Source organism: Catellatospora methionotrophica (assembly GCF_011297335.1).
Classification (GTDB): domain Bacteria; phylum Actinomycetota; class Actinomycetes; order Mycobacteriales; family Micromonosporaceae; genus Catellatospora; species Catellatospora methionotrophica.
This window is the reverse complement of sequence record NZ_JAAOTJ010000010.1, coordinates 57,672-173,014: the sequence shown is the minus strand read 5'-3', so window position 1 is coordinate 173,014 and position 115,343 is coordinate 57,672. Positions and strand designations below refer to the sequence as shown.

Sequence of the window (115,343 nt, the reverse complement as noted above, 5' to 3'; positions counted from 1 at the left end):
GTCTACGCCAAGGCGACCGAGGGCGTGCACTACGTCGACGCCTCGTTCAAGGACAACTACAGCGGGGCGCGGGGTAACGGCATCCTGTTCGGGGCGTACCACTTCGCGCGGCCCGACAAGACCAACGGCCGCACCCAGGCCGACTACTTCCTGGACCGGGCGCAGTACCGCAACGACGGGCGCAGCCTGCCGCCGATGCTCGACATCGAGTGGCCGTACAAGCTGGGCGGCAAGCTCGTCGCGCCCGGCCCGTGCTGGGGCAAGTCCAAGAACGAGCTGGTCCGCTTCATCCGCGACTTCACCGAGCGGGTACGCGAGCGCACCGGCAGCGCCACGATGATCTACACGAACCCGAACTGGTGGAACCCGTGCACCGGGCGCAACGCCGACTTCGGCGACCACTACCTGTTCGTGTCCAGTTACACCGACAAGGTGCGCGGGCTGCCCGCCGGGTGGGACCGCTGGACGCTGTGGCAGTACGCCAACCACGGCAAGCTGCCCGGCGACCAGAACGTCTTCAACGGCAACCTGGCCGACCTGGCCGCCCTCGCCGCCAACCCCGGCGGTCCGCTGCCCCGGCCGGTCGTCGGCGACTGGGACGGCAACGGCACGATGACGCCCGGCCTGGTCAGCGCCGAGGGTGACACGTGGCGCTGGCGGCTGTCGAACACCCTGGACGGCACGCCCGACCCGGCGCTGGACTTCACCTACGGCGACGCGGAGAAGGCCCCGCTGGTGGGCGACTGGGACGGCAACGGCACCTACACGCCGGGCACGGTCGACGCCGAGGGCAAGCGGCGCGACTTCTACCTGGTCAACAGTTTCCGCAGTGGTCCGGCCGACATCCACACCGGTTTCGGCGGCGTCGAGGACATCCCGGTGGTCGGCGACTGGGACGGCAACGGCACGTTCACCCCGGGGGCGGTCGGCCGCGACGGCAAGCTGCACTCGTGGCAGCTCACGAACACGTTCGCCAAGCCGGTGACCGAGATCGCGTTCACGTACGGCGACGCGGGCAAGACGCCGATCGTCGGCGACTGGGACGGCAACCGCACCTTCACGCCCGGCACGGTCGACATGGACGGCGACCGGCACGACTACTACCTGAGCAACGTCACCACCGGCGGGGCGACGCAGGTCCACGTGGGCTTCGGCGCGGTGTTCACGGTGCCGCTGGTCGGCGACTGGAACGGCGACAGGGTCTTCACGCCGGGCGCGATCGACGCCTCCGGTGACGCGGGCCTGGTCTGGCAGCTGACCAACAGCCTGACCGGCGGCAGCGCCGTGGAGATCACCTTCACGTACGGCGGCACCGGCGCGGCGGCGGCTCCGGCACCCGCCGCGAACCCGGCTCCCGCCGCCTCACCGCGGCCCAGCACGTCGCCGAGCACGCCGCCGTCGCCGTCGGACGCGCCGGTGGCCGCCCGGCCGTCGGTCTCGCCGAGCCGGACCCCGGCGGCGAGCCCGTCGCCGAGTCGCACCCCGGCCGCCGTGGCCGGCCCGAGTCACGGCCCGGCCGGCTCGTCCGGTCCGAGTCACGCTCCGCCCACCGCGCCGAGCCCGGCCCGGTCGGCGGGCCCGGCTCCGTCGGCGAGCCGCGCAGGCGCGAGCCCGAACCCGAGCGCGCACCACCCGGCTGCCCGCACCGCGCCTCGGCCGTAGCCCACCGGCTGATGGGAAGGGCACCTTCCACAACGCGGAGCGTTGTGAAGGTGCCCTTCCTTCGCTTCGGGTGAGGGCTGCCCCCGCTGCGGGAACAGGCGATCCGGCGCGAAGGACATGAAACGGACGTAGCATTCGGGGCAGCGGCGGGGGCGGGAGGGCTGCGGCGAAGGAGTGCGCGATGACCGGATTCGGAGTCCACTCGGAGGTCGGCACGCTGCGCAAGGTGCTGGTGCACCGCCCCGACCTGGCGCTGCGCCGCCTCACCCCGTCCAACCGCGGCGAGCTGCTGTTCGACGACGTGCTGTGGGTCGAGCGCGCGCAGCAGGAGCACGACCAGTTCGTCGCCGAGCTGCGCGCCCGCGACGTCGAGGTGTTCCTCCTGCACGACCTGCTCACCGAGGCCCTGGCCTCGCCCGAGGCGCGCGAATGGGTCATCGGGCACACCGTCAGCCCGTACACGGTGGGCCCGGCCATGGTCGACGCGGTGCGCGAGGCGCTGGGCAGCATGGACCCCAAGACCCTCGCGACACATCTGACCGGCGGGGTGACCCGGGCCGAGCTGATGCAGTTCGCCGACGACGACCGGCTCGCGGCGCGCTCGCTGGCCGTGGCGACCACGGTCGGCTCGTCGTTCATCCTGCCGCCGCTGCCCAACCACCTGTTCACCCGCGACACCTCGTGCTGGATCTACGAGGGCGTCTCGCTGAACCCCATGTACTGGCCCTCGCGCCAGCTGGAGACCGTCAACCTGGGCACGGTGTACCGCTTCCACCCGATGTTCCGGCAGGAGAAGATCAACTTCTGGTTCCCGGACGCGGGCAGCGACGAGCACGACGAGTTCGACATACAGTCCTTCGGGCGCTCGTCGATCGAGGGCGGCGACGTGATGCCGGTCGGCAACCGCACCGTCCTGATCGGCATCAGCGAGCGCACCACTCCGCAGATGGTGGAGATCCTGGCACGGCGGCTGTTCGCCAAGGGCGCGGCCGAGCGCATCATCGCGGTGCAGCTGGAGCGCAAACGCCAGTTCATGCACCTGGATGTGGTGTTCACGTTCATGGACCGCGACACCGTCACCGTCTACCCGAAGGTCATCGACGGCACCACGGCGTACAGCATCCGCCCCGGCGACAAGGAGGGCACGCTCGCCGTCACCGCCGAGGACAGCTTCCTGGGCGCCGTCGCGCACGCCATCGGGCTGGCCCACGAGAAGGACCTGCGGGTCGTCACCACCGGCGGCGACGAGGCCCAGCAGGAGCGCGAGCAGTGGGACTGCGCCAACAACGTGGTCGCGCTGTCGCCGGGCGTGGTCGTGGCGTACTCGAAGAACGTCTACAGCAACCGCCGGTACCGCGAGGCGGGCATCGAGGTCGTCGAGATCGACGGCTTCGAGATCGGCAAAGGACGCGGCGGCGGCCACTGCATGACCTGCCCACTGCTGCGCGACGCCTGACGGCAGGGGCCGTTCGGTCGGCGGCGGAAGCGGTGACGAACGGGGGATCGTCGTGGCGAGGGGTGACATGATCGGGCGCGTCCGCGCCGGGCTACGGGCCGTCGCGGTCGCCGTCGCGGCCTGCCTGGCCGCCGGATGTGCCGCGACGCCCGACGCGATGACGGCCGCGCGGCGTGAGCCGCCCGGTATCGTGTGGACCGGCTGCGAGGGCCTGGCCGAGCGGTTCCAGTGCGCCAAGGTGCCGGTGCCGCTGGACTGGTCCGAACCGGACGGGCCGCGGATCGAGCTCGCGGTCATCCGCCACCTGGCCAGCCGCCCGCAGGAGCGCATCGGGTCGATGTTCATGAACCCTGGCGGACCCGGCCAGAGCGGCGTCGAGCTGGTGCGCGGCGGCGGGGACGACTTCGACGCGTGGGGCGGCGGGCGCTTCGACGTCATCGGCTGGGACCCGCGCGGCACCGAGGGCAGCTCGCCCGTCAGATGCTTCCCCAGCGAGGCTGAGCAGACCACGTTCTGGCAGGGCGTATCGATCCCGTCGACCACCGAGCAGTCGAAGGCGTACGAGGCCAGAGCCGTCGACCTGGCCCGCCGGTGCGGCGAGGTCAGCGGCAAGCTGCTGTCGCACATCTCCACCGCCGACACGGCCCGCGACCTGGACGCGCTGCGCGCCCTCGTCGGCGACGAGCAGCTCACCTACGTCGGGCTGTCCTACGGCTCGATGATCGGCCAGACGTACCTCAACCTGTTCCCCGGCCGGACCCGGGCGATGATGCTCGACGGCATCGTCGACGCGGTCGAGTACACCACCAGCGCCGAGACGCGCACCGCCGACAACGTCTCCTCGGCCGACGAGGTCTTCGCGCAGTTCATGAAGCTGTGCCAGGAGGCCGCGCCGGGCCGCTGCGCGCTGGCCGGGCACGGCGAACCCGTCACGCAGCGGGTCGAGGCGCTGTTCGCCATGGCCCGCCGCGCGCCGATCCCGGCCCCGCACGCCGACCCGCCCGGCACGCTCAGCTACGGCGACCTGCAGATGTCCACGTTCAACCCGCTGCGCCTGCCGCTGACCTGGCCGCAGTTCGCCGAGGACCTCGACGCCGCCGCGGCGGGCGACGCGTCGGCGCTGCTCACCTCGGCCCGGCAGATGCAGAGCCCGGCGGGCTTCGCCGCGGCGACCACGTCAGCCGCGATCAGCTGCGTCGACGGGAGCGCCCGCACACCGGTGTCCCAGTGGCCGCAGGAGATCGCCCGGTTCACCGCGGCGGGCAAGCTGTGGGGCGCCGTACTGGGCTGGTGGCTGTGGGCGCCGTGCGCGGCGAACTGGCCCGCCGACGACACGGACCGCTACGCCGGGCCGTGGAACGCCCCGACGAAGACGCCGGTGCTGCTGATCAGCGCCCGGCACGACCCCGGCACGCCGTACCACAACGCCCAGGCCACCGAGAAGCTGCTCGGCAACGCCGTACTGCTCACCCTGAACGGCTACGGCCACCCGAGCTACCAGGTCCCCAGCGCGTGCGTCGACCAGGCCCGCGAACGCTACCTCGTCGACCTGGTCACGCCGCCGAAAGGCACGGTCTGCCAGCCCGACCAGCAGCCCTTCGGCTGACCTGGGCAGTCACCGCAAGGCCGATGGGAAGGTGCCCTTCTTCGTTCAGCGGGCGCGGCGGGCGCGCCACTGGCGCACGGCGTCGTCGGCGTCGACCAGGGCCAGGGCGATGGCGGGACCGGCCAGTTCGCCCCGGTGGGCGCGGACCACGCGCACGTTCAGTTCCGCGACGTACGCGCGTACCGCCTGCTCGGAGGTCTTCTTCGCGACGGCCTCGGGCAGGTCCTCGAGGTCGCGGCGCAGCAGCAGGGTGGCCGGGATCGCGGCGGACAGGTTCTCGCGCTGGACCAGGTCGCGCAGCCACCAGTCGTCGGGCAGCACCTCGCCCGCCCCGGGCAGCGGCTTGCCCGCGCCGGGCAGGTCGTCGAACTCGCCGCGTTCGGCCGCCTCGCGGATCTGCCGGTCGATGCTCGACTCGTACCAGTGCCCCACGGCTCACCTCCGGGTCCTCACGTCGAAAGTACCTCGGTGACGGATATCGCTTGCCCCGGGGCGCGGCCGCTGCGCTATCGTGCTGTCATGCATCAGCGTCTGGTCAGCACGACGACGCCGGGACGTCCCGGCGTTCGTACGCGTTGACCTGCTGAACTTCAGTCGACCGTCGGCCCCGGGGCACACGCCCCGGGGCTGACGCGTATCCGCCCCACGTGTGCCCCGGCCGTTTCTCACCCAGGGAGCACACCGTGAAGGACCACCGCCGCCTCGGCCGCGAACTCGAGATCTACCACTCCGAGCCGATGATCGGCGCGGGGCTGCCGCTGTGGCTGCCCGCCGGGGCCGCCGCCCGCCACGCCATCGAGGAGCATGTCCGCGAGGAGGAACGCCTCGCCGGATACCAGCACGTCTACTCACCGCCGCTGGCCAAACGCCAGATGTTCCAGAGGTCGGGGCACCTGGCCAAGTTCGGCGACGACATGTTCCCGGCGATGTCCGACGATCCTGACGCCCCGGACGACGACGCCGAGGCGCTGATGCTGCGCCCGAGCCTGTGCCCGCACCACGCGATGGTGTTCGGCTCCCGTGGCCGGTCCTACCGCGAGCTGCCGGTGCGCATCGCCGAGATCGGCGGCATGTACCGCGCCGAGCGCTCCGGCGTCGTCGGCGGGCTGAGCAGGGTGCGGGCGATCTCGCTCAACGACGCGCACGTGTTCTGCTCGCTCGACCAGGTCGGCGCCGAGGTCGCGCTGGTGCTGGAGATGTGCGCGCGGATCCATCCGGCGCTGGGCTTCGCGGCCGACGGCTACCGGCTGTCGCTGCGCGGGCCGGGGGCGGGCTACCTGGGCGCGGACGAGGACTGGGCGCGGGCCGAGGCGCTGCTGCGCGACGCCCTGGTGCAGGCGGGGGTGCCGTTCGAGGAGGCGCCGGGCGAGGCCGCGTTCTACGGGCCGAAGATCGACATTCAGGTACGGGATCTGGCGGGTCGGGAGTGGACCCTGGCCACCGTGCAGGTGGACTTCGCGCAGCCGGAGCGGTTCGACCTGTCGTTCACCGGCCGGGACGGCAACCCGGCCCGGCCCGTGATGGTGCACCGCAGCATCGTCGGCAGCATGGAGCGGCTGATGGCGCACCTGCTGGAGGTGCACCAGGGGGCGTTCCCGGCCTGGTACGCGCCCGTGCAGCTGGCCGTCGCCCCGGTCGGCGAGGACCAGGACGCGGCCGCGCGGCAGTTCGCCGACCAGGCGCAACGCGCCGGGCTGCGGGCGTCGGTAAGCTTCGACGGCTCACTGGGGCTGCGCATCCGCGAGGCCTCGCAGCGGCGGGTTCCCTATCTGGCGGTCATCGGCTCCCGCGAGGCCGACGCGGGCGAGGTCTCGCTGCGGCTGCGCGACGGGCGGCGACTGCCACCGATGGCGTACGCCCAAGCCTTGGACCTGATCGGCGGCGCGGTCGCCGGCCGCTCAGCCGAACTCGCGCCCGCGCTGGTCGCCTAGCCCGACGGGCAGCCCAGGGGCCACGGCCACTGGGCTAACCGCAGCGGGACACACACCAGCCCGGCCGGGGCAGCGACCTCACACCGCCCACAACGGTTAGCAAGGTGAGAATCCCGCGTCAAAAGGAGGAATCGCCCATGAGGTCGTCGCGCGTGCTCGGATACGGGCTGGGAGTGTGGCTCGGCATGGTCGGCATCTCGCTGATCCTGCTGCCCGCCGAGGGCAAGCACGAGGCACTGTACGAGTCGATCAAGCTGACCACGATGGTCGCGCTGGTCCTCGGCTTCGCCGTCCGTTACCTGCGTAAGCGCCCCGACGCGGCGGGCCCCGAGGGCGTTTTCGTCGGCCTGGTCTGGGCGGCCGTCACCACCGCCGGTGATCTGGGCCTCTACCTGGGCGGCGCGTTCAACATCGGCCTGGACGTCTACTTCACCGACGTCGCGTCCTCCTACTCGGTGATGCCGGTGATCACCGGCCTGGCCATCGGCCTGCTCGCCCCGAAGCCGGGCACGTCCGCCGCGCTCGCCGCCGAGCTGCCCGCGGCCGAGCCGTCGGCCACGGACGAGTTCGCGGCGATGATGGCCGCGGGCGCCGCCTCCTTCGACACCCCGGCCGCACCCGCCGAAGCCGCGCCCGCGGCCGACCAGGGGACGCCGTCCGTGCCCGCGGCGCGCTCCGAAGCCGCGCCCGCTGCCGGGGCCGCCGACGTCGAGAACGCGAGCCAGACCGAGGTCGAGATCCACACCGCGCCCGGCGGCCAGCCCGCACCCGAGGGCCACGCCGAGCCCGGCCAGGCCGCAGCCGAGGTCCACGGCGAGTCCGGGAGCCAGGCCGAACCCGCCGACACGCCCGAGCCCAGCCACGCCGAGGCCACGCTGGTCGAGGCGACGCTGGTCGAGGCCGCGCTCGTCGGCGCGCCCGGTGCCGAGGAGACCGACCGGCCCCTGTACATCCCGCGCGGGAATTGCTGACCCGCACGGCGGGTTGCCGCCGTTGAGGCCGTTGCCCGGTCCTCGATCGTCCGACTTGCCTGGCACCTGTGCGCATGGCGCCGCGAGATACGCACACCTGCCAGGCAAGGCGGACGATCATGATGCGGGGTGCGAGCGGAGCGCGGGGCGGGAGTGGCGTGGGTCACACGCTTTGGTTGAGGGAACAACCAAGGTCGTCCTGGACTTGAGTGGGTAAGACTCAAGTTCAGAATGGCAGGTGTCGACGATGACCACACTCCCCGTTCTTCCCCTGGACGACGCCGTTCTGCTGCCCGGCAACGTGGTGGCGGTGGCGCTCCAGCCGGACACCCAGGCCGCGATCGACGCGGCGCGGGCGTCCGGTGACAAGACCGTGCTGGCCGTGCCGCGCCTGGACGGCGAGTACGGCACGTACGGCGTGACCGCCGTGATCGAGAAGGTCGGCCGCCTGCCCAGTGGCGAGCGTGCCGCTGTGCTGCGTGGCGTGACCCGGGCCAGGATCGGCTCCGGTGTGCCCGGACCGGGCGCGGCGCTGTGGGTCGAGGCGACCCTGGTCACCGAGCCGGAACCGGCCGGCCGCGCCAAGGAGCTGGCCCGCGAGTACAAGGCCCTGGTCGTCGCCGAGCTGCAGCAGCGCGGCGCGTGGCAGGTCGTCGACGCCGTGGAGCGGATGACCGACCTGGGCGAGCTGGCCGACTCGGCCGGGTACGCCCCGTGGCTGACGCTGGCGCAGAAGGTCGAGCTGCTCGGCTCGCCGGACGTGACGGCGCGGCTGGAGCTGCTGGTCGGCTGGGCGCGTGGGCACGCGGCCGAGCAGGAGGTCTCCGAGAAGATCAACAGCGAGGTGCGCGAGGGCCTGGAGAAGTCCCAGCGCGAGTTCCTGCTGCGCCAGCAGCTGGCCGCGATCCGCAAGGAGCTGGGCGAGGACGAGCCGGAGGGCTCGGCCGACTACCGGTCCCGCGTGGAAACCGCCGATCTGCCCGCCAACGTGCGGGAGGCGGCGATGCGCGAGGTCGGCAAGCTGGAGCGCGCCAGCGACGCCTCCCCGGAGACGAGCTGGATCCGCACCTGGCTGGACACGGTGCTGGAGATGCCGTGGAACGTGCGCACCGACGACAACACCGACCTCGCCGCGGCGCGGGCGGTGCTGGACGCCGACCACGCGGGCCTGGACGACGTCAAGGAACGCATCCTGGAGTACCTGGCGGTGCGCAACCGCCGCGCGGCCCGCAACCTGGAGAAGGTCGGCGGGCGCGGTTCCGGTGCGGTGCTGGCCCTGGCCGGTCCGCCCGGGGTGGGCAAGACCAGCCTCGGCGAGTCCGTCGCGAACGCGCTCGGCCGCAAGTTCGTCCGGGTGTCGCTGGGCGGCGTGCGTGACGAGGCCGAGATCCGCGGTCACCGGCGCACCTACGTCGGCGCGCTGCCGGGCCGCCTGGTCCGGGCGCTGCGCGAGGCGGGCTCGATGAACCCCGTGGTGCTGCTGGACGAGGTCGACAAGATCTCCGCGGGGTACGCCGGCGATCCGGCCGCGGCCCTGCTGGAGGTCCTCGACCCGGCGCAGAACCACACCTTCCGGGACCACTACCTGGAGGTCGACCTCGACCTGTCCGACGTGCTGTTCCTGGCCACCGCGAACGTGGTGGAGACCATCCCCGGCCCGCTGCTGGACCGGATGGAGCTGGTCACCCTGGACGGCTACACCGAGCAGGAGAAGGTCGCCATCGCCCGGGACCACCTGCTGCCCCGCCAGCTCGACCGGGCCGGCCTGACCGCCGACGAGGTGTCGATCAGCGACGGGGCGCTGGGCGCGATCGCCGCCGAGCACACCCGCGAGGCGGGCGTACGCCAGCTGGAGCGCGCCCTGGCCCGCATCCTGCGCAAGGTCGCCGTCAAGCAGGCGGCCGACAGCGGGCAGGTGCAGGTCGACAACGGCAACCTCAAGGAGTTCCTGGGCCGTCCCCGGTTCACCCCGGAGTCGGCGGAGCGTACGGCGACCCCGGGTGTCGCGACCGGACTCGCGGTCACCGGGGCGGGCGGCGACGTGCTGTTCATCGAGGCGACCTCGATGGACGGCGAGCCGGGGCTGACCCTGACCGGCCAGCTCGGCGACGTGATGAAGGAGTCGGCGCACATCGCGCTGTCCTACCTGCGCTCGCACGGCCGCCAGCTGGGGCTGGACCCCAACGCGCTGGCCGGGCGGCGGATCCACCTGCACGTGCCCGCGGGCGCGGTGCCCAAGGACGGCCCGAGTGCCGGTATCACCATGGTCACCGCCCTGGCGTCGCTCGCGTCCGGACGGCCGGTCCGGCCGGAGTTCGGCATGACCGGCGAGGTCACGCTGAACGGGCGGGTGCTGCCGATCGGCGGCGTCAAGCAGAAGCTGCTGGCGGCGCACCGGGCGGGCCTCACCGAGGTGATCATCCCGGCGCGCAACGAGCCGGATCTGGACGACGTCCCGGCGGACGTGCGCGAGGGTCTGACGATTCACGTGCTGTCCGATGTCGCCGACGTGCTGGCGCTGGCCCTGCGGCCGGTCGAGCCCACGGTGGGCATCGACACCGGTGCCCCGGTGGAACCGGCGCTGGCCGGGGCCTGACGTCGGGGCCGAACGGGAAGGGCGTCCCCGTCACCTGTACGGTGACGGGGACGCCCTTGTGCTGCACTGATCAGAGCGGGTGAACGTTGGCCGCCTGCGGGCCCTTCTGGCCCTGGGTGACCTCGAACTCGACCTGCTGGCCCTCTTGGAGCTCGCGGTATCCGCCACCGGAGATGGCGGAGTAGTGGACGAAAACGTCCGCACCCCCGCCGTCCTGCTCGATGAAGCCGAAGCCCTTCTCAGCGTTGAACCACTTGACGGTGCCGGTTGCCATGAATCCCTCTCAGGGGCCGTCGACTGCCCCGCACCGCACTGCGCGGTGCGGCCATTGCCCCACAACCGCTGACCCTAGCGCGCCATGCACGGGAAGGATGACTTTTGCCGACGAACAGGGCGATTCTGCGACCGATGGAGCGACGAGTCCGGCATGCTGAGCGGGTGACAGGTCGCGTTGATTACGCAATGCACGACCTCAAGGACAAGACACTCCCCGCGCACAGCGACGGGCTGGACCGGCTCAGCCTGACCCCCGTGCCGCTCGTGCCCGAGATCCGCCTGCACCTCGCGGTCGACGCGATCGTGTGGTGGGCCCGGATGGAAGCCGAGGCGGGGCAGGCCCTGACGACGCCGTTCTGGGCGTCCGCCTGGGCCGGTGGCCAGGGCGTGGCGCGCTATGTCCTGGACAACCCCGAGGTGGCGCGCGGACGCCGGGTGCTCGACCTCGCCGCGGGCTCCGGCCTCGCCGGGATCGCGGCCGGGCTGGCCGGGGCGGCCACGGTGACCGCCAACGACATCGACCCGTACGCCATCGCGGCGGTCGAGCTGAACGCGCGGGCCAACGGGGTGACCGTGACAGGCCGACAGGGCGACCTGCTCGACGGTGACGGCGGCGACGCCGACCTCGTGCTGGCCGGGGACGTGTTCTACAGCGACGAGATGGCCGAGCGGGTGCTGCCGTTCCTGCGGCGGGCCGCCGACCGCGGCGCGCGGGTGCTGGTCGGCGATCCGGGCCGGGACTACCTGCCCACCACGGAGCTGACGCTGGTGGCCACGTACGACGCGGAAAGCGCGCTGACCTTCATCGACGCGCAGCTCAGCCGCATCAACGTGTTCCAGCTCGGCGGCTAGCCCACGTCCCGTCTGCTGTCCGGGTCCGGCCCGGACAGCAGGTGGTGCAGGTACAGCCGCGGCTCGGCCAGGAACGACCGGGTCAGTGCCACGGGCTCGGCCTCGTCGAAGCCGACCGGGGTGATCGCGCCCGCGCCGTCGAACTGCAGGATGCGCGCCCGGGGAACGGCCAGCAGGATCGGCGAGTGCGTGGCGATCACGAACTGCGAGCCCTGCGCGGTCAGCTCCTGGATGCGGGCGATCACGGCCAGGCAGCCGTACACCGACAGCGCCGCCTCCGGCTCGTCGAGCAGGTAAAGCCCCTGCGGCCCGAACCGGTGCGTGACCAGGTCCAGGAACGACTCGCCGTGCGAGCGCTCGTGCGGGCTGTGGCCGCCGTAGGAGCCCTGCGCCTGCAGCCGCTCGATCTCGGTGGCGACGTTGTAGAACGACTCCGCCCGCAGGAAGAACCCGGTGCGTGGCTTGCGCAGACCGCGGACCAGCGTCAGGTGCCGGCCGAGCACGGACTCGCTGGCGCGGGTCGCGAAGGCGAAGTTCTGCGAGCCGCCCTCCGGGTTGAACCCGGCCGCCACGGCGATCGCCTCGATCAGCGTCGACTTGCCCGTGCCGTTGTCGCCGACCAGGAACGTCACCTTCGGGTCCAGTTCCAGCCGCCCCGCCTTGCGCAACCCGGCCACCACGGGCAGCGCGAACGGGTACGCCGTCAGGTCCGCCCCGTCCTCGTCGAGTTCCACCCACCGCAGAAACCCGCCGTCCGCCTTCGCCATCCACCGACGGTAACGCCGCCGACCGCGCCGAACGGCCGCCGCGCCCGGCCCGGCTCCGGCATGCTGGACAGGTGACCAGCAAGGGAGTCTGGCCTGCGTTGACGCTCGCGCAGTGGTCGGACACGCGGGACACGCTGCACCTGTGGACCCAGGTCGTGGGCAAGGTGCGGCTGGCACTCGAACCGATGATCAACCACTGGTGGCAGGTGCCGCTCTACGTCTCCACCCGCGGCTTCACCACGTCGCTGATGCCGTACGGATCCGCCGGGCTGGAGATCACCTTCGACTTCCAGCGGCACGTGCTCGACCTGCACACCACCGGCGGCGAGAGCCGCGAGGTGGAGCTGCGCCCGCGCAGTGTCGCCGACTTCTACGCGGCCGTGATGCTGCAACTGGACGCGCTCGGCATGCCGGTCGACATCATGGCCCGGCCGGTGGAGCTGCCGGTGGCGATCCCGTTCGCGGCCGACGAGCAGCACTGCGTCTACGACCCGGTGTACGCCCACCGGTTCTGGCTGGCGACGGTGCAGATGCACCGGGTGTTCACCGCGTTCCGGGCCCGCTTCCAGGGCAAGGTCAGCCCGGTGCACCTGTTCTGGGGCGCACTGGACCTCGCGGTGACCCGGTTCTCCGGCGAGGAGGCTCCGCCGCATCCGGGCGGGGTGCCCAACTGCCCCGACCGGGTCAGCCGCCTGGCCTACGACCACGAGGTGAGCAGCTGCGGCTTCTGGCCCGGCGGGGGCGAGGAGGGCGCGTTCTACGCGTACGCCTACCCCGAGCCGCCCGGCTTCCGGGACTGGCCGATCTCGCCGGGGCAGGCCCACTACGACACGGAACTGGGCGAGTTCCTGCTGCCGTACGAGGTGGTGCGCACCGCCGACGACCCGGACGCGACGCTGATGGCGTTCCTGCAGTGCACCTACGAGGCCGAAGCAGAACTGGCCAACTGGGACCGGCACGCCCTGGAGGCACCGGTAGCCGCGTGAGGACGGGCTCGTTTCCGGACGCTTCAGCGTCCGGAAACGAGCACCGCCGGGCACGTCGGTCATCCCGCCACGCTCACCGGGCGAAACACCTAGCGTGGTTATATGTCGGAAGTGTCCCCACAGCAGGTCCGGGATCGCGCCCTGGAGCTGATCCGCCACCCGGACTACCTGCGCCTGCTCGGCATCGCCGGGCTGCTCGGCGTGCCGGTGTCGCTGGTCGCGTTCGGCTTCCTGGCCGTCCTGCACGCCGCCGAGCACCAGATGTGGCACACCATCCCGCAGCACCTGTTCGGCGGTGACCAGCCGCCCTGGTGGTGGCCGCTGCCGCTGCTGGCCGTGGCCGGGCTGGGCGTCGGTGCGGTGGCCCGCTGGGCGCCCGGCCACGGCGGGCACACCCCCGTCGACGGTATGGGCGGCCCGCCGCCGCAACCCGCCGAACTGCCCTGGGTGCTGGTCGCGGCACTGCTGAGCCTGCCGCTCGGCGCCGTCCTCGGGCCCGAGGCTCCGCTGATCGCCGGTGGCGGAGGACTCGCGCTGCTGGCCGCCCACGCGTTCGGCGTCGCCCCCGGCAGCCGCCGCGCCCTGATCATCAGCGGCGCGGGCGCGGCGGCCGCCATCGCCGCCATCTTCGGCAGCCCCATCGTCGCTGCCGTACTGCTGATCGAGATGGTGCAGCTCAGCGGCGCGGCGCTGTCCGCCGTGGTGATCCCGTGCCTGCTCGCGGCAGGTGTCGGCGCGATCGTGTTCACCGGTCTCGGGCTGTGGTCCGGCCTGCCCATCGGCTCGCTGACCCTGCCCATCCCGCCCGGCAGTGTCATCCGCCCCGACATCGCCGACCTGCTGTGGGCGCTGCCGGTGGCGGTCGTCGCGGCCGTCGGCATCCGCCTGGTACGCGGCCTCGCCAAGCAGCTCGCCCCCCGCGTCGCCGCGCGCCCGCTGTCGGCGACGGTGCTGGCCGCGCTCGGCGTCGGCGTCTGCGCCTCCGTGTACGCCCTGCTCACCGGACGGTCCCCGGCCGAGGTGGCGCTGTCCGGCCAGCAGACCCTGGCCGCGCTGGCCGCCGACCCGCACGCCTGGCCCGAAGCGGCCCTGGTCGCCCTGGTCGTCTTCAAGGGCCTCGGCTACGCGCTGTCCCTGGCCGCCCTGCGCGGCGGCCCGATCTTCCCCGCCGTCAGCCTCGGCGGCATCCTCGGCGTGCTCGCCGGCCCGCTACCCGGCTTCGGCGCGGTCCCCGCGATGGCCGCCGGCATGGCCGCCGCCACCGTCGCCATGCTCCCCCTCCCCGTCAGCGCCGTCGTCCTCGTCGTCCTCCTCCTGGGCCCCCTCGGCTTCGCCATGACCCCCGTGGTCCTCATCGCCACCGTCGTCGCCTACATGACCGAACAGCTGACCGAACACGGCCTCAACCACTCCCCCCTCGCCCCATGACCCCACACCCCTGCCGCCCACACCCCTGCCGCCCACACCCCTGCCGCAACTCTTAAAAAGTCGCGCCTACCGGAGTCCGGGGTAGGCGCGACTTTTTAAGAGTTGCGGATCAGGGGTGGTGGGTGGTGGGTCATTCGGGGCGGGTTTTGCCGTAGAGCCAGGGTTGGAAGAAGGCGTCGAGGGGGCGGGCGGCGATGCGTTCGGCGAGGGTGACGAACTCCGCGGTGCTGGCGTTGCCGTCGCGCTGCTCGGCGGTCCAGGTGCGCATGATGGTGAAGAACCTGTCGTCGCCGACGAGCTTGCGCAGGGCGTGCAGGGTCATCGCGCCGCGCTCGTAGACGCTGCTGGAGAAGATGCCGTCGCTGCCGGGGTCGGCGGTGGGCACCCGCCACATCCGGTCCTTGCGGTCGCGGTAGCGCCGGTCGTAGTGCTCCTGCACGGTCCGCCCGCCCTGGTGCTCGTCCCACAGCCACTCGGCGTACGTCGCGAAGCCCTCGTTGAGCCAGATGTCGCGCCAGTTCTGCACCGAGACGCTGTCACCGAACCACTGGTGCGCCAGCTCGTGCGCCAGGATGATCGTGTCCGACCCCTTCTCCCAGGTCTTGGGCAGGTAGATGGGCCGGGTCTGGTTCTCCAGCTCGTCGGAGACCCGGTTGTCGCCGACGACGATGCCGCCGTACGCGTCGAACGGGTACGGCCCGAACAGCCCCTCCAGGAAGTCGGCGACCTCCGTCGTGCGGGCCAGGTTGCGGTCGGCCTCCCCCGCCGGGATCGCCGAGGCCACCGCGTAGATCACGGGCTTGCCCCGGTGCTCGGTCTGCGTCACCCGGTAGTCGCCGACGACCATCGTGGCCAGGTAGGACGCCATCGGTGAGGTGACGTTCCAGCTCCACGTGGTCCAGTCGCCGTCGGTCTTCTTCCCCTTGAGCAGTCCGTTGCTCAGCCCGGACAGCTTGTTCGGCACGGTCAGGTCGATGGTGTACAGCGCCTTGTCGCTCGGGTGGTCGTTGACCGGGAACCAGGCCGCCGCGGACTGCGGCTCGCCGATCGCCACCGCCCCGTCCTTGCTCACGTAGAAGCCGTTGTGCTCGGCGTCGCGCGCGCGGACCTCCCCGGGCTTGCCGCTGTACTTCACGACCGCCGTGAACGCCTGCCCCGAGTCGATGTGCTTGGCCGGGGTGACCACCAGCTCGTCGCGGTCCCGCCTGACCTCGGCCGGATCGCCCTCGACCACCACGGACGCGACGTCGAGACCGATCAGGTCGAGATGGAACCGGTCCAGCGGGACGGTCGCCTTGGCCTTGACCGTCGTGGTCCCGTCGAGCTGCCCGGACGCCGGGTCGAACGTCACCTTCAGCGCGTACGACGCGACGTCGTAACCGCCGTTGCCGTAGTTCGGAAAGTACGGGTCCCCGATCCCGGCGAGGTCGACCTCGGCCGGGGTGTCGCCTTCCAGGCCCGGTTCGATGCCCATCGGCCCCGGGCGCGCGGGCGGCGAGCCCGTGCACCCGCCGAGCAGCAGTGCGCCCGCCAGCAGCGTGGCGCTCCAGAATCTGACATCACGCACTACTGGGACGATTCGCATGAAATCACATTAGAACGCGATCATCCAAGATCGGGCGCAGCCAGCCGAACCTCCTCGGCCGACTCGTCGTCGGGCTCCTCCTGCGACTGCCGCTCGGCCTGCACGCGGGCCGCGTACACCTCGATCTCCTCTTCGATCTCCTTGTCGGTCCAGCCGAGCACGCCGCCCATCAGCCGGGCCACCGTCGGGGCCGCCTGCACCCCGCGCGACCAGGTCTCGATCGACGCCCGGGTACGCCGGGCCAGCACGTCGTCGACGTGCAGCGCGCCCTCGTGCGAAGCCGCGTACACGGCCTCCGCGCCCAGGTAGTCGTCGGCGCCGGGCAGCGGGTCGGCCAGCGTGGGATCGTCGGCGATCAGCCGCAGCACCTCGTGGATCATCGAGCCGTACCGGTTGAGCAGGTGTTCGATGCGCACCACGTGCAGGCCCGACTCCTGGGCCAGCAGGTGCCGCCGGTTCCACAGCACCTTGTAGCCCTCGGCCCCGGCCAGCGGCACCTCGTGCGTCATCGACTCCGGGATGCGCTGGTCCATGCCGCGCACCGCCTCGTCGACGGCGTCCTTGCCCATCACCCGGTACGTGGTGTACTTGCCGCCCGCGATGACGACCAGCCCCGGGACCGGGTGCCCGACCAGGTGCTCGCGGGACAGCTTGCTGGTCTCCTCGGACTCCCCGGCCAGCAGCGGGCGCAGCCCGGCGTACACGCCCTCGACGTCGGCCTGGGTCAGCTTGGTGACCAGCACCGAGTTGACGTGCTCCAGGATGTACTCGATGTCGCTGGCGGTGGCCGCCGGGTGGGCCAGGTCCAGGTTCCAGTCGGTGTCGGTGGTGCCGACGATCCAGTGCCGCCCCCACGGGATCACGAACAGCACACTCTTCTCGGTGCGCAGGATCAGCCCGGTGCGCGACTGGATGCGGTCCCGCGGCACCAGCAGGTGCACGCCCTTGGAGGCGCGTACGTGGAACTGCCCGCGGGTGTCGGCCATACGCTGCGTCTCGTCGGTCCACACCCCGGTCGCGTTGATCACCTGTTTCGCGCGGATCTCGTACATCTCACCGGTCACCACGTCCTCGACCTGCGCGCCGACGACCCGCTCCCCCTCGCGCAGGAACTCGTTGATCCGGGCCCGGTTGGCGACCATCGCGCCATAGGACGCCGCGGTGCGCACCACGGTCATCGTGTGCCGGGCGTCGTCGACCTGGCCGTCGTAGTACTGCACCGCGCCGACCAGCGACGCCTTCTTCAGACACGGGGCCTCGCGCAGCGCCCGGCGGTGGCTCAGGTGCCGGTGGTGCGGCACCCCGCGACCGTTGCCGGTGCCCAGACCCATGATGTCGTACAGCAGCACGCCCGACCCGACGTACGGCCGCTCCCACACCCGGTGCGTCAGCGGGTAGAGGAACTTCACCGGCTTGACCAGGTGCGGGGCGAGCCGGGTGAGCAGCAGCGCCCGCTCCTTGAGCGCCTCGGCGACCAGGCCGAAGTCCAGCATCTCCAGGTAGCGCAGGCCGCCGTGGATCAGCTTGCTGGACCGGCTGGACGTGCCCGAGGCCCAGTCCCGCGCCTCGACCAGCCCGGTGCTCAGGCCCCGGGTGGCCGCGTCCAGCGCCGCCCCGGCCCCGACCACGCCCCCGCCGATCACGAGGATGTCCAGTTCACGTGCGGCCATGTCGGCCAGCGCCTGACGGCGCGACTCAGCGGAAAGCGCGACGACGTCCATCGTGGGCCCCTTACCCGACCTCGACCCAGTTCAGGGTCCGCTCGACGGCCTTCTTCCAGCCCTTGTAGCCCTCTTCGCGCTGCTCGTCGCTCCAGGTCGGCTCCCAGCGCTGGTCCTCGTGCCACTGCTCGCGCAGCTGGTCGGTGTTCTGCCAGAACCCGACCGCGAGCCCGGCCGCGTACGCCGCGCCCAGCGCGGTCGTCTCGGCGACCACGGGCTTGCTGACCGGCACCCCGAGGATGTCGGCCTGCAGCTGCATGCACAGCTTGTTCGCCGTGATGCCGCCGTCGACCTTGAGGAACTCCAGCGCCACCCCGGAGTCCTTCTCCATCGCCTCGACCACGTCGCGGGACTGGTAGCAGATCGCTTCCAGCGCGGCGCGGGCCAGGTGCGCGTTGGTGTTGTAGCGCGACAGGCCGACGATCACCCCGCGCGCGTCGGAGCGCCAGTACGGGGCGAACAGGCCGGAGAAGGCGGGCACGAAGTACATGCCGCCGTTGTCCTCGACCTGCCGGGCCAGCGACTCGCTCTGCGCCGCGCCGCTGATGATGCCGAGCTGGTCGCGCAGCCACTGGATGGCCGAGCCGGTCACCGCGATGGAGCCCTCCAGGGCGTACACCGCGGGCTGGTCGCCGAACTGGTAGCAGACCGTGGTCAGCAGGCCAGACTTGGAGCGGACCAGCTCCGTGCCGGTGTTGAGCAGCATGAAGTTACCGGTGCCGTAGGTGTTCTTCGCCTCGCCGGGCGAGAAGCACACCTGCCCGACCGTGGCCGCCTGCTGGTCGCCCAGCGTCGCCGGCAGCGGCACCTCCCCGGCGAACGGCCCGCCGGCCCGGGTCGTGCCGTACAGCGACGGGTCCGACGACGGCCGGATCTCCGGCAGCATCGAGCGCGGGATGTCGAAGAACGACAGCAGCTCGTCGTCCCAGTCCAGCGTCTCCAGGTTCATCAGCATGGTGCGGCTGGCGTTGGTGACGTCGGTGATGTGCACGCCGCCGTCGGAGCCGCCGGTCAGGTACCACAGCGTCCAGGCGTCGGTGTTGCCGAACAGGGCGTCGCCGCGCTGGGCCGCCTCGCGTACGCCCTCGACGTTCTCCAGGATCCACTGGATCTTGCCGCCGGAGAAGTACGTCGCGGGCGGCAGCCCCGCCTTGCGCCGGATGGTGTCGCCGCGGCCGTCGCGGTCGAGCGCGGACGCGATGCGGTCGGTGCGGGTGTCCTGCCAGACGATGGCGTTGTAGTACGGCCGCCCGGTCCGGCGGTCCCAGACCACGGTGGTCTCGCGCTGGTTGGTGATGCCGACCGCGGCCAGGTCGGAGGCCTGCAACTTGCTCTGGGCCAGCGCCGTGCGGATGACGGCACTGGTCCGCTCCCAGATCTCCAGCGGATTGTGCTCCACCCAGCCGGCCTGCGGCAGGTACTGCTTGTGCTCCAGCTGGTGCTTGCCGACCTCGTTGCCGCCCCGGTCGAAGATCATGAACCGTGTGCTCGTCGTCCCCTGATCGATCGCACCCACGAAGTCAGCCATCTCGCGTCCTCTCCCTGATCGTCCCTGGCACGGCTCACGCGTCGTTCTCGGACGTGCCCGACTCCTTCACCCCGACCGTGCCGACCGGCGTGCTCGCCTCTTCCACCTGCTCGGCCGTGAGGTACCGGCCGACCAGGACCTGGTACAGCCAGGCGCCCAGCGGTCCGCCGATGAGCGGGGCGACGATCGGCACCCAGAAATAGAGATTCCCATACTGATCTCGGAACGCGGACTCGTAACCGGTCAGATAAGACGCCAGCCGGGGCCCGAAGTCACGGGCCGGGTTGATCGCGTAGCCGGCCGCGGTGCCCCAGGCCATCCCGATGCCGACCACCAGCAGGCCGATCATCAGCGGGGCCAGGTTGGCCAGCGGCGGCAGGTTGAGCAGGTCGGTCAGCGCCAGCACCACGAACAGCAGGATCGCCGTGCCGATGATCTGGTCACGGAACGCCCCCCAGGTGCCGATCGGCAGCGCGCCGTTGCCGGGCAGGGTGGAGAACACGCCCTGCGTCTTCATGGTGAGGCCGGGGTCCACCTTGTGCAGCACCTCGGTGTAGTTCCACCGGACGATCAGCGCGGCCACGAACGCGCCCAGGAACTGCGCGACGATGTAGGGCAGCACCTTGATCCAGGGGAAACCCTTGAACAGGGCCAGCGAGAACGTCACCGCCGGATTGAGGTGGCCGCCGCTGATCCGCGCCGCGACGTACACACCCATCGTCACGCCCAGGCCCCAAGCCCAGGAGATGCTGTCGTGGTCGCCGAGGCCGCCGCCGACGACCTGGGCCACCACGCCGACGCCGAACAAAATCAGGATCATGGTGCCGGCGAACTCGGCGCTCAGCTCGCGCCACAGTCCCTTCGTGTGGCTCGGCCTGTCCACTGTTGCCGTCCCGGAACTTGCCATGTCTGTCCGCCCCCCAGAGGTGTCCGCGGGTAAGGGCGGCGAGGCCGTGCGGCGCGCGGAGATGTCGTGTGCCGTCGCGGCAAAACCGCCGCCGACCACCGAAAACGGTGATCCACTCGCGCTACGAGTCCAGCATAGAACGAATCACGTCCTGCCTGGATCGCTCTCCGATACCCGCTGCCGGGTATGCGTTCGTCGGGGGTGATGCGTACTAGATGGGCTTTATTTCGCCGGGGTCCAGCGTCGTGTCACGAACCGCCGCGCGCACCTCGTCCAGCGCCGTCGGGGCCGCCGACAGGATCCGGCACCCCGCCGACAGCAGCAGCGGCACCAGCGCCGGGTCGCCCGCCGCGTCCCCGCACACCGACACGTCCCGGTCGTGCCGGCGGCCCGCCCGCACCACCGCCACCACCGCCGACAGCACCACCGGATCGGCGATCCGGCCCGGCGTCAGCGCCGGATCACGCCGGTCCAGCCCCAGCAGCGCCGCCGTCAGGTCGTTGCTGCCGATGGACAGGAAGTCGGCCGCCGCCGCCAGCTCGTCGACCGCCACCACCGCCTCCGGCAGCTCGATCATCGCGCCCAGCGGCGGCGACGGCACCCCGTGCGCGGCCGCCGCCGCGTCGAGCAGCTCACGGCAGCGGTCCAGCTGGGCCACCGAGACCACCATCGGGATCATGACGCGCAGCCTCGCCCCGTCGGCCTCGTCGAGGATCGCCGCGAACTGGTCTGCCAGCGCCCGTGGGGCGTCCAGCATCAGCTCCAGCCCACGATGGCGCGACGAGGTGCCCCACAGGAACGGTGGCAGCTTGTCCGGCGCGAAGTCCAGCGTGCGTACGGTCGCCGTGTGCCCGGCCAGCGCCGCGAGCACCGGCCGCAGCGCCGCGGCGTGCTCGGACCGGGTCGGCCAGTGCCCCGCGTGCAGGAACGCCACCTCGGTGCGGATCAGCCCCGCCCCCAGCGCCCCGGCCGCCAGGCCCGCCACCGCGTCGGCCGCGGTGGAGACGTTGACCAGCAGCCGCACCGGGGTGCCGTCCCGGGTCACCGCGGGCTGGTCGCGCAGCGCGGCCAGCTCGTCGCGCCGTTGCCGGGCCGCCGCGGCGGCCCGCTGCGCGGCCTCCAGCCGGTGCGGCGTCGGGGACACGGTCAGGGTCGCCACCACCGCGTCCAGCACCGCCTGGCGGCCCCCCGACGACGCGGGCACGTTCACCCCGAACAGCAGCGGCACGCCCAGCGCCCGCGCCACGATCGCCACGTGCGCGTTCGGCCCGCCCAGTCGCGAGACCCCGCCCACCACCGGCACCGACGGGTCGAGCAGGTCGTCGGCGCCCAGTTCCTCGGCGACCAGGATCACCGGCTCCTCGCCGGGCCCGGCGGACCGCCCGGCCCCGGATCGCAGCTGCTCGACGACGCGGCGTCCGATCTGGCGCACGTCGGCGGCGCGGGCGGCCAGCGTCGGATCCGACAGCCCGGCCAGCACCCCGGCGTACCGTTCCGCCGCGTCCAGCACCGCCCGGTCCGCCGGGGTGCCGTTCTCGACGCCGCCGATCGCGGCCGAGCGCAGGTCCGGGTCGTCGGCGATGAGCGCGGTCGCCTCCAGGATGTCGGCCGGGGTGCCGTGCTCACCCCGTTCGCGCATGCCCTGCGCGGTGCAGCGCAGCCGGGCCGCGACCGCGTCGAACGCCGCCCCGACCTGGTCCGCGGTGGCGGCCACCGGCTCGCCGCTGCTGCCGTACGCCTGATGGCGCAGCACACCGACCGCGACTCCGGGCGCGCCCGCGACCCCGCAGTAGACCTCGGGCCTCATGGCGCGACGGCGTCCGCCAGGGCCTGGAAGATCAGCCAGGTCGAGGTGGCGCCGGGGTCCTGGTGCCCGATGCTGCGCTCGCCGAGGTACGACGCGCGCCCCTTGCGGGCCTGCAACGGGACCGTGGCCCGCATGCCCTCGGCGGCCGCCGTCGCGGCGGCACGGGCGGCGGCGGCCAGCCCGCCGTCGGCGTCACCACCGTGCTGGCGGACCGCCGCGTCGTAGGCGTCCACCGCCGGCAGGTACGCGTCCACGATGGTCTTGTCGCCCGGCGCGGCCCCGCCCAGCTTCCGCAGCGCCTCCAGACCCGCGCGCAGCCCCGCCCCGAACGCCGCCGCGTCCACCTGCGGCCCGTCCGGCAGGGACTTGCCCAGCGCCCGCAGCGCGCTGCCGTACAGCGGCCCCGCCGCCCCGCCGACCTTCGACACCAGCGTCGACCCGGCCAGCGTGAACACCGCGCCCACCCCGTCCGGCGCGGCCCCGTCCAGCGCGGTGCGCACCGCACCGAACCCGCGCTTCATGTTCACCCCGTGATCGGAGTCGCCGATCGCGGCGTCCAGCGTGGTCAGCTGATCGGCCTGGGCCGCGATGGCGTCCGCCGCCGCGTCCAGCCAGGCCCTGGCCAAGGTGACGTCCATCAGACCCCCCAGCGCAGCGCCGGCGTACGCACCGGGGCGTCCCACAGCCGCAGCAGCTCCGGATCGGCCCGGCAGATCGTCAGCGACATGCCCGCCATGTCCAGGCTGGTCACGAAGTTGCCGACGAGGTTGCGCGCGATGCGCACCCCGGCCGACTCCAGCAGCCCCGCGAACTCCCCGTAGAGCAGGTACAGCTCGATCAGCGGGGTCGCGCCGAGCCCGTTCATCAGCACGATCGCGTCCTCGCCCGCGGCGACCGGCTTGGCCGCCAGGATCGCCTCCAGCGTCATCGTCGCGATGTCGCGGGCGGGCAGCAGTTTCTCCCGGCGGCGGCCCGGCTCGCCGTGGATGCCGACGCCGACCTCCATCTCGTCCTCGCCCAGCTCGAACCCCGGCCGCCCGGCGGCGGGCGTGGTACACGGGCTCAGCGCGATCGCGAACGACGCACTGGCCTCGTTGACCCGCGTACCCAGCGCGGCGACCGAGGCCGCGTCCCCGCCCTCCTCGGCCAGCGCCCCGGCGATCTTCTCGACCAGCATCGTCGCGCCCGTACCCCGGCGGCCCGCGGTCCACGTCGAGTCCTCCACCGCCACGTCATCGTCGACCAGCACCGAGTGCACCTCGATGCCCTCGTCGGCCGACAGCTCCGCGGCGAGCTGGAAGTTCATCACGTCACCGGTGTAGTTCTTCACGATGTGCACCACCCCGGCCCCGCCGTCGACCGCCTTGCCCGCGGCGAGGATCTGGTCCGGCACCGGCGAGGTGAACACCTCCCCCGGGCAGGCCGCGTCGAGCATGCCCAGCCCCACGAAACCGGCGTGCAGGGGCTCGTGGCCCGACCCGCCGCCGGAGATCAGTCCGACCTTGCCGGCCCTGGGCGCGTCGGCCCGGACCACTATCTGCTGCTCCAGGTCCACCCGCAGCTCCGGATGGGCGGCGGCCAGACCCACCAGCGCCTCACGGACCACCGCGTCGGGGTGGTTGATGAACTTCTTCACGGCCGGGCTCCCTTCACTCCGCCAGTGGCTCGTCCCGGCGGCCCGCCTGAACGGCGAACCACCGAGGACTCCCCACCAGCGTCGCCCCTGACCCGTCACAGCGGCCCGGGGACGCGACCGTCGCGCCGCCGGTGGGCGTCGTAAGTCCATCCTGCCCCGACTCGGCGCACCCCGCCCGGTTTACCGGCCCGCGGGGCTACCATCCCCACATGAGCGGCACCGTGGGGCTGGTCCTCGTCTCGCACAGTCCCGATCTGGCAGCCGGGCTGCGCGAGCTGCTGCGGCAGGTGGCCGGCGACGCGGTCGCGGTGACCGTGGCGGGCGGCGACGACGACGGCGGCCTGGGCACCTCGTACGAGCTGATCCGCGACGCGATCGCCGAGGCGGGCTCCGGTGCGGGCGTGATCGTCCTGCCCGACCTGGGCAGTTCGGTGCTCACCGCGAAGGCCCTGCTGGAGGACCATCCCAACCCTCAGGTGCGCCTGGTCGACGCCCCGTTCGTCGAGGGCGCGGTGGCCGCCGCCGTCATCGCGGCCACCGGCGCGGACCTGGACACGGTCGCCGACGCGGCGGAGGAGGCCTGGCATGCCCGAAAGCTCTGAACTCACCGTCGTCCTGCCCGCCCACCTGCACGCCCGCCCGGCGGGCCAGATAGTCGTCACCGCGGCCAGGTTCACCAGCACGGTCGAGATCGTCTACGGCGCCAAAGTCGCCAACGCCCGCGGCGTCCTGGCCCTGCTGGCCCTCGGCGCCACCGCGGGCGAGACCGTCACCGTCCGCGCCACCGGCGACGACGCCCCCGCCGCCGCCGAAGCCGTGGCCACCGCCCTGCGCACCACCAGCTGACGGGGGCGCGCCGCCCTCGTTTTTCATAGACGTTGGCCTATTACGTTGAATTTGATCTACTTATTTTCGACGTCATAGGCCAACGTCTATCGCAGTGGGGTAGGTGGGGTGGGGTCCGCGCGGCCGAGGCGGTGTGCGGCCGGCGGGGGCGGGGTCAGGTCCAGGGCAGGGTGGCGCGGTGCTTCCAGTAGTGGTCGGCGGGTTCGGCCAGGGTCGCGAGCCGGGTGAGCTGGTCGGCGGACAGGTCCACGCGGGACGCGGCCAGGTGGGACGCCAGTTGTGCCGTGGTCGCCGCGCCGGACAGGACGACCCCGGACCACGGCTGGTGCAGCACGGCCGCCAGCGCGACGGCGTCCTGCGGCGCACCCGCCTCCGCCGCCACCTCGGCCAGCACCCCGAGCTCCGCGGACGGCTCGGCCAGCCTCCCGTTGGCCATCGCCTCCTTGACGATCACGTGGCACCCCGCGGCGCGGGCGGCGGCCAGGGCCCGGCCCGCCGACGGCTCCAGCAGGTTCCAGGTGGCCTGCACGCTGCGGAACAGCGGCACCCCGTCGACCTCGATCCGCAGGGCCGCGTCGATCGCGTCGGCCTGCCTCGGCCCGCTGCTGGAGAAGCCGATCGTCACCCCGGTCGCGGCCAGCTCGGCCAGCCGCCGGTGCAGCGCGGTATCGGCCAGCGCCGGGCTCTCCACGGTCAGCGAATGGATCTGGTACACGTCCAGCCGCTCCCCCAGCAGCGCACGCGTCTGCACGAGCTGCCGCTCGTACACCCCGAGTCCGTGGTCCTTGGTCTCGTGCACCTCGGCGTCGACCCGCCAGCCCCCGGTGTACGTGTAGCCCCACTTGCTCCCGACCACCATGTCCGCGACGTCGCGCGAGCCGAGCCAATCGGCCAGGAACTCCTCGGCGCGGCCGTACGAGCGTGCCGCGTCGGCGTAGCGCACCCCGGCCGCGTACGCGGCGTCGAGCAGCGCGTACGTGCGTTCCCGCATCGCCTCGACGGTCCGCGCGACGGGCAGATCCCGGTCGCGGTGCAGGTTGATGTATCCCGGCCGACCCACCGCGGCCAGCCCGAATCCGAGCCGGGCGACGGGGCTGCTCAGATCGAGCCTCTCCAGCGACATGCCTCCATCATTCCGTCCGCGCCGCGATCGCGCCCGCACGGTGGCACGGCGCGGCGGCATGCGGCGGAAACCGCCCGCTTGCCAGCCTGGCGAGGTAGCGTCCGAGGCCGGGCACAGCAGCCCGCGCGTCGCCACGCCGCGGTGGTTTTCGCACCCGCTGTCCTCCGTCGACACCTCGTGGGAGGTTCCGGATGATCGACCGGCGCACCTTCGGCAAGATCCTCGGCTCCGGGGCGGTGGCCGGGCTGGGCGGCCTCGTCGTGCCGCCCGCCACGGCTCACGCCGCAGGCGCAGCCCACGCAGCCGGACCGGTCCCGGCGAGTCCGGCGGCGCACGGGGTGGCGCGGGTGCCGCCGGCGTTCGGCCCGGTACGCCAGATCGACGCGGGCGAGCTGAACGTCGGCTACGTGGAGACCGGCCCCGCCGACGGACGCCCGGTGTTCCTGCTGCACGGCTGGCCGTACGACATCCACAGCTACACCGCCGTCGCGCCGCTGCTGGCCGCCAAGGGCTACCGGGCGATCACCCCGCACCTGCGCGGCCACGGCACGACGCGGTTCCGCGACGCGGCGACGCCCCGGACCGCCGAGCAGTCGGCCTTCGCCCTGGATCTCGTGGCGCTGATGGACGCGCTCGGCATCCGGCAGGCAGTGCTGGCCGGGTACGACTGGGGTTCGCGTACCGCCGACATCGTGGCCGCGCTGTGGCCGGAGCGGGTCAAGGCGCTGGTCTCGGTGACCGGCTACCTGATCACCAACCGGGCGGCCCAGGCGCAGCCGCTGCCACCCAAGGCGGAGTGGGCGTGGTGGTACCAGTACTACTTCAGCACCGAGCGCGGCAGGCTCGGCCTCGACAAGAACCGGCACGACCTGGCGAAGCTGATCTGGACGTTCAACTCGCCGACGTGGAAGTTCGACGACGCGACCTTCGACCAGACGGCGGCGTCGTTCGACAATCCGGACTACGTGCCGATCGTGATCGGCAACTACCGCTGGCGGCTGGGCCTGGCGCAGGGCGACCCGCGCCACGACGAGCTGGAGGCACAGCTGGCGAAGGGGCCGACGATCGGTGTTCCGACGATCACGGTCGACGGCGAGGTCGACCCGTTCACGCCGCCCGGCGACGGCGAGGCCTACCGGGCCCGGTTCACCGGCCCGTACCAGCACCGCACGCTCAAGGGCATCGGCCACAACGTGCCCCAGGAGGCGCCGGGGCCGTTCGCCCAGGCCGTCGTCGACGCGGACGGCCTGCGGTAGCGACCTATGAGAAGCAGGAAGGGCGCCTTCATGACGAAGGCGCCCTTCCTTTCACCCGCACCGGGCGCGCGGCGGGGAGGCCGTCGCGCGCCCGGGGTCAGCGTCAGCTGATGTTGAGGGTGAAGGTGGTGGTCGTGTTGCGGATGTTCTGGAAGTTGTTGCTGAAGGTCAGGCCGGTGAAGGTGGCCGAACCCCGCGCCGGGCCCTGACCGGTCTCGGGCATCTCGTTGACCCAGATGCCGATGCCGGACTTGGCGTCGTACGCGTCACCGCTCTTCTGCGCGCCACTGATGTTGACGTTGGTGAAGATGGTGTCGGTGACCGGCTGCTGCTCCGGGTACTTCGACTGGAACATGATGCCGGAGTACGTCGGGTCGACGATGTCGACGTTGCTGATCCGGATGCCGCGGAACTCCTTCGAGGCCGCGAAGATCCAGATGGCGCCGAAGGTCTGGTTGCCCCAGAAGTGGCCACCGGCCCGCACGAGCGAGATGTTCTCGAAGCGTGTGGGCGTCGTGCCGAACCCGACGAACGGGTATCCGAAGTCCAGCGAGCTGATCGTGATGCCGGAGTACGTCAGCATGTCCGCGATGTACAGGTTGCGGAACACGTTGTCGTAGCCGCCGTACACGGCCAGACCAGCGGCACGCCAGGTCAGCGTCGCCGAGAGGTTCTCGAAGACGTTGCCGTGGTTGCCGACCGAGCCACCGGAGTCGATCGCGGAGAACAGCGCGAACGCGTCGTCGCCGTTGCCCCGGCCCTCGACGTTGGTGACGAGGTTGTTGTTGGAGTCGTTGGTCAGGTTGATGCCGTCGGCGAAGGTGTTGCGGACCCGGCTGTTCTTGACGGTCCAGCCGCTGACGTTGACACCCCACCAGCCGCAGACGGTGTGCTCGACCCAGACGCTGTCGAAGGTCAGGTTGTTGACCGACTTCAGCTCGCCCCAGACCTTGCCGGGACCGTCCTGGCGGATGGTGTAGTTGCCGAAGAACGCCAGGTGCTCGAAGGACGAGCCGTTGGCGCTGCTCTCCACCCGGAAGCCGGCGTCGGTGTTCTCCTGGCCGGTCGGGGTGTTGAAGCGGGTGTACCACATACCCGCGCCGACGACCTTGATCGGCTTGCCGTAGACGCTGAGCTTCTGCGCCGTCTCGTAGTTGCCGGCGGGCAGGTAGACACCGACGAAGGCACCGGTGGTGTCCATCCGGACCGCGTCGAGGGCGTTCTGGACCTCCTGGTGCGAGGTGCCGGTGGGCACCTTGTACTTCGCCGGGTCCGGGTTCGCCCGCGGGCTCACCAGCTCCAGGTTGATGAAGTCGATCGCGAAGGTGCCGCTGTTGGCCGCGTCCTTCTGCAGCTTGATCGTGGCGCCCTGCGGGATGGTGGAGTCCAGCAGGATGTTGGCCTCGTCGTACAGGTGGCGGGCCGGACCGGCGCCGGGCGAGTTGCTCGGGCCCGCCTCCGCGCCGTAGAGCCACGCGTACTTGGAGGTCAGCGTGATCGACTTGTGGAACACGTTGTTGACGTAGATGTTCAGCGTCGACGTGGTTCCGGTGCCGCCCGCGTTGTCCGGGATGGAGAAGCGGGTGACCAGGGCGTTGGCCGCGGACTTGGTGGTCCACTGCACGTACTGGCCGTTGCTGTTCAGCGTGACGGCCTTGCGGCCGCTGGCCTCACCGGCGAGGTCGCCGATGGTGCGGTTCGGGCCGACCACGGACGCGCCGCCGCCGGTCGAGCCGTCCTCGGCCTCGTACATGTCGTAGTTCATGTTCGCGCCACGCCCGACGAACAGCGGCGTGTTGCTGGTGTTGTTGGCCTGCTTGACCGGCAGCTCGTTGGCGTCGTTGGCGAGCACCACGCGGACCGTGTACCGGCCGTTGGCCGCGGTCCAGGTGCCCAGGGTGACCGCCGCGGAGGTGGCCCCCGCGTTGATCACGCCGGTGAACGAGCCGGTCAGGGTGCGGACCACGGTGCCGGCCTCGTTGAGGACGGTCAGCGTGATGCCGTGCGCGCCACCGGCCGAGGCCGTGGTGCCCTGGTTCTTGATGGCGACCGAGAAGGTCACGTTGTTGCCGGCAGCCGGGTTGCTCGGCGTCCAGCTCACGTTCGCGACCAGGTCGGAGCTCTGCACCGGGCTGACCGTGAGGTTGCTCGACGCGGTGAGGCTGTTGTTGGTCTCGCTCTGCTCGACGACCGTGTTGGCCTCGTCGACCTTCGCGGTGACGGCGTAGGAACCGGCGTTGCGGGTGCCGATGTTGGCGTTGACCGTCGTCTGCGCGCCGGCGGCCAGCGAGCCGACCGCGCCGGTGCCCACCAGGGTGGTGCCCAGGTAGAAGTTGACGTTGGTCGCGCCCGCGGTGTTGGTGCCCGCGTTGCGCACGACCGCGCTCACCGTGATCGCGTCGGTCTCCACCGGGGAGGCCGGGGACCAGGTGACCGAGGTGACCGTGAGGTCCGGGTTCGGCGCCGGGGTGCCGATGACCTGGAACTCGGCGACCTGGCCGCCGGGGGCGCCGGAGTTGCCGGTGAACTGCAGCCGGATGTCGGCGTAGCTGCCGGCGGCGTTGATGGTCACCGTGTTGCCGGTGGCCGGGTTGAAGCTGTACGCCTGCGCGGAGACCACGTTGACGTACGACGACGAGCTCTGCTCGCGGCCCAGGACCTGGATGGTCTGGGTACGCGCGCCCCACGCGGCGTCCGGGTTGAGCTTGACGACGACCGAGCTGACGCCGACGTTGGAGCCCATCGCCACGGTGAGCTGGTTGGGCGACGTGCTGCCCTCCCAGTAGGTGGTGAGGTCACCGTCGTTGGCGTTCTCCGGCGCGAAGATGTGCGTGTGGCCGTTGTCGGTGATCGGCTTGTTCAGCGCCTGGTTGGTGCCGCCGCCACCGGAGCCGTTGCGGGTGACGATGTTGCTCATCGGCGAGATGTTGCCCGCCGCGTCCTTGGCCCGCACGTAGTAGCTGACCGTCGCGGAGTCCGGCTGGCTGTCGGTGTAGACCAGCGTGGAACCGCTGACGCTGCCGCGCAGCGCGCTGTTGGCGTAGATGTCGTACCCGGTCACGGCGACGTTGTCGGTCGACGCGGTCCAGGTCAGGCGGATCTGGCCGGAGGCGGGCTGGGTGAAGGCGAGGCTGCCGGGCGCGGTGGGCGCCTGGGTGTCGCCGGTCTGGCCGGTACGGGTGACGGTGTTGCTGTTGCCCGACTGGTTGCCGGCCGCGTCGCGGGCCCGTACGTAGTAGCTGACCGTCTGGCTGTCCGGCCGGCTGTCGGTGTAGACCAGCGTCGAGCCGCTGACGCTGGTCAGCAGGTCGCCGTTGGCGTAGATGTCGTACGCGGTGACGCCGACGTTGTCGGTGGACGCGTTCCAGGTCAGGCGGATCTGGCCGGACGCCGGAGTCGTGTAGGCCAGGCTGCCCGGCGTGGACGGGGCCTGGGTGTCACCGGTGGTCGGGCCGTAGATCTCGAACTCGGAGATCTGGCCGGCCGGCCACGCGGTGTTGGCGGTGATGTTGATCCGCACGTACCGGGTGTTCGCGGTGGCGAAGTTGATCGTCACCGTGTTCGCGCCGGTGAAGGTGTACCCGGTCGAGGCCACGATGTCGGAGAACGTGGTGCCGTTGGTGCTGCCCTGCACCGCGAGGGTCTCCGTACGTGCGCCCCAGCCGCTCGGGATCTTCAGCACGACCCGGTTCACGCTGACGGTCGAGCCGAGGTCGACGCGCAGCCACTGCGGCCACGCGTTGTTCACGCTCTCCCAGTAGGAGCCCTGGTTGCCGTCGTTGGCGTTGCCCGCGCCGTACACGTCGGCGTGGCCGCTCTCGGTGATCGACTTGCCGATCGCCAGGTTGCCCGACGTGCCGCCGCCACCCGCGCCGTAGACCTCCAGCTCGGACAGCTGCGCGGCCGCCCAGCCGGTGTTGGCGGTGATGTTGATCCGCACGTAGCGGGTGCTGGCCGCGGTGAAGTTGATCGTCACCACGTTGCCGGAACCGGGCTGGAAGTTGTACCCGGCCGAGCCCACGATCGTGCTGAACGAGGTGCCGTTGGTGCTGCCCTGCACGGTCAGCGTCTGGGTGCGCTCGCCCCAGCCCGCGGGCAGCTTCAGCACGACCTGGTCGACGCTGACGGCGCTGCCGAGGTCGACCTGCGCCCACTGGGGCAGCGCCCCGGAGCTCTCCCAGTAGGAACCCTGGTTCGAGTCGACGAGGTTACCGGTCCCGTACGGACCGTTGGTGCTGCTCGCCGCGGTCGGCTTGCCGGCGGCCAGGTTCGGCCCTCCGGCAGCCGTGGCCGACGTCGTCGGCCCCGCCACGACAGCCAGGCTGGCGGCGACGACCGTCGCGAGCAGCCTGGTGCGGACATTCTTGAGTTTCACTGCACTCCTCCCTGCATTGCCTCTCCTGCGTTTCATCCCGCCGCGAATCCGCGGTCACCGTCGCGGACGACGGCCACCCCGTGGTGCGGAAGGCGACCCGGCCGGGAGCGGATTGCGGCGACGTGCCAGCTGCTGCGCACACGCCGCCACGGCCGAGGAGCACCTGCCTGTTACGAGTTCAAGTCATCGGTGTTGCTGACTGTGGTAGCAAAACGTTAGAGCCTTGGTAGTTAGAAGTCCACAGTGCAATGCAAAAAACGTAGCAACAGTCGGGTGAGGACGGACAGTGATCATCTGGTGTGCGTACGGCCACCACCCCTGCCCGACCAGCACCGGTCACCGGCCGTGACGCCCACTCATGACCACTGATCTCGAAAGGTCTCCGTTGTGGACGGCCCGCGGCATCGTCGGGCGCGGATGAGCAGGGGCGGCCCATGGACCCGGCGGGCCCGTCCCACGCGCCTGCCGCGATGGCAACCGTTGCGCCGTCACCGTCCGCAACGTTTCGATTGGCATTGCAAACTTGCACGCAACTCTAGAGTTTTTGCGAACACGTATCTAAGGTTTTGCCTACACCGCTCCCCCCGGCCGCTCCCGGGCGACAGCACCGTCCCGACCCCGTAACGGAGAGGATCCGTCATGTCCGTCTGGGCACGACCTCTACGCGTGGTGCTCGCCGCGCTGATGGTGGCCGCCGGGCTCACGGCAGCGCCGCAGGGCGCGTCGGCCGCCGACCCGCCGCCGTCGCCGAACGTGCACGTCTTCTACTACTCCTGGTACGGCAACCCGGCGACCTACGGCCAGTACCGCCACTGGCAGCAGGGCGGCCACACCCCGCCCGCCGACGTCGGCGCGAACCTCTACCCCAAGCTCGGCGCGTACGACTCCGGCGACTACGCCGGCGCGGTCGCCCAGCACATGCAGTGGATCCGCCAGTCCGGCGCGGGCGTGCTCGTCTACAGCTGGTGGGGCCAGAACTCCTACGAGGACAACCTCGCCACCGGCGTGCTCGCCGCCGCCGCCGCGCAGGGCCTGAAGGTCGCCTGGCACCTGGAGCCCTACGCCGGGCGCACCGCCGCCTCCACCGTCGCCGACATCAACTACCTCAACACGAGGTACGGCGCCAGCCCGGCCTACTACCGCGACGCCGCGCACGGCAACCGCCCCGCGTTCTACGTCTTCGAGAGCCTGCTGATCAGCGACTGGTCGGCCATCGCACCGCTCAAGAGCAGCAACATCATCCTGGCGCAGACCACGGACACCTCGAAGGTCGCCGGCTTCGGCGGCATGTACACCTACGACGGCATCGCCGGCTCCACCGCGCCCGGCTGGGCGAACGCGAGCGCCTTCTGCAAGGCCAACGGCCTGGTCTGGGCCCCCTCGGTCGCACCCGGCTACCTCGACGACCGCGCCGTGCCCGGCAACACCACCCCGACCGTGGGCCGCGCCAACGGGGCGACCTACGACCTGCAGTGGAACAACGCGCTGAACCCGGCCACCGGCGGCCTGCCGGACTGGGTGTCGATCACGTCGTTCAACGAGTGGCACGAGGGCTCGTCCATCGAACCCGCGCACGCCACCCCGCCCGCGGGCTTCGGCTACCAGACCTTCGACGGCGCGTACGGCCTGACCGGCGCGGCCGCCGAGACCGCCTACCTGACCCGGACCCGCTACTGGGCCACCGAGTTCGCCAACCGCTCCGGCCCCGGCGACGTCGTCCCGCCGACCGTGCCCGGCAACCTCACCGTGACCGGCAAGACCTCGACCAGCGTCTCGCTGTCCTGGACCGCGTCGACCGACAACGTCGCCGTCGTCGGCTACACCGTCTATCAGGAGCTCGGCGCGGTCGACAACGTCGTGGCGTCGCCCACCGGCACCTCCGTCACCCTCAACGGCCTCACCCCGGCCACCGCCTACTCCTACTACGTACGCGCCCGCGACGCCGCAGGGGCGATCTCCGGCCCGAGCAACACCGTCACCGCCACCACCGACCCGGCGTCGCCAACGGTCAACCTGGCCCTGAACCGCCCGGCCGTCGCGTCGAGCGGCAACGGCGGCTTCCCGCCCGGCAACGCCGTCGACGGCAACGCGGGCAGCTACTGGGAGAGCGCCAACAACGCGTTCCCGCAGACCCTGACCGTCGACCTGGGCGGCGCGCAGCCGGTCAGCCGCGTAGCGCTGAAGCTCCCGCCGGGCTGGGGCGCGCGCACCCAGCAGATCGCCGTGCACGGCTCCACCGACGGCGTCACCTGGCAACCCCTGTCCGCCGCCAGCGGCCGCCTGTTCGACCCGGCCACGGCCAACACCGTGACCATCCCCGCCACGGCCACGGTCCGCTACGTGCGCCTCACCATCACGTCGAACACCGGCTGGCCCGCGGGCCAGATCTCAGAATTCGAGGTGTACGGGGGCGGCACCGTCGACACCCAGCCGCCCAGCGCCCCGGGCAACCTGACCGTCACCGCCAAGACGCAGACCACCGTGTCGCTGTCCTGGACGGCGTCCACCGACAACGTCGGCGTCACCGGCTACCGGGTGCTGCGCAACGGCACCCAGGTCGGGACCGCGAGCGGGACGTCGTACACCGTGTCGGGGCTGGCCCCCGGCTCGGCGCACACGTTCACCGTCACGGCGCAGGACGGCGCCGGCCTGGTCTCCGGCCCGTCGAACGCGGTCACCGTCACCACCGACCCGGCCGGCAACGTCAACCTGGCCGCCGGGCGGCCGACCGCCGAGAGCGGCCACGTCCAGTCCTACGGCTCGGGCAACATCACCGACGGCAACCGCGACACGTACTGGGAGAGCCCGAACAACGCCTGGCCGCAGTGGGCCCAGGTCGACCTCGGGTCGAGCACCGCGCTGTCGCGGCTGGTGCTGAAGCTGCCCGCCCCGGCCTCGTGGGCCACCCGCAGCCAGACCCTGTCCGTACTGGGCAGCGACGACGGCATCACCTGGCGCACCCTCGTGCCGTCGGGCACCTACACCTTCAACCCGGCCACGGGGAACACGGTCACCCTCACCTTCGCGGTGACCCCCACCCGCCACGTCCGCGTGGTCGTCACCGGCAACACCGGCTGGCCCGCAGGCCAGCTCTCCGAGCTGGAGGCCTACGCCTCCTGACCGAACCGCCCGGTCCCGTCGCCGCCTCCCACGTGAGCGCCGGGGCCGGGCTCACCCACCGCCCGCGCGCACCGCGCTCGCAGTCGGTGTGCGGCCTCGACCCTGTGTGGATCAGGAGTCGGCGTCAGTCGTCGAGCATGGCGTGGTGGATGATCCAGCCCAAGGCGAGGACCTCCTCGCCGTGGAATTCGAGGCCGACGATGCGGCCGAACAGCTGGTCGAGCTGGGAGTCGCCCATGCGGTGCACGGGGCAGGCCACCCAGCCGGAGCGGGGCGAGGCGGGGGCCGACAGCAGGATGTGCTTGCCGCAACGGTGAGACATGGGCTGACCTCGGGGTTCAGGGGCTGTCGACGGTAGCACCGCGGTGGGCGTACGCCCAGGGGCGCGATCCCGGCCGAGGGCCGGCCCCGCCATGTCGGGGCCGGCCGTGGTGCGGTTACGGGAGCTGGTAGTTCGCGTTCAGGGCCGCGCCGCGACCGGGCTGGGTCTCGTCGTAGCCACGGGCGTTGCACTGCAGGCCACCGCGTACGCAGTGGTTGACCAGGGCGGCCTGCGTGGCCGGGTCCCAGGCGTTGAAGAAGTCGTAGTGGAACGAGTAGCCCCGTCCGCTCGACAGCCGCACCTGCGACATGTCCCCGCTCGCCGGGAACGCCATCTTGAACTCGATCATCGGCAGCGCGACCGGGTGGCTGGCCGGGCAGACCAGGTTCACCGGATACGCCATGTGGCTCTTGTGGTCGGGGGTGTCCAGGTAGAGGCCGTTCCAGCAGCTCGGGGCCTGGTAGCGGACGTTGACCTGGGTGCCCACCGGGCAGTACGCCGGGAAGTCGGCGTTGTGGTAGCTCTCGCCGCACTCCCAGCCCTCGACCGACCCGAACATGAACTGGTCGGCCGTGGCGTTCGGGCTGCCGACGACGAAACGCAGGCCCGGCGGGAACGGCCGGACGCTGGTGTAGTCGTTGACACCCGTCTTGTAGTAGATGACCTGCGGCCCGACCGGGTTGACGACCTGGCTGCCGTTGTACATCGTCGGCATCCAGTACCCGGACTTGTCGCCCGGCGCCAGGCACGTCGTGCCGCCCGCGTTGAGCGACGTGAGCGTACTGGCCGCGTTGGTGGTGCGGTTGCCCATGAACGTGTGCATGTGCGACGCACCCGGCAGGCCCGGGTAGACGATCGGGTCGTCGGGCTTGTCGTGGCTCGTCGCGCAGTTGGCCTGGAACTCGTGGAAGTAGGCGTGCGGCGGGTTGTAGGTCGACGGCGTCACGCCGGTGACCTGCGGATTCGCCAGCACGTATCCGGTGGCGGGCGGCGTGGTGCCGTTGTCGCCGTACACCTTGAACTCCCACAGCGAGTACCCGTAGCCGCCGTTACGGGCGGTGCCGTACACCCGCACGTAGCGGCCGCTGCCCGTGACGTTGACCGTCTGGGTGCCGCCGGTGCTCGTGGTGGTGCTGTAGATCGAGGTCCAGTTGTTGCCGTCGCCGGAGACCTGGATCTGGTACGCGGTCGCGTAAGCGCCCTCCCACTGCAGCACGACCTGGGTGATCGCGGCGGTGGAACCGAGGTCGACACGCAGCCACTGCGGGTCGCTGAACTGGCTGGACCAGCGGGTGGCGGGATTGCCGTCGACCGCCGCGGTGGCGGGGGTGCCGCCGTTCTCGGTGGACGACGCGGTGGCCGGCCTGCCTTGCGAGAGCAGGGTGACGGCCGCCTGGGCGGACTGCATGGGCACGACGGTGACCAGTGACGCCAGCAGGGTCGCGGCGGCTAGTTGCGCGAACCTGGAGCGCCTCGGCCGGCTGTGGCCGATGGATGTCATCGGATCTCCCGGAGGATGGGGGGCTCGGCGCACCGGGACCGGTGCGGCGAGCCGGGACGGACGGGTCCGTACCGCGGGCCGATGACGGGCATGGCGTCTCCACACCGCAGTACGATGGAGAGCGCTCTCCAACAGTGTTACGCCACGGCTGCACTTCCGTCAATGTCCTGTCTATTTTGCGCGTTGTGCCGGGTATCGCATCGCGGGTGCGTCGGGCTGTCGCCGCGCCGGGACCACGCTGTGCGCCAGCGGAAGCCACTGCAAAATCAGTGGTAGCGGTTTATTTCGGACGGAATTTCGGCAGGTATTGACGAGCGGCAACATCCGCGTAACATCTGCGCTGTGGAGAGCGCTCTCCATCGCCGGTGCCGCTCCTGGATCCGAGGCGGCGGCACCGGCGTCACGCACCGGCCCAGGCTCTCGCAGGCCTGGCCAGTGCCGTGGGAGCGCCCGCCATAGTGGCGCGGACCCCTCCCGCCGCGAAGAACACTGCTTCCGGTCAGGACCTGTCGGGCGCCCGCTGGTCCTGACCGGGCAGGTGACCGCCCGTCGGGCGGTGAGGTAGGCCACCCCTCCGACGAAGATCACTGTCTGCGGTCAAAAGGTGCGGTACAACCCCAGGTTTTGACCAGAAACAGCGATCATCGCCAGCCACCCGAGCGCCACGCGTTAGGAGGGGCACCTTCCTCAACGCAGAGCGATGGGAAGGTGCCCCTCCTTCGGCTCGGAAGCGATGGGAAGGTGCCCTTCCTTCGGCCGGGGGAGCGCGGGTCGCGCGGCGCTGGGGGTACGCGCTTGAGGGACAGTCGAGTCAGCGGGTGCCGTCGGCTCGGGCTTCGAGCGCGTCCAGGGCCGCGCCGGTCCGGTCGGCGTCGGCGGGGGCCAGGCGCTCGACGATCGCGCGGATCTCGCGGAGCTGGTTCTTGATCTCTTCCTGCTCCTCGTGCTGGAACGCGTCGTTGTCGACGATGAGCTTGCTCGCGAAGTGCGCCGTGATCAGCGGGATCACAAAGAGGATCATGACCGAGATGAGGATGCCCGCCATCACCCGGCCGGGCCAGGTCGTCGGGTAGGTGTCGCCGTAGCCGACGGTCGAGGCGGTGACCACCGCCCACCAGAGCGCGTCCCCGGGCGACTTGTCGACCTCCACCTGCCAGTAGATGGCGCCGGAGATCACGATCAGCAGCAGGTAGCTGAAGACGAGCGCCTTGGGCGAGTTCGTCAGGCGTTTGAGCAAGGTCACCGCCACATTGTGCAGGCGCGCGCAAGGTCCCGTCAGTGGCCGACCGGAGGGCTCCGAAGACGTCCGATCGGGCGGTCGCGGGGGGTCGGAAATGTCAGTGCCATCGATTAGAATGTGTGTACGAAAAATAATCGCTGAGCTGCGAACGGAGCCGACATGCCTACCCCTCAAGCGACCGTCGCCGACACCCCCGCCAAGCCCCTGCTGCCCTACGCCACCCTGCTGGCGTTCACGCGCTACGTCGACCGGTCCGGCCCCGCCAAGGCGGCCTTCGTCGGCAAGCTGCGCAAGCAGCGGGAGACCGGCGGCGGGTTCAACCCGCACAGCCGGCTGATCAAGGCCCTCAAGACCGACATCGACCAGCACACGCCCGGCACCCACCTGGTCGAGGTCAACGGCGTCGTCGACCCCCGCTGGCAGCGGCTGTACGCGTCCCTGACGGCGGGCGCGGCCAGCTACCTGACGTCCATCGAGGGGCAGGGCTGCCGGGTCACCCGGACCAACGACGCGCTCGCGATGATCGGCTCCCTGCCCGTGCGCATCGCCGCGCACTTCGGGCTGCGTTACGAGGACGGCCGCAGCGAGGCGGTGCGGCTGCACTTCGACGAGGACCCGCCGACCGCCGACCTGATCATGGCCACGCTGCACCTGCTCCGGGCGAACATGGACCAGATCCTGCCGCACGCCGAGCCGGTGCTGGTCGACGTACGGCGCGGCATCGCCTATCAGAGCGAGGCCACCAAGGGCGCGGACGTGGACCGCTGGCTGACCGGTGAGGCGGCGGGTTTCGCCGCGATGTGGAACGCGCCGCAGCACTGATCCACGGCGCACGACGCCCCGGCCCGCGAGTTCGCGGGCCGGGGCGTTCACGTGCCACCGGTACACCGGCCTGAGCGCGACGGACGGGCAGCGCTCAGACCGGGTCGTTCACAGGCCGTTGTCGCGGATGACCTGCGAGTACCAGCGCGCGCTGTCCTTGGGCACCCGGCGCTGGGTGTCGTAGTCGACGTAGACCAGGCCGAAGCGCTTGTCGTAGCCGTACGCCCACTCGAAGTTGTCCATCAGCGACCACGCCAGGTAGCCGCGCACGTCCGCGCCACGCTCGATGGCCTTGTGCACCGCGCGCAGGTGGCCGTCGAAGTAGGCGATGCGGTCCGGGTCGGCGACCCGGTCGCCCTCCAGGATGTCGTGGTACGCCGAGCCGTTCTCCGTGATCATCAGCGGCGTGCCCGGGTAGTCCCGCGACAGCCGGACCAGCGTGTCCCCGAGGCCGGTCGCGTCGATCGGCCAGTCCATGCCGGTGACCGGCAGGCCCTGCGGCGGGAAGTCGATGCCCTCGCTGCCGGGGTAGTTCGACTGGCCGACCGCGCCGACCTTGGCCCGTACCAGTGCCGGCTGGTAGTAGTTCACGCCCAGCAGGTCGATCGGCGTGGAGATGACGTCCAGGTCGCCGTCGCGGATGGCGTCCGCGGCGCCGAAGCGCTCGAACAGCGGCAGGATGTCGGCCGGGTAGTGCCCGCGCAGCACCGGGTCCAGCCAGATCCGGTTCTGCAGGCCGTCGACGAGGCTGGCCGCGTCGCGGTCGTGCGGGTCGTGCGGGTTCTGCGGGTTGACCCGGGTGAGCACGTGCACGATCGACAGCTCGCGTGCGCCGCCGGCCCGCAGCGCCTGCGCGGCCAGGCCGTGGCCCAGCAGCAGGTGGTGCGCGGCCAGGTAGGCGGCCTGCGGGTCGCGGCGGCCGGGGGCGTGGTCGCCGCTGGCGTAGCCGAGGAAGGCCGAGCACCACGGCTCGTTGAGCGTGGTCCAGGACGCGACCCGGTCGCCGAGCCGCGCGATCGTGGCCGCCGCCAGGTCGGCCAGGTAGTACGCGGTGTCCCGGTTGGCCCAGCCGCCCCGGTCCTCCAGCACCTGCGGCAGGTCCCAGTGGTACAGGGTGACCATCGGCGCGATGCCGTTGGCCAGCAGTTCGTCGACGAGGCGGTCGTAGAAGTCGAGGCCGCGCGGGTTGACCGGGCCGGAGCCGTCGGGCTTGATCCGCGGCCAGGCGACCGAGAACCGGTAGGTGCCCAGGCCCAGCTCGGACATGAGGCGCACATCGTCGCGGTAGCGGTGGTAGTGGTCGCAGGCCACGTCGCCGCTGTGGTTGCGGAACACCCGGCCCGGCTCGCGGGACATGGTGTCCCAGATCGACGGCGTACGCCCGTCCTCGGTCGCCGCGCCCTCGATCTGGTACGACGCGGTCGCCGCGCCCCAGCGGAATCCCTGGGGGAAGGACAGCCGCGATGGCGCGGCGATCTCCTGTGGCAGAACGCTGGTCATCCCTTGATCGCCCCTTGCATGATGCCTCCGATGATGTGCTTGCCCAGCGCCACGAAGACGACGAGCAACGGGACCGTCGCGATGATCGTTCCGGTGAGCGACAGCGAGAAGTCCGTGATGTAACCGCTGGCCAGCGCGGACAGCGCGACCTGCACGGTCGGGTCCTCGGGGGTGAGCACGACCAGCGGCCAGAAGAAGTCGTTCCAGGCCGTCATGAAGGTGAGCATGCCGAGCACCGCCGCGGCGGGTTTGGACACCGGGAGCACCACGTGCCAGAAGATGCGCAGCGTCGTACAGCCGTCCGCGCGGGCCGCCTCGATCAGCTCGGTCGGCACCGCCTCGCCCAGGTACTGCGTCATGAAGAAGACGCCGAAGGCGCTGACCAGGCCAGGTGCGACGACGGCGTACATGGTGCCGGTCCACTCGATCTTCGCCATGAGCATGTACAGCGGGATGATGCCGAGCTGGGTCGGCACCATCATGGTCGCGATGACCATGACCAGCAGCGCGTTACGGCCCCGGAAGGCCAGTTTCGCGAACGCGAACCCGGCCAGGGTGGAGAACAGCACCACGCTGATCGTGATCGCGCCGGACACCATGAACGAGTTGGCCAGCGCCTTGGCGAAGTCGATGGTGCCGAAGGCGCGCTCGACGTTGGCGAACAGGTTAGGGCCAAGGCCCAGCGGCGGCGGCACCTCGCCGAGCACGCCGTTGTCGTGGGAGCCGACGACGAACGACCAGTACAGCGGGAACGCCGAGAACAGGGCCAGGCCGGTCAGCGCGAGGTAGGTGAGCTTGCCGGGTCGGCGCTCCACGAACCCTTTGTAGCGCCGCGACGGCGGGGTGGGCGCGACGGCCTCGGCGTCGCCCTTCGGACGGGTCATGGTGACGGTCATCAGGACCTCCGCAGGCGGCTGGTCAGGAAGTAGTTGATCGCCGCGACGATCACGATGATGCCGAACATCGCCCACGCCGCGGTCGAGGCATAACCGAAGTCGAACCGGGAGAACGCCACCTCGTACAGATACAGCGACAGCGTCTGGAACTGCCGGTCGCTACCGCCGGTCATCGAACCGCCGCCGAACAGCAACGGCTCGGCCAGAACCTGCATGCCGCCGATCGTCGAGATGATCACCGTGAAGATGATCGTCGGACGGATCGCCGGGACCGTGATCCGGGTCAGCTGCTGGAAACTCGACGCCCCGTCGAGCGAGGCAGCGTCGTAGAGGTCCTTGCTGACGGCCTGCATCGCGGCCAGGTAGATCAGGGCGTTGTAGCCCGTCCACCGCCAGATGATCATTACCGAGATCGCGATCTGCGACGACGCCGTCCCAGCCTGCCAGTCGATACGCCCCAGGCCCAGGGTCTCCAGAATCCAGTTGACCAGGCCGTAGTCCTTGCCGAAGATCTGCGCGAAGATGATCGCCACCGCGGCCACCGACGTGATGTTGGGCAGCACCGCCGTCATCCGCCAGAACGTCGGGGCACGCAACCGCTGGTTCAGCACATGCGCGAGCAGCAGAGCCATGAGCAGCTGGGGAACGGTGGACAGCACCCAGATCTGGGCGGTGTTACGCAACGCGTTCCAGAAGTATTCGTCGGCGAACAGCTCCCGGTAGTTCTGCAGGCCCAGGAACGTGTGGGTCTCCGACAGCAGGCTCCACTCGTGCAGCGACACCCACGCGGTGTACGCCAGCGGGAAGATGCCGAACGCGGCGAAGAGAAGGAAGAACGGGACGATGTAGAGGTACGGGGACCCCTTCACGTCCAGGCGGTACATGAGGTTTTTCATCGGGGGTGTCCCTTCGAGGCGGCGGTGCGGGCGGGCCCGGCCACGGCTGCTGCCATGACCGGGCCCGCCCCCAGCTCACAGGAGTGCGTTGACGTCCTTGACGGACTGCGTCCAGGCCTCGTCAGCCTTCTGCTTGCCCTGCTCCACACGCGTCAGACCATTCTGAATCGCCGTGTTGATGTCACCCGACTTCGGACCCATGTACTGCGGCACCATCGTCTTCACCGAATTCGAGAAGATCTGACCCACCGGCGCGTTGTTGAAGAACGGGTTCTTGAAGTCCTTGATCACCGACTCCTCGTACAGGGAGACGGTCGACGGGAAGTTACCGAGAGCCCGGAACACCTTCGCCTGCTGCTCGGGGGCGACCAGCCACTTGGCCAACTTCGCAGCCTCCTGGACGTTCTTGCCCTGCTTGGGCAGCGTCAGGAACGAACCACCCCAGTTACCGCCACCACCAGGAACAGCGGCGATGTCCCACTTACCCGAGGAGTCCTTGGCCTGCGACTGGATGTAGGCCATCATCCACGACGGGCACGCCAGGGTCACGAAGCTGCCCTTGGCCATACCGGCGTTCCAGTCAGCCGACCACGGAGCGATCTTCGCCGACAGACCCTTGTTGATCGCATCGATCGTCAGGTCCCAGGCCTTCTTCACACCGGGATTCGTCTCCACGACGACCTTGTCGGCGTCGTAGATGCCGACCGGCTGCTGACCCAGAACGGACCGGTACATGATCGTCGGGCCGTCCATCCACGCCGAGCCCTTGATGTTGGCGTTCTTGAACTTCACGCCCGTGGCGATGTACTCCTCCCACGTCGGCCACAGCTTGCTCACGGCCTCACGGTCGGTGGGCAGGCCCGCCTTCTCGAAGATGTCACGCCGGTAGCACATCGCCATACCGCCGACGTCGGTGCCGAGACCGACGACCTCGCCCTTGGCCGAGGAGCCCTGCTGCCACTTCCATGCCGGCCACTGCGCCTTGATCTCAGCAGCGCCGTAGTCGTTCCAGTTGTAGAACTTGCCCGGGTTGGCCGTGAACTGACCCGCCCAGCCCTCCTCGATCGCCTCGATGTCGGCGGCACCGGTGTTGGTCGCCAGGTGCGCGGCCAGGTTCTTGTGGTGATCCTCGGCCTTGGTGATCCGCTCCACGATCTCCACATTCGGGTTCGCGGCCATGTACTCCTTGTACAGGTCCTTGTACCCGAACTCACCGAACGTCGCGATGGTGAGCTTGACCTTCTCACCCGGCTTCGCCGGATCGTCACTGCCACCACAGGCAGCCGTGGTCATGACCAGCGCGGCAGCGAGCAGCGGAACCGCGACCGTGACGGCGCGGCGGCGCAGGCTTCCGCCGTTGAGGGCTGGACGCATGCTTTTCCTCCAAACACAGGAAGGGATGGTGCGTTCTTTTGGGGTAACGTGCTGAGGAGCTTCGTGAGAGCGCTCTATCGGAGAGCGCTCTCCCACGGCAGAGCATCGCCCGCCGCCCACCGCCTGTCAAGGGTCAGTTGCCACTCTGTTACAGGAACCGACATCGGCGCAGGTTACGGCCTGGCGGTCGATACGATCAAGGGAAGTTGATCTTGATGGACACGCCGCGATCCGCGCCACGGATTCATGCGCGGTGGGAAACGATGATCCAACCCGGAGGGTCAGGCGGAGGCGCGGGCGACGAGGTCCGGATCGAAGATGACACTCGTGGTGCGGTTGGCACGCTGGTCGATCCGGGTCAGCAGGAGGCGGGCCATCTCCGCGGCCATGTCCTCGACCGGCTGGCGCACAGTGGTCAGCTGCGGGCGGGTGGCCAGGGCCGCGCTGCTGTCGTCGAAACCGATCACGGCGACGTCGTCGGGCACGGCCTTGCCGGCCTCGCGCAGCACCGTCATCACGCCCTGGGCCATCACGTCGCTGGCGACGAAGACGCCGTCGACCTCGGGATGCTCGGCGAGCAGCCGCTCCATGGCGCGCTCGCCGCCCTCCTGGGTGAAGCCGCCGTCGTACGAGGGCACGTAGGCGACCCCCTGCTTGGCCATCGCCTCACGGAAGCCGTTGAGACGGTCCACGCCCGCGGGCATGTCCACCGAGCCGGAGATCGTCGCCACGTGCTGGCAGCCGCGCGCGATGAGATGATCGGCGGCGAGTTTCGCGCCCTGGTACGTGGCGACGTCGACGTAGCTGATCGGCATCGGCGCGGCGGGGCGGCCGTAGAGGACCGCGGGCACCGCCGCGTCGGCGAGCAGGCGCGGCAGCGGGTCGTGCGGGTGCAGTGACAGCACCACGACGCCGTCGACCTGCCCCTGGCGCACGTCCGAGACGACCTTCGCGCAGGCGTCCTCGTCACCGGCGAGCACCAGGGCCAGGTGTACCCCGGACGGCCGCAGCACGCTGAGCACGCCGCCTACCACGCGGCCGAAGAACGGGTCGGAGAAGAAGGCGCCCAGGAAGGGATCGTCCGCGGCGCGGTTCTCGGCCTCGGAGACGACCAGGGCGATCGCGCCCGTACGGCCGGTGACCAGTGATCGCGCCGCCCGGTTCGGCACGTAGCCGGTGGCGGTGACCGCGTCCCAGACGACCTTGTGCAGCTGCGGGTCGACGTTGCGGATGTTGTTGATCACCCGCGAGACGGTGGCCCGGGACACGCCCGCCACCTGCGCGACGTCCTCAAGCGTCGGCAGCCGCTGCGCCGGCGTCTGGTCACTGGTCATGAACGCCTTTATAGCACAGAGGGAGAGCGCTCTCCGCTCCCGACCTGCACCGACTTGGGCCGGTTTCCCGGTCCGGGTGCCTTGAACGCCCGACTTGCCAGGCAGGTACGCGAACGGCTGTTCAAGGTACGCCCGGGTGCCTGGCAAGTCGAGCGGTTACGCAACCTCGGCAGGATGACGGTGCGGCGGGCGGGTCGAGGCCTCCACCCGCCGCACCTGGTGCGTGGTCCGGCGTCAGTTCTGGTAGACGCCGAACTCCCACAGTGAGAAGCCGTACGCGGTGGCGCGTTCGACGCCGTTCATACGGACATAGCGGCCGGTCGCGGTGACCGGGAGGATGTCGAACCCGCCGTTGCCGGCGGTGGTCGAGTAGACCGTGTTCCAGTTGGTCCCGTCGTTGGAGACCTGGATCTGGTAGGACTTGGCGTACGCCGCCTCCCAGCCGAGCAGGACGTTGTTGAACGTCTTGACCGAGCCCAGGTCCACCTGCAGCCACGCCGTGGTCAGCCACTCGCTGGCCCAGCGGGTGCCGTAGTTGTTGTCCACAGCGTAGGAGGGCAGCTGCGGGCCGTTGGTGCCGGTCGGCTGGTACGTCGACGCGGTCGCCGGGCGGCCCTGGGCGATGTTGGTGCCCGGCACCGTCGGCGCGACGACGCGGATCGACTTCTGTTCGATGCCCACGTTGCCGTGGCCGTCGAACACGTACACGTAGATCTTCCAGACGCCCATCTGCTGCGGCGCGGTCACCGAGAACTCGTTGCTGCCACCCAGCTGGGTGAAGCGCACGTTGTCGAAGCCCCGGTTGCCGTTGATGTGCTTGTTGCTGTACATCAGGTTGTAGCGCAGCAGGTCGCCCTGCGGGTCACTCGCGCCGACGTACAGCGTGAACTGGCCGCCCGCGGGCACCGAGGTGGTGTTCGACAGGGTCAGGCTGGTGATCTCCGGCGGGGTGTTCGCCGAGGGTGTGCCGCTGTACGCCTGCTTGAGCGCGTGCCAGCCGTGCCGGCGCCAGCCGCCGGTCAGCGTGTTGAGCCATACGCCGCCGAAGTCGTTCTCCAGGCCGTAGTGGAACTCGGTGCCGCCCAGCGCGACACCCGGGTGGCTGAGCAGCGCGTTCCAGCTCGCCGTGTACTGCGCCCGCTTCTGCAGGTCGGTCGGCTCCAGCGGCACCCCGTTGGCGTCGTTGGGGACCTCCCACTCGCCGTCCGGGCCGCCCTCGGTGAGCACGTACGGCTTGGTGTAGCCGCCGTCGATCCAGGCCTGCTTGAGGCCGCCGACCGCACCGTAGGAGTTGATGCCGTACACGTCGAGCGCGGGCGCGTTGTTCTTGTAGTACGGCCACGCGCCGACCCACGCGTCGGTCGAGGTGACCGGGTGGTTGGGGTCCGCGGCGTGGATCGCCACGGCGACCTCGTTGACGAACGCGGCGTACGCGTTGCGGCGCGCCTCGACCTCGGCGGCCGGCAGCCCGAAGTCCTGCATGGTGAGCAGCACCTCGTTGCCGACGTCCCACATCAGCACGCCCTGGTTGTTCTTGAGCGTGTTGACCCGGGCCACGATCTCGGCCTTGACCGCGTTCTTGTACGCGGTGTCGTTGACGTAGTCGGCGCCCTGGTTGAGCCAGTGCCCGACGATCACCTTGATGCCCTGGCGGGCGGCGGTGTTGAGCAGCACCGGGGTCTGCGTGTCGTCCACGCCCCAGGTGCGGATCGTGTTGACGCCCATGTTCTTCAGGTCGCGCATGTAACCGTCGGCGGCGCCCTGCGGCGGGCCGTAGGTCAGGCCCTTGACCAGGAACGGCGCGCCGTTGACCTGGAGCTGCCAGTTGCCCTGCGTGCCGGTGATGCGCACGACGCTCGGCCCGGCCGGGATCGCCGGGTCGGTCATCGCCGGGGCGGTGGCCCCGACCTGCTTGGACACGGTGACCTTGTCGACGGCGAGCACGCCGCCGGAGGTGGTCTCCGAGGTCGGCACGGTCTCGCCCGCGACGGCGTTCGGGTAGAGGCCGCCCATGGCCAGGTCGAGCCGCAGGTAGAAGCCGTGGTGCACGGCGGCCTGCCAGGCGGCGACGCCGACCTGGCTCTCCCGGACGACCCAGGTCTGCCGCCCGTCGAGGTAGAAGCGGATCTCCTCGTCGGTCTTGGTGCGGTCGATGACCTGCGCGTACTCGTGGAACGCGGTCTGGCAGCCGAGGCAGGTCGCCAGGCCCGAGGTGCGCCCGTTGTACTCCCCGCACGGCCCGTCGGGGGCGGTGCCGCAGTGCAGGGTGTTCGACAACTGGCTGCGGCCGTTGACCCCGCTCATGATGTCGGTCTCGCCGACGCCCGGCCAGTTGTTGTAGTTGCCGCGGTACGCCGCGCCGGTGGCCCGGAACGCGGGCCAGTAGCCCAGGCCGTTGGCCACGTTCGGCTGCTGGATGACGGCGGAGAAGCGCAGCAGCTCGCCCGGCTGCGGGGCGAAGTCGGTGCGCTGGGTCTCCAGGCGGCCCGACGTCCACGCGCCCGCGCCGTCGCGGATCGCCTTGATGTTGAGCTTGCCGTCACCGGACAGGGAGACGTTGGCGGTGGAGTTGCTGGCGGTCTCGACCTCGCCGGTCCCCCAGTTCGCCGCGCCGCCCGGGTACTGCGTGCCGGTGCGCATGAGCCAGTTCGCCGCGCTCGGCGAGGTGCCGGCCGCGCCGTCGAAGTTCTCCTCCCAGACCGTGGTCCAGTTGCCCGACGGGCTCGGGCTCGGGCTGGTCGGCGTGCTGGGGCTCGGCGACGGGGAGGTCACGACGCCGCCGACGTAGACCTTGAACTCCCACAGGGAGTAGCCGTAGCCGTTGGCGCGGGTGGTGCCGTACATGCGGATGTACCGGCCGGAGCCGCCGACGTTGAGGGTCTGCGTGCCGCCGGTGCCGGTGGTGGTGCTGTAGATGTTCGTCCAGCCGCCGGTGCCGGTGGCCGAGGTCTGCAGCTGGAAGGCGGTCGCGTACGCGCCCTCCCACTGCAGCACCACCTGGCAGATGCTCTGCGTGCTGCCGAGGTCGATCTGCAGCCACTGCGGGTCGGCGTACACGCTGGACCAGCGGGTGCCCGCGTTGCCGTCGACGGCCGCCGAGGCCGGGGTGCCCGCGTTCTCGACCGACGAGCTGGTGGCGGTCTTACCCTGGGCGACGTTGGTGGTGCCGCACGCGCCGGGGTTGGCGCTCGGGCTGGTGGGCGGCCCGAACGAGCCGATCACCTTGAACTCGAACAGCGAGTAGCCGTAGCCCGCGTTGCGCACCGTGCCGTACATGCGCACGTACCGGCCGGAGCCGGTGACGTTGAGGGTCTGCGTGCCGCCGGGGCCGGTGGTGGTCGTGTAGACCGGCGTCCAGTTGACGTCGTCGGCCGAGGTCTGGATCTGGAACGAGCGCGCGAACGCGCCCTCCCACTCCAGGACGACCTGGCTGATCGAGGCGGTCTGGCCGAGGTCGATCCGGATCCACTGCGGGTCGGCCCACTGGCTGCCCCAGCGGGTGCCGGCGTTGCCGTCGACCGCGTTGGCCGCGGCGAGGTCGGCGCCCTGGACCGAGGACGCGGTGACGGGCTTGCCCTGCGAGATCAGCGAGTCGGCGGCGCTGGCGCTGGTCAGCGGGATGACGAGGGCAAGGGACGAGATCACCGTGGTGATCGCGACGGGTATCGCTATCCGCCAGCGGCGGGCGAGATGCCGCGCACCCGGGCGGTGACTGACGGGGGTCATGGGGCTCCTACCTGTTGCAACGGGGAGAGCTCCGGCCGGAGGGCCGTGAGGTGGAGAGCGCTCTCCGAGTGTTACGCCGATATTTCTCCGCTGTCAAGACAACGACTGTCGGCTATGCCGAACTGTCCGCATGAGAGCGATTTGTATACCACCTCGTCGATTCCCTCATCGGCGTAGCGCGATCCGCTCTTGACATCCACGGCCCGTAACCGGGAGCCTGGGACACATTCGGAGAGCGCTCTCCACTGCGTTTCCCGGCTCTCCCCGTCTCCACGAAAGGGACTCCATGCCCACCCAGACCGAGGCACCAGCCGCAGCCACCACACAGGAGCTGCGGTTTCCCCCCGACTTCTGGTGGGGTGCGGCGACCGCCGCGTACCAGATCGAAGGCGCCGTGGCGGAGGACGGCCGCACCGCGTCGATCTGGGACACCTTCTGCGCCACCCCCGGACTGGTGACCGACGGGCACACCGGCGAGGTCGCCGCGGACCACTACCACCGCTACCGCGACGACGTCGCGCTGATGCGCGAGATCGGGCTGTCGGCGTACCGGTTCTCGGTGTCCTGGCCGCGCGTGCAGCCCGGCGGCCGCTCCGGGGAGAACCCGGCCGGCATCGCGTTCTACGACCGGCTCGTCGACGAACTGCTGGCCGCCGGGATCAAGCCCGCGGCCACGCTCTACCACTGGGACCTGCCGCAGGAGCTGGAGGACCGCGGCGGCTGGACCGCCCGCGACACCGCGCTGCGCTTCGCCGACTACGCCGCCGTCGTCGGCGCGCGCCTCGGCGACCGCGTCCAGCTGTGGTGCACCCTCAACGAGCCGTGGTGCTCGGCGTTCCTCGGCTACGGCGCGGGCTTCCACGCCCCCGGCCGCAAGAACCCCGCCGACAGCCTGCTCGCCACCCACCACCTGCTGCTCGGCCACGGCCTGGCCGTGCAGGCGCTGCGCGCGGCGGTGCCCTCGGCGCAGATCTCCATCGCCCTCAACCAGGGCGCGGTGCGCTCGCTCACCGACTCCCCCGCCGACCGCGACGCCGCCCGGCGTATCGACGGCCTGCTCAACCGCATCTACCTCGACCCGATCATGACCGGGGCGTATCCGGCCGACGTCATGGCCGACACCGCGTCCGTGAGCGACTGGTCGTTCGTCCGCGACGGCGACCTGGCCGTGATCGCCGCGCCGATCGACGCGCTGGGCGTCAACTACTACGCCCCCGACCTGGTCAGCGCCGCCACGACACCGCACGAGGAGCCCTCGGTGTACCCGGCCAGCCAGGACATCACCTTCCACCAGACCCCCGGCCCGCGTACCGAGATGGGCTGGACCGTCGACCCGACCGGGCTGCGCGACGTGCTCACCGCCGTCCACCGCCGCTTCCCGGACCTGCCGATGTACGTGACCGAGAACGGGGCCGCGTACGACGACAAGGTCGACGGAGACGGCCGGGTCCGCGACACCGAGCGCATCGCCTACCTGCGCGCCCACCTGGCCGCCGCGCACGAGGCGATGACCGCCGGAGCCGATCTGCGCGGCTACTTCGTGTGGTCGCTGCTGGACAACTTCGAATGGGCGTTCGGCTACGGCAAGCGCTTCGGCATCGTCCGCGTGGACTACGACACCCAGCAGCGGCTGCTGAAGGACAGCGCGCACTGGTACCGCGATGTGATCAGCGCCGGCGGCATCGCGGCCTGACACCCGCCCGGGGCTGGGCCGGTGTCAGCACGGGCGGCGTCGCCCCTCTCAGGCGACGCCGCCCCTTTCTCTGCCGCAACTCTTAAAAAGTCGCGCCCTCAGGGGCGTCCTGACAGCGCGACTTTTTAAGAGTTGCGGCAGGGGGTGGGGTGGGTTTGCGGGTGGTGGGGTGCGGGTGGGGGATGTGATCTAGGCTCTCGGGTCATGGCGACCGACGGGACCAACTGGGCCGGGAACGTGACGTTCAGGGCGGCGCGGTTGCACCGGCCGGTGACGGTCGATGAGCTGCGGGGTGTCGTCGCGGGGGCGCGGCAGGTGCGGGCGCTGGGGACCGGGCACTCGTTCAACCGGATCGCGGATACGCCTTATGACCTGGTCACGGTTGCGCGGTTGCCGCGGGTGGCCGAGCTGGACCGGGGGCGGTCGACGGTGCGGGTGTCGGCGGGCACGCGTTACGGCGAGCTCGCGCCGTACCTGCACCGGCACGGGTACGCGCTGCACAATCTGGGGTCGCTGCCGCACATCTCGATCGCCGGGGCGGTCGCGACGGGCACCCACGGGTCCGGGGACCGCAACGGCAACCTGGCCACCGCCGTACGCGGGATGGAGCTGGTCACCGCCGACGGTGAGCTGGTCACGGTCGGCACGGAAGACCTGCCGGGCAGTGTGGTGTCGCTGGGTGCGCTGGGGGTGGTGACCGCGCTGGACCTGGCCGTGGTGCCGACGTTCGAGGTGCGCCAGCGGGTGTACGAGCACCTGCCGCGCGCCGCGCTGGAGGAGCACTTCGACGAGGTGTTCGGGGCGGCGTACAGCGTCAGCCTGTTCACCCGCTGGCGCGGGCCCGACGTCGAGCAGGTGTGGCTCAAGCAGCGCGCCGGCGCCGAGCCGATCGACGGCGACCTGTTCGGGGCGCGGCCCGCCGACGGGGCGCGGCACCCGATCGTCACGATGTCGCCGGTGCACTGCACGCCGCAGCTCGGCGAGCCCGGCCCGTGGCACGAGCGGCTGCCGCACTTCCGCCTCGACTTCACCCCGAGCGCGGGCGACGAACTACAGTCGGAGTACTTCGTGCCACGCTCGCAGGCGCTGGCCGCGTTCGCCGCGCTCGACGAGATCGCCGACCGGATCGCGCTGGTCGTGCAGGTCTCGGAGGTCCGCAGCATCGCCGCCGACGAGCTGTGGCTGAGCCCGGCGTACGGCCGCGACAGCATCGCGTTCCACTTCACCTGGATCGCCGACGAGGCCGCCGTCGCCCCGGTCGTCGGCGCGGTCGAGGATCGCCTGATCCCGCTGGGCGCGCGCCCGCACTGGGGCAAGGTCTTCGGCATCGACCCCGCCCTGATCCGCGCCCAGTACCCCCGCCTGCCCGACTTCACCGCCCTGACCACCCGCCTCGACCCCGAAGCCAAGTTCCGCAACCCCTTCCTCACCCGCCACCTCCCCTGACCGCCGCCGCCGGACGCGGAGCGGCTGGGGTGGGTCAGGTCAGGGATTCGGTGAGGCGGTGGGTGGTGAGGTGGTGGACCAGGGTGGGGAGGGCTTGGCCCAGGGAGGCGTCGACGGTGAGCGTGGCTTGGGCGTCGGAGCGGGTGGGGCCGCGGTTGACGATGGCGACGGGGATGCCGAGTTTCACGGCGCGGATGACGAAGCGGCGGCCGGACATGACGGTCAGCGACGAGCCGAGGACAAGTAGCAGGCGGGACTGTTCGACGAGGTCGAAGCACTGCTGCACGCGGGCGGGCGGCACGGTCTCGCCGAAGAAGACGACGTCGGGTTTGAGCATGCCGTCGGCGCATCCGGCGCAGTCGACGGTGCCGAAGCCGGCCAGTTCGTCGTCGCCGAACTCGACGTCGCCGTCGGGGTGCACCGCGGTGATCCGGGCCGAGAAGCCGGGGTTGGCGCGGTGCAGCCGCCGGTCGAGGTCGGCGCGCGGGGTGATCTCTCCGCAGTCCAGGCAGATCACCCGGTCCAGGCTGCCGTGCAGCTCGACCACGTCCTGCGCGCCCGCGGCCTGGTGCAGGCCGTCGACGTTCTGGGTGACGATGCCGGACAGCAGGCCGTGGCGCTGGAGCGCGGCGACCGCCTCGTGGCCGGTGTTGGGCGAGGCGCGGGCGATGGTCCGCCAGCCCAGGTGGCTGCGTGCCCAGTAGCGGACGCGGGACTGCGGCTCGCGGGTGAAGGCCTGGTAGGTCATGGGCGCGTGGCGGCGCTGCACCCCGTCCGGTCCCCGGTAGTCGGGAATGCCGGACTCGGTGGACAGTCCGGCGCCGCTGAGCACGGCGACACCGCCGTCGGCCATCATCGCGGCGAGCTCCGCGACGCTCTCGTTCAAGGCGTGCACTCCCCCATGCTGCCCTGCCGGGCCGACCGGTGACCAGCGTCGATCACCACAGTCGAGGCGACGCATCATGATTCATTGAAGGCTGTCTTTACTATTAGGTTTGTTTAATTTATGTTGGCGATTACATGAAATCCCCTGCACCCCCAAGGTAGGTGGTAGCTCATGAAACGCCCCGTTCAGAGCCTTCGCACCCGGATACTCGCGGCCGCGGCCGCCACCGTCGTCGCGATGGGCGCGTCACTGGCCATCTCGACCGCCGCCTCGGCGGCCAACCTGATCGCCAACCCGGGCCTGGAGTCCGGCAGCCTGTCCCCGTGGAGTTGCAGCGGCGGGCTCGGCAGCGTCGTCACCACCCCGGTACACGCCGGCACCCGCGCCCTGCAGGGCGCGCCGAGCGCCGGGAACCACGCCCAGTGCAGCCAGACCGTCTCCGTGCTGCCGAACACCGCGTACGTGCTCAGCGCCTGGGTGCGCGGCGGCGGTGGTTACGTCTACCTCGGCTACACCGGCGGCACCGAGACCTGGAACCCGGCCGCGGCGAGCGCCTGGACCAAGCTCAGCCTGAACCTGACCACGGCCGCCGGGCAGACGTCGCTGACCGTCAACGTGCACGGCTGGTACGGGCTGGCCGCGTACCAGGCCGACGACTTCTCGCTCGACGGGCCGGGCACGCCGCCGAGCAACCCGCCGAGCGCGTCGGCCTCGCCGAGCCCGCCCCGGCCCAGCGCCTCCCCGAGCACGTCGCCGCCGCAGCCGTCCCCGTCCGGGCCGACCGCGCCGCCCGGCGGCAAGAAGCTGCTCGGCTACTTCGTCAACTGGGGTGTCTACCAGCGCGGTTACCACGTCAAGAACATGGTGACCAGCGGCTCGGCCGCGAAGCTGACGCACATCAACTACGCGTTCGGCAACGTGACCAACGGTCAGTGCGTGATCGGCGACTCCTACGCCGACTACGACCGGGCCTACTCGGCGGCCGAGAGCATCGACGGTGTCGCCGACACGTGGGACGCCGGGGCGCTGCGCGGCAGCTTCAACCAGCTGCGCAAGCTCAAGCGGCAGTACCCGAACATCAAGGTGCTGTGGTCGTTCGGCGGCTGGACCTGGTCCGGCGGCTTCGGCCAGGCCGCTGCGAACCCGACCGCGTTCGCGAACAGCTGCTACAACCTGGTCGAGGACCCGCGCTGGGCGGACGTGTTCGACGGCATCGACATCGACTGGGAGTACCCGAACGCCTGCGGTCTGTCCTGTGACAGCAGCGGCCCGCTCGCGTACCGCAACCTGATGCAGGCGCTGCGCAACCGGTTCGGCAGCAGCTACCTGGTGACCTCCGCGATCACAGCGGACGGCAGCAGCGGCGGCAAGATCGACCTGACCGACTACAACGCCGCCGCGCAGTACGTGAACTGGTACAACGTCATGACGTACGACTTCTTCGGCGCGTTCGCCGCGCAGGGCCCGACCGCCCCGCACTCGCCGCTGACCTCGTACACCGGCATCCCGCAGGCCGGGTTCAACTCCGACGCCGCCATCCAGAAACTCAAGGGCAAGGGCGTGCCGTCGGCGAAACTGCTGCTCGGCATCGGCTTCTACGGCCGCGGCTGGACCGGCGTCACCCAGGCCGCACCCGGCGGCTCGGCCACCGGCGCGGCCCCGGGCACGTACGAGGCGGGCATCGAGGACTACAAGGTCCTCAAGAACACCTGCCCGGTCACCGGCACCATCGCGGGCACGGCGTACGCCAAGTGCGGCAGCAACTGGTGGAGCTACGACACCCCGTCGACCATCAACGGCAAGATGTCGTACGCCAACAACCAGGGCCTCGGCGGCGGCTTCTTCTGGGAGCTGTCCGGCGACACCAGCAACGGTGAGCTGATCACCGCCATGCGCAACGGCCTCGGCTGACGCGCGCCGTCCCACCACATCGGAGCGGCAGGCGCCTTTCCCACGGGGCGCCTGCCGCTCTCCCGTCCCCGGCGGACGGGCCACTGGCCGAACGGCCGACGACCGGTGTTGCGTACCATCTGCGCAGCCCTTCGTCACCAGGAGTCAGCAGATGTCGAGCCCGGAGTCCCCGGCCCCGCTGAAGCGTACGGCCGCGATCGTCACCCTCGCGGCCACCGTGCTCGGCACCGTCCTGGCATACCTGTCGCTGGCCGCCGCGGTGAAGTGGCCGCCGTTCCAGGAGGACCCGAAACCCAGGGTCACCGTCTTCCGGGGCCACAACCCCCAGCGACCGGACTGCTCCGTGCCCGCGTGCGCCTACGTCGGTCTGCGGGTGGAGGGATTCGATCCCGGCAGTGCGGTGCGCTGCACCTTCGACAGCGCCGACGGCGCCGGTTTCTTCGGCGCGTACGTGATGGCCGTCGGCGAGGACGGCAGCGGCCAGGCCACCACCACCAACTACTACGGCACCCCCGACGGCTGGGTCAGCGTCACCTGCGGCGACGCCACCGGCGCCCTGAACCCGTGGGGCGTCTCCTGACCCAGGCGGTCGGCCGCCCTCGGCTCCCACGCCCCGGTCCCACGGGTTGGAAGAAACCGCCTGACCCAGGGTGACATCTGTCACTTTTCGGCACCGCTGTCGCGCCCGCCCACGTCCCCTGCGGCGTGGCGGCACAGCGCGTCCGATCCCCACGGTCGACGCCCCGGCGAAGGCGGCGAACTGCGCCGACTGTCGCACCGGCGACGCGGTTAGGCGGCCTGCCCACGCCGGTCGGCGGCGGGTGCCGGGCTCCACCACCCGCCGGATGCATGCCCACCTGCGCTCGCAACGGTGGCGCGGGCACTCTACGGTCCTCAGACGTTGGTTTGAACCCCGCAGATCAAGTGAATGGACTTAATCGTGAGCGACCCCTACGCCCAGCCTCCCGGCCAGCCCGACCCGTACCGTTCGCCGAGCGACCCGTACGCGCAGCCGGTGTCGACGCCGCCCGTGCACCCGCAGCAGTACGGTGTGCCGGGCCAGCAGCCGTACGGCGGCCAGCCCGCCTACGGCCAGCAGCCCTACGGACAGCCCGGCTACGCCCAGCAGCAGCCGCCGAAGTCCAAGAAGGGCCTCATCATCGGAATCGTCGCCGGTGTCGTGGTGCTGCTGCTGATCCTGTGCGGGGTCGGCGTGTGGCTCGTCGCCAACGCCGACGACGACCCGGAGATCCCGACCACGCCCACGCGTACGTCGTCGCCCGGCGCGGCCACCTCGGCCGCCCCGCAACCGGGCAACAACAACGCGATCACCGCGGACTCGTCCAGCGACTTCGGCGACGTGTGCTCCGGCGGCGCGATCCTCAACGCGGCCGAATACACCACCCCGGCCACCGCCAAGGCGTACGTCTTCGGCAACAGCCCGACCCGGCCGACCAGCTACAGCTACAAGTCGCTGGACTCGCGGGCGTCGTACTACGCGAAGTCCGCCGACTACGCGCAGGTCAGCGTCGTGGGGTGCCTGAGCTACGTCGAGGGCAGCGAGGCCGCCGGCCCGAAGTGCCCGATCAAGGCCAGCGACGGCACGAAGCTGACCGTGGACTACCTGTCCTCGCGGTACACGCTGACCTTCCACAACGCCAGGACCGGCGAGAAGATCGGCGACGGCGGCACCATCAACGCCCCCGCCACCAAGTGCCCGTCCTTCCTGACCTACAACAAGGAGACCCTGAAGTCGTACGCGCTTCCGGACTCCGGCTCGATCGACGCCGCGGTCAAGAAGCAGCTCTCCTGAGCGAACCCCGCACGGCCGACGGCCGCGTCCCGCCCGGGACGCGGCCGTCGGCCGTCTGCGCCGACCATTCCCGTCTCCGAGCCCAACGCGCAGCCCCTGACGCTGGGCAACGCTCGGTGTCAGGCCCGTCCGGTGGCCGAACGGCAGCTTCGGCAGGACGGTCAGGCAGGTTCGTGCGAAATGTTCAACCGGTGAGATCGACATCTTGACGGTGTTGACGGATCTCCATACCTTCACTGCCAACAGTCGTCACCACGGGGGGAACAACCATGATGCCTAGAGCATCTGCGATTCATGCTGCCTGGAGACAGGCGTGCGCTGCCGCTGTACTCGTTCTTGTCACGTCGGCGGGCAACGTCGCCGCGGCACCGGCTCAAGCTGCGCCGATTCCGGCCGCCAAGCCTGCGGCGGCCGAGCCCGTAAACCGGTCCGCCGCCGCGGCGTCGGGCATCTCAGCGGCGCGGCGGTCTGCTCGGGAGATGGGCCGGGCGATGGAGATCCCGGTGTTGACGTCGGCGACCACGCGGGTGTGGGCGCAGCCGGACGGCAGTGAGACCGCTGAGATCTCGGCTGGTCCGGTGCGGTTGCAGCGTGATGGCCGGTGGTTGGACTACGACTTCACGCTGGAGCGTCGTGCTGATGGCACGGTGGCGCCGAAGGTGCACCCGCATGATCTGGTGATCTCGGGTAAGGCCGGTGCCGGTGAGCATGACCTGGCGACGTTGAGCGCCGGGGGTGAGCGTCTGGGCTTCGGGTGGAGCGGCGTTCTGCCGGAGCCGGTGCTCGAGGGCGCGAAGGCGACCTATCCCGAGGTGGCGGCCGGTATCGATCTGGTGGTCGAGGCGCAGCCGACGGGTTTCGAGCAGTTCTTCATCGTGAAGGACCGCGCGGCGGCGGCCCGGGTGGCGGGCCTGCGGGCACTGTTGAAGACGGGCGCGACGTCGTTCGTGGCGAAGTCGGACGGCTCGGGTGAGTTCCGGGGTGCGCGTGGTGGTGTGGTGGCGCGGATGCCGGTGGCGCTGATGTGGGACGCCCAGGGTCTGGGTGCGCGCGGCGAGCGTAAGCGTGAGGCGAAGGTCGCCGTCGACGTCGCCGAGGTCAAGGCGGGTGGCCGGACGGTCGGTCGGGATGTGCGGCTGGCTCCGGATCTGGCGTGGCTCAACGATCCCGCGACCAGGTATCCGGTGGTCGTCGATCCGGGTATCGAGGTCGATCACGGGGTCGGGTTCGACGAGTTCGTGCAGAACACGATCAACTTGTCGGACAACCAGTCGAAGACGGAGTTGAAGGTCGGCTACACCAACGACGGCTGCCAGTGCTACGCGCGCAGCTATCTGCGGTTTGACGGGTTGACCGCGTTCGGTGGGGCGAAAATCCACTCGGCGCAGCTCAACCTGTGGCAGACGTGGTCGCACAACTGCACGGCAACGACGTGGAAGGCCGCGCGTACCGATCATGTCGCCGGTTGGGTGCAGTGGAACAACGAGCCCGCCCATTTGGAGGCGGCCGGTTCGTCGACCGATTCCAAGGGCTGGAGCAGTAACTGCGCGGCTGGTTGGGTCGATGTCGACGTCGCGGCGGCGATCGATGACACGTTAAGCGCCCGTGGCGACTGGGCCAGTATCGTGATCATGTCGGACAACTGGAACATCGGGTCGTGGAAGAAGTTCTCCTCCGCCGAGGGCGGCATGACCCCGCACATCAAGCTGAGCTACAACCGGGTGCCGTGGGTCTCCGACGTCAAGGCCCAGGGTGATCCGACGTGCCGTACCGGTGCCGGGATGCGGCTGTATCTCAACACGCTGACCCCGACGTTCTCGGCCTACGTCGGTGATGAGGATGCCCAGAACGTCAGGCTTCAGGTCGAGATCACGCCGCTGGGCGGCAGCGCGCGGCCGCTGGTGGAGTCCACGGTCGGGGCGCGCAATTCCTTCCTGGAGGTGACCGTGCCGGGCGGGCAGGCGCTGGCGGTGAACACGGTGTATACGTACCGGGCCCGTGCGGTGGATCTGGCACCGGACGCGTCGGTCGTCGACGTGTCGGGCTGGAGTCCGCCGTGTGAGATCCAGTATGACGCGACGTCGCTGGACAACGCCCCGGTGATCGAGGGTGTGCCGATGGTCGACGCGAACGGTGACGGCGAGTTGTGGCCGGTGCTGAACTTCGGGCGTAGCACCCCGGTGATGTTGCGGCCCGGTGCCGGTGACGGCGGGGAGGTGCTGCGTTACAGCTACGGCTTCAGCCCCGACCGGGTCGGTGACAGCAGTGTGAGTGTGCCTGCCGGGCCTGACGGGTCGGCCACGGTGATGGTGACCCCGTGGGAGGTCGACGGCGGCAACGTCCCGGCGGGCGACTCGATGCTGTATGTGCGGGCGTTCGCGGCCAACGGCAGTATCGCCAGTTCCAAGCTGGCCAGCATGCAGGTGTTCTTCGACACCACCGGCATGGTCGACGGCAACGGGCAACTCCTGGCGCAGCCGCGCAGCAAGGACGACGTCAACGGCGACGCGACCGCGGACCTGTCCGGGTTCCGTGACCTGGGCAACGGCAAAGCCATGTTCTACCAGTACTCAGGCAGGGCAGACGGCAGCCTGCTGGAGCCGATGTCGCTGATGACCACCAACTCCTACACCGACGCCGACACCAAGGTCGTGCGCGGCGACTTCAACGGCGACGGCAAACTCGACTTCGCCGCGTTCAAGAACGTGGGCCCGAGCAGCACCACGGTGTCGCTGCTGCGCTCGACCGGCAACATCCCGACCGGCGACATGCTCGCCGACACCCAGGTCAAAACCCTGCCCTACGCCCTGACGTCGATCAAACCCGTCGCCGGCGACGTCAACGCCGACGGCAAGGACGACCTCGTCTTCGGCCAGGCCATCGACAGCACCCGCTGGATGCTCAAAACCATGCTCGCCTCGGTCGACGCCCACGGCGACACCAACCCCAACAACGACGAGGTCCTCTTCGCCGACCCCGCCAACTGGCTCGCCGCCGACGTCCAGTCGAACCTGGCCAACGTCACCCTGCTGATGGGTCGGTTCGACAAGAACCCCGGCGCCGACATCATGGAGGTCTACGACCACGGCGGCTGCCGCACCGGCATGTACCTGCATGAGAGCCAAGGACTGACCACCTTCGCGGCAGCACACGTGGTCTGGGACTCCATCAACACCGGCGGATGGTGCTCGGGCAACGCCAGGTACACCGTCGGCTCCTACGCCCCCGGCGCGTACGGCCTGGACGGCATCGTCGCCACCTACGACATCGGCGGTTGCAACCTGGCTCTGCACACCTTCACCCCGAAGTACGTCTTCAGCCCGCCGCAGGCGCCGAACGACACGTACGTGTTCGAGCCGCACCAGCAGCACTTCGCCTCCTCGGGCACCCAGTTCTGGTGCGTGCTCCCGTCAGCCGCGCTGCTGTCGATGGTCGACCTCACCGGCGACGGCAAGGAGGACCTGATCTACGAGTACGGCTGCTGCGGCCCGCACCAGCAGCGGGTGTGGATGTTCACCGCCACCGGCGACTCCGCCGCCGGCACCACGTTCCAGACCCGCACCCTCAAATGGCAGGGAGCACTCGGCCCGGCCGGCACCGGCTCGGTCAAACGCGACGCCACCACCCGCTACCAGCTCGTCGCCAAGCACTCGGGAATGTGCCTGTCGGTCACCGGCGGCAGCACGGTCGAACACTCCGGCACCTCACAGCAGCCCTGCTCGGCCTTTCAGCCCAGCCAGCAGTACACCATCGACGAGCGCGGAGCGGCCTACGCCAGGCTGCGGCCCATGCACGACTCAGGCAAGTGCGTCAACGTCTCCGGGGGCCTCGGCGACGACGGACGCCCGATCGTCAGCAGCACCTGCAACCCCTCGGGGCTGGGCAGCGAATCGTGGTCGCTGACCTACCACTCGGGCTTCACCAGCGTGCCGGGTGTCCCGCAGGCCGGCGACATCGTCATCGAGCTGAAATCGAACAATACCGGCAAATGTATCGGCATCGCCGGTACCAGCATGGCACCCGGCACCCCGGCCATCCAATGGACCTGCAACGGCTCAGCCGACCAGCACTTCTACCTGCGCCCCCTGCGGCAGCCCAGTTTCACGGGCGACGGCACGGCCGACATCGCCTGGTACGACGCGTCGAAGAACGGCGGCACCATCGACCTGCTCCCCACCCGCGCGGCCGGTCCCCCCGGCGCGACGCGCACCTTCGCCACCGGGCTCGCCGCTCCCGAATGGGCGGGCGCGGGCGACTTCAACGGCGACGGACGGACCGACGTCGCCTGGTACGACGAGCAGGACGGCGGCAAGGTCAAGGTCGCGTTCTCCAACACCACCGGCACGTCCACGATCGTGGACTGGATCAGCGGCATGGGCAAGCCCGACTGGGCTTCAACGGGCGACTTCAACGGCGACGGCAAGGCCGACATCGCCTGGTACGAAACGCGCTACGGCATGGTGGGCATGCTCATCACCAACGCGGCGGCGACCGGCCCGTTGGGGGCGACGACGTACGTGTCGGGCTACGGCACGCCGGACTGGGCCGGGGTCGGCGACTTCAACGGCGACGGCAACGACGACATCGCCTGGTACCACGAGTGGCAGAACGGCAAGATCCATGTCAACTTCTCCAACAGCTCCGGCGGCAGGCAGTCGGCCGCGGACTGGGTCACCGGCTACGGCAAGCCCCAGTGGGCCGGAGTCGGTGACACCAACGGCGACGGTAAGGCCGACATCTTCTGGTACCACTCGTGGAACGGCGGCGTGCTCGGCGTGATCATGACCAACCCGGCCGGCACGGGGCCGGCTTACGCCGTGGGGTACATGTCGGGCTACAGCACTCCCGACTGGGCCGGTGTGGGCGACTTCAACGGCGACGGAAGGGCCGACGTCGCCTGGTATCACGAGGGGCAGAACGGCAAGATCAATATCAGCTTCTCCAACAGCTCGGGCACCAGGGACTCGACCGTGGACTGGGTCACCGGCTGGGGCGATCCCGACTGGGCGGGCGTCGGCTGAGCCGCCATCGCCCCGTGCCGACCGCGATCCTCCCGAGAGCTGCCGGCACGGGGCCACCCGCCCCGCCGCTCCCGCGATCGGCCCGGGGCGGCGGCGACCGGTAGGTCCGCCGATCCGACCCGGTGGCCGCCCGCACCGCTACGCGGTGGCGGCGACCGGGTCGGCCAGGAACGCCAGCAGCAGCGCGTTCATCGCGTCGTCGAGCAGTCCGACGCCGTGGTAGTGGGACGCGGGCAGCACCAGCTTCTTGTGCGCCGAGACCGACAGCCCGTGCAGTTCGCGGGCGGCGTCGGCGAAGCGCGCCTCGTTCGCCCCGGCCGCGATGATGACCGGCACCGCCAGCGTGGCCACGGCGGCGCGGGCGTCGGCGTCGTACACGGTCGGCGCAGACAGGCTGACCACGCCGTCCACGGGCGGAGTCAGCCCCGCCGAGGCGGCCAGGGCGATGGTGCCGCCGCGTGACGCCCCGACGACGAAGACCCGCTTGGCCCCGGCTGCGCGCAGGTGCGCCACCGCCGCCTGTGCGAACTCGACCGCGTCACGGGAGTCGACGTCCACCGACAGGGCGCGGTGGCCCTTGCCGGTCACCAGGGCCGCGAAGGTCGACCACTGGCACAGTCCGGCGTCGGCCTGGTGCAGCAGCACCACGCCGGTGTCGCCCTGGCCGGTCTGCCACGCGGCGGTCAGATCGTGCTTGGCGTTCTCGATCGCGACGAGCTGGCCGCGGTCGCTGACGCAGGGCGCGTCGGCGTCGTCGATCACCCGCTGGCGCGCGGCCGCGGCCGGGTCGAGCGGCGAAGCAGGCCGCCCCTCACCGCAGGCGCTGGTGCCGATCACCATCGTGGCCAGCGCCACCAGCGCGGCCGTCCTCCACGTTGTCCTCATACCCGCCTCGATCCGGTGGGCACCCGATACCGTGGGGTCCTTCCCTAAAGTTTCCTAACTGTTATTCTCCGTCGCCCGACGCCGGAAGATCTGCCGGTAGGTCTGCGGGGAGATCGAGGTGAAGCGGCGGAAGTGCTGGCGCATGTTGACCGCCGTGCCGAACCCGGTGCGCCACGCGATCCGCTCGACCGGCTCGTCGGTGGTCTCCAGCAGCTCCTGTGCCCGGCGGATGCGCTGCTCCAGGATCCACTGCAGCGGGCTCACGCCGAGATTGTCGCGGAACCGGCGGGCGAACGTACGGGGGCTCAGGTGTGCCTGGCGGGCCAGGTCGGCCACGGTCAGCGGCTGGTCGAGGCGGTCACGGGCCCAGTCCAGCACCGGCGCGATCTCCGAGCGGGCCTCGCCGCGCGCCAGCGGGTGGGCGAACTGCGCCTGCCCGCCCTCACGGTGCGGCGGCACCACCATGCGCCGGGCGACCTCGTTGGCGACCGCCGCCCCGAAGTCGCCGCGGACCAGGTGCAGGCACAGGTCGATGGCCGAGCCGGTGCCCGCCGAGGTGAGCACGTCGCCCTCGTCGACGTAGAGCACCTCCTGGTCGACCTTCACCTCCGGGAAGCGGCTGGCGAAGTCGACCATGTTCATCCAGTGCGTGGTCGCCCGCCGCCCGTCGAGCAGCCCCGCCGCGGCCAGCACGTACGCACCGCTGCAGATGGAGGCGATGCGTGCGCCCCGGGCGTGGGCCCGGCGCACCGCGTCGACGACGGCCGGCGGGGGCCCGCACTGCACCATCCGGTTGCAGGCGGGGACGATCACCGTGTCGGCGTCGTCCAGCCCCTCCATCCCGTACGGCGGCTGCACGGTCAGGCCGCCGCGCACCGCCAGCGGGCCGGGCTCGGCGGCGCACAGGCGCAGCTCGTACCAGGGATCCACCAGGTCGGAGCGGTCGATGCCGAACACCTCGCACGGCACCGCCAGCTCGAACACGGGGATGTCGTCGGTCAGCGCCAGGGCGACCACATGCCGCTTCATGGCAGAATCCTAGCGCAGGGCGGCATTCCTGCCACTGTTGTGCTCACCCCGAACGGAACACGCTCTACCCATGACCGAGACCCTCCACCAGCCGCAGTCCACCACCGCGGCCGGACCCGCGCCCGCCGGGCGGCTCACCACCGCCCAGGGCGCGGCGCTGTACGTCGGGGCGGTGCTCGGCACAGGCGTCATCGCGCTGCCCGCGCTGGCCGCCCAGGCCGCCGGACCGGCCTCGCTGATCGCCTGGCTGGGCCTGGTGCTGCTGTCCATCCCGCTGGCCATGACCTTCGCCGCGCTCGGCGCACGACACCCCGACGCGGGCGGGGTGTCGACGTACGTCCGGCTCGCCTTCGGGCCCCGGGCCGCCGGAGCGATCGGCTGGTGCTTCTACTTCGCGGTGCCCGCCGGAGCCCCCGCCGCCGCCATGTTCGCCGGGGCGTACGTCGAGGCCGCGCTCGGCGGCGGGCAGCGCACCGTGCTGCTCACCGCGGCGGCACTCATGCTCGCGGTCACCGTCACCAACCTGTTCGGCGTCACCGTCTCCGGCCGGGTCCAGCTCGTGCTCGCCGTACTGCTGGTCGCGCTGCTGCTCACCGCGGTGATCAGCGCCGCCCCGCACGGCGACACCGCCCATCTGCGCCCGTTCGCCCCGCACGGCTGGCTCGCCGTCGCACCCGCCGCCGCGCTGCTGGTGTGGAGCTTCGCGGGCTGGGAGGCGATCACGCACCTGGCCGCGGACTTCCGGCGGCCCGAGCGGGACCTGCCCCGCGCCGCCGCCATCGCGGTCGCCGTCGTCGGAGTGCTGTACCTGGCCGTGGCCGGTGCGGGCATCCTGGTGCTCGGCCCCGACGCCACCGCTGACGCGCCGCTGGCCCGGCTGCTCGCCATCGGGCTCGGCGGCCCGGCGAGCGCGCTGGCCGCGGCCGCCGCGCTGCTGCTGACCTTCGGCACGATGAACGCCTACTACGGCAGCGCCGCCAAGCTCGGCGCGGCGCTGGGCCGCGACGGCGCGCTGCCCGCCTGGCTGGCTCGCGGCGCGAGCGCCGGTGACGTGCCGCGGCGCAGCCTCGCCGTGACGTCGGGCCTGTCCGCGGTGGCGATGGCCGTGGTCGCGCTGACCGGCACCGGGGCCCAACCGCTGGTGCTGCTGGCCACGGGGGCCTTCGTCGCGGTGTACGCCCTGGGCGCCGCCTCGGCCCTGCGCCTGCTCCCGCGCGGCTCGACCGCCCGCAAACACGCGCTGGTCGCCCTCGTCGCGGTCGTCGGCCTGCTGGCCGCCACCGGCTGGTACCTCCTCTGGCCCCTGGCCCTCACCGCCGCCGCCCTCCTCTACCACCGCCGCCACCGCACCCCGTAACCCGACCGCTCCCCCACCGCGCCCGCGCCGCGCCGCGCCGCGCCGCGCCCCGATTTACATAGACGTTGGCCTATCTGGATGAGTTTGATCTACAAAATCTCATCCAGATAGGCCAATGTCTATGCGAGGCGGGAGTTGAGTTGAGCCGGCCCGGGCCAGGCGGGTGGAATGGGCGAAGCTCCGTCCGCGCCGGGGAGGCAGCGTGGACGGAGCTTCGTCAGAGGGCCGCGGGGGACTCGGTCACTTGCCGAGGGACTCGCAGCCGGTCTCGTCGGGCAGCAGCGGGCGCAGGGTGACGGTCCAGTTCTTGCCGCCCGAGGTCCACTTGGTGATCGCGGTGGCCTTGGCCGCCGCGGCGAGCACCGCGGGGGCGTCCTTGTCGGCGACCACGCAGCCCAGGCTCAGGCCCTCGCCCAGCGACGCGCCCGGCAGCGCCGGACCCGGCCACGCGACGGCGGGACCGGCGTCGACCCCGGCACCGGGGTCCTGCCACTCGGCGGCGACGGCCGCGACCTTGGCCGGGGTGTACTCCTCGACCGGGCCGACCTTGCCCGCGCCGAGCGTGGTCTCCAGGTCGGTCAGCGACTTGATCAGGTCGAGCAGCTTGCGCCGCGCCTGCTCCTGGGCCGGGGTCAGCCCGGCGTTGGTCATGTCGTCGAGCAGCGCGTACGCCTCGGTCTTCTTCACGCCGTCGGCGGTGGTGACGACGATCCGGGTGTTGGGCAGGTCGGTCACGCCGGGGGTGCCCAGGTCGGTCGGCTGTCCGACGCCCGCTTCGACGGCCTTGGCGACCAGCGCCTGCACGTCGCCGCTGGAGATTCGGCGCACCTGGACGTTGGGCAGCGCCCGGCCCGGGTACTCCATCGTGGTGGGGCCCTGGGTGATGACGCGGCCGTCCGCGTAGACGCTGACCGCGGGCAACCGGGTGAGGTTGACCGTCGCGGGCACGAAGCCGCCGACGTGGTCCACGCGCAACGCGACCGTGTCGCCACCGGGGAACGAGTAACCGCCGCCGTCGCCGTCGGCGGCGTCTGTCGCACGCCCGCACCCGGCGGCCAGCAGCACGAGCGACGCGAGCGCCACCCGCAGTCCTAGAGTCGTAGCCTTCATGCCCCTGTGACCGTCCCGGATCCGGTTCGGTTCCCGGCCCCGCCGGAGAATTTCGGCGAGTCCTCCGGTCGGGTGTCAGCCCAGGTCAGCGAAGCGCGTGGCGGCCAGGTCAGCGAGTTCGTCCAGGGCCCGCCAGGCCTGCGCCGCGGCTTCGGGGTCGCGTTCGGTCAGACCGCTGGCGAGGAACTCGTCCTCGTCCAGGCGCAGCGGCGGATCGTCGCCGTCGGGCACCCACAGGTCCAGGTCGAGGTCGGTGACCCGGAGCACGCCGCCGTGCAGCGAGGCGGGCCGGGTCACGTCGCAGTACCAGCCCTTGCGTACGCCGGTGACGTCGCGCACCTCCTTGACGGCATACCAGCGGTCGCGCCAGAAATGCTCGGTGAACACGTCGCCCTGCTCGAAGCGTACGAAGCCGAAGTCGCGGGCCGCGTCACCCGCCCACGGCGCCCGGACGACCAGGTGCGTGCCGTCGTCGGCGAGCACGTCGGCGGTGTAGCGGATCTTCTCGCGGTCCTCCTTGAGCAGGACCACCTCGACCCGGTCGCCGACCGCCAGCGCCTGCCCCATCGTGTCGCCCCCTGCCCGGCGCGGGCCGGGCCACCGGACCGCGCGAAATGATCTCCAGTTGACGCAGCCTACCGGCGGCCGGGTGGCGCGCACCAAGGTTTTCGCGGCCGCGCGTCCGGCGTCGCCCCGTGGAACACGTCGGGGGAATCCGCCCCACGGACGGCGCGGCGTCACTAACCTCAGGGCATGAGCCCGTTGCCGCGCGCCCTGCTGTGGGACCGGATGGTCGAGGTCGGCACCGACCTCTCCCTCGTCGACCTGCGCCCCGAGAAGCTGATCGCCCACGGCCAGGTGGTCGCCGCCGAGCCGGTGGCGCACGCCTGCCGCTACAAACTGACCACGGTGGACGGTTTCGCCACCGACACCATGACCGTCGAGTCCGAGGGCGCCGGCTGGGAGCGGGAAGTCCGGCTGGAACGGTCCGGCAGCTCGTGGCGCGTCACCACGAGCGAGCAGGGCAGGTTCGGCTCGGTGCAGCTGCCCGGCATCGTCGACCCCGGCCGGCTGGCCGGGATACTCGACGTCGATCTGGAGGCGACCGCGCTGACCAACACGCTGCCGATCCGGCGGCTGGGGCTGCTCGGGGCGGAGCCCGGCACCACGCACACCGTGCCGATCGCCTGGATCAGGGTGCCGTCGCTGCAGGTCATCCCAGTCGAGCAGACGTACACGGTGATCGACGCGGACACCATCCGCTACTCCTCGGGCAGCTTCACCGCCGAGCTGACCGTCGACAAGGACGGCTTCGTGGTGAACTACCCCGGATACGCGAGCCTGGTGGTCTGAGACGGCTCAGCGAGCCACCGAGCGCGCCTGCGTCATGCCCTTGTTGGCCAGGGCGTCGGCGCGCTCGTTGCCGGGGTCTCCGGCGTGCCCGCGCACCCAGTGCCATTCCACGGTGTGCCGCGCCACGGCCTCGGCCAGCCGCTGCCACAGGTCGGCGTTCTTCACGGGCTTGCGCTCGGAGGTGAGCCATCCGTTGCGCCGCCACCCGTGCATCCACTTGGTGATCCCGTCGCGCACGTAGGTGCTGTCGGTGTGCAGTTCCACCGTGACCGGGCGGGTCAGCGCCTCCAGCGCCGAGATCGCGGCGGTCAGCTCCATCCGGTTGTTGGTCGTCGGGCCCGGATCGCCACCGCACATCTCCCGCTCGTGGCCGCCGTACCGCAGCAGGGCGCCCCACCCGCCGGGTCCGGGATTGCCGGAACAAGCCCCGTCGGTATAAACCACCACAACCCGCCCGTCACCCTCAGCCACCCCGGCACCGTACCAGCCTCGACCTCCGACGATCTCGCGTCAGCGGCGGGGCCGACACGTACGACCCGGCTGCCCGCAAGATCGTCGCGATCCTGGGCTGCCGGGTCGGCCGGACGTCGTGGACCGGAGGTCAGGGGATCGTCTTGGGGCCGTGGGGCGGGTGCGGTGCACGGTTGGCGGCGATGGCGTGGTCGACGCTGTAGAGGCCCGCGCCGACGGCGGCGAGCAGGAGGCTGCCGACCCCGAGGGCGATGACGAGTTCGGAGCCGCCGGAGCCGACGAACAGGCCGTGACCGATGTGCACGGTGAGGAATGCGCCCAGCATGTCGAGGAACAGCAGCACGCCCACGATCGGCACGAGAAAGCCGATGATCATGAACAGGCCGCCGATGGACTCGACCAGCGCGGCGAACCAGGCCGACAGGGTGGGCAGCGGCACGCCGATCTTCCGGAAGCCGGCCGCGGTCGGGCCCACCCCCACCGTGAACAGTTTCTGCCAGCCGTGGGCGAGGAAGATGAAGCCGATGCCGAGCCGGGCGATCAGGATCGCCGCGTCACGGATCTGCGCGGGGAAGACGAACATCACGCTGCCTCCGGTCGGGCGACGGAGCTGAATGGCATGAACATCACTTTTACACAGCCTTGGCGTGGTTCGCGGAGTTATCGAGCATCAGCGAACGCGAGCGACACGCGCGTTGAGCACGGAGAGGACCGCCCGGGTCTCCGCCGGGTTCGCGGACATGGTGAGATGCGGTGGTGCGTACGGGTCGTCAGGATCGCGCCCGGTTCGCGGAGCCTGTTGGCATCGCTGCCGTTTCGGCTTACCCTGACGTGGCTGTACGAACATCAACCTGGGGAGAACGGAGGACCCGATGTCGTCCGATCGTCTGATCAACCGGCGCTTCGAGTACAACGGCCACCATTGCACGGTGGCCGACTACGACGGCGGAAAGCGCCTCGCGATCGTGATGGACGATCAGCCGCACGTGGTCTACTCCGTCAACGTCGACCTCAGCGACCGCAACATCGGCCGCCAGCTCGACCTGTACCTGGCCGGGGGGCAGTACTACGCCTGGCCCGCCCGCGGCCGCGGCAAGCCGCCCGCGCTGCTCACCCCCGACGCGATGGTGGAGCCCACCACCGAGGCGTGACCCGTCTCAGGCGTCGAGTTCGGCCAGGGCGAGCGGGAGCGCTTCGGTGAGCTTCTCCATGTCGGGCATGGCCACGCCGTCGGCGTAGAGGCCGATGTGGACCCCGTCACGGTAGCGGGACAGCCCGATCGCCAGGGCGTGACCGCTGGCCAGCGGGGCGATCGGATACAGCTCCTCCAGCCGCGCGCCGCCCAGGTGCAGCGGCAGCGGCGGCAGCGGGACGCTGGTCACCACGATGTCGAACAGCAGCGGCGCGGCGTGCGCGGCGAACGGGGCCGCCAGGCGGTTGAGCGCCGACGGCAGCATGCCCGCCAGCACCGGGATCGCCCCCGCGCCACGGCGCGGACCGGCCGCCTTGTTACGGTCCATGGCCTCCCGGACCCGGGTCAGCCGCCGGGCCGCGTCGGCCTCGCCCACCGGCAGGTCCAGCAGGTACGCCGAGAGCTGGTTGGCGTCGTCGCTGCCGCCCGAGCGCACCCGCTGGCTGGCCGGGATCAGCGCGCGCAGCACCTCGACCGGCCGGTCGTGCCCGATCAGCCAGTGCCGCAGCGCCCCGGCGACCACCGCCAGCAGCAGGTCGTTGAGCGTGCCGCCGTGCTTGCGGCGGATGCGCTGCAGCTCGCGGGTCTCCAGACTGACGAACGCGGCCCGGCGGGTGCCCGACGGGGCGGCCAGCAGCGGCGTCGCCGCGGGGGCGCGCATCCGCCCGACGATCGCCGAGGCGATGTCGAACATCGTGCTCGCCCGGCCGACGACGTCGCCGACCACGTGCTCGGGGCGGCTGATCAGGTCCGCGCCCTGGCGGGCCAGGGCCGACAGCGGCGACGGCGCGCTGCGGCGCACCGGCTCCTCCGCCGGGGCGAGCAGGTCGCCGCCGTCGAGCAGCCCGAGTCCGATGCCGACGGCGCCCTGGCCGTCGCACAGCGCGTGGTGCATCTTGGCCAGCAGCGCGAAGCGGCCGCCTTCGAGCCCGCTGACCAGATGCAGCTGCCACAGTGGCCGGTTGCGGTCCAGCGGGTCGGTCATCAGGTCGGAGACCAGCGCGGCCAGGTCGTCGCGGCCGCCGTACTCCAGCCGGTGGTGCAGGATGTGGTTGCGCGCGTTGAAGACCGGGTCCTCGCTCCACGCCGCGCCGCCGAGCACGGTCGGGCCGACCTTGCACCGCATCCGGGGCACCCGGCTCGCCCGCTCGGCCAGCAGCGCCACGAGCTGGTCGGGGCGTACGGACGCGGCCGGGTGGAACACCGCGACCGCGCCCAGATGCATCGGCGAAGCGCTGTTCTCCAGGCACAGAAACGACATGTCCAGAGCGCTGAGCCGCCCGTCCTCCATGGTCACCCTCGCGTCGTCGTCTTGGGACGTGGTCGGTTCGCCGAGCGGCAGCTCTGCCGCGTCGAGGCGACCTGACCTTGATACAACGTCTGAGACCACGTTAAGGCTGCGGTTTGTCGACGGTGTTACAGGCCTGTATGAAGGTGTCGCCGAACACCCCCGGCACGCATCATCGCTGGTGGATTGCTAGGCGTCGTCGCGGCGCTCCAGCCGCAGCCGCTCGTCGTGGCTGATGTGCCCCGTGGCCTCCTGCGCCTTGGCGACGTCCTTGGCCCGCTGGCGGACCTCTTCCTCGTCGACCGCGGCGACCCGCGCCCGCCCCTCCTGCTCCCAGCGCTCGTTGTGGGTGACCCGGCCGGCCACCTCCTCAGCCTTGCCGGCCACCCGCTGGGACATGTTGTGGATCTTCTCGTCGAATCCCATGACCCGCCTCCACCTCGATTGTGGCGCGTCCGGGGCGTCAGTGCCCGCCTGTCCGCCGAGTCCCCGCATCTCAGGCGCGGGTCCCCGGACACGGCGAGGCGGGTGCGGGGCCTCCGCCATCGGCGTCAGCCCCGCACCCGCCCGGGTTCCGGCAGTTCGGCGTGTCAGCCGACGTACTCCTGCACCTGCTCCTTGCTGTGGCTGAGCTGACGGCGCAGCGAGGCGACCGCCTCGTCGACCGGGTGTCCCCGCAGCAGTTCCGCCACGGCCAACCCGGCCAGCACGCCCACGCCCGCGGCTGCCGCCACCCAGCCCCAGCGGACCGGGGCCGGACGGCCCGCGAGCGCGTCGAGCGCCAGCGACGCCCGTTGCCGCGCCTCGGTGCCGGTGCCGGACAGCGTCTCACGGACGCTGCCCGCCTTCTCCCTCGCTCGTTCGGCTGCCACGTCACGGGTGGTGCCCAGCCCGTGCAGGAACTCGTTCCATGTGGCCGAGGCGACATTCTCTTTGTTCCGGGTACGGAGGAACATCATGATCTCCTGACGTCAGACGTCGTGCGACAGCGAGTCGATACCCCGCCCGGCACCCTGTGAAACGGGCGTTCGGGCCGGTGGGGCCGCTTCGAGCTGATAAACGCTGTACGCCTGCCGGATCACCGGGTGCGCCACGTTGCGTACGCGCACCCCGCCCGGGGTCACGCCGCGCTCCACGCCCGCGTGCGCGTGCCCGTGCACGGCCAGCGAGGTCGGCGCGGAGTCGATCGCCTGGCCGAGCAGGTACGAGCCGAGGAACGGGTAGATCTCCAGCGGCTCGCCGAGCAGGGTGTCGGGCACCGGTGCGTAGTGCGTCAGCGCGACGAGCACGTCCGCGTCCAGCGACAGCAGGGCAGCCTGCAGCCGGGTCGCGGCCTTCTCCGTCGTACGCACGAAATCCTTGATCTCCTGCTCGCCGAACATGGACGCGCAGCGCCCGGCGAACCCGCCGCCGAAGCCCTTGATCCCGGCCACCCCGAGCTTCACGTCGCGGCAGCTGATGGTGATGCCCTCGCCCTCCAGCACGCTGATGCCGCCGGCGGCCAGCACCTTGGTGACCTCGCGCTGCTGGTCGCTGTGGTAGTCGTGGTTGCCGAGCACGGCCACCACCGGCACCGGCAGGTCGCCGAACTCGCGGGCCACGCACTCGGCCTCGTTGACGGTGCCGTGCCGGGTCAGGTCACCGGCCAGCAGCAGCACGTCGGCACGCTCGCCGAGCTGCTCCAGGGACGGGCGGTAGCGGCCGAGCACGTCGACGTCCATGTGCACGTCGCCGACCGCCGCCACCCGGATCACGTGATCACCTCGGGTTCGGACGGTCCGGCGACCGCGGTGACCACGATGTCGTTGCAGACGGTCTTGTCCGGGAACATCGCCGCCACCCGCTCGCCGATCGCGTCGCGCCGGTGCACGGTCTCCACCTGGCCGCGCAGCAGCACCGCGCCGTCCCGGCGGATCACCTCGATGCCCTGCTCGCAGATGGTGCCGTCCTCGGTCAGCATGCGGTGCACCTCGGCATCGGCGTACTCGTCGACCACCCTGGGCTCGCTCACCACGCCCCCGTCCTGTCCGCTCCGGCAGGAACCGAGTCCTGCGTGGGTTGTCCGTGCTGTCCGGGTGCGCCGCCCTCGGCCGCCGGCGGGATGATCTCCAGCAGGCTGAGCAGGTACAGGCAGGCCTCGGCGTACACCGAATGGGCGGTGTCGCGCCGGACCTGGTCCCAGTCGATCTGCTCGCGCAGCGAGCGGGCCAGCGGCAGCGCACGGGAGTAGTCGCAGTGGTGCTGCGAGAAGGTCAGCAGCTTGTGCTCCATCAGCATGGTCGCCGACAGCACGGGGATGTGCAGCGCGCCGACCGGCACGATCGAACTCTCGGCCAGCACCTCCTCGGTCACCTGACGCTGCACCGGCCGGAAGATCAGGTCCACCAGCCGGTCCTCGTCGTACACCTTCACCAGCCAGTCCTCGGGCGGGCGCTCGGTGCGGAAGCCCTCCTCGGCATACGCCTCCAGGGTTCGTTCGACGTCCTCCTCGCGGATGACGAAGTCCACGTCATGCTCACTGGAGGTGCCGCCACGGGCGTACACCGCGAAACTGCCCGCCAGCGCGAAGGGCACCTCGGCGCGGCGCAGCACACTGGCCGCACGCTTCATCGTCTCCAGGAGCTCTGCACTGATCTCGCTGAGCATGGGGTCGCTATACCCGACGCGTGTTCCTCTCACACCTCCCCGGCGGCCGAACCTCCCAGACAGCACCAAACACCCCAGCAGGGCAGGCGGCGAGGAGTGCCGGGCCGCGGCCGATGTCGCCGCTGTGCGTACTCGGCCGCCATGCCCGTGGGCGAGGGCGGGCCCGCCGGTAGCATGGCGATCATGGCAACGGTAAGGGTCGAACGCACCGACGACGGTTTCGTCGCCACCAACGAGCGCGGGGCCTCGGTCGCCGTCGGCAGCTCCGATCAGGACGGCGTGTTCTCCCCCGTCGAACTGCTGCTGGCAGCCCTGGGCGGCTGCGAGATCGTCACCGTCGAGCCGCTGACCGCCAAGCGCGGCCACCGCCTGGTCAAGCTGGCGGTTCGCGTCGACGCCGAGAAGGTCGCCCCGACGAAGCTCGGCCCGATCACCACCACGTACGAGATCGAGCTCCCGCCCGGCGACGACAAGGCCGCCGCCGTGTTCGAGTCGGTGGCCCACCGCGTCCACGAGAACCACTGCACCGTCGGCCGCGCCCTGCGCGACGGCACCGAGACCCACCAGGTCCTCCCACCCCACTGACCCTGATGTCCGGTTCCGGGGTCCTCGTCCCGCGATGCGGCGTAGCGTGAGGGCACGAGGGCCGGCGACGCGGCTGGGGGCGGTCCATGCAGCACCCGTGGGGTCAGGCCGCGCTGGCCAACCTGGTCGACCTGCTCGTCACGCTGGTCGAGGCGGCCGGCGCGGTGGTCATCTTCCTCGGCGCGAGCGTCGCGTTCGTCCAGTTCGTCGGCGCGGCGATCCGGGGGCGGCACACCGTCGACTTCGTACCGATCCGGCTGGGGCTCGGCCGTTTCCTCACCCTGGGCCTGGAGTTCCAGCTCGCCGGGGACATCCTGCGCACCGCGGTCGCGCCGACCCTGCGCGAGATCGCCGAACTGGCCGCCATCGCCACGATCCGCACCGCGCTGAACTACTTCCTCAACAAGGAGATCCAGGAGGCCCGCGCCGAGCTGAGCGGCGTCGCCGACCTGACCGCGCCGGGCCGGGCCGCACCGTGATCCTGCTGCCCGAGGTGGTGGTACGCGGCGCGGCCCTGCTCTGCGTGACGGCGGGTATCGCCGCCGGGGCGCTCATGTTCGCCCGGCGGCACTCGGGCCGGATGGCCCTGTCGGTGGCGATGGACTTCTGGCTCGCCGCGGGACTGCTCACCCTGTCCGTGGCCTCCACCTGGGCGGCGATCCTGACCGCCGCGGTGATCATCGCACTGCGCCGGACGCTCGTGCTGGCCCTGGCCCAGGGGCGTGCCCCGGTGCGACGCCGCGACGACTGACGGGTCGGACCCGCGTGACCCACCGAGCGCACGATCCCCAGGACTAACCGCACAGCCCGCTGAGCGAGGCCCCGACCAGCAGATTCCGGCGGTATACGGGCAGGTGACGTGACACGATTCGCGGAGGGTGACTGCGGGGAGGTCGGGTGGGCAGCGTCGAGTCGCAACCGGTGCTGACGGGCATCACCGAGGCCGCCGTGTTCCTGGTCGTGACGGTGCGCGACGGGGCCGAGGACGACGTCCGCGATGTGCTGGAGGACGTGTCGAGCCTGGCCCGCGCCGTCGGTTTCCGGGTCCCGGACGGCCGGCTGCAGTGCGTGGTCGGGATCGGCTCGCTGCTGTGGGACCGGCTGTTCGGCGGCCCGCGCCCGGCGGGCCTGCACCCGTTCCAGGAGCTCACCGGCCCGCGGCACGTCGCCGTGGCCACACCGGGCGATCTGCTGTTCCACCTGCGGGCCCGGCGCATGGACCTGTGTTTCGAGCTGGCCAGGCAGCTCATGGTCCGGCTGGCGGGGCGGGTCGACGTCGCCGACGAGACGCACGGCTTCAAGTACTTCGACGAGCGTGACCTGCTCGGTTTCGTCGACGGCACGGAGAACCCGACCGGCACCGCCGCCGCCAGGGCCGCGCTGGTCGGCGACGAGGACCCGGACTTCCTCGGCGGCAGCTACGTCATCGTGCAGAAGTACCTGCACGACCTGGCCGCGTGGAACGCGATCTCGGTGGCCGAGCAGGAGCGGGTGATCGGCCGGACCAAGCTCGACGACATCGAGTTCCCCGACGCGGCCAAGCCCGCCGACTCGCACCTGACGCTGAACACGATCGTGGACGCCGACGGCAACGAGCGCAAGATCGTGCGCGACAACATGCCGTTCGGCTCGGCCGGGTCGGGCGAGTACGGCACCTACTTCATCGGGTACGCCGGGCAGCCCGAGATCACCGAGCAGATGCTGCGGAACATGTTCGTCGGAGACCCGCCCGGCACCACCGACCGCATCCTGGACTTCTCCACGGCGGTCACCGGCAGCCTGTTCTTCGTCCCGTCGGCGGACCTGCTCGACGACCTGCCGCCGCCGCCGGGTGCCGCCGCCGAACCGGCCGGGCAGGGGCCGGGGGCACCGGCGGTGGAACTCGGGCCGCTGGGCGTGCCGGGCGCGGTGGCCGTGACGCCGGGCGAGACGGTGGTGGCGGAGACCGGATCCGGCGACGGGTCGCTGGGCATCGGCAGCTTGTAGGCCGGGGTCGAGCTCACCGGCCGGGTGAGGCCGCAGTGCCCGCGTTCGGGCCTGCCGAAGGCCGCTGACGTGGCACGATTCCGGTGAGGAGGCGTGCGGTGACGCGCCCGCCGGACCGCCCGTGAGGGGATGACGATGATGCTCTCCGGCAAACGCGCCCTGGTGTTCGCCGCCGACGAGCGGCTGGCCGAGAGCGTGGCCCGCCACCTGGGCAGGCTGGGCGCGCAGGTGTGGGTCAGCGGCCTGGACACCGAGGCCGTCGAGGCGCTGGCCGAGAAGGTCAACGCCGACGGCGGCGAGGCCCATCCGGCCACCGTCGACCCCACCGACCCCCATCATGTACGCGAATACGTCGCCGCCGTGGCCGCCAAGGGCCCGGTCGACGTGTGCTTCAACGGTTTCGAGCTGCCCGCGCACAGCTCCGGCGTCGGCGTGCCGTACCGCGACCTCGATCCGGCGGTGCTCACCGAGGCGCTGGGCGAGGTGATCGGAGCGCAGTTCCTGACCGCGCGGGAGGCCGCCCGGGTCATGGTCCCGGCCGGGCGCGGCTCGATCATCACGGTCGCGTCCACCAACGGCAGCAGCGGCCGCCCGCACACCGGGGCGCTCGGCGCGGTCGCGGGCGCGCTGGAGGCCCTGGCCCGCAGCATGGCCACCGAGTACGGGCCGTCCGGCGTACGGGTCAACCACGTGCGGGCCACCCGGCTGTCGACCGGCCCGATGTACTACGAGAACGCGCTCGGGCGGCCGGTGACCCTGGACGAGGTCGCCGGAACCGTCGCCTGGCTGTCGTCCGATGTGTCCGGAGGCGTCACCGGGCAGGTGATCGAGGTCAGCGGCGGGGAGCACGGGCTCAGCGAGGCCGTGGCCGCCCGCGGGCCGAGGAGGGAGCGCCATGTCGAACTCGATCTACCATGACGAATACGGCACGATCAGCCGCGACGACGGCGACGTGCTGGCGCTGACCTGGTCGGCGGCGACCGACCACATCAGCGACGACGCGTTCCGGGCGCTGATGTCCCGCTTCGCGCAGACCGCCGAGCAGGAGCCGACCCGCTACGCCGTGGTCGACGCGCGCGAGCTGCGCCACCGGCCGGACGCCGACTTCGACGACTGGTACGACCAGCACGTCGTGCCCAGCCTCGACCGCGCCGGGCTGGCCAAACTCGCCTACCTGATGCGCCCCGCCGAGGCGGCCGAGGCCGAACCGGCGCCCGAGGGCCCCGCCACGTTCCCGACGGCGTACTTCGACTCGATGGAGTCCGTGCGGGACTGGCTCACGTCCGGCTGAGATCCGTGGCGTGACAGTGCAACAGGACGGCCCCGCCCGGCGTACTTACCGGGTGGAGGTGGCGACTGGTGCCGGATCAAACGTTCGACGAGTTCGTCCATGCCGCCCTGCCCGCGCTCAGCCGCTACGCGTACGCCCTGACGGGTGAGCGCGCGGCCGCCGACGACCTGATCCAGGACACGCTGGTCAAGGTCGCCGGAGCGTGGCGGCGGGTGCACCGCGACGGCAGCCCGCTGGCGTACGCGCGCACGACGATGCTCAACACGTACCTGAGCGCGTGGCGGATCCGCCGCAGGCGGCCGGTCAGCGTGCCGATGGAGGTCGACTGGCCGTCGCCTGACGCGTACGGCCCGGTCGATGTCCGTGATCAGCTGCGCCGCGCCCTGGACGCGTTGCCACGCGCCCAGCGGGCGGTGCTGGTGCTCGGTTTTCTCGACGATCTGTCCGATGAGGAGATAGCCGCGATGCTGGACCGGCGTCCGGCCACGGTGCGCTCGCTGCGCCACCGGGGCCTGGCCGCGCTGCGCCGCCAGCTCGACAGCGACCAGGTGGAGGGCGGCCCCTATGCACGACGTTGAGCGTCTCCTGCGCGACGAGCTGCGACGGCGCTCGCAGCTGCCGCCGCCCTCGGCCGCCGCGGTCGTCACGGCCGTGCACGGCCTGCGCCGCCGCCGCCGGATCACCGGTGTGGCGGCGGTGTGCGCGGTCGCGGTGCTGGCCACCGTGGCCGGGACGGTCGCCTCGCTGCGGCCCACGGCCGGGTCGGCGCCCCCGGCGTTCCCGTCCCCGCCGCCGGTGGGCGCGGTGTCGCTGCTCGCGGAGCCGGAGGTCCACTTCGCCGACGCCGATCACGGGTTCGCGCTGGCCCAGGCCTGCCCGACCGACGTCTGCCAGCTGTACCTGGCGCAGACCGTCGACGGCGGTGCGACCTGGCAGCCGCGCCCCGTGCCCGGCGCGACGTTCCCCGCCGGGCAGGGCGGCTCGCCGGCCACACTGCGGGTGCTCGGCGCCACCACGGTCGCGCTGGACACCTTCGAGAGCCCCACGCGCAGGTTCACCGCCGACGGCGGCCGGACCTGGACCGAGCAGCCGGTGCAGCCGCGGGGCACGGTGCCGGAGATCCCCGAGGGCGGGCTGGCGGAGGTCCGCTCGGAGCCCGGCAAGCCGATCGGCATCGTCGTGCTGCTGCCGGACGGGACCTCGTCGACGCTGGCCACCCCGCCGGTGACCAGGCCGCTGACCTCGATGTGGTCGAACGTGCTGCGCGCCGACGACGGCAGCGACTGGGTGTACGGCGGCGACGACAACCGGACCTGGCTGTGGGTCAGCCGGGACCGGGGCCGTACGTGGCGGGAGGTGCCGCTGCCCGGCGACGCGGCGCTACCGGGCAACGGCCAGGGACCGGAGATCGCACACGGCCGGATCGTGTACGTCGTGGAGTCGTACCCGAAGCGCCGGGTCTGGCGCAGCGTCGACGACGGCGCGCACTGGGCTGACCTGGGCAGGGACCTTCCGCCCGACCCCGGCGGCGACATCGGGCTGGGCGCGGTGGTCGCGTTCGACGGCACCCTGTTCGTGTTCGGGCCGCCGCTGCCCGTGACCGTCTACCGGGCCATGCCGTCCGAGGACCGGCTGGGCCGGGTGGGCGACGTGCCCCCCTGGCAACGCGTCGGCGCCCGCTACCTGCAGGGCAGTGGGCCGAAGGGCACCGAGCAGCCCTTCCGGCTCTCCGCCGACGGGCTGACCTGGACCGAGTTGCGCCTGTAGCCGTACGCCGATCAAGGCTCCGTTCGCGCCGCTCACCCGGCGAGGACGGAGCCTTGGTCATGTCCGGGGCGGGTGCACCCTAGCAGAGGACGATCACCACTTCCAGACCTTTCGTTCATACCACTTTTACGATCAGAATTAGTGCGAACCGGACACCGGCGGGGATCTCCCCGCCGGTTCGTACTACCAGAAGTGGGTGATCGTGGTGTCTGTGGATTCCTCCGCGGAAGTCGAGAGTGGACAGGCACGGTCGAGTCTGGCCACGGCAGCGGCCCGCAATCTGGCGACGACGACGAAGTCGGCGCCCCAGATGCAGGAGATCTCGTCCCGGTGGCTGCTGCGCATGCTGCCGTGGGTCCAGGTCAAGGGCGGCACCTACCGGGTCAACCGGCGGCTGAGCTACGCCGTCGGGGACGGCCGAGTCAGCTTCACGACAGTCGGCGCGCAGGTCAAGGTCGTGCCGCCGGAGCTGTGCGAGCTGCCGCTGCTGCGCGACTTCGAGGACCTCGGGGTGCTCGGCGCGCTGGCCGACCGGTTCACACAGGCGGAGTACGCCCCCGGCGACGTGATCGTGGAGGCCGGCCGCCCGGCCGACCAGGTGCACCTCATCGCACACGGCAAGGTCAACAAGCTGGGCACCGGCAAGTACGGCGACCGCATCGTGCTCGGCGTGCTGGCCGACGGGGAGTACTTCGGCGACCAGTCGCTGACCAAGCTCGGCAGCACCTGGGACGTCACCGTCAAGGCGGTGACCAGCTGCATCGTCATGTCGATGAGCCGGGCCGCGTTCGACGAGGTCGTCGGGCAGTCCGAGCAGCTGCGCGACCACGTACGGCGGTTCCAGGCCAACCCGGTGCCGCCGCAGAACAAGCACGGCGAGGCCGCGATCGAGATCTCGGCCGGGCACCTCGGCGAGGCGCAGCTGCCCGGCACGTTCGTCGACTACGAGCTGTCCCCCCGGGAGTACGAGCTCAGCGTCGCGCAGACCGTGCTGCAGGTGCACACCCGCGTCGCGGACCTCTACAACGAGCCGATGAACCAGATCGAGCAGCAGTTGCGGCTCACCATCGAGGCCCTCAAGGAGCGCCAGGAGCACGAACTGATCAACCACCGGGAGTTCGGCCTGCTCCACAACGCCGACCTCAAACAGCGCATCCACACCCGGTCCGGGCCGCCGACGCCCGACGACCTCGACGAGCTGCTCAGCAGGCGGCGCAGCTCGCACCTGTTCCTCGCCCACCCGCAGGCCATCGCCGCCTTCGGCCGCGAGTGCACCCGCCGGGGCCTCTACCCGCAGGGCGTGGAGATCAACGGCAGCACCGTGCCCGCCTGGCGCGGCGTGCCCCTGCTCCCCTGCAACAAGATCCCGGTGAGCCCGAACCGGACCACCTCGATCCTGGTCATGCGCCTGGGCGAGGCCGAGCAGGGCGTCATCGGCCTGCACCAGACCGGCCTGCCCGACGAGTACCAGCCGAGCCTGTCGGTCCGGTTCATGGGCATCAACGACAAGGCGATCCTGTCGTACCTGGTCAGCGCCTACTACTCCGCCGCGGTGCTGGTCCCTGACGCGCTCGGGGTGCTGGAGAACGTGGAACTCGGCCACTGATCACAACCGCCGGGCACCTTGCCCCCGTGTGCGCACGTTGGACAGGGTGCCCGGCGTCTTTGTCGTAAGCCCTTCGGGAGAGGTGGGACCACCATGAGCACAGTGGAGATGGCACGCGGCCAGTCCGCACGGGACGTGCTGGCGTGGAGCCGCACGCTCGTCGACCCCGCGTTAAGAGCCGCGGTCGGCACGCTGCGGCCCTCGATGCGCCGCATTTCGGGGTATCACTTCGGCTGGTGGGACGCCGACGGCACGCCCGCCACCGGCGACGCCGGCAAGGCGATCCGGCCCGCGCTCGCGCTGGTCGCCGCCGAGTCCGTGGGCGGCGACGCGGCCCGCGCGGTGCCCGCGGCGGTGGCCGTGGAGTTGATCCACAACTTCTCGCTGCTGCACGACGACATCATGGACGGCGACGTCACCCGGCGGCACCGGCCCACCGCGTGGACGGTGTTCGGGCAGGCCCCGGCCATCCTCGCCGGGGACGCGCTGCTCGCCCTGGGCTTCGACGTGCTCGCCGGGTGCGGCCACCCGGCCGTGCCCGAGGCCGGGCGGCTGCTCAACTCGGCCGTTCAGGAACTGCTCGACGGGCAGAGCGCCGACCTCGAATTCGAGGAGCGCGACGACGTACGCCTGGCCGAGTGCCTGTCGATGGCCGAGTCCAAGACGGCCGCGCTGCTGGGCGGGGCGTGCGCGCTCGGGGCACTGCTCGGCGGCGGCACGGCCGAGCAGGTCGCGGCGCTGACCGAGTTCGGCCGCCGGATGGGGCTGGCCTTCCAGTTCGTCGACGACCTGCTCGGCATCTGGGGCGACCCGGCGGTCACCGGCAAGTCGATCCACTCCGACCTGGCCAGCCGCAAGAAGTCGCTGCCGGTCGTCGCCGCGCTCACCTCCGGCACCCCCGCCGGCCACGAGCTGTCCCTGCTGTACCAGCGCCAGGGCCCGCTCGACGGCCCCGAACTGACCCGCGCGGCCGAACTGGTCGAGGCCGCCGGAGCCCGCGCCTGGGCCCGTACCCGCGCCGACGCCCTGCTGGCCCAGGCCCTGCGCCGCCTCCACGCCGCCGACCTGGCCCTCTCCCCCGCCTCCCAACTACACGCCCTGGCCCGCCTCGCCACCCACCGCCAACACTGACCACCACCACTCCCTCGCCACACCACACACAGGCCGCGCCGCACAGCGACGCCCCGCCTTACGTAGACGCTGGCCTATCTCATCGAATTTGATCTACTTATTTTCGATGTGATAGGCCAGCGTCTATGCGAGACGCGGAGCGCGGAGCGCGGAGCGCGGGACGCGGAGCGCGGGACGCGGAGCGCGGAGGGGGTCAGGTGAGCAGGGTGGTGAGTTTGGTGACTGTGTTCCAGTTGCGGGCGGTGGCGACGGTTACGCCCAGGCGTTTTTGGAAGAGGAGGTGGGTCAGTTTGGTGTCGGCTGCGCCGTCGGGGAGCCACATGTGGACCTCGCGCTCGCCTGCCGCCAGGCGCTCGCCGGGTTTGGCGAGGGCTTCGACCTCGGCCAGTTTGGCGGGGTCGGCCTCGCCGGACAGGAAGACCACGAAGTGGCGGGACGGGTTGTCGGCGACGTCGCCGAGCGGGTTGGCGGCGATGATGCGGGCCAGGTCGGCCCCGTCGCGGACCAGGCAGCCGACGGACATGCCGAGTTCGGCCTCGATGGCCTTCTCCAGCTGCGTGGCGAGCGCCTGCTGATCCGGGGAGTCACTGCCGAAGACGACGTTGCCGCTCTGCAGCAGCGTCTTGACGTCCTCGTGGCCCAGGCCCTCGACGAGCTTGCGCAGGTCGGCCATGGAGATCTTCTTGTGGCCGCCGACGTTGATCCCGCGCAGCAGCCCGGCGTATCGCTTCACGAAGCACCCTTCTGACAGGTCGCGCACCAGTACGAGTTGCGCCCGGCCAGCTGCCCGCGGCTGACCGTGGTGCCGCAGACCAGGCAGGGCTGGTCGGGACGGCGGTACACGTAGACCTCGCCACCGTGCCGGTCGACCCGGGGCGGGCGGCCCATCGCCTCCGGCTCGTGCTCGGGGCGTACCGTGTCGATCCGGCCGCTGAGCACGGCCTTGCCCATCAGGTCGACCAGGTCGGCCCACAGTTCGCGCCACCCGGCGGGGGTCAGCGTGCGGCCGGGCGCGGTCGGGGCGAGCCCGGCCCGGAACAGCGCCTCCAACACGAAGATCAGGCCGGTCCCGGCCACGATCGACTGGTCGAGCAGCAGGGCGGCGAGGGCGTTGTTGCTGCGCTTGATGCGCTCGTACGCCTGATCGGGTTTGGCGTCGGCTCTGAGCGGGTCCGCGCCGAGCCGGGCGCGCAGCGCGTCGACCTCAGGCGGGTCGAGCAGTTCGCAGGCGGTCGGGCCGCGCAGGTCGAGCCAGTGCCGGGGGTTGGCCATGCGCAGCCGGATCTGCCCGACCGGGGGCGGCACGGGCCCGTCGCCGTCGGTGACCTTGCCGTAGAGCCCCAGGTGCACGTGCAGGCTGACGTCGCCGTAGTGGTGCAGCAGGTGCTTGCCGTACGCCTCGGTGTCGAGCAGGACCGCGCCGCTGATCCGGGCCGCGCCCTCGGCGAACCTGCCCTGCGGGCTGGTCACGGCGACCGGCTGACCGGCGAACAGTTCACGGTGCCGGTCGGCGAGCCGGCGTACGGTGTGTCCCTCGGGCATCGGTACACGATAGCCGGGCGGCCTCAGCCGAGCAGGTGGGCCCGCATGCGGGTGTACGCGTCGCGGACGTGGGCCCGGTCCTCGGCGCTGAGGTGGTCGAACATGTGCTCGCGGACCGCGCCGACGTGGCCGGGGGCGGCCTCGGCGAGTTTGGCCGCGCCGGCCGCGGTGAGTTCGGCGTGCATGCCGCGCCGGTCGTCGTCGCACTCGACCCGGCGCACCCAGCCCGCGTCTTCGAGCCTGGTCACCGCACGGGTCACGCCGCTGCGGGAGGTGAAGCTGGCATCGGCCAGGTCACGCATGCGCAGCCGGTGCCCCGGCGCTTCGGACAGGTGGACGAGCAGCTCATAATCGGTGAAAGAGACCCCGGCGTCCGTTTCGAGCTGCCGGTCGAGCGCCTGGATCAGCAACCGGGTCGCCTCCAGGTATGCCCGCCAGGTCTCCTGCTCGTCGTCGTCGAGCCACCGCGTCTGCGCCATGCCTCCAGTCTAGCGGGAATAGTTGACCGCGCAACAATGTCATGTATGCTGAATTCGTTGACAACGCAACGACCCGATCGAAAGGCACGGCCGTGAAGACCTCCACCGCCAAGCCCCGCCGCGAGCTCATCGACGTCCGGTACGCCGACGAGCGGGCCAAGACCCGCATCGGCTGGCTGGACTCCAAGCACTCGTTCTCGTTCGGGCGCCACTACGACCCGCGCAACACCCACCACGGGCTGCTGCTGGTCAACAACGACGACATCGTCAAGCCCGGCTTCGGCTTCGAGACCCACCCGCACCGCGACATGGAGATCGTGACCTGGGTGCTGCGCGGCTCGCTGGTGCACCAGGACTCCACCGGGCACAACGGCATCATCTACCCGGGCCTGGCCCAGCGGATGAGCGCGGGCAGCGGCATCCAGCACTCGGAGAAGAACGACTCCTGGCGGCTCGACGGCGACCGGCACGCCGACCCGGTGCACTTCATCCAGATGTGGGTGGTGCCCGACACCGACAACATCAAGCCCGGCTACGAGCAGCTGGAGATCGACGACGAGCTGCTGCGCGGCGGCCTGGTGACGGTGGCCTCCGGCATGAAGCAGCACTCCGGCGCGTCCGCGATCCGGATCCGCAACCGCCACGCGGCGCTGCACGTCGCGCGGCTGCAGGCGGGCGACAGCGTCCAGCTGCCGAACGCGCCGTACCTGCACCTGTTCGTGGCGCGCGGCGCGGTGACCGTGGAGCAGGCGGGCCCGCTGGCCCAGGGTGACTCGGTGCGGCTGACCGCCACCGGCGGCCAGCGGATCACCGCGAGCACGGCCGCCGAGGTCATGATCTGGGAGATGCACGCCGCGATCTCCGGCTGAGCACCCCACCGAAGTCACCGGACCCCCGCCCCTGCGCCCCAACGCGGCCGGGGGTCCGGTCTCCACTCCACTCGGATGATCGACGTATTGACGTACGTGCGCCGGTCGGACTTTGATGACCTCCTACCCGGACATCGCGCGACGGCGCGCAAGGTCCCTCCTGGAGGTCGATGTCCGTGGCCAGCCCCTCGCAGCGGCGGGTCGCCGTCGCGGCCGCCGTGCTCGTCGCCACCGCGCTCACCCTGGCCGTCGCCTGGGGCCGGTCGGGCGAACCCGCGCAGGCCGCACCGGGCGAGGGCTGGGTGGGCACCTGGGCGACCGCGCTCGCCCCGGCCGGTGGCGGCATCGCCGCCAAGGGCTTCACCAACCAGACGGTACGCATGACCGTACGCGCCTCGGTCGGCGGCGACCAGGCCCGCATCCGGCTGTCGAACGTGTTCGGCACGCAGCCGCTGACCGTCGGCCGGGCGACCCTGGCCCTGCCGGTCGCCAACGACACCCCGCAGATCCAGCCGGCCACCCTGCGCGAGCTGACCTTCGACGGACGCCAGCAGGTCACCGTGCCCAAGGGCGGGCAGGTGCTCAGCGACCCGGTCCCGATGGGCGTGCAGGCCCTGCAGGAGCTGACCGTCAGCGTGTTCCTGCCGGTGGCGACCGGTCCGGTGAGCTTCCAGTTCAACGCGCGTGAACCGGCGTACGTCGGCGCGGGCGACCAGGCTGCCAAGGCCGAGTACGCGGTCACCGACAGCCGCAACTACTGGTTCTTCCTCAGCGGCGTGGACGTGCGCACCGCCCACGACGCCGGAGCCGTGGCGGTCATCGGCGACTCGCTGACCGCCGCCAACGGCTCGACGCTGGGCCTGCACCGGCGCTGGACGGACTACCTGTCGGCCCGGCTGCACGACGACGCGGGCGAGGCCGACCCGGCCGTACTCAACCTGGGCCTGGCCGGCAACGCGCTGACCCACGACGGATCCGAGATCGGCTTTCCCGAGCTGGGCGTGAACGGTTTGGCCAGATTTCTGCGCGACGGCCCTGGGCAGACCGGCGTGCACACGGTCGTCGTCGCGCTCGGCATCAACGACATCCAGATCTACGACGAGTCTCCCGAACGGATCATCTTCGGGCTGCGCCAGCTGGCCACGCAGGCCCGTGAGCTGGGGTTGCGGGTGATCGGCTGCACGCTGGGGCCGTTCCAGGGGTTCAGCTCGTGGACGCCGGGCAAGGAGAACACCCGGCTGGCGGTGAACGCCTACCTGCGCGACAGCGCGCAGTTCGACGACGTGATCGACCTGGACGCGGTGCTGCGCGACCCGGACGCGAGCGCGAAGCTGCGGGCGGCGTACGACAGCGGCGACCACATCCACCCCAACGACGCGGGCAACGAGGCGATCGCGAAGGCCGTACCACTGGATCAGTTGGCCGGATCGTAATCAATTTAAATATCTAGTTGCTTGACACTTAGTTGCACGCGCAGGAAGCTGAGTTCACGCACGTCAGGCATCCTTCGGAAGGTGGTGTTCACCATGTCCGCATTGGAGTTCGCTCTCGAGTACGCACTGGAGTTCGCACTCGAGTAGGCCGCTCACGGCCTCTGACACGACGGCGGCGGCGCACCCTCTCCGGGGTGCGCCGCCGCTGCCGTACGGCGGATGTCACCTGGCCCACAACGCCCTTGAGCATTTGCTCAAACAAGCCTACAGTGCCGTTTGAGCACACGCTCAAACACTGAAGGAGCTGCCGTGAAGCTGCCGCGCTTGCAGAGCGAGATCCAGCGCCGCCTGCTGGTGAACTACCGCGCCGACCCCGACCTGGTCGCCCGGATGCTGCCCGAGCCCTTCCGGCCACAGCTCGTACACGGCTCGGCCGTTGTCGGCATCTGCCTGATCCGGCTCGGCGGCACCCGGCTACCCGGCATGCCGTACGCCACCGGCCTGCGCCCCACCGAGAACGGCGCGCACCGGATCTCCGTCGCGTGGGACACCCCCGAGGGCGAGCGCACCGGCGTGTTCATCCCCCGCCGCGACAGCCACTCCCGGGCGACCGTCGCGCTCGGCGGACGGCTCTACCCCGGCTGGCACCACCGCTCGATCTTCACCGTCGCCGAGACCGACACCGACCTGCGGGTGTCCTTCCGCTCGACCGACGACGAGGCATACGTCGACGTGCACGCCCGCATCACCGACCACCTCACCGGCAGCGCCCTGTTCAGCGACCTCGCCGACGCCTCGCGCTTCTTCCGCACCGGCTCGGACGGCTACTCCCCGTCCCGCCACCCCGGCATCCACGAGGGCCTGCGCCTGGTCGCCACCCGCTGGCACCTCGAACCCGCCGACATCCTCCACGCCGCCTCGTCCTACTACGACGACCCCCACCTCTTCCCCGCCGGAACCATCGCCCTCGACAGCGCCCTGGTCATGCGCCACCTGCCCGTCACCTGGCAATCCCTGCCCGCGCTGGAAAGGAAGGGCACCTTCACATCGGTATAGGTGATGCAAGGGCACCTGCCCGGCGGCCGGGAGGCGCTGGCGCACGAACTGGCCGACTGCCTGTGGTCGGTGCTGGTACTGGCCCACCGTTACGACTTCGACCTCGCCGCCGAGTTCGACCGCACCATGGCGGGCGTGGCGCAGCGCGTGACCAGCCGGCTGGATGCACTGCCCGCTGCGGACTGAGTCCGGTCCGGTCTTGCTCTCCGGCGTGCCTTCCGGCCTCGCTCGTCCCGGGACAACCGCCGTCACCTCCCACACCTGAGCCGGGTCGAACAGCGACGGACCCGGCATCCCGTGGCTCACGCGCCGCTACTCGACGAAGATCTGTTTTTGCGGACGCCTGCTGCCCCTCTGGGGGCACTCAGCGTCCACAAAAACAGATCTTGTAGCGGCCACGCCATGCGGCAACGGCAAGCAGCGGCGTGTCCTTCCTTTCCTCAGAGCGTGTGGTGGCCGGGGAGGAGGGGGATGGTGCGGTCGGGCAGAGAGAGGGTGATGGGGGCGGAGGTGGTGACGGTGAGGGTGGTGTCGTCGGAGATGAGGGTGACGCGGGTGTCGCCGACGCGGAGGTTGCGGATGCCGGTGCGGCCGGGCAGGTGGGGGCGGTAGTGGACGGTGCTGGTCAGGGCGTCTACGCGGAAGCCGAGGACGTGCTCGATGAGCATCGAGATCGGGGCGAGGGCCGACCAGCCGCAGAAGTCGGGACGCACCGGGGTGCGGTCGTCCTTGGCCGTGGACGGGGCCGGGCGGGTCGGCGAGTACGCCTCCCAGATCGTCGACGGAGAGTATGACGACCACGTGCGCGCCATGTGGCGGATCAGGTCGAGGGACGCGCGATGGGCCAGGTCCGCGTGGCCGTGGTCGGCCAGGGCACGGGCGCTCGCATAGGCGACGGGAATCCACACCCCGCCCCGCCAGTACATCCCGTCGGGCCGGAACGCGGGGTCGTCCCGCGCGACCGACGGCCAGGGCACCTCTCCCCCGAAACAGGAAGGGTCGGCCAGCGCCGCCGCCAGCGCGTCGGCCTGGTCCGCGTCACAGGCTCCGGCCAGCAGCGGCCAGTACACCGCGGGAGTGCGTACCCGGTGGAAGTCGTGCGGGGCCTCGCTGAAGCGGTCGAAGTAGCAGCCGTCCGACGCCGACCAGAAGTCGTCGACCAGCGCGACGAGCCGCGCGTGGTGCGCGTCGTATTCGGCGGCGAGGTCGAGTTCGCCGATGAGCCGGGCCAGGTCCGCGATCGAGCGGGCCGACAGGGCCTGCTGGGCCGCGACGTCGAACCACAGGATGCCGCCCGACGTGCCGTGCTCGCCCTGGATCGGCGCGCGCGGCGTGTTGTCCATGCCGCTGGTCACGCCCTCCCACAGGTAGCCGCGCGGCACGCGCTCGATCGTCGTCGCGATGTTGCTGTGTGGGAAGCGGCTGCCCGCCGCGGTGCCCTCCATGAACGCGAAGTGCTGCTGCAGGTAGGCACGGTCGCGCAGCAGCCAGCGGACCCGGTCCAGGTCACCGGTGTGACGCACGTATTCGGCCTCGGACCAGGCGAACAGCGGCGGGTTGTCCGGATGGTGGATCTTCAGGGACGTCGGCTCACCGTCGTACATCGGGCGGTAGAAGTTGTCGAAGCTCTCCACCCCCGGGAACAGGTCGGGGGCGTACTTGCAGAAGTGCGCCATGAAGCACGTGTCCCAGATCCAGATGGTGTCCGGATCGAACCCCTCGTCCATGTACGGCGAGCGCGGCGCCCCCTCCCGCGTGACGACGTGCTGGTAGGCCAGCTCCCACGCGGCCCAGTACAGCTCGACGAGTTCGGGTTCGGCGTCGAGGACGGGCGCGGGCAGGGCCGAGCGGTCCAGCGGCACCTGGGCCGCGACGGGCTGGGGGGCGTTCATTTGATCTCCGCGATGGCGACGCCCTTGTCGATGTACTTCTGCCCGAGGGCGTACAGGACGACGGGTGGGATGAGCGAGATGACGATGGCCGCCATGAGCATGGGCAGCGACGAGCCGAACGGCGAGGTGAAGTACAGCAGGCCCAGGGGCAGGGTGCGGTTCTCCTCGCCGGTCAGGTAGATCAGCGGGCCGAACAGTTCCCGCCAGCTGCCCAGGAACGTGAACACCGCGACCACGATGATGACCGGCTTGGACTGCGGCAGGATGATGTGCCACCAGGTGCGCAGGGTGCCGCAGCCGTCGATGCGGGCGGCCTCGTCGACCTCGCGCGGCAGGCTGAGGAAGAACTGCCGGAACAGGAAGATCTCGAACGCGGCCCCGAACAGCTTCGGGATCAGCAGCGGGTAGAAGGTGTCGATCCAGCCGATCTCGCGGTAGAAGCGGTACAGCGAGATGGTCATGACCTGGCCGGGCAGCATCATCGTGGCGAGCACGACCATGAACAGCGCGTTGCGGCCGGGGAAGCGGAAGCGGGAGAAGCCGTACGCGACGAACGACGACGACAGGATGTTGACCACGACGGCGTACACCGCGAGCCACAGGCTGTTGCCGATGTAGTGCAGGAAGTCGTACTTGAAGATGACGTCGCTGAAGTTCTCCCAGCGGAACGGGCTGGGGATCCACTCGAACGGCACCGCGAAGTACTGGTTGGTGTCCTTGAGCGACTGCGACACCAGCCATACGAACGGGAACAGCAGCAGCAGGCAGAACAGGCTCAGCGCGGCGACGCGCGCGGTCAGCTCCCAGCGTGCCCGGCTGTTGCGGCGGCGCTTGAGGGTGCTCGTCGCGGGCGGGACGGGTGTCGTGGCGGGGCGCTCCAACAGGTCTTGCATGGCAGTCCTCCGGATCAGTTCTGGTCGGCGTCGCCGTACGCGGTGAAGCGCCGGGCCAGCCAGAGCACCAGGCCGGTCAGCACCAGGGTGGCGGCGAACATGATGAACGCCAGCGCCGAGGCGTAGCCCATGTCCTGGTAGACGAAGCCCTTGACGTACAGGTAGGTCACGAACGTGCCGAGGCTGTTCTCGTAGCCCAGCGGGTTGCCGGTGGCGACGCCGCCGCTGTTGGCGAACGCGAGCGGGGTCTCGAAGACCTGGATGTGCCCGATCAGCGCCATGACGGTGTTGAACACGATGACCGGCGACAGCAGCGGCAGGGTCACCTTGCGGAACATCTGCCAGGGCCCGGCCCCGTCGACGCGGGCGGCCTCGAAGTAGCTGGCCGGAATGCCCTTGAGGCCGGCCAGGAAGATCAGCATGGTGCCGCCGGTGAACCAGATGTTGACCAGGATCAGCGCGACCAGGGCCAGCCAGGGCTTGTCGGAGTCACCGAGCCAGTTGACCGGCTCGGTGCCGAACACGCTGAGGAACATGTTGGCCAGGCCGACCTCGCCGCCCCGGAACACCTGCTTGAACAGGTACGCGGTGGCGATGCCGACGAGTAGGCTCGGCACGTAGATCAGGGTGCGGAAGACGTGGTTGCCGCGGAAGTCCTTGAACAGCAGCAGCGCCAGGATCAGGCCCAGCCCGATCGAGATGACCGTCGAGCCGATGACGTAGATCAGCATGTTCCCGGCGATGGTCGCGAACACCGGGTCGTCGGTGAGGATCTTGGAGTAGTTGTCGGTGCCCACGAACCGGATCGTGCGGAACACGTTGGCCTTGGACAGGCTGGTCATGAACGCGGCGATCAGCGGCGCGACGCCGAACATGAGGAAGCCGAGCAGCCACGGGCTGATGTAGAGGTATCCCTGCACCCCCTCCCGCCGCCACCAGCGGCGCTTTTGCCGCTGCGGGTCAAGAGCCATGGTCATGGGGTACGCCTCCGGTCGGAACCTGCGCCGAACGGGCGCGGATGGGGTCGGGCGGGGTGGTGGGCCCGGCCGCCCCCGTGGTGGCCGGGCCCGGCCGGTGCCGCCCCGCGCGTGTGGGGCGGCACCGGCGAAGGGCTACTGCGTCAGCAGCGCGTTGCCCTTCTTCTCGATCTCACCGGCGGCCTGCTCGGGGGTGAGCTTGCCACGGCCGAGATCGTCGATGATCAGGCCGACGTCCTTGCCCAGTTCCTCCTTGACGGTCAGCAGACCGGGGCGGAAGGCGGGCACGGAGGCCAGCAGGGTCGGCGCGAAGTCCTTCGGGGTGATGAACTCGGGCAGCTTCTTCAGCGCCTCGACGTCGACGGGCACGTCGCTGAACTTCGCGAACTCGACCTGGTTCTCGGTCTTGAGCATCCACTTCAGGAACGCCCAGGCCTCCTTGGGGTGCTCGCTCTCACCGGAGATCGCGTACCCGTTGGCGCCGGAGTAGAGGACCAGGCTGTCGCCGATCTTCGGCAGCGGGAAGACGCCGATGTTCGGGGACTTGGCGGCGATGTCGGCGAAGTTCCACGGGCCGACGCGGGCCATGGCGACCTTGCCGGTGCGCAGGCTGTCCAGGTCGCCGTTGAGCCACTGGTTCTCGCGCTGCTCGTCGATCGGCGGCACGATCTTGTCGGTGAACAGGCTGGCGTAGTCGGCCAGGCCCGCGATGCCCTGCGGGCTGTTCACGGTGACCTTGGTCGGGCTGACGAAGTTGTCGTACATCGAGCCGCCGCGCATCGCGATCAGCGACTCCCAGAAGTTGATGCTGCCCGGGTGCAGGGCGTACTGGGTGACCTTGCCGGCCGCGTTGACCTTGGTGAGCTTCTTGGCCATCTCCTTGAAGGCGTCGAAGGTCATCGGCACCGACGGGTCGGGCGTGGCCACCCCGGCGGCCTTGAACAGGTCCTTGTTGTAGCCGACCAGCGGCACGGAGATGCCGACGGGCATCGCGTACTGCTTGTCCTTCCAGCCGAACACGCCGACCGGGCCGGGCTGGGCGCCCTTGGTGGCGTCGGCGTAGCCGTCCATCTTCTTGAGGTCGGCGAAGACCTCGTTGTCGAAGTACGACGCGGCGAAGCAGGAGCACAGGCCGACCACGTCGTAGGCGTTGCCGCCGGCGGTGGTGGTCTTCACCTTGTCCCAGTACGCGTCCCAGGGCAGGAACTCGGACTTGATTTTGATGTTCGGGTTGGCGGCCTCGAAGCCGTCGAGCCACTTGCGGTAGAGCGCGTCCTTCTCGGGGGTGTTGCTCCACCAGCCCCAGCTGATGGTGACCGGGCCGTCGGTGGCCTCGGGCTCGTCGCCGCTGCCGCAGCCCGCGGTGACGAGCGAGGCGGCCAGCAGCAGCGCGGTCAGGACGGCGCCGGGCCTCCGGCGGAACTTCCTGGATCGAGCATGCTCCATAGTGAACTCCTGTGAGGTGCGATGCGCGTGGAGAGGTGCGGAAGCGTTGCGTCCGACCGGCATCGAGCGGACCCCCGGAGTGAATCCCCCGGCGGCCCTGTCGCGATCCATCAGACGCGATGTTGAACTAAATCGAAACAGTGACCGGGACCATAGCCCGCGCCCACAGGTACGTCAACACCGTGTTACGCCGGAAACTTTTACGCCATGTCCCCAGAGGAGTATCACCGCAGATGAACGAGTATTCGCACGGGCACAACGGATCCGGGAGCACCGGAACCCGATCGACCGGGGTCTTCCGCACGACGGAGAGCGCTGCTACTGTCCCGGTCCGTAACGAAATCGGTTTAGTAACGAGGGAGCTGCCCATGCGGAACGGAGGACGGCCGTGAAGCGCCCGACCATCGCCGACATCGCCGGCCGCGCGGGGGTCTCCCGGTCGGCGGTCTCGTTCGCGCTCAACGACCAGCCCGGCGTCTCCGAGGAGACCCGCCAGCGGGTCCTGGCCGTGGCGTCCGAACTGGGCTGGCGGCCGCACAGCGCGGCCCGCGCCCTGCGCGGCGGCCGGGCCGGGGCGATCGGCCTGGCCCTGCAGCGGCCCGCGCGGCTGCTCGGGGCCGAGCCGTTCACCATGGAGCTGATCAGCGGCCTGGAGTCCGAGCTGTCGGCCCGCTCCTGCGGCCTGAACCTGCAGGTCGTCGAGGACACCGAGGCCGAGATCGCCACCTACCGCCGCTGGTGGGCCGAGCACCGCGTCGACGGCGTCATCGTGCTCAACCTGCTCGACGACGACCCGCGCGTCGGGGTGCTGGAGGACCTGCACCTGCCCGCCGTCGTCATCGGCGGACCGGCCGGGACCGGCTCGCTGCCGAGCATCTGGTCGCAGGACGCCGCCGGCATGACCGACGTGGTCGAATACCTGGCCGCACTGGGTCACCGCCGCCTCGCGCACGTCGCGGGCGACCCGAACATGCGCCACATCGTGGACCGCACCACCGCCCTGCACGAGGTGTGCCGCCTGCGCGGCCTGCCCGAGCCGGTGACGGTGCGCGCCGACTTCTCCGACGAGGACAGCGCGCAGGCCACCCGGCGGCTGCTGGCCGCACCGGACCGGCCGACCGCGATCATCTACCACACCGACCTGACCGCGGTGACCGGACTCGAAGTGGCGCTGGAGATGGGCCTGTCCGTGCCGGACGAGCTGTCGCTGGTCGCGTTCAACGACTCCCGGCTGTGCCGCCTGGTCAACCCGAAGCTGACCGCGCTGGCCCACGACATTCCGGGCCGGGGCGCGCAGGCGGCGCGGATGCTGTTCGCCGCCATCGACGCCGGGCCGGGAGCCGAGTCCCAGCCCGCCGAGCCCTACCGGCTGCTGCCCCGCGGCAGCACCGGGGTGTACCGCACGCGCTGACCGCCCGACAGGGCCCTGACCCCCAAGGAGTGCCGCCGATGACCGCCCCCACGGAGACCGCGCCCGACCGCCGCCACGCACCTCCGGAGTTCCCCGCGGGATTCCGCTGGGGCGCGGCGACCGCGGCGTTCCAGGTCGAGGGCGCCCTGGACGCCGACGGGCGGACGCCGTCGGTCTGGGACACCTTCACCGCCGTCCCCGGTCGGGTGGACAACGGCGACCGCGCCGACCTCGCCGTCGACCACTACCGCCGCTACCGCGACGACGTGGCGCTGATGGCCCGGCTGGGCCTGACCACGTACCGCTTCTCGGTGTCCTGGCCGCGGGTGCAGCCCGACGGGCGCAGCGCGGCCAACACCAAGGGGCTGGACTTCTACTCGCGGCTGGTGGACGAACTGCTCGACAACGGCGTCGAGCCCATGCTGACCCTGTACCACTGGGACCATCCGCAGGTGCTGCAGGACGCGGGCGGCTGGGCGAACCGCGACATGACCGAGCGATTCGCCGACTACACGGCACTGGTCGCGGCGCGCCTCGGCGACCGGGTGCCGCTGTGGATCACGCTGAACGAGCCGTGGTGCACCGCGTTCCTCGGCCACGCCTCCGGCATCCACGCGCCGGGCGTCGCCGACGACGCCACCGCGCTGACCGTGGCGCACCACCTGAATCTGGCGCACGGCCTGGGCGTACAGGCACTGCGCGCGGCCCTGCCCGCCACCGCCCAGGTGTCGGTCGCGCTCAACCCGGCCCCGGTCCGCACCCCCGTCGACACCCCCGAGAACCGCGACGCGGTGCGCCGGGCCGACGCGCTGCGCAACCGGATCTTCCTCGATCCGCTGCTGCGCGGGGAGTATCCGGCCGACCTGATCGCCGACACCGCGCACGTCACCGACTGGGGCTTCGTGCACGACGGCGACCTGGCCACGATCACCGCGCCGATCGACCTGCTGGGCGTGAACTACTACACGCCGCTGTACGTCGCCGCCGGTCCCGGTCCCGCCGACCCGTACAACCGCTGGGTCGGCAGCGACGGCCTGGTGCACATCGCCCCCGCCGACGGCCCGTCGACCATCCACGGCGTCGTCGACGCGGGCGCGCTGCGCGAGCTGCTCAACCGCATCCGCCACGACTACGGCCCGGTGCCGATCATCATCGCCGAGAACGGGGTCGCCTCGGCCGACCAGGTAGGCCCCGACGGCAGCGTCGACGACGCCGGCCGGGTCGCCTACCTGCACGCGCACCTGGCCGCCCTGCACGACGCCATCGGCGACGGCGTCGACGTGCGCGGCTACGTGATGTGGTCCCTGATCGACAACTTCGAGTGGGTGTACGGCTACAGCCAGCGCTTCGGCCTCATCCACGTCGACCGCGACACCCAGCACCGCACCATCAAGAACAGCGGCCACTGGTTCCGGCAGGTCATCGCCGCGAACGCCATCCCGCCACTGGACCCGCCCGCAGCCGGCTGACGGGCGTAGCAAGAACCGGACCCGGGGACGCCTGTGTCCGTATTGGTTGAAAGATGCGCATTAATCGAAGCACGTCGTGTTCGGGGCGCCCGGCCCCGGACGCGGCGCTCCCCCCAGAGCACCAGGAGCACAGGTAGGAGACCTGCATGAAAGCTCTTCGGCTCAACCGGCTCGCCATCCCGCTCATGATTGCGATGGTCCTCGCCGTGGCACTACCACTGCTCGTCGGCAACAAGGCGAACGCCGCCCCCGGCTTCGTCACCACCTCCGGCACGAAGTTCATGCTCGACGGCAAGCCGTTCTACGTCGCGGGCACCAACAGCCACTACCTCGGCTGGGGCACCCGCGCCGAGGTCGACTCGATGCTCGGCTACGCCGACGCCAGCAACTACAACGTCGTACGCGGCATCCTGCACTCGGTCACCGGGTCACTGGACGGCACCACCAAGCCGCACATCTGGAACCCGAACAGCACCGGCGACGCGTCCAACATGGGCATGCACGGCACGTACCTGATCTACTGGGACACGGCCACCAACACGTACGCGTTCAACCCGAGCACCGTCAACGGGCTGGGCCGCTACGACTACGTCATCGCCAAGGCCGGGCAGCTCGGCCTGAAGCTCAACATCGCGATGATGGACTTCTGGCAGTGGGCGGGCGGCACCCAGCAGATCAACTCGTGGTACATCCCCGGCTACAACGGGTCCAGCCACGCCCAGCGCTACACGTTCTTCTACAGCGACCCCCGCACCAAGCAGCTGTACAAGGACTGGGTCAGCTTCGTACTGAACCGCACCAACAGCATCACGGGCGTGAAGTACAAGGACGACCCGACCATCTTCGCCTGGGACCTGATGAACGAGCCCGAGGTCAGCTCGGTGTCGCTGGCCCAGGGCTGGTTCCAGGAGATGGCGTCGTACATCAAGGCCCAGGGCGCCCAGCAGCTGGTCACCACCGGCAGCGAGGGCTTCTACGGCGGGCAGGCGGGCTCGGACCCGAACACCGAGGCGGCCAACGTCCCGGCGATCGACTTCCAGACCTGGCACACCTACCCGACCTACCACAACATCTCCCCCGCGCAGGTCAACAACCTGATCAACCAGCACTGCGCGACGGCGGTGGCCAGCGGCAAACCTGTGCTCATGCAGGAGTTCGCCTACCCGGCCCGCAGCGCGGCGGAGAAGGTCACCCGGTCGAACATCTACAGCGGCTGGGCCGACACGATCTACAACAACAACGACTGCGCGGGCTGGCTGTCCTGGCGGGTCGAGGGCAAGGTCGTGCCCCCGGCGACCCGGCCGCACCCGCAGGACGACAACGTCAACCCCGCCACGTTCATCTGGCCGCCCGACAACGGCGAAGGCTTCTCCATCTACGGCGAACCCGACACGTCCAAGGCGCAGTACGACCCGGCGTACCAGATGTTCGCGAACCAGGCCGCACGCCTGACCGCGAAGAACGGCGGCGTCCTGCCGTCGTCACCGGCGCCCTCTCCCCCGGCCTCGCCGTCGCCGTCGCCGAGCGCGTCGCCGCCGCCCCCGGGCACGGTCAACGTCGACGACTCCATCCAGGGCACCGGGCAGAACCAGTGGAACTACAGCGGCTGGACCCACTGCACCGGCTGCAACGAGACCGCCCCGGCCACGTTCTACAACGCCAGCCAGAGCTGGAGCCTCACCGCCGGTGAGACCGCCACCCTGGCCTTCAACGGCACCCGGGTCGTCTACCGGGCCGTCACCGGCGCGAGCCACGGCATCGCCGCGGTGTCCATCGACGGCGGCACCGAGACCAACGTCGACCTCTACTCCGCGACCAAGACCGGCGACGTGGCGGTCTGGACCAGCCCGGTGCTGTCCGCGGGCAACCACACGCTGCGGATCCGCAACACCGGCACCAAGAACGCCAGCGCCTCCGGCACGGTCGTCACCCTCGACCGCGCCGTGGTCACCGGCGGGTCCACCACCTCCCCGTCACCGTCGGCACCGCCCGCCTCGCCGTCCCCGTCCACGCCGCCGGCCACCGGTTTCGTCAAGGGGATCAACCTGAACGGGCCCGCGGTCGTCGTCGAGGGCAACCAGTGGGTCAGCCAGACCACGGCCCAGTCCACCGGGTTCGCCGTCACCGGCGGCACCGCCCACACCAACACCGTCACGCCCAGCCCGCTGCCCGACTCGGCCACCGTGGACATGCTCCACACCGGCCTGCTCGGCACGGACCTGGGCACCATCTCCATGTCGCAGACCGTCGCCAACGGCACCTACCAGGTGTACGTCTGGGAGATGGAGTCCGTGCAGGGCAACACCCGCCGGTTCAACGTCACCCTGGAAGGCGTCCTCAAGGCGAGCAACCTCGGTGACCTGGCCCTGGGCCACTGGCGCGAGAACGGCGCGTACACCATCACGGTGACCGACGGCGTCCTCAACGTCAACGTCACCGGCGCCTACGGCAAGCCCGCCATCATGGGCCTGGCCATCTACCGCATCTAACCTCCGGCCCGCGCCCCGCGCGGTCCCCTTATCAAGATCGCCGTTTCCGGTCGAAAGGTGAGGTCCCGCCTCACTTCCCGACCGGAGACGGCGATCTTCGTCAGCGGGCGGCCAGCCAGGCGGCGATCGCGGCGAAGTCGGCGGAGGTCAGGCCGCGGCGCGGGTCGACGCGGTGCAGGAGGGCGCGGCCCTCATGGTTGGCCGTGACCCAGGTGCGGTCGTGGCCGGTCAGCTCGTCGTCGACCCAGACGAAGTCCCGCCCCGCCGCCCAGGCGACCAGGCCACGGGTCTTCCAGTGCACGCCGTCGCGCGGGTCGTCCTCGTCCGGCCAGTCGACGACCGGCAGCCGCGGCAGGCCCAGCCGGGGCGCGATCACCTCGTTGGCATCATCCCCCCACGTCGTGGCCCAGACCAGCTCGCACGGAAGGTCCGCCAGCGCGCGGCCATGCCCGGGATCGAGCCGCGACAGCAGCGGATGCGCATCGTCCAGCGGCGGTTCCGCGCTGCTGGGCGGCACGGTGACGCCGAACGGGATCAGCGGCCCGTCGACGTCGAGAAACAGCAGCGGCCGCTCCGGGGAATCCGACACCCGCGCAGGATAACCGCAGCGGGCACGCCCGGACTCCGGCAGCCGACCGGGTGGCCGCGCGGGAACGCCGACGCCGATCCCGATCCGCCACTACGCTGAGGACGATCTGCGACATCGGGGGAAACCGCAGGACATGACGGGTCGCCTGCTCGGTAGGGGTGTCATCGACGACGTGGCCGACGTCGCCGCGAGCTGCGACACGGTCGTGCGCGCCTGCAACGCCGCGGTGTCGGTGCTGCACGGCCACACCGGAGCCGCCGTCGACGTGCTGCTGCTCGGCCCCGGCCAGCTGTCGGTCGTCGCGTTCAGCGGCGCGTGGCAGGCCCCCGCCGCCGTGCCGAGCCACTACGGCGTCGTCGGCCACGTGCTCGCCACCGGTCGGCCCGCCGCGATCCACGACGCCTCCGTCGCGTACGCCGGTCTGCACGCCGGCCGCCCCGTCGGCTCCGTGGTCTGCGCCCCGCTCAGCGAGCCCACCGACCAGCCCATCGGCGTCGTCAACATCGAGTTCGACCACGTCGTCGCCGACCCGGTGCAGTGGGCGACCGAGCTGGCCGAGGTCGGGCGGCGGCTGCGGCACCGGATCGACGAGCTCGGCGGGCTGCCCGCCGAGTCGGCGGCGGAGCTGCTGCTGCGCCATACGCTCGGCTTCGCGGCAGCCGGCAGCGGCGCGGAGCTGGCCGCACTGGTCTGCCGGGCCGCCGTCGAACTCACCGGCCTGGGCAGCGCGACGGTCCTGGCCCGGCGGATCACCCCGCCCGGCCAGCCCCGGACTCCGCTGCGCACCAGCGCCGCCCACGTCGCCGCCGGGGCCCGCGACCTGCCCGCCCGCGTCGCCGAGCTGCCGCCCGACGTGCTGTCGGCGCTCGTCGACGCCGTCTGCCGGCACGGCGCCTCGCACACCCTCGGCGACCCCGACAGCGAGGACGTCCGCGGCTTCGAACCGCTCGTGCGGGCCGGGGTGCGGACGCTACTCGCCTTCCCGGTCCGCGCGACTGCGTTCGACCCCCGGCTGGAGGTCGCGATGCTGGTCATGGACGAGCTGGAGGTACGCGTCGAGCCGAGCACCGTCACCGTGCTGGAACTGCTGACCGCCAACGCCGCCGAATGCTACGAACGCCTCGAAACCGTGCACCAGCTGCAGTCCCTCGCCGAAACGGACCCCCTGACAGGGCTGCGCCACCTCGGCCCGTTCACCAAACGCCTGGCCAGGGCCAGGGTCGGCCGCACGGCGCTGCTCGTCATCGACGTCGACAACTTCAAACAGATCAACGACCGGCTCGGCCACGCCGAAGGCGACCGGGTGCTCGTCTCACTGGCCGCGGCCATGCGCGCCTGCCTGCGCGAGGGCGACGAGCTGTTCCGCGTCGGCGGCGACGAGTTCGTGGCGGTCCTCGACGTACCCGACGCCGCCGAGGCGGTGCGGGTCGCCGACCGGCTGGTCGCCGCCGCCCGCGAGACCGGCGGCGCGGTCAGCGCAGGGGTGGCGCTGCGCCGCCCCGGCGAACCCGCCGACGCCACCCTGCGCCGAGCCGACCTGGCCATGTACACCGCCAAGCAGGACACCCAGTACGCCGTGTGCGAGGCGGAGTGAGCCGCCACGACCGCGAGTCCCCACCCGATCGTGGAAACTGGACACATGGCCGACGTCCCGTCCCCCACGTTCTACCACCGCTGGCTGGGCTGGCACGCCCCGGCGCTGCGCCGCGCGGCCGTCGTCGCCTGCCTCGGGCTGCTCGCCGGCGCGGGACTGGCCATGATCACTACCTGGGAGCTGGCCGCGATCGGCGGCTGGAACGTGATGGCACTGACGTTCCTGCTCGCCACCTGGCCGATGATCATCAAGGCGAGCAGCAGCACCACCCGCAAACTCGCCGTACGCGAGGACGAGAGCAGGGGCTCCGCCACGCTGCTCCTGCTCGCGGCGAGCGTGGCCAGCCTGACCGGGGTGTTCGTCGCCCTGCGGCTCGCCGGGCTGACCAGCGGGTCGTCGCGCGGGGTGTTCGTCGCCGTCGCCGGGTCGACGGTCATCATGTCCTGGGTCGTGGTCAACACGGTGTTCACGCTGCGCTACGCCCACCTGTACTTCCGGACGCAGGGTGGGGCGATCCAGTTCGGATCCGACCAGTCCGACCAGCCCGACTACCGCGACTTCGCGTACGTGGCGTTCACCATCGGCATGACCTACCAGGTGTCGGACACGACGCTGCGCGACCGCCGGGTACGGCGGACCGTCCTGGTGCACGCGTTGGTGGCCTACCTGTTCGGGGTGGTGATCGTCGCGGGCGCGATCAACCTGATCGCAGGTCTGGTGCGATGACGCCGAGGACCCGGCCTGGCGGCAGCCGCACTCGATCCCGGTGACGTGATCATGATGGTGGCTCGGCGCTAACGCACCGCGGCCGCCGGACGGGTCAGCTCCAGATCGCCGCCGCCCACTCCGGGTGGTCGATGAACGGGTTGCGGTTGTGCTGCCAGTTGTTGTAGATGACCTGGTTGCGGCGCTTCTCGAAGGTGTCCGGCGGATCCTGCTGGTTCCACTGCAGCAGCACCGACAGCTTGCCGATGTAGGGCACCGACCCGTTGCTGGTGGAGTTGTTCAGCTCCAGGTTCGGCCAGCCGTCCTCGCCCTCGTACCGGATGGCCATGTACATCAGCATCCGGGCGATGTCGCCCTTGACCGCGTTGCGCGGCTCCCACGAGTCGGTGTCGGTGTAGTTGCCCGGTGCCTCGCCCACCGCCGAGCCGCCCAGGTCGAAGTCCTTGTTGCCACGGGTCGAGTTGACCGTCACGTCCTCGGGGCGCAGGTGGTGCAGGTCGGTGCCGGGGCCGGTCGCGGTGCCGAAGTCGCCGTGCGACTGCGCCCAGACGTGCTCGCGGTTCCAGTCGTTGACGCCGCCGCCGTTGGTCGTCTTGCTCTGCGAGCGCCCGCTGTAGATCAGGATCACGTTGCCGGCGTTGTTGGGATCCTGGTCGGTGGCCTTCAGCCCCTCCCACACCTGCGTGTACGTGATCTTCGTCTGCGTCTTGATGATGTTGTGCAGCGCGGTCCGCAGCGCGGGCCCGGTCTTGCCGAGCGCGCTCGCGTAGTACGTGGGGTCGTACGGCCCGGTCGAGCCGGTCGGCACCGGTGACGGCGACGAGCCGCCGCCGAGGCTCATCGCGGTCGGGTCCTTGAGCCCGCCGTGCGAGAAGTACGCCGTCAGCGTGCCCGTGACGGTGACCAGCCGACCCATCAGGCCCGGATTGCTCTGCAGCCCGAACGCGCCGCGGTAGGCGGCGGTGACCTGGACGTACAGCATGCGCGACGTGCTCGACTCGGCCGAGGAGTCGGCGATCGCGATCGCGGTGTCGCCGGTGAAGCCCGACTTGATGACGGTGTTCGTCGCGGTCGGCTGCCCGACGACGTAACCGGAGACGGCGGCGCTGCGACCGTCCTGGGCGGACAGTGCTGCGGCGACCGTCAGCGGGGCCGCCGCCGAAGCCGACATGGTGGCGGCACCCGTGGCGAGCGCGACCGCGGTGGCCAGTGCGGCGGCGAGTCGCTTGCCGCCGACAGAAGTCAGCTTCAACGCATCCATGCCCAGAATGCTATGGGTCACGGCGCTCGTACAGAAGAGGCCCGCTGTCCCATCGGGACAGTTCACTCTCCCGGCGCGGATACATCCAGCTCAGGCAGACATTCCACTGTGGTCATACCATCATCGGATCGCCCCGGTGACGTGCTGGCTCCAGCGACCCGAGGGCAGGTCCAGCGTCAGCGTGTACGGCATGTCGCCGGGCAGCTGATTGCCAGTCCGCCAGCGGACGTCCACCGGCGCGAGCGCCAGCTCGACCGCACCCGCACGGACCTGCGCGACCCTGCCGACCCAGGCACTGCTGACGGCCAGCAGTGCGGCGGCCAGCGCCACCGGCGGCTGCGGCACCACGACGTCCTCCGCCGCCAGGTCCCCGTCGATCAGCAGCGCCGTCCCGGCCCGCAACGCCAGCAGCCGGGCCAGCAGCAGCGACACGAGATCGGCCGACGCCGTCTCCAGGTTCAGATAGCAGTCGTCGTGCCCGCCGAACCACAGATTCGCACCGGCGACGGTCGGCAGCAGCGGCGCATCCGGCGCACGGGTGTTGACCGCCAGCGCCAGCTCGGCCACCTCGGCGGCCGTCAGCGTTCCGGCCACATCCAGGATCTCGATGTCGTACGGATACCACCCGTCCAGGAAACGCGGCAGCTCCGCCCACGGCATCACCAACAGGTCATCGGACCAGTACCGGGTTGCCGCCCAGCGGATGTCGTGCACCTGCGCGGCGACACCCTGCTCCCCCGCGATCCGGCCCAGCGGCAGTTGCCCGTAGTCGTCGTTCAGCCAGCTGTTCGTGCCCACGTTCAACACCACCGCCTGCCCCCGGGCGTACGCCGCCAGCAGGTCCACCAGCTCCGACGCGCTCGCCGCGGCCGCGACGACGTCGAACACGCCCCCGGCCGACGAGACACTGAACGACAGCGGAAACGGCAGCGTGCCCTCCCGGCTTCCCACCCCGTTGACCGCGAACGCCGCCGACCGGTCCACCCGGACACAGCCCTCACTCATCGGCGTACGCGTGCCGACGGCGGGTCGCAGACAGGACAGTGACTCGGAACGGTACGCAGGTCGCGGGGCACCGGTGCAGTGTAGGCGGGGCGCCGCCGGGGGTTTGGCCCTCTCGGCGCGTTGGGCGATGATCGCTATTTCGGGTCAAGATCTGCGGTTTCACCTGACGAAATGACCCGATACAGCGATCATGCGGCCCCGCTACGCCTTGACGACGTACGGGAAGGCGGTGGTGCGAAGGCGGTCGTTGGTGGACGGGCTCAGGCCGTCCGGGGTGGCTTTGCCCAGGACCAGGGAGAACATGACCTCGGGGGCGTTGTCGGCGAGTGAGCGGCCGTTGATGCCCGCGAACCCGAACGAGGCCGGAGTGCCGACGACGTACGGCATCACCTCGGGAAAGATCCGATGCATGACGGTCCAGCCGTAGCCCTGCGGATCGGCTGAGTTGCCGTTGGCGGCGACGACGGCGGCGATCTGGTCGGCGATGTACTTGCCCGCGCCCTCGCGGTCCTCCGACGGGTGACGGTCGTTGGCCGGGTTGGAGAAGTCCGCGTCGGTCGGCCAGAAGATCGGCCACATCATCGGCAGGCCGAACCGGTTGATCTGCCGCCATCCCCCGGCGTCGGTCGCCAGCTTCGTCGCGCCCCACACGGCCACCCGCGCACCGGGATGCAGCACCGGATGCTCGTGGGAGACCTCGACGACGATCGCCTGCACGGTCGTGTTCGCGAACGAGTTCGTCGCGCGCTGCGGATCCCAGGCCGCGCCGTCGATCCTGCTGCCCTGGGCGACGGCGGCGTTGATCGTCGCGAGCTGGCCGAGGTCGATGTAGAACGGGTCGGCGACCCGGCCGGTCCAGACACGTACGCCCCCTCCGGTGACCTCCTCGCCGGTGCGCCCGGTCGCCAGCACGGTGCCCGTCGCGCCGTCGTCGCGAGCCTCGTCGCCGGTGAGGCTGGACACCGTGATGGTCTGCCTGCCGTCGGCGTCGGGCTCGGCGTCGGCGGCGATACGCAGGGTCAACTGCTCGAAGGGGCTGTCGTCGACGTGGACCTTGAACTCGTACCGGGCCTCGGGGTGCAGCCCCGCCTGTACGTCGGGGCCGGTGATGGTCGAGTTGACGTCGAGGATGAAGACGGTCGACGCGTCGCCCTGGAAGACGTAGAGATCGTCGATGTAGAGGCGCCCGTTCTGCCGGGCAAGTGGGGTATCGAGGTGGTGGGACATGGTTCGCACCCTTCCTACCTAGGCATCCTTCGAAAGCTATCAGCGCAGGTGGAGCAGCGTTCGACATCCGGGGAACGCGACGGGTCGGCGCATCGCGCGAGTCGATTCGTGTGACGGGTGGTGATCAGTGCCGGATTTCGGGCTCTTGATCGGGAAGCCGCGTGGCCCATCGTGGCCTGCGGTTCCTGCCGAGAATGCGCCGTCTGGTTCCCGCCAGACCCACAAGGCGGGGTCCAGCAGGCTTGGCTCATGAGCAGAGTTCTTGACGGAAAAGTGGCATTGGTTACGGGTGGCAGCAGGGGCATCGGGGCGGCGGTCGCGTTGCGCCTGGCCGAGGACGGTGCCGACGTGGCACTGACGTACCAGCAGAACGCCGACCGGGCGGAACAGGTGGTCGAGCAGATCAAGGCCGCTGGACGCCGCGCGCTGGCCGTGCGGGCCGACAGTGCCGACACGGCCGCGCTCACCGCGGCGGTCGACCAGGTCGCGGCCGAGTTCGGGCGGCTCGACATCCTCGTCAACAACGCGGGGATCTACCTCACCGGGCCGGTCGAAGACCTCGGCGTGGCCGACTTCGATCTGACCGTCGCCGTCAACGTCCGCGCGCCGTTCGTCGCCGCCAGAGCGGCCGCCGGGCACATGGTCAACGGCGGCCGGATCATCAACATCGGCAGCAACGTCGCACAGCGGACGACGTTCCCCGGCCACAGCCTGTATGCGATGAGCAAGACGGCTCTGATCGGGCTGACCAAGGGGCTCGGTCGTGAACTGGGGCCGCGTGGGATCACGGTGAACCTGGTCCACCCCGGTCCGACCGACACGGACGCGAACCCGGCCGACGGCCCGTACGCCGAAGTGATCAAGGGCTTCACGGCTGTCGGGCGCTACGGCGCACCGGCCGACATCGCGGCAGCGGTCGCGTTCCTCGCCCGCGACGACAGCCGTTACGTCACTGGTGCGACGATCGACGCCGACGGCGGGTTCGCGATCTAGCAGTTCGTTGCGGTGCCCGCCAAGGAACGCGCTGGTGGGCACCGCAGCCCTGCCCGGTGGGTCAGCCGCCGTACTCGTCGACGTCCAGCACGGCGTGGGTGCGCATGAGGAAGTCGAGCACCCGCGCGTCGAGGTGCCAGCCGAACAGCTTGAGGTCCACCGGTAGAGGCGTCATGACCAATCTTCTTTGAGACGTGTTCCGCGATAAGGCTGAGCTGGGCGCTGGAAGCAGGCACCAGACACACGGCTGGTAACGGTGCGGACGTGTTCGAAGCCGAGCCCTGTGTAGTACGCGTGTAGGTCGGTGTTGCTAGTCCAGGCGTCAAGACGCAACCAGAGGACCCCAGCGTCATAGGCGCTTCCTGCGGCCCAGTCCAGCAGTTCGGAACCCAGTCCTGCACCGGAGTATCCGAGAGGAACCATCATCTTCGAGGCGTAGAGAGCGTTGACTGGATCGTCGATCGGATGCCAGATGGCGTCCGCGTCCGGTGTTCGGTCGGACTTCCACAGCCCGTCGAGGTCGGTGAACGCAGCCAGCGTGATCGAACCCGCCGGTACGTCATCGTCCCAGACCAGCCATGTCTGGCCCGCTTGGATCGCCGCAGCCACCGCCGAGCGAGGCCATGGCGTCTGCCACTGAGCCTGGCCGCGTTCAGCCAGCCAGGCCGCGCGCTGAGTGCGCCAGTCGAGGATGGTGTCGATGTCTCGCAACCGCGCACGCCGAATGATCATCGACGGAGCCTGGCGATGGTTTCGATGTCGCCGTGAGCCGAGATCAGCCGGACCTTGTCCGCTGCGAACACAGCCGCTGAGATGCGCAGCGGCCGATCAGCGGTGTAGCCGGTCAGCACGTTGTGCAAGACCGGTGTACCCGCCACGACGGGGATCTGCAACAGCACGGCCTCGACCGGGGTGGGCATACGGGCGCTGGTCGTGGTCAGCGCGGCAACCTGGTGGTAGCCACGCTCCCTCAGCAGTTTGGTCGTCCCCTGGGCGATGTTGTGCGGGCTGAACAGCTGCGGAACCTTCTCACACAACCACTGTGGATACCACGAGTCCTGGATCGAATGCGGCACACCGTCGACGAGACGCAGACATCGGCGCACGGCAGCCGTACTACCCACGTCGACGTGCAGCAGAGCAGCGTAATCAGCCGGCATCGGCTCGACCCGAGTGGAAAACTCCTGGCTGGGCTCATGCCCCTGTTCGCGCACCGTGCGGAAGAAGAGATCAGCCTCTGAGGTGGTGCTCATCGGCTGGTCATCGCGCCACGCGTAGGCCTCGATCATCACCTGCTCACGGACGAACACGCCACCACCACGCCCTGGGCGGCGTTCAACCAGCCCAGCCGCTTGTAGCACGTCGGTCGCGTCTCTCACCGTCGGACGAGACACCCCGTATGCAGCTTGGAGCTCTTCCTCCGTGGGCAGCTTCGCACCAGGTGGCAGCCCACCGTCGTCGATCTGGCGGCGCAGTTGTTCTGCGATTCGCTGGTACTTCGGCTGGCCCGGCACGTCGACCCACCCCTCATCCGAAAACGTCCTAACCAATCTAGCGGCAACCCTTGACCAACCAAAGAGGACAATGCAAAGGTAATTACCAATCTGATGTCACAGCCGGTCGATCATAGATCGACGAGGAGTCGCCATGAGCAGTCCAGTGGACCTTGCGAACGAAATGCAGACCGTTCTTCGCGCCCTCGAACAGGCCCGCGTGCTTGTCGCTGGACTCGACCAGGCGGACACCGCTCGCAAACTCGCTAACAAGGTGGCGTACTCACCGCTGCGCACGCTTCTCGAACACGCCGAGCAGGCCGCCGCGCGCGTTGTCGGCCATCTCGGCACACAGGTGCCGTCACCGCTTGACCAGCCCTGCTTGAGCAGGGACGGCGGACCACTGTAGGAGCCGGTGCCGGGACGGCCCATGGCTCGCACCCCGACCGTCCCGGCACCCACCTCGGAAAGAAGGCAACACATGTTCGTCCTGAGCGCCGTCGCCGGGCTCATCGCCGGGCTCCTGATCGGGGTACTGACTCGTCCGCGCCGAACCCGTGAACCGGCCGGTGTACCGATCACATGGTGTGGCAACTGCGGCCAGCCAACGTCCGCCTTGTGCTACGAGCACAAGCAACGAGTGTTACGGGCAGTGCGAGAGCTAAAAGGAGCCTCTGGTCTCGATGCACCAACCCATCTGACCTGAGTGGAACTGCGAAGGCCACGTGGCCCAGTGGGTCTGTCACCCGACGGTCCGTAGCCGCGCCGCCGATCGAAAGAGTGCTCGTCGACCGCCAGCGCTAATCTCACGTACTCAATCGAAGTAGCAATACCCAATTATGCGCGCTAGCTGTTGGCCACCCCAGTGGGCGGTCGGGCGACGCGGTGCAGCACGTGACGGTCGCACTCAAACACCGACGGCGGTAAACCGCAGAAGCACGACCATGAGTCGTGACGTCGCTCATTCCCCTTGCGATGTGCTCGCTCGCACGGTTACGGCGTTCAGTTCATACGGATACCTGCATGCCGACCATGCTGTCGATGAGGTCCTGCATCAGTTCGCTGCCAGAGCGTCCTCCGACGCTAAACGACACTTCATTCAATGTCGTTGTGAATAGTCGAGCCCGGCGAGGGTTATAAAGACTCAATCTGTCTACCGATCTGCCGGATGCATAAAGCATTGCCGAATATGTTAAAAGCTGGCGAATGTCTGTTGACCTAAAGGGCCGTGTTACTGCTTTTATCTCAGCTAGGTGACCTTCATCCTTAATGTCACCAAAGGCCGCGTCAACAATCCCGCAGCCAGGCACAGAGTAGAAAAACTTCGGATCGGCCAAATTACCACAATATAGTTGTATGTTCTGCTGCACTAGAGTTGTCTCAGTGCGCTCGGAGCGCGTTAATGGAAGATCGCCGAATTGACCTCTTGGTAGTAGTGCTAGCATTTCGCTGGCCTTGACTTCAGCGTCTAAGTTCTCTTCGAAGAGCGGAGCTTCTACAGCAGCTCGCCGGAACGCCGTTTCAGCTATGAGGGCGTTCCTGTTCGGGTGATTTTGAACCATCACTTGGCGCCCATAGGACGTTTCATGGAGGTTGATCCAACGTACCAACTGTTCCATCATCGGCGCGTGCTGCCGCCATAATGATGCTTGGAGTGAAAAGCGGCGAACCGAAATCATACCGGAATCACCCAGGCGGGACTTGCCGAGCGTGCCGCCGCCCAGTCCTGGGCTATAGCATCCAGAGTATCGACAGGCACCCTGTTTGCTCCCCGCCAATGCCTTCCCTCGTCGCCTAGGCGATAGCTACTAAGCCGGAACGCCCTTCTAACCCAAGCGTGATCTACGCCAAAGGAATGCTTCCTTTCGCTAAGCCAGTACCTAACATCCCATTTCGCAAGAGTTAGCATGACATCGCGTTGAATGTTGGGGGCTGACTGAGTCCCGTAACCATGCGGCTCATCGTACAAGCGAATTAGCAGGCGCTCGTTTTCTACGGAGTGATGGGAGGCCAGAACCCGCACCATGTAGGACAGGTTAAGGTCGTTCTTAGCTATATAATGGCCATCAGTAATCAGCTGCCTAATCGCACGGTGGATCGAGTTTATAGCACCTATATCACGAGTATCGTCGAGACATTGACGGATTGAGAGCATCACTTGAGGTACGACTGGCGCCAGGGTGTCGATGTTGTCGAGCAGAGAAACAACTGCCTGAATCCGACTCGATTCGTCTAAATAACGCAGCGCACCAACGAGCTTCTTAGTAAGCGCAACATGTACTCTTCCCTTGGTGATCTCCTCGCGCAGCAGGCCGAGAATGTCGAACTCTGCGACCTGAGCCATCATTCTCTCGTAGTCTTCGACTGCGGTGGTAGAGTAGGGATCGAAGTGGAGTCTGAGGCCCAGAAACTTGCCGGGTCCACCTGGTTCCGCAATTTGATTAGGCTCTGTGACGAGTTGATACTCGGCGGAGGTCATGATCCGGGTCTTGGCCTTTTGCAGCGAAAACCCTTCGTTCCTCATTAATTTCTCTGAAAGCATTCCGATGCACCGGTGTGCTGACTGAAGATCCTTGACAAAGAACCGGTAATCATCTGCGTACCGACAGAACTCTCCAAGGTGCGGGTCGGCCATCAGTAGCCTGTCAACGCGATTCAGCACGAGTTCGGAAAGCAAACGAGCCGCATTTCCGCCTACCGGGAGTCCGTAGGACGTGCCGTTGCTCAATTTTGTTAAAATGGCGATGATCTGCTTGGTACGAGTGAGACCAGAGTCGTCCACCTCACGCAGGGCATTGTCAAGCCGATGATGGTAGATGCGCGAATAGAAATCAGCTATATCGACGCTGACGATGTAGGCGTGCTGACTGGCTAGCTCGTAGCAGCGCTCTTGAAACTTACCCCAACCGTCGATCTCGAAGACCCCCGACAACGAGGTGTCGTCATATCGGTAGGAAAATACAGTTTGTTCTGCCGGATCTATTCTAGCCGCCTCGATCTTGGGCGCTAGTGATAGTACGAGAGATAAGAGATAGGCGTTCCACAAAGGGTCAATCGGCGTTGCCCATCTATAGCCAGTATAGCCAATCGGAGCAAGGCATGAATAACTTGCAAGAGGAATCCGGTCGAGGGATCCGTTAAAGTCGACCGACATCTTCTCAATTAAATCTGATATCTCATTGGCGCGATCGTGAAACACGTGATTCTCGATTGGATACGGGAACACGTCAGTGTCGCCTCGGTTCGCGACGTTTAATACTGCTCGCTCGATGGCTGCTCGACCGACTGATGGCACGATTCTCCTCCAATGGGCAGAGCTCCACAATCTACTGAGTTCGGAGGCCCTTAGGAAGCGGCAACCTGGATGCCGGGCCGCAATCTGGCTGAACGAATGAGCCGAATTGTTCTTTTGGCCTACCCCACATCGCCACGGCCGCCTCGTTCGCGTTCTAGGTGCCCATGATTAGCCTGGTCTACGAAGTGTCGACATTTGCCGAACAGTTCCGGCCTCTGATCGGCGAGCGCTGGCCGGCCCCGCATGCAATGCTCGCTGACGAAACTGCAAGTTGAGTACGGAGTACTGGAGAGCAGCAGACGCAGTCGATCTACAACAGACGGCCTAGTTGGTGGAATGCTTCCTATGGCAAGCTGGTGACATTTAAATGTCTGGAGCTGAGCTCGGCTGCGCGCGAACGAGACTCAAAAGCCGACAACAGTTAGCGCCATCCTGAGCCGCGCGCCCAATCCGGGCTTCACGATTCCATCCAGGTAGCCGGACGTGTTCACATCCCTGGGGACAGCCGTTGCTACGCGCACGATTGTTTATTGATCTTGCAACCCTGCTATGGCCTCTTCCACCTGATTGAGCCTAACCGTTGCATCCATGATCAGGGTTCGCAGCCGATCAGCCTCAGTGCGGGCTTCCTCGCGTTGGCCTGCAACGATGCGCTCTGCAACGAGGTACGCCTCGGCAGGTGCCAACGCCTCCAGAGCGCCCAGCGCTATACCAGCATCGAGTTGTCGTGGCGCTCCCAGTCTTACCCGACCCTGGTTAGCCTTTATCCACCACGCGCCTCCTGTGTAGGCAAGCGTCACCGCTAACGAAGGCCCCAGCACCGGCACCTCGAACACCGACTCGGTGTCGTCGAGTTGCCGCCAAGTGCGATACCCGAACACCGGGCCAAGCGTCGCAGCGAGCAAAATGAGCCCGCACGCCATCAGACCCGCAGTAAGACCTACGTCTTTAGCGAGCCACCCGCCGACCAGGCTCCCCGCCGCCAGCCCGAACACCCGCGCCTGATACGCCACCGGCACCCGCTGATACAGCACCGCCCCGATGATCGGGTTCACCGCCGCCAGCCCGACCCCCGACAGGAACAACACCGTCACCACCACGGGCAGCGAATCCGTGAACGCCAGCACCAGCATCCGAGGCGCCCCGCCCACCAGGTATCCAGCGGTCAACGTCCAATACCGGGGCAGCCTCTTCGCCATGGCCGTGAACGCGATGTTCCCGAGCACCGCCCCCAGCGCGAACGACCCGAACACCACCCCCAGCCCTGCCGGCGTCCCCAGCCGCTCGCTGACCCACAGCGGCACGAACACCACCTGGTGCGCCTGCGTCGCCAGGTTGCTGACGAACAGCATGACCAGCACCCCGAGGATCAGCCGGTCGTACTTCAAGTACGTGAACCCACCCCGCAGCGACTCCAGGTAGGACTCCCGAGCCCCGGCAGGCTCCGCCACCGCTGCGGGCTCCGGCATCCGCACCAGCGCAGCGACGATCAGCCCGGACGCCGCGAACGTGGCAGCGTCCACCCCCATCACCGTCAACGGATCAGTCCACGCGATGAGCAGCCCACCGACCGGCGCACCGATCAGCGTGGTCAACCGCCCGATCCCGTCATAGAACCCGGTGACCCGTGCCGTCTCCGCTCCCGCCAGCTCGATCATCGGCCGCAGCAGCACCGCCCGCGCCCGGTCACTGAGCCCTCGGAGCCCACCGGCGATCGCCACGAGCACGAGCAGCGCCCCGAACCCGAGGTCCCGATACCCGAGCACGATCCCCATCAGTGCCACCGCGCTGAGCAGGTCGGCGTCGACGGTGACCCGCCAGGCCCCGAGCCGGTCGATCCACGGTGCCCCGAGCACCCCCGCCGCCACGTACGGCACCATCTCCGCAGCCGCGACCAGGCCCATCATCGTCGGGCTGCCGGTTTCGACGAGCACGAGCCACGGCAGGGCCACGAACGTCATCTTCGTGCCGACCTGCGAGATCGCCTCGGCGACCAGCACGCCGACGAGCCCGCCACGACGGCGGGCGACGGCCTCGGCGGTCACGCCGTTGCCGGGGCCGACGCCAGGTACCGCGCCCGCAGCGCCTTCTTGTCGACCTTCCCCATCGCGGTCAGCGGCAGATCGTCGACGAACTCGATGGTCCGCGGCGCCCACATCTCGTTGAGTTCCCCGATGACGAACCCGCGCAGCTCGTCGGGACTGAGGTCGGCACCGGGCTCGGGCACCACATATGCGTGCACGGCCTCACCGGTGTCGTCGGCCGGAACCCCGATGACCGCTGCCGCGCGGACCTGCGGGTGCGCGACGAGCGCGTCCTCGACGGGGCGGCTGTAGATGTTCGTCGACCCGTACCCGGTGATGATCATGTCTTTGACGCGGTCGACCAGGAACAGGTAGCCGTCGGCGTCGAGGCGTCCGACGTCGCCGGTGCGCAGCCAGCCGTCGACCAGGGTCTGCGCGGTCAGGCCGGGTTCGCCGTGGTAGCCGTCCATCATCAGGCTGCCGCTGATCCACACCTCGCCGGTCTCGCCGTCGGGCAGCGGGGTTCCGTCGGCGGCGCGGATCTCGACGCGCATGTCGCCGAACGGCAGCCCGCACGAGCCGAGCCGTTCCGGGTGCGCGGGGTCGACGGTGAGGCCGGCCTGCGCGGTGATGAACGGCGCTTCGGTCATGCCGTACACCGGGCGCAGCACCGGCCCGAAGCGGTCGACGGCCTGGGCGAGGCGCGCGGGGGCGGCCGCGCTGCCGCCGCAGGAGATCATCTGGAGGGTGGACGTGTCGGCGGCGGCCAGGCGCGGGTCGTCGAGCAGCTGGTAGAGCAGGGGCGGCGGGAGCAGGATGCTGGTGATCCGGTCGCGGGCGATGGCGTCGAGGAACGGCTGCGTGTCGTACTTGTCGTGCATGACCAGGGTGCCGCCGGTGAACAGCGTCATGAGCACCGGCACCTGTGCGCTGACGTGCCAGAACGCGGACACGGCGAGGTGGCGCAGGGGGTGGCCGCCGGAGGCGGTCCAGTGGTCGGAGTACGCCGCGAGGGTCTGGAAGAACGTGTGCCGGTGCAGGACGAGTTTCGGGGTGCCGGTGGTGCCGCCGGTCTGGAACAGCGAGTGCGGTTCGGCGGCGGGGCCGTCGCGGCCGATCGGCGGCTCGGTGGCGGGTGCGTGGGCGAGCAGGTCGGGGCCGAGGCCGCCGTCGCCGAGGCACAGCACGGACAGGTGCGGGACTTCGGCGAGCAGTTCGCGGCCGAGCTGGTCGTGGGTGCGGGCGTCGTAGACGAAGACGTCGGCTTCGGCCAGGCGCAGGAATGCGACGCGGTGCCGGTGCGGGGCGGACGGGATCATCCAGACCGAGCGGCAGCCGAGCAGGTGCAGGCTGAGCTGGAGGAAGATCGCCTCGTGGGGGTTGCCGACGAGGATCGCGACCGAGGTTCCGGCGTGGACGCCCTGTTCGTGCAGGGCGGTGGCCGTGGTCAGCACGGCGGTGCGCAGTTCGCGGTAGGTGAGGGTGCGGCCGGGGGCGCGGATCGCCTCGGCGTCGCCGTAGCTCTCGAACTGGTCCAGTGCGCGCCACACGTAACTGCGGGCTGCCACGTCGTCGTCCACAGCCGATGCCCTTCTGCCAGGTCAGAAGGGTCACACTAGCGACGGCGTGTCGGCACGTCTAGATCTTTCGATGTCAGCCGGGCGACAGGTCAGCGTGGCGTGCCGCGTTCGGCGGGGCGGCCGACGAGGGCGGCGAAGTCGGCTTCGTTGCGTTCGGCCAGGCGGGTGTAGACCAGGCCCGCGCCGGCCAGGAACGGGAACGCGGCGACGCCGAGCAGCAGCCAGGGCAGCGGCATCCCGGCGACGGCGACGTGGGTGCCGGCGGGCCAGACGGTGAACAGCAGCGGCAGGCCGCCGAGGGCGACGGCGACGACGGCGGCCAGGCGCAGGGCGAGGCCGAGCTGTACGCGCATCAGTTCGCGCACCAGCGCGTCGCCCATCGGTGTCTGCTCGACGATCTCGTCGTGCGCGCCGGGACGCGGCCGGACCCGGCGGTGTGCGGCGAGGTCGACCCGTACCCGGTCACTCACAGGAGTCACGCTACAACCGCGATGTTTCCGGGGTGTGCAGGGTTTCGGGTGCGTGCAGGCGCAGCAGCATCGCGCCGACCGCGCCCGGTATGCGCCGCCGGGTGGCCAGCGACACGGAGACCATGACCGCGAACGCCAGCGGGACCGTCCACGCGGCGGGCTGGGCGAGCAGGTCGGCGGCCAGGCCGGGGGCGGGCGGGAGGAAGATCGTCCAGAGTACGGCGACGACGGCGCTGCCGCCTCCGGCGAGGATGCCCGCGGCCGCCCCGGCGGCGGTGAGGCCGCGCCACCAGATGCCGAGCACCAGCATCGGGCAGAAGCTCGACGCGGCCACGGCGAACGCGAGCCCGACGACCTGGGAGACGTTCAGTCCGTGTACGGCCAGCGCCAGGCCCATCGGCACCGCGCCCGCGAACAGCGCCGCCGCCCGGAACTGCGTCAGTGGGCCCCACGACAGCCGTGCCTTGCCCAGCACGTCGTTGGCGAGCACCCCGGCGACGCTGGTCAGCAGCCCGTTCGAGGTGGACAGGAAGGCGGCGAAGGCACCGGCGGCGACGAGGGCGCCGAGTGCGTCGGCGGCGACGCCCGGCCCGAGGGCTGCGGCCGGGAGGAGCAGCACGACGGTGTCGTTGCGGCCGGTGGCCAGTTCGGGGGTGTAGACGCGGCCGAGTACGCCGTAGACGGTCGGGAACAGGTAGAACAGGCCGACGAGGCCGAGCACGATGGTGGTGGTTCTTCGGGCGGAGCCGCCGTCGGGGTTGGTGTAGAAGCGGGCGAGCACGTGCGGCAGGCCCATGGTGCCCAGGAACGTCGCGAGGATCAGCGAGTACGTGGCGACCAGGCCGCCCGCCGGGGCCAGCCACGCGTCGTCGACGGGGATCGCGGGACGGCCGTCGTCGTTCCATCTCGCGAGCAGGAAGAACGCGGGGACGGCGATGGCGGTCAGTTTCAGCCAGTACTGGAAGGCCTGTACGTACGTCGCCGAGCGCATGCCGCCGAAGGCGACGTTGCCGGTGACGACCGCACCGACGAGCACGACGCCGACCCAGCTCGGCGCACCGGTGACGATCTGGAACGTCAGGCCCGCGCCCTGGAGTTGTGGCAGCAGGTAGAACCAGCCGATGAACAGCACGAACGCGGTCGCCAGCCGCCGCAGCCGGGGGGAGGCGAGCCGGGCCTCGCAGAAGTCGGGCAGGGTGAACGCCCCGGAGCGGCGCAGCGGCGCGGCGACGAACAGCAGCAGGGCCAGGTAACCGGCGGCGAATCCGACGGGATACCAGAGCATCTGCGCGCCGTACGCCAGGATCAGCCCGGCGACGCCGAGGAAGCTCGCCGCCGACAGGTACTCCCCGCCGATCGCGGCCGCGTTCTGCGTCGGGCTGACCATCCGGGACGCGACCAGCAGATCGGAGGTGCTCCGGACGAGCCTTATCCCCCACGCGCCGATGGCGACCGTCGCCACGGTGACGGTCGCTATCGCGAGCAGGGCATAGGCATTCACGGCCGCTGGATCGTAGCTTCGAGGCGGGTGCGGAGCCAGCGCAGGGTGGCGTCGCCCTGGGCGCGCTGGAAGGCGCGGACGGTGGGCAGGCCGGGTGGGGCGGGGCGGCGGGCGGCGTCGAGGAAGTAGCCGGTCATGCCTGCGAGCAGCCCGTTCAGGTCGGCGGGGCGGGCGCCGAGCGGGTGGGCGTGCTCGGCCAGTAGCGCGTCGACGTCGTGGCCGCCGAACAGGTTCACGTTCACCATGATCATGGCGGTGTCGAGCCAGGCGGGGCCGACGCAGGCCCACGGCCAGTCGACCACCGTCACCGTGCCGTCCGGGGCGACGAGCAGGTTGTCGGCCCGCAGGTCGGTGTGCGCGATCGTGTCGCCGCCCAGCGCCGCCACCCCGGCCGCGCCGAGCGCGACCAGCTCGGGCAGGCGCGCGGCCGCCCACGGGTCGAGGTCGTCGGGTGGGTCAGCGGCCAGGCGGTCCCAGCCGGACAGGTCCACGCCGAGCAGGGCGGCGACCGTCGGCAGCTCCGGCATCGGGCACGGGGTCGTGGCCGCCGCGAGCACGCGCAGGGTGGCCAGCACCGCGTCGAGTTCGGACCGCGTCCACGGCGTCACCGGGTGGCGGCCGTCGACGTCGGCCAGCACCAGGGCGATCCATTCGCCGTCGTCGTAGCGGCCGAGCAGTCGCGGCGCGGGCACGTCCGGCGGGAGGGCGGCGCTGACCAGTGCCTCCTGGCGGTGCAGCTCCACCGAGCGGGCGTTCTGCGTGGGGCTGACGGCCTTGACGAAGGCGCGGCCGCCGCTCGCGGTGCGGACCCGGTCGGCGGTGCCCGGCGAGAACCCGCCCGACTGCGACTCTGCGGCCACGACCCGGTCGCCGAGGATCGCCTCGACCCCGGCCTGGACGTGTTCGGGCAGTTCCTGCCACGTGATCCGTACCCCGCTCGCCACCACCATCCGACGATGGTCGCACCGCCACCACCTGCGTCGCAGCTCGGTTTCCGCCAGGTCCCCCTGTGCCAAGATCGATCGACTTGCCGGGCAACCGGGCGAAAGCGAGGTCAAGCTGCGCGCAGGTGCCAGGCAAGTCCGATGATCAAGGCGGGGGTGGAGTGCGGGGGCG

98 protein-coding genes (1 of these 98 only partly in view) are annotated in these 115,343 nt (G+C 70.4%); 44 read left to right on the top strand and 54 right to left on the bottom strand.

From position 1 onward, the window contains the following. The 3 genes from HAV40_RS22610 to HAV40_RS22600 form a co-directional block, all read left to right on the top strand. Window positions 1-1,662, top strand: partial view of a GH25 family lysozyme gene (locus HAV40_RS22610; RefSeq protein ID WP_166384430.1) — the 3' portion only. Its footprint begins 297 nt before the window's first position; only the last 1,662 of its 1,959 coding nucleotides appear in the window; the start codon falls outside the window, past its left edge; its stop codon occupies window positions 1,660-1,662. 181 nt (window positions 1,663-1,843) lie between these two features. Continuing rightward, window positions 1,844-3,118, top strand: a complete 1,275-nt coding sequence (locus tag HAV40_RS22605) for an arginine deiminase (protein ID WP_166384428.1) — start codon at window positions 1,844-1,846, stop codon at window positions 3,116-3,118. A 67-nt stretch (window positions 3,119-3,185) separates the two neighbouring features. Next, window positions 3,186-4,724: an alpha/beta hydrolase gene (locus tag HAV40_RS22600; RefSeq protein WP_166384426.1), complete on the top strand. Its 1,539-nt coding sequence runs from the start codon at window positions 3,186-3,188 to the stop codon at window positions 4,722-4,724. 45 nt (window positions 4,725-4,769) lie between these two features. On the opposite strand, the gene HAV40_RS22595 is transcribed toward HAV40_RS22600, so the two are convergent. Beyond that, the gene (locus HAV40_RS22595; protein WP_166384424.1) at window positions 4,770-5,156 is read right to left on the bottom strand and encodes a DnaJ family domain-containing protein; all 387 of its coding nucleotides are present in this window, start codon (window positions 5,154-5,156) and stop codon (window positions 4,770-4,772) included. Window positions 5,157-5,407: 251 nt separating this feature from the next. Between HAV40_RS22595 and thrS the strand changes: the two genes are divergently transcribed. The 3 genes from thrS (at window position 5,408) to lon (ending at window position 10,222) form a co-directional block, all read left to right on the top strand. Further along, entirely contained in the window at window positions 5,408-6,655 is a 1,248-nt protein-coding gene (gene thrS, locus HAV40_RS22590; protein WP_166384422.1) for a threonine--tRNA ligase, read from the top strand. Window positions 6,656-6,792: 137 nt separating this feature from the next. Next, entirely contained in the window at window positions 6,793-7,626 is an 834-nt protein-coding gene (locus HAV40_RS22585) for a hypothetical protein (RefSeq protein WP_166384420.1), read from the top strand. Window positions 7,627-7,873: 247 nt separating this feature from the next. Continuing rightward, window positions 7,874-10,222, top strand: coding sequence for an endopeptidase La (lon, locus tag HAV40_RS22580; protein ID WP_166384418.1), 2,349 nt, complete (start codon window positions 7,874-7,876; stop codon window positions 10,220-10,222). A gap of 70 nt (window positions 10,223-10,292) precedes the next feature. Here lon and HAV40_RS22575 read toward each other — a convergent pair whose 3' ends face one another. Next, on the bottom strand, window positions 10,293-10,496 hold the full coding sequence (locus tag HAV40_RS22575; protein ID WP_144124622.1) for a cold-shock protein: 204 nt from the start codon (window positions 10,494-10,496) through the stop codon (window positions 10,293-10,295). A gap of 188 nt (window positions 10,497-10,684) precedes the next feature. Between HAV40_RS22575 and HAV40_RS22570 the strand changes: the two genes are divergently transcribed. After that, window positions 10,685-11,350 (top strand): class I SAM-dependent methyltransferase, encoded by a 666-nt coding sequence (locus HAV40_RS22570; protein ID WP_166384416.1) that lies wholly within the window; start codon window positions 10,685-10,687, stop codon window positions 11,348-11,350. Here HAV40_RS22570 and HAV40_RS22565 read toward each other — a convergent pair. Beyond that, a complete protein-coding gene (locus HAV40_RS22565; protein WP_166384414.1) occupies window positions 11,347-12,117 on the bottom strand; it encodes an AAA family ATPase in 771 nt (256 codons plus the stop codon). The two genes, HAV40_RS22570 and HAV40_RS22565, sit on opposite strands and share 4 nt — an antisense overlap. A gap of 71 nt (window positions 12,118-12,188) precedes the next feature. Between HAV40_RS22565 and HAV40_RS22560 the strand changes: the two genes are divergently transcribed. Further along, window positions 12,189-13,103: a DUF5996 family protein gene (locus HAV40_RS22560; RefSeq protein WP_203672237.1), complete on the top strand. Its 915-nt coding sequence runs from the start codon at window positions 12,189-12,191 to the stop codon at window positions 13,101-13,103. Between the two features lie 102 nt (window positions 13,104-13,205). After that, window positions 13,206-14,531, top strand: coding sequence for a chloride channel protein (locus HAV40_RS22555; protein ID WP_166384412.1), 1,326 nt, complete (start codon window positions 13,206-13,208; stop codon window positions 14,529-14,531). A 130-nt stretch (window positions 14,532-14,661) separates the two neighbouring features. Here the strand turns inward: HAV40_RS22555 and HAV40_RS22550 are convergent, their stop codons facing one another. The 7 genes from HAV40_RS22550 to dhaK form a co-directional block, all read right to left on the bottom strand. After that, window positions 14,662-16,098, bottom strand: coding sequence for a M1 family metallopeptidase (locus HAV40_RS22550; RefSeq protein WP_239087070.1), 1,437 nt, complete (start codon window positions 16,096-16,098; stop codon window positions 14,662-14,664). 38 nt (window positions 16,099-16,136) lie between these two features. Further along, entirely contained in the window at window positions 16,137-17,837 is a 1,701-nt protein-coding gene (locus tag HAV40_RS22545; RefSeq protein WP_166384409.1) for a glycerol-3-phosphate dehydrogenase/oxidase, read from the bottom strand. Between the two features lie 10 nt (window positions 17,838-17,847). Beyond that, window positions 17,848-19,365: a glycerol kinase GlpK gene (gene glpK, locus HAV40_RS22540; RefSeq protein ID WP_166384407.1), complete on the bottom strand. Its 1,518-nt coding sequence runs from the start codon at window positions 19,363-19,365 to the stop codon at window positions 17,848-17,850. A gap of 34 nt (window positions 19,366-19,399) precedes the next feature. Then, the gene (locus HAV40_RS22535) at window positions 19,400-20,185 is read right to left on the bottom strand and encodes an MIP/aquaporin family protein (RefSeq protein ID WP_239087072.1); all 786 of its coding nucleotides are present in this window, start codon (window positions 20,183-20,185) and stop codon (window positions 19,400-19,402) included. Between the two features lie 298 nt (window positions 20,186-20,483). After that, window positions 20,484-22,079, bottom strand: coding sequence for a putative PEP-binding protein (locus tag HAV40_RS22530; RefSeq protein WP_166384403.1), 1,596 nt, complete (start codon window positions 22,077-22,079; stop codon window positions 20,484-20,486). Next, entirely contained in the window at window positions 22,076-22,717 is a 642-nt protein-coding gene (dhaL, locus tag HAV40_RS22525; RefSeq protein WP_166384401.1) for a dihydroxyacetone kinase subunit DhaL, read from the bottom strand. The genes HAV40_RS22530 and dhaL overlap by 4 nt, the downstream gene beginning before the upstream one ends. Beyond that, entirely contained in the window at window positions 22,717-23,715 is a 999-nt protein-coding gene (gene dhaK / locus HAV40_RS22520) for a dihydroxyacetone kinase subunit DhaK (protein ID WP_166384399.1), read from the bottom strand. The genes dhaL and dhaK overlap by 1 nt, the downstream gene beginning before the upstream one ends. A 209-nt stretch (window positions 23,716-23,924) precedes the next feature. Between dhaK and dhaM the strand changes: the two genes are divergently transcribed. Beyond that, entirely contained in the window at window positions 23,925-24,317 is a 393-nt protein-coding gene (dhaM, locus tag HAV40_RS22515; RefSeq protein WP_166384397.1) for a dihydroxyacetone kinase phosphoryl donor subunit DhaM, read from the top strand. Beyond that, window positions 24,301-24,561 (top strand): HPr family phosphocarrier protein, encoded by a 261-nt coding sequence (locus tag HAV40_RS22510; RefSeq protein WP_166384395.1) that lies wholly within the window; start codon window positions 24,301-24,303, stop codon window positions 24,559-24,561. Before dhaM ends, HAV40_RS22510 begins: the two co-directional genes overlap by 17 nt. A 154-nt stretch (window positions 24,562-24,715) precedes the next feature. Here the strand turns inward: HAV40_RS22510 and HAV40_RS22505 are convergent, their stop codons facing one another. After that, on the bottom strand, window positions 24,716-25,684 hold the full coding sequence (locus tag HAV40_RS22505; RefSeq protein ID WP_166384393.1) for an aldo/keto reductase: 969 nt from the start codon (window positions 25,682-25,684) through the stop codon (window positions 24,716-24,718). Window positions 25,685-25,875: 191 nt separating this feature from the next. Here HAV40_RS22505 and HAV40_RS22500 point away from each other — a divergent pair, with 191 nt between their 5' ends. Further along, entirely contained in the window at window positions 25,876-26,940 is a 1,065-nt protein-coding gene (locus tag HAV40_RS22500) for an alpha/beta fold hydrolase (RefSeq protein WP_166384391.1), read from the top strand. A 103-nt stretch (window positions 26,941-27,043) separates the two neighbouring features. Here the strand turns inward: HAV40_RS22500 and HAV40_RS22495 are convergent, their stop codons facing one another. Beyond that, entirely contained in the window at window positions 27,044-31,315 is a 4,272-nt protein-coding gene (locus tag HAV40_RS22495) for a galactose-binding domain-containing protein (protein WP_239087069.1), read from the bottom strand. A 639-nt stretch (window positions 31,316-31,954) separates the two neighbouring features. On the opposite strand from HAV40_RS22495, the gene HAV40_RS38545 reads away from it, so the two are divergent. Continuing rightward, window positions 31,955-34,435, top strand: coding sequence for a discoidin domain-containing protein (locus HAV40_RS38545; protein WP_166384387.1), 2,481 nt, complete (start codon window positions 31,955-31,957; stop codon window positions 34,433-34,435). A 124-nt stretch (window positions 34,436-34,559) separates the two neighbouring features. On the opposite strand, the gene HAV40_RS22485 is transcribed toward HAV40_RS38545, so the two are convergent. The 3 genes from HAV40_RS22485 to HAV40_RS22475 form a co-directional block, all read right to left on the bottom strand. Next, entirely contained in the window at window positions 34,560-34,757 is a 198-nt protein-coding gene (locus HAV40_RS22485) for a hypothetical protein (RefSeq protein ID WP_166384386.1), read from the bottom strand. A 115-nt stretch (window positions 34,758-34,872) separates the two neighbouring features. Further along, the gene (locus tag HAV40_RS22480) at window positions 34,873-36,258 is read right to left on the bottom strand and encodes a DUF1996 domain-containing protein (protein ID WP_166384384.1); all 1,386 of its coding nucleotides are present in this window, start codon (window positions 36,256-36,258) and stop codon (window positions 34,873-34,875) included. A gap of 811 nt (window positions 36,259-37,069) precedes the next feature. Then, window positions 37,070-37,501 (bottom strand): potassium channel family protein, encoded by a 432-nt coding sequence (locus HAV40_RS22475; protein WP_239087068.1) that lies wholly within the window; start codon window positions 37,499-37,501, stop codon window positions 37,070-37,072. 156 nt (window positions 37,502-37,657) lie between these two features. Here HAV40_RS22475 and HAV40_RS22470 point away from each other — a divergent pair, with 156 nt between their 5' ends. Further along, window positions 37,658-38,320 carry a hypothetical protein gene (locus HAV40_RS22470; protein ID WP_166384382.1) on the top strand — a complete coding sequence of 221 codons (663 nt, stop codon included), beginning with the start codon at window positions 37,658-37,660 and terminating at the stop codon, window positions 38,318-38,320. A gap of 108 nt (window positions 38,321-38,428) precedes the next feature. Here HAV40_RS22470 and HAV40_RS22465 read toward each other — a convergent pair whose 3' ends face one another. From HAV40_RS22465 to HAV40_RS22440, 6 genes are all read right to left on the bottom strand, one after another. Then, window positions 38,429-39,820 carry a GH1 family beta-glucosidase gene (locus HAV40_RS22465; protein ID WP_166384380.1) on the bottom strand — a complete coding sequence of 464 codons (1,392 nt, stop codon included), beginning with the start codon at window positions 39,818-39,820 and terminating at the stop codon, window positions 38,429-38,431. Next, window positions 39,817-40,716: a carbohydrate ABC transporter permease gene (locus tag HAV40_RS22460; RefSeq protein WP_239087067.1), complete on the bottom strand. Its 900-nt coding sequence runs from the start codon at window positions 40,714-40,716 to the stop codon at window positions 39,817-39,819. The genes HAV40_RS22465 and HAV40_RS22460 overlap by 4 nt, the downstream gene beginning before the upstream one ends. Then, window positions 40,716-41,612 carry a carbohydrate ABC transporter permease gene (locus HAV40_RS22455; protein ID WP_166384378.1) on the bottom strand — a complete coding sequence of 299 codons (897 nt, stop codon included), beginning with the start codon at window positions 41,610-41,612 and terminating at the stop codon, window positions 40,716-40,718. Before HAV40_RS22455 ends, HAV40_RS22460 begins: the two co-directional genes overlap by 1 nt. Window positions 41,613-41,687: 75 nt before the next feature. After that, on the bottom strand, window positions 41,688-42,986 hold the full coding sequence (locus HAV40_RS22450; RefSeq protein ID WP_166384376.1) for an ABC transporter substrate-binding protein: 1,299 nt from the start codon (window positions 42,984-42,986) through the stop codon (window positions 41,688-41,690). A 281-nt stretch (window positions 42,987-43,267) separates the two neighbouring features. Beyond that, the gene (locus HAV40_RS22445) at window positions 43,268-44,320 is read right to left on the bottom strand and encodes a LacI family DNA-binding transcriptional regulator (RefSeq protein WP_166384374.1); all 1,053 of its coding nucleotides are present in this window, start codon (window positions 44,318-44,320) and stop codon (window positions 43,268-43,270) included. A gap of 234 nt (window positions 44,321-44,554) precedes the next feature. Next, window positions 44,555-48,046: a discoidin domain-containing protein gene (locus tag HAV40_RS22440; RefSeq protein ID WP_166384372.1), complete on the bottom strand. Its 3,492-nt coding sequence runs from the start codon at window positions 48,044-48,046 to the stop codon at window positions 44,555-44,557. 286 nt (window positions 48,047-48,332) lie between these two features. Here HAV40_RS22440 and HAV40_RS22435 point away from each other — a divergent pair, with 286 nt between their 5' ends. Beyond that, entirely contained in the window at window positions 48,333-49,739 is a 1,407-nt protein-coding gene (locus tag HAV40_RS22435; RefSeq protein ID WP_166384370.1) for a GH1 family beta-glucosidase, read from the top strand. Window positions 49,740-49,943: 204 nt separating this feature from the next. Further along, window positions 49,944-51,185 carry an FAD-binding protein gene (locus HAV40_RS22430; RefSeq protein ID WP_166384368.1) on the top strand — a complete coding sequence of 414 codons (1,242 nt, stop codon included), beginning with the start codon at window positions 49,944-49,946 and terminating at the stop codon, window positions 51,183-51,185. Window positions 51,186-51,219: 34 nt separating this feature from the next. Here the strand turns inward: HAV40_RS22430 and HAV40_RS22425 are convergent, their stop codons facing one another. Continuing rightward, window positions 51,220-52,080, bottom strand: a complete 861-nt coding sequence (locus HAV40_RS22425) for an NAD-dependent protein deacetylase (RefSeq protein WP_203672264.1) — start codon at window positions 52,078-52,080, stop codon at window positions 51,220-51,222. Between the two features lie 162 nt (window positions 52,081-52,242). Between HAV40_RS22425 and HAV40_RS22420 the strand changes: the two genes are divergently transcribed. The 4 genes from HAV40_RS22420 (at window position 52,243) to HAV40_RS22405 (ending at window position 60,816) form a co-directional block, all read left to right on the top strand. Beyond that, entirely contained in the window at window positions 52,243-53,982 is a 1,740-nt protein-coding gene (locus tag HAV40_RS22420) for a glycosyl hydrolase family 18 protein (RefSeq protein ID WP_239087078.1), read from the top strand. A gap of 151 nt (window positions 53,983-54,133) precedes the next feature. Further along, window positions 54,134-54,562, top strand: coding sequence for a hypothetical protein (locus HAV40_RS22415; RefSeq protein ID WP_166384364.1), 429 nt, complete (start codon window positions 54,134-54,136; stop codon window positions 54,560-54,562). A 360-nt stretch (window positions 54,563-54,922) separates the two neighbouring features. After that, window positions 54,923-55,795: a flagellar basal body-associated FliL family protein gene (locus HAV40_RS22410; RefSeq protein WP_166384362.1), complete on the top strand. Its 873-nt coding sequence runs from the start codon at window positions 54,923-54,925 to the stop codon at window positions 55,793-55,795. 479 nt (window positions 55,796-56,274) lie between these two features. After that, complete coding sequence (locus HAV40_RS22405) at window positions 56,275-60,816, top strand: FG-GAP-like repeat-containing protein (RefSeq protein WP_166384360.1); 4,542 nt, start codon at window positions 56,275-56,277, stop codon at window positions 60,814-60,816. Window positions 60,817-60,954: 138 nt separating this feature from the next. Here the strand turns inward: HAV40_RS22405 and HAV40_RS22400 are convergent, their stop codons facing one another. Next, on the bottom strand, window positions 60,955-61,701 hold the full coding sequence (locus HAV40_RS22400; RefSeq protein WP_166384358.1) for an alpha/beta hydrolase: 747 nt from the start codon (window positions 61,699-61,701) through the stop codon (window positions 60,955-60,957). 54 nt (window positions 61,702-61,755) lie between these two features. Next, window positions 61,756-62,730 (bottom strand): GlxA family transcriptional regulator, encoded by a 975-nt coding sequence (locus HAV40_RS22395; protein ID WP_166384356.1) that lies wholly within the window; start codon window positions 62,728-62,730, stop codon window positions 61,756-61,758. Between the two features lie 70 nt (window positions 62,731-62,800). Here HAV40_RS22395 and HAV40_RS22390 point away from each other — a divergent pair, with 70 nt between their 5' ends. Beyond that, the gene (locus tag HAV40_RS22390) at window positions 62,801-64,087 is read left to right on the top strand and encodes an APC family permease (RefSeq protein ID WP_166384354.1); all 1,287 of its coding nucleotides are present in this window, start codon (window positions 62,801-62,803) and stop codon (window positions 64,085-64,087) included. A 240-nt stretch (window positions 64,088-64,327) separates the two neighbouring features. Here the strand turns inward: HAV40_RS22390 and HAV40_RS22385 are convergent, their stop codons facing one another. Further along, a complete protein-coding gene (locus HAV40_RS22385; RefSeq protein WP_166384352.1) occupies window positions 64,328-65,197 on the bottom strand; it encodes a hypothetical protein in 870 nt (289 codons plus the stop codon). Window positions 65,198-65,272: 75 nt separating this feature from the next. Then, entirely contained in the window at window positions 65,273-65,764 is a 492-nt protein-coding gene (locus HAV40_RS22380; RefSeq protein WP_166384350.1) for a ribonuclease FAU-1 family protein, read from the bottom strand. 186 nt (window positions 65,765-65,950) lie between these two features. Here HAV40_RS22380 and HAV40_RS22375 point away from each other — a divergent pair, with 186 nt between their 5' ends. Further along, window positions 65,951-66,550, top strand: a complete 600-nt coding sequence (locus HAV40_RS22375; RefSeq protein WP_203672109.1) for a putative glycolipid-binding domain-containing protein — start codon at window positions 65,951-65,953, stop codon at window positions 66,548-66,550. A gap of 6 nt (window positions 66,551-66,556) precedes the next feature. On the opposite strand, the gene rnhA is transcribed toward HAV40_RS22375, so the two are convergent. Together rnhA and HAV40_RS22365 are read right to left on the bottom strand one after the other, a co-directional pair. Further along, window positions 66,557-67,021, bottom strand: a complete 465-nt coding sequence (gene rnhA / locus HAV40_RS22370; protein ID WP_166384348.1) for a ribonuclease HI — start codon at window positions 67,019-67,021, stop codon at window positions 66,557-66,559. A gap of 130 nt (window positions 67,022-67,151) precedes the next feature. After that, window positions 67,152-67,604 (bottom strand): DoxX family protein, encoded by a 453-nt coding sequence (locus HAV40_RS22365; protein ID WP_166384582.1) that lies wholly within the window; start codon window positions 67,602-67,604, stop codon window positions 67,152-67,154. A gap of 289 nt (window positions 67,605-67,893) precedes the next feature. Here HAV40_RS22365 and HAV40_RS22360 point away from each other — a divergent pair, with 289 nt between their 5' ends. Beyond that, window positions 67,894-68,172 carry a hypothetical protein gene (locus HAV40_RS22360; RefSeq protein ID WP_166384346.1) on the top strand — a complete coding sequence of 93 codons (279 nt, stop codon included), beginning with the start codon at window positions 67,894-67,896 and terminating at the stop codon, window positions 68,170-68,172. 6 nt (window positions 68,173-68,178) lie between these two features. Here the strand turns inward: HAV40_RS22360 and HAV40_RS22355 are convergent, their stop codons facing one another. The 6 genes from HAV40_RS22355 to HAV40_RS22330 form a co-directional block, all read right to left on the bottom strand. Continuing rightward, window positions 68,179-69,504 carry a wax ester/triacylglycerol synthase family O-acyltransferase gene (locus tag HAV40_RS22355; RefSeq protein ID WP_166384580.1) on the bottom strand — a complete coding sequence of 442 codons (1,326 nt, stop codon included), beginning with the start codon at window positions 69,502-69,504 and terminating at the stop codon, window positions 68,179-68,181. Window positions 69,505-69,690: 186 nt separating this feature from the next. Further along, on the bottom strand, window positions 69,691-69,927 hold the full coding sequence (locus tag HAV40_RS22350) for a CsbD family protein (protein ID WP_166384344.1): 237 nt from the start codon (window positions 69,925-69,927) through the stop codon (window positions 69,691-69,693). A 164-nt stretch (window positions 69,928-70,091) separates the two neighbouring features. Then, a complete protein-coding gene (locus tag HAV40_RS22345) occupies window positions 70,092-70,457 on the bottom strand; it encodes a hypothetical protein (protein WP_166384342.1) in 366 nt (121 codons plus the stop codon). A gap of 15 nt (window positions 70,458-70,472) precedes the next feature. Continuing rightward, entirely contained in the window at window positions 70,473-71,255 is a 783-nt protein-coding gene (locus HAV40_RS22340) for a metallophosphoesterase family protein (protein ID WP_166384340.1), read from the bottom strand. Beyond that, the gene (locus HAV40_RS22335; RefSeq protein WP_409365021.1) at window positions 71,252-71,512 is read right to left on the bottom strand and encodes a BON domain-containing protein; all 261 of its coding nucleotides are present in this window, start codon (window positions 71,510-71,512) and stop codon (window positions 71,252-71,254) included. Before HAV40_RS22335 ends, HAV40_RS22340 begins: the two co-directional genes overlap by 4 nt. After that, window positions 71,509-72,147 (bottom strand): nucleotidyltransferase family protein, encoded by a 639-nt coding sequence (locus HAV40_RS22330; protein WP_166384336.1) that lies wholly within the window; start codon window positions 72,145-72,147, stop codon window positions 71,509-71,511. The genes HAV40_RS22335 and HAV40_RS22330 overlap by 4 nt, the downstream gene beginning before the upstream one ends. Window positions 72,148-72,330: 183 nt before the next feature. Between HAV40_RS22330 and HAV40_RS22325 the strand changes: the two genes are divergently transcribed. The 10 genes from HAV40_RS22325 (at window position 72,331) to HAV40_RS22280 (ending at window position 80,513) form a co-directional block, all read left to right on the top strand. Beyond that, complete coding sequence (locus HAV40_RS22325; RefSeq protein WP_166384334.1) at window positions 72,331-72,732, top strand: OsmC family protein; 402 nt, start codon at window positions 72,331-72,333, stop codon at window positions 72,730-72,732. An 86-nt stretch (window positions 72,733-72,818) separates the two neighbouring features. After that, the gene (locus tag HAV40_RS22320) at window positions 72,819-73,211 is read left to right on the top strand and encodes a DUF1622 domain-containing protein (protein ID WP_166384332.1); all 393 of its coding nucleotides are present in this window, start codon (window positions 72,819-72,821) and stop codon (window positions 73,209-73,211) included. Then, entirely contained in the window at window positions 73,208-73,483 is a 276-nt protein-coding gene (locus tag HAV40_RS22315; RefSeq protein WP_166384330.1) for a DUF1622 domain-containing protein, read from the top strand. Before HAV40_RS22320 ends, HAV40_RS22315 begins: the two co-directional genes overlap by 4 nt. A 146-nt stretch (window positions 73,484-73,629) precedes the next feature. Further along, complete coding sequence (locus HAV40_RS22310) at window positions 73,630-74,718, top strand: Dyp-type peroxidase (RefSeq protein ID WP_166384328.1); 1,089 nt, start codon at window positions 73,630-73,632, stop codon at window positions 74,716-74,718. Window positions 74,719-74,847: 129 nt separating this feature from the next. Further along, a complete protein-coding gene (locus HAV40_RS22305; protein ID WP_166384326.1) occupies window positions 74,848-75,636 on the top strand; it encodes an SDR family NAD(P)-dependent oxidoreductase in 789 nt (262 codons plus the stop codon). After that, entirely contained in the window at window positions 75,614-76,009 is a 396-nt protein-coding gene (locus HAV40_RS22300) for a hypothetical protein (RefSeq protein WP_166384324.1), read from the top strand. Before HAV40_RS22305 ends, HAV40_RS22300 begins: the two co-directional genes overlap by 23 nt. A 68-nt stretch (window positions 76,010-76,077) precedes the next feature. Beyond that, window positions 76,078-76,587 carry a SigE family RNA polymerase sigma factor gene (locus HAV40_RS22295; RefSeq protein WP_166384322.1) on the top strand — a complete coding sequence of 170 codons (510 nt, stop codon included), beginning with the start codon at window positions 76,078-76,080 and terminating at the stop codon, window positions 76,585-76,587. Continuing rightward, the gene (locus tag HAV40_RS22290; protein ID WP_166384320.1) at window positions 76,574-77,776 is read left to right on the top strand and encodes a sialidase family protein; all 1,203 of its coding nucleotides are present in this window, start codon (window positions 76,574-76,576) and stop codon (window positions 77,774-77,776) included. The genes HAV40_RS22295 and HAV40_RS22290 overlap by 14 nt, the downstream gene beginning before the upstream one ends. 196 nt (window positions 77,777-77,972) lie before the next feature. Next, window positions 77,973-79,382, top strand: coding sequence for a family 2B encapsulin nanocompartment shell protein (locus HAV40_RS22285; RefSeq protein WP_338076426.1), 1,410 nt, complete (start codon window positions 77,973-77,975; stop codon window positions 79,380-79,382). 93 nt (window positions 79,383-79,475) lie between these two features. Beyond that, window positions 79,476-80,513 (top strand): family 2 encapsulin nanocompartment cargo protein polyprenyl transferase, encoded by a 1,038-nt coding sequence (locus tag HAV40_RS22280; RefSeq protein ID WP_166384316.1) that lies wholly within the window; start codon window positions 79,476-79,478, stop codon window positions 80,511-80,513. Window positions 80,514-80,706: 193 nt separating this feature from the next. Here HAV40_RS22280 and HAV40_RS22275 read toward each other — a convergent pair whose 3' ends face one another. Genes HAV40_RS22275 through HAV40_RS22265 form a run of 3 tightly spaced genes read right to left on the bottom strand, consistent with a single transcriptional unit; the run spans window position 80,707 to window position 82,534 of the window. Continuing rightward, window positions 80,707-81,246 (bottom strand): DUF1697 domain-containing protein, encoded by a 540-nt coding sequence (locus HAV40_RS22275; RefSeq protein ID WP_166384314.1) that lies wholly within the window; start codon window positions 81,244-81,246, stop codon window positions 80,707-80,709. Beyond that, the gene (locus tag HAV40_RS22270) at window positions 81,243-82,055 is read right to left on the bottom strand and encodes an Fpg/Nei family DNA glycosylase (protein WP_166384312.1); all 813 of its coding nucleotides are present in this window, start codon (window positions 82,053-82,055) and stop codon (window positions 81,243-81,245) included. The genes HAV40_RS22275 and HAV40_RS22270 overlap by 4 nt, the downstream gene beginning before the upstream one ends. 23 nt (window positions 82,056-82,078) lie before the next feature. Then, complete coding sequence (locus HAV40_RS22265) at window positions 82,079-82,534, bottom strand: MarR family winged helix-turn-helix transcriptional regulator (RefSeq protein ID WP_166384310.1); 456 nt, start codon at window positions 82,532-82,534, stop codon at window positions 82,079-82,081. 92 nt (window positions 82,535-82,626) lie between these two features. Here HAV40_RS22265 and HAV40_RS22260 point away from each other — a divergent pair, with 92 nt between their 5' ends. The 4 genes from HAV40_RS22260 (at window position 82,627) to HAV40_RS22245 (ending at window position 86,078) form a co-directional block, all read left to right on the top strand. Continuing rightward, on the top strand, window positions 82,627-83,403 hold the full coding sequence (locus tag HAV40_RS22260) for a pirin family protein (protein ID WP_239087021.1): 777 nt from the start codon (window positions 82,627-82,629) through the stop codon (window positions 83,401-83,403). Between the two features lie 176 nt (window positions 83,404-83,579). Continuing rightward, window positions 83,580-84,836 (top strand): GDSL-type esterase/lipase family protein, encoded by a 1,257-nt coding sequence (locus tag HAV40_RS22255; RefSeq protein WP_166384306.1) that lies wholly within the window; start codon window positions 83,580-83,582, stop codon window positions 84,834-84,836. 309 nt (window positions 84,837-85,145) lie between these two features. Next, window positions 85,146-85,892, top strand: coding sequence for a DUF2071 domain-containing protein (locus tag HAV40_RS22250; RefSeq protein ID WP_166384304.1), 747 nt, complete (start codon window positions 85,146-85,148; stop codon window positions 85,890-85,892). A gap of 3 nt (window positions 85,893-85,895) precedes the next feature. Beyond that, window positions 85,896-86,078 (top strand): MazG nucleotide pyrophosphohydrolase domain-containing protein, encoded by a 183-nt coding sequence (locus HAV40_RS22245; protein WP_166384578.1) that lies wholly within the window; start codon window positions 85,896-85,898, stop codon window positions 86,076-86,078. A 254-nt stretch (window positions 86,079-86,332) separates the two neighbouring features. On the opposite strand, the gene HAV40_RS22240 is transcribed toward HAV40_RS22245, so the two are convergent. The 4 genes from HAV40_RS22240 to HAV40_RS22225 form a co-directional block, all read right to left on the bottom strand. Further along, window positions 86,333-87,784 carry an MGH1-like glycoside hydrolase domain-containing protein gene (locus tag HAV40_RS22240; RefSeq protein ID WP_166384302.1) on the bottom strand — a complete coding sequence of 484 codons (1,452 nt, stop codon included), beginning with the start codon at window positions 87,782-87,784 and terminating at the stop codon, window positions 86,333-86,335. Continuing rightward, on the bottom strand, window positions 87,781-88,677 hold the full coding sequence (locus tag HAV40_RS22235; protein ID WP_166384301.1) for a carbohydrate ABC transporter permease: 897 nt from the start codon (window positions 88,675-88,677) through the stop codon (window positions 87,781-87,783). Before HAV40_RS22235 ends, HAV40_RS22240 begins: the two co-directional genes overlap by 4 nt. 14 nt (window positions 88,678-88,691) lie before the next feature. Further along, entirely contained in the window at window positions 88,692-89,654 is a 963-nt protein-coding gene (locus tag HAV40_RS22230; RefSeq protein ID WP_166384299.1) for a carbohydrate ABC transporter permease, read from the bottom strand. A gap of 135 nt (window positions 89,655-89,789) precedes the next feature. Continuing rightward, entirely contained in the window at window positions 89,790-91,100 is a 1,311-nt protein-coding gene (locus HAV40_RS22225) for an ABC transporter substrate-binding protein (protein WP_166384297.1), read from the bottom strand. A gap of 388 nt (window positions 91,101-91,488) precedes the next feature. On the opposite strand from HAV40_RS22225, the gene HAV40_RS22220 reads away from it, so the two are divergent. The 3 genes from HAV40_RS22220 to HAV40_RS22210 all read left to right on the top strand — a co-directional run bounded on the left by HAV40_RS22220 (window position 91,489) and on the right by HAV40_RS22210 (window position 96,469). Next, entirely contained in the window at window positions 91,489-92,511 is a 1,023-nt protein-coding gene (locus HAV40_RS22220) for a LacI family DNA-binding transcriptional regulator (protein ID WP_166384295.1), read from the top strand. A 38-nt stretch (window positions 92,512-92,549) separates the two neighbouring features. Next, window positions 92,550-93,980 carry a GH1 family beta-glucosidase gene (locus tag HAV40_RS22215; protein WP_166384293.1) on the top strand — a complete coding sequence of 477 codons (1,431 nt, stop codon included), beginning with the start codon at window positions 92,550-92,552 and terminating at the stop codon, window positions 93,978-93,980. Window positions 93,981-94,126: 146 nt separating this feature from the next. Beyond that, complete coding sequence (locus tag HAV40_RS22210) at window positions 94,127-96,469, top strand: glycoside hydrolase 5 family protein (protein WP_166384291.1); 2,343 nt, start codon at window positions 94,127-94,129, stop codon at window positions 96,467-96,469. A 100-nt stretch (window positions 96,470-96,569) separates the two neighbouring features. Here the strand turns inward: HAV40_RS22210 and HAV40_RS22205 are convergent, their stop codons facing one another. After that, window positions 96,570-97,058 carry an HAD domain-containing protein gene (locus tag HAV40_RS22205; protein ID WP_166384289.1) on the bottom strand — a complete coding sequence of 163 codons (489 nt, stop codon included), beginning with the start codon at window positions 97,056-97,058 and terminating at the stop codon, window positions 96,570-96,572. 133 nt (window positions 97,059-97,191) lie between these two features. Between HAV40_RS22205 and HAV40_RS22200 the strand changes: the two genes are divergently transcribed. Together HAV40_RS22200 and HAV40_RS22195 are read left to right on the top strand one after the other, a co-directional pair. Beyond that, window positions 97,192-98,652, top strand: a complete 1,461-nt coding sequence (locus HAV40_RS22200) for a GGDEF domain-containing protein (protein WP_166384287.1) — start codon at window positions 97,192-97,194, stop codon at window positions 98,650-98,652. Window positions 98,653-98,697: 45 nt separating this feature from the next. Next, on the top strand, window positions 98,698-99,378 hold the full coding sequence (locus HAV40_RS22195; protein WP_166384285.1) for a DUF1345 domain-containing protein: 681 nt from the start codon (window positions 98,698-98,700) through the stop codon (window positions 99,376-99,378). Between the two features lie 94 nt (window positions 99,379-99,472). Here HAV40_RS22195 and HAV40_RS22190 read toward each other — a convergent pair whose 3' ends face one another. From HAV40_RS22190 to HAV40_RS22180, 3 genes are all read right to left on the bottom strand, one after another. After that, complete coding sequence (locus HAV40_RS22190) at window positions 99,473-100,639, bottom strand: endonuclease (protein WP_166384283.1); 1,167 nt, start codon at window positions 100,637-100,639, stop codon at window positions 99,473-99,475. Window positions 100,640-100,759: 120 nt separating this feature from the next. Continuing rightward, window positions 100,760-101,644: a hypothetical protein gene (locus HAV40_RS22185; RefSeq protein ID WP_166384281.1), complete on the bottom strand. Its 885-nt coding sequence runs from the start codon at window positions 101,642-101,644 to the stop codon at window positions 100,760-100,762. Window positions 101,645-101,845: 201 nt separating this feature from the next. Then, window positions 101,846-102,871, bottom strand: coding sequence for a DUF4331 family protein (locus HAV40_RS22180; RefSeq protein WP_166384279.1), 1,026 nt, complete (start codon window positions 102,869-102,871; stop codon window positions 101,846-101,848). A gap of 249 nt (window positions 102,872-103,120) precedes the next feature. Here HAV40_RS22180 and HAV40_RS22175 point away from each other — a divergent pair, with 249 nt between their 5' ends. Then, window positions 103,121-103,864: an SDR family NAD(P)-dependent oxidoreductase gene (locus tag HAV40_RS22175; protein WP_166384277.1), complete on the top strand. Its 744-nt coding sequence runs from the start codon at window positions 103,121-103,123 to the stop codon at window positions 103,862-103,864. A 171-nt stretch (window positions 103,865-104,035) separates the two neighbouring features. On the opposite strand, the gene HAV40_RS22170 is transcribed toward HAV40_RS22175, so the two are convergent. Both HAV40_RS22170 and HAV40_RS22165 read right to left on the bottom strand, forming a co-directional pair. Next, window positions 104,036-104,596: a GNAT family N-acetyltransferase gene (locus tag HAV40_RS22170; protein WP_166384275.1), complete on the bottom strand. Its 561-nt coding sequence runs from the start codon at window positions 104,594-104,596 to the stop codon at window positions 104,036-104,038. Continuing rightward, window positions 104,593-105,378, bottom strand: coding sequence for a GntR family transcriptional regulator (locus HAV40_RS22165; protein ID WP_166384273.1), 786 nt, complete (start codon window positions 105,376-105,378; stop codon window positions 104,593-104,595). Before HAV40_RS22165 ends, HAV40_RS22170 begins: the two co-directional genes overlap by 4 nt. A 133-nt stretch (window positions 105,379-105,511) precedes the next feature. Here HAV40_RS22165 and HAV40_RS22160 point away from each other — a divergent pair, with 133 nt between their 5' ends. Next, window positions 105,512-105,766 carry a hypothetical protein gene (locus tag HAV40_RS22160; RefSeq protein ID WP_203672115.1) on the top strand — a complete coding sequence of 85 codons (255 nt, stop codon included), beginning with the start codon at window positions 105,512-105,514 and terminating at the stop codon, window positions 105,764-105,766. A 598-nt stretch (window positions 105,767-106,364) separates the two neighbouring features. On the opposite strand, the gene HAV40_RS22155 is transcribed toward HAV40_RS22160, so the two are convergent. From HAV40_RS22155 to HAV40_RS22125, 7 genes are all read right to left on the bottom strand, one after another. After that, window positions 106,365-107,036: a hypothetical protein gene (locus HAV40_RS22155; RefSeq protein ID WP_166384271.1), complete on the bottom strand. Its 672-nt coding sequence runs from the start codon at window positions 107,034-107,036 to the stop codon at window positions 106,365-106,367. After that, window positions 107,033-108,583, bottom strand: coding sequence for an RNA-directed DNA polymerase (locus HAV40_RS22150; protein WP_166384269.1), 1,551 nt, complete (start codon window positions 108,581-108,583; stop codon window positions 107,033-107,035). Before HAV40_RS22150 ends, HAV40_RS22155 begins: the two co-directional genes overlap by 4 nt. 596 nt (window positions 108,584-109,179) lie before the next feature. Then, a complete protein-coding gene (locus HAV40_RS22145; protein WP_239087022.1) occupies window positions 109,180-110,697 on the bottom strand; it encodes an MFS transporter in 1,518 nt (505 codons plus the stop codon). Beyond that, window positions 110,694-112,244, bottom strand: a complete 1,551-nt coding sequence (locus tag HAV40_RS22140; protein WP_166384267.1) for an AMP-binding protein — start codon at window positions 112,242-112,244, stop codon at window positions 110,694-110,696. Before HAV40_RS22140 ends, HAV40_RS22145 begins: the two co-directional genes overlap by 4 nt. Window positions 112,245-112,345: 101 nt before the next feature. After that, window positions 112,346-112,726 (bottom strand): hypothetical protein, encoded by a 381-nt coding sequence (locus HAV40_RS22135; protein ID WP_239087023.1) that lies wholly within the window; start codon window positions 112,724-112,726, stop codon window positions 112,346-112,348. Window positions 112,727-112,736: 10 nt separating this feature from the next. Then, window positions 112,737-114,227, bottom strand: a complete 1,491-nt coding sequence (locus HAV40_RS22130; RefSeq protein WP_166384263.1) for a sodium/solute symporter — start codon at window positions 114,225-114,227, stop codon at window positions 112,737-112,739. Next, a complete protein-coding gene (locus HAV40_RS22125) occupies window positions 114,224-115,177 on the bottom strand; it encodes an aminoglycoside phosphotransferase family protein (RefSeq protein WP_166384261.1) in 954 nt (317 codons plus the stop codon). The genes HAV40_RS22130 and HAV40_RS22125 overlap by 4 nt, the downstream gene beginning before the upstream one ends. Between the last annotated feature and the right edge of the window lie 166 nt (window positions 115,178-115,343).

Bases quoted from the DNA above. Each gene is read 5' to 3' on its own strand.
- HAV40_RS22605 (WP_166384428.1), top strand. From the start codon at position 1,844: ATGACCGGATTCGGAGTCCACTCGGAGGTCGGCACGCTGCGCAAGGTG.
- HAV40_RS22600 (WP_166384426.1), top strand. From the start codon at position 3,186: ATGATCGGGCGCGTCCGCGCCGGGCTACGGGCCGTCGCGGTCGCCGTC.
- HAV40_RS22585 (WP_166384420.1), top strand. From the start codon at position 6,793: ATGAGGTCGTCGCGCGTGCTCGGATACGGGCTGGGAGTGTGGCTCGGC.
- lon (WP_166384418.1), top strand. From the start codon at position 7,874: ATGACCACACTCCCCGTTCTTCCCCTGGACGACGCCGTTCTGCTGCCC.
- HAV40_RS22575 (WP_144124622.1), bottom strand. From the start codon at position 10,496: ATGGCAACCGGCACCGTCAAGTGGTTCAACGCTGAGAAGGGCTTCGGC.
- HAV40_RS22570 (WP_166384416.1), top strand. From the start codon at position 10,685: ATGCACGACCTCAAGGACAAGACACTCCCCGCGCACAGCGACGGGCTG.
- HAV40_RS22565 (WP_166384414.1), bottom strand. From the start codon at position 12,117: ATGGCGAAGGCGGACGGCGGGTTTCTGCGGTGGGTGGAACTCGACGAG.
- HAV40_RS22555 (WP_166384412.1), top strand. From the start codon at position 13,206: ATGTCGGAAGTGTCCCCACAGCAGGTCCGGGATCGCGCCCTGGAGCTG.
- HAV40_RS22545 (WP_166384409.1), bottom strand. From the start codon at position 17,837: ATGGACGTCGTCGCGCTTTCCGCTGAGTCGCGCCGTCAGGCGCTGGCC.
- glpK (WP_166384407.1), bottom strand. From the start codon at position 19,365: ATGGCTGACTTCGTGGGTGCGATCGATCAGGGGACGACGAGCACACGG.
- HAV40_RS22535 (WP_239087072.1), bottom strand. From the start codon at position 20,185: ATGATCCTGATTTTGTTCGGCGTCGGCGTGGTGGCCCAGGTCGTCGGC.
- HAV40_RS22530 (WP_166384403.1), bottom strand. From the start codon at position 22,079: ATGAGGCCCGAGGTCTACTGCGGGGTCGCGGGCGCGCCCGGAGTCGCG.
- dhaL (WP_166384401.1), bottom strand. From the start codon at position 22,717: ATGGACGTCACCTTGGCCAGGGCCTGGCTGGACGCGGCGGCGGACGCC.
- dhaM (WP_166384397.1), top strand. From the start codon at position 23,925: ATGAGCGGCACCGTGGGGCTGGTCCTCGTCTCGCACAGTCCCGATCTG.
- HAV40_RS22510 (WP_166384395.1), top strand. From the start codon at position 24,301: ATGCCCGAAAGCTCTGAACTCACCGTCGTCCTGCCCGCCCACCTGCAC.
- HAV40_RS22505 (WP_166384393.1), bottom strand. From the start codon at position 25,684: ATGTCGCTGGAGAGGCTCGATCTGAGCAGCCCCGTCGCCCGGCTCGGA.
- HAV40_RS22500 (WP_166384391.1), top strand. From the start codon at position 25,876: ATGATCGACCGGCGCACCTTCGGCAAGATCCTCGGCTCCGGGGCGGTG.
- HAV40_RS38545 (WP_166384387.1), top strand. From the start codon at position 31,955: ATGTCCGTCTGGGCACGACCTCTACGCGTGGTGCTCGCCGCGCTGATG.
- HAV40_RS22485 (WP_166384386.1), bottom strand. From the start codon at position 34,757: ATGTCTCACCGTTGCGGCAAGCACATCCTGCTGTCGGCCCCCGCCTCG.
- HAV40_RS22480 (WP_166384384.1), bottom strand. From the start codon at position 36,258: ATGACATCCATCGGCCACAGCCGGCCGAGGCGCTCCAGGTTCGCGCAA.
- HAV40_RS22470 (WP_166384382.1), top strand. From the start codon at position 37,658: ATGCCTACCCCTCAAGCGACCGTCGCCGACACCCCCGCCAAGCCCCTG.
- HAV40_RS22465 (WP_166384380.1), bottom strand. From the start codon at position 39,820: ATGACCAGCGTTCTGCCACAGGAGATCGCCGCGCCATCGCGGCTGTCC.
- HAV40_RS22460 (WP_239087067.1), bottom strand. From the start codon at position 40,716: ATGACCGTCACCATGACCCGTCCGAAGGGCGACGCCGAGGCCGTCGCG.
- HAV40_RS22455 (WP_166384378.1), bottom strand. From the start codon at position 41,612: ATGAAAAACCTCATGTACCGCCTGGACGTGAAGGGGTCCCCGTACCTC.
- HAV40_RS22450 (WP_166384376.1), bottom strand. From the start codon at position 42,986: ATGCGTCCAGCCCTCAACGGCGGAAGCCTGCGCCGCCGCGCCGTCACG.
- HAV40_RS22445 (WP_166384374.1), bottom strand. From the start codon at position 44,320: ATGACCAGTGACCAGACGCCGGCGCAGCGGCTGCCGACGCTTGAGGAC.
- HAV40_RS22440 (WP_166384372.1), bottom strand. From the start codon at position 48,046: ATGACCCCCGTCAGTCACCGCCCGGGTGCGCGGCATCTCGCCCGCCGC.
- HAV40_RS22435 (WP_166384370.1), top strand. From the start codon at position 48,333: ATGCCCACCCAGACCGAGGCACCAGCCGCAGCCACCACACAGGAGCTG.
- HAV40_RS22430 (WP_166384368.1), top strand. From the start codon at position 49,944: ATGGCGACCGACGGGACCAACTGGGCCGGGAACGTGACGTTCAGGGCG.
- HAV40_RS22420 (WP_239087078.1), top strand. From the start codon at position 52,243: ATGAAACGCCCCGTTCAGAGCCTTCGCACCCGGATACTCGCGGCCGCG.
- HAV40_RS22415 (WP_166384364.1), top strand. From the start codon at position 54,134: ATGTCGAGCCCGGAGTCCCCGGCCCCGCTGAAGCGTACGGCCGCGATC.
- HAV40_RS22405 (WP_166384360.1), top strand. From the start codon at position 56,275: ATGGGCCGGGCGATGGAGATCCCGGTGTTGACGTCGGCGACCACGCGG.
- HAV40_RS22400 (WP_166384358.1), bottom strand. From the start codon at position 61,701: ATGAGGACAACGTGGAGGACGGCCGCGCTGGTGGCGCTGGCCACGATG.
- HAV40_RS22395 (WP_166384356.1), bottom strand. From the start codon at position 62,730: ATGAAGCGGCATGTGGTCGCCCTGGCGCTGACCGACGACATCCCCGTG.
- HAV40_RS22390 (WP_166384354.1), top strand. From the start codon at position 62,801: ATGACCGAGACCCTCCACCAGCCGCAGTCCACCACCGCGGCCGGACCC.
- HAV40_RS22385 (WP_166384352.1), bottom strand. From the start codon at position 65,197: ATGAAGGCTACGACTCTAGGACTGCGGGTGGCGCTCGCGTCGCTCGTG.
- HAV40_RS22380 (WP_166384350.1), bottom strand. From the start codon at position 65,764: ATGGGGCAGGCGCTGGCGGTCGGCGACCGGGTCGAGGTGGTCCTGCTC.
- HAV40_RS22375 (WP_203672109.1), top strand. From the start codon at position 65,951: ATGAGCCCGTTGCCGCGCGCCCTGCTGTGGGACCGGATGGTCGAGGTC.
- HAV40_RS22365 (WP_166384582.1), bottom strand. From the start codon at position 67,604: ATGTTCGTCTTCCCCGCGCAGATCCGTGACGCGGCGATCCTGATCGCC.
- HAV40_RS22360 (WP_166384346.1), top strand. From the start codon at position 67,894: ATGTCGTCCGATCGTCTGATCAACCGGCGCTTCGAGTACAACGGCCAC.
- HAV40_RS22355 (WP_166384580.1), bottom strand. From the start codon at position 69,504: ATGGAGGACGGGCGGCTCAGCGCTCTGGACATGTCGTTTCTGTGCCTG.
- HAV40_RS22350 (WP_166384344.1), bottom strand. From the start codon at position 69,927: ATGGGATTCGACGAGAAGATCCACAACATGTCCCAGCGGGTGGCCGGC.
- HAV40_RS22345 (WP_166384342.1), bottom strand. From the start codon at position 70,457: ATGTTCCTCCGTACCCGGAACAAAGAGAATGTCGCCTCGGCCACATGG.
- HAV40_RS22330 (WP_166384336.1), bottom strand. From the start codon at position 72,147: ATGCTCAGCGAGATCAGTGCAGAGCTCCTGGAGACGATGAAGCGTGCG.
- HAV40_RS22325 (WP_166384334.1), top strand. From the start codon at position 72,331: ATGGCAACGGTAAGGGTCGAACGCACCGACGACGGTTTCGTCGCCACC.
- HAV40_RS22320 (WP_166384332.1), top strand. From the start codon at position 72,819: ATGCAGCACCCGTGGGGTCAGGCCGCGCTGGCCAACCTGGTCGACCTG.
- HAV40_RS22305 (WP_166384326.1), top strand. From the start codon at position 74,848: ATGACGATGATGCTCTCCGGCAAACGCGCCCTGGTGTTCGCCGCCGAC.
- HAV40_RS22300 (WP_166384324.1), top strand. From the start codon at position 75,614: ATGTCGAACTCGATCTACCATGACGAATACGGCACGATCAGCCGCGAC.
- HAV40_RS22290 (WP_166384320.1), top strand. From the start codon at position 76,574: ATGCACGACGTTGAGCGTCTCCTGCGCGACGAGCTGCGACGGCGCTCG.
- HAV40_RS22280 (WP_166384316.1), top strand. From the start codon at position 79,476: ATGAGCACAGTGGAGATGGCACGCGGCCAGTCCGCACGGGACGTGCTG.
- HAV40_RS22270 (WP_166384312.1), bottom strand. From the start codon at position 82,055: ATGCCCGAGGGACACACCGTACGCCGGCTCGCCGACCGGCACCGTGAA.
- HAV40_RS22265 (WP_166384310.1), bottom strand. From the start codon at position 82,534: ATGGCGCAGACGCGGTGGCTCGACGACGACGAGCAGGAGACCTGGCGG.
- HAV40_RS22245 (WP_166384578.1), top strand. From the start codon at position 85,896: ATGCAAGGGCACCTGCCCGGCGGCCGGGAGGCGCTGGCGCACGAACTG.
- HAV40_RS22240 (WP_166384302.1), bottom strand. From the start codon at position 87,784: ATGAACGCCCCCCAGCCCGTCGCGGCCCAGGTGCCGCTGGACCGCTCG.
- HAV40_RS22235 (WP_166384301.1), bottom strand. From the start codon at position 88,677: ATGCAAGACCTGTTGGAGCGCCCCGCCACGACACCCGTCCCGCCCGCG.
- HAV40_RS22230 (WP_166384299.1), bottom strand. From the start codon at position 89,654: ATGACCATGGCTCTTGACCCGCAGCGGCAAAAGCGCCGCTGGTGGCGG.
- HAV40_RS22225 (WP_166384297.1), bottom strand. From the start codon at position 91,100: ATGGAGCATGCTCGATCCAGGAAGTTCCGCCGGAGGCCCGGCGCCGTC.
- HAV40_RS22215 (WP_166384293.1), top strand. From the start codon at position 92,550: ATGACCGCCCCCACGGAGACCGCGCCCGACCGCCGCCACGCACCTCCG.
- HAV40_RS22210 (WP_166384291.1), top strand. From the start codon at position 94,127: ATGAAAGCTCTTCGGCTCAACCGGCTCGCCATCCCGCTCATGATTGCG.
- HAV40_RS22200 (WP_166384287.1), top strand. From the start codon at position 97,192: ATGACGGGTCGCCTGCTCGGTAGGGGTGTCATCGACGACGTGGCCGAC.
- HAV40_RS22195 (WP_166384285.1), top strand. From the start codon at position 98,698: ATGGCCGACGTCCCGTCCCCCACGTTCTACCACCGCTGGCTGGGCTGG.
- HAV40_RS22190 (WP_166384283.1), bottom strand. From the start codon at position 100,639: ATGGATGCGTTGAAGCTGACTTCTGTCGGCGGCAAGCGACTCGCCGCC.
- HAV40_RS22185 (WP_166384281.1), bottom strand. From the start codon at position 101,644: ATGAGTGAGGGCTGTGTCCGGGTGGACCGGTCGGCGGCGTTCGCGGTC.
- HAV40_RS22180 (WP_166384279.1), bottom strand. From the start codon at position 102,871: ATGTCCCACCACCTCGATACCCCACTTGCCCGGCAGAACGGGCGCCTC.
- HAV40_RS22175 (WP_166384277.1), top strand. From the start codon at position 103,121: ATGAGCAGAGTTCTTGACGGAAAAGTGGCATTGGTTACGGGTGGCAGC.
- HAV40_RS22170 (WP_166384275.1), bottom strand. From the start codon at position 104,596: ATGATCATTCGGCGTGCGCGGTTGCGAGACATCGACACCATCCTCGAC.
- HAV40_RS22160 (WP_203672115.1), top strand. From the start codon at position 105,512: ATGAGCAGTCCAGTGGACCTTGCGAACGAAATGCAGACCGTTCTTCGC.
- HAV40_RS22155 (WP_166384271.1), bottom strand. From the start codon at position 107,036: ATGATTTCGGTTCGCCGCTTTTCACTCCAAGCATCATTATGGCGGCAG.
- HAV40_RS22125 (WP_166384261.1), bottom strand. From the start codon at position 115,177: ATGGTGGTGGCGAGCGGGGTACGGATCACGTGGCAGGAACTGCCCGAA.